The organism is Metabacillus sp. RB-C-LZQ-3-1, assembly GCF_058315175.1.
In genome coordinates, this window is sequence record NZ_JBZFLI010000004.1 from 230,686 (window position 1) to 346,028 (window position 115,343).

The 115,343-nt window shown below is 36.4% G+C and carries 119 protein-coding genes, 2 riboswitches and 1 other annotated feature (2 of these 122 only partly in view); of the genes, 100 read left to right on the top strand and 19 right to left on the bottom strand.

All coding sequences use genetic code 11. The features are described 5' to 3' along the window. The 8 genes from AC4GZ8_RS08655 to AC4GZ8_RS08690 all read left to right on the top strand — a co-directional run. A protein-coding gene (locus AC4GZ8_RS08655; protein WP_491081581.1) for an asparagine synthase-related protein crosses the window boundary here: on the top strand, positions 1-1,805 show its 3' portion. It extends 133 nt beyond the left edge of the window; 1,805 of the gene's 1,938 nt are visible here — the last part of the coding sequence; its start codon lies beyond the left edge, outside the window; its stop codon occupies positions 1,803-1,805. A 22-nt stretch (positions 1,806-1,827) separates the two neighbouring features. Beyond that, the gene (locus AC4GZ8_RS08660; RefSeq protein WP_491081453.1) at positions 1,828-2,007 is read left to right on the top strand and encodes a paeninodin family lasso peptide; all 180 of its coding nucleotides are present in this window, start codon (positions 1,828-1,830) and stop codon (positions 2,005-2,007) included. 78 nt (positions 2,008-2,085) lie between these two features. Next, positions 2,086-3,027: an aldolase gene (locus AC4GZ8_RS08665; RefSeq protein WP_491081454.1), complete on the top strand. Its 942-nt coding sequence runs from the start codon at positions 2,086-2,088 to the stop codon at positions 3,025-3,027. Beyond that, entirely contained in the window at positions 3,020-3,313 is a 294-nt protein-coding gene (locus tag AC4GZ8_RS08670) for a lasso peptide biosynthesis PqqD family chaperone (RefSeq protein WP_491081455.1), read from the top strand. The genes AC4GZ8_RS08665 and AC4GZ8_RS08670 overlap by 8 nt, the downstream gene beginning before the upstream one ends. Before the next feature lie 66 nt (positions 3,314-3,379). Continuing rightward, positions 3,380-3,826, top strand: a complete 447-nt coding sequence (locus AC4GZ8_RS08675; protein ID WP_491081582.1) for a lasso peptide biosynthesis B2 protein — start codon at positions 3,380-3,382, stop codon at positions 3,824-3,826. Continuing rightward, positions 3,804-4,973 carry a nucleotidyltransferase domain-containing protein gene (locus AC4GZ8_RS08680; RefSeq protein WP_491081456.1) on the top strand — a complete coding sequence of 390 codons (1,170 nt, stop codon included), beginning with the start codon at positions 3,804-3,806 and terminating at the stop codon, positions 4,971-4,973. The genes AC4GZ8_RS08675 and AC4GZ8_RS08680 overlap by 23 nt, the downstream gene beginning before the upstream one ends. An 11-nt stretch (positions 4,974-4,984) precedes the next feature. Then, the gene (locus tag AC4GZ8_RS08685) at positions 4,985-6,775 is read left to right on the top strand and encodes an ABC transporter ATP-binding protein (RefSeq protein ID WP_491081457.1); all 1,791 of its coding nucleotides are present in this window, start codon (positions 4,985-4,987) and stop codon (positions 6,773-6,775) included. A gap of 53 nt (positions 6,776-6,828) precedes the next feature. Beyond that, positions 6,829-7,722, top strand: a complete 894-nt coding sequence (locus tag AC4GZ8_RS08690) for a metallophosphoesterase (RefSeq protein ID WP_491081458.1) — start codon at positions 6,829-6,831, stop codon at positions 7,720-7,722. 213 nt (positions 7,723-7,935) lie between these two features. On the opposite strand, the gene AC4GZ8_RS08695 is transcribed toward AC4GZ8_RS08690, so the two are convergent. The 4 genes from AC4GZ8_RS08695 to AC4GZ8_RS08710 all read right to left on the bottom strand — a co-directional run bounded on the left by AC4GZ8_RS08695 (position 7,936) and on the right by AC4GZ8_RS08710 (position 11,467). Next, entirely contained in the window at positions 7,936-8,271 is a 336-nt protein-coding gene (locus AC4GZ8_RS08695) for a helix-turn-helix domain-containing protein (protein WP_491081459.1), read from the bottom strand. 103 nt (positions 8,272-8,374) lie between these two features. Next, positions 8,375-8,524 (bottom strand): anti-repressor SinI family protein, encoded by a 150-nt coding sequence (locus AC4GZ8_RS08700; protein WP_491081460.1) that lies wholly within the window; start codon positions 8,522-8,524, stop codon positions 8,375-8,377. A 33-nt stretch (positions 8,525-8,557) separates the two neighbouring features. Then, positions 8,558-8,644: riboswitch (cyclic di-GMP riboswitch) on the bottom strand. Positions 8,645-8,965: 321 nt separating this feature from the next. After that, on the bottom strand, positions 8,966-9,766 hold the full coding sequence (locus AC4GZ8_RS08705; RefSeq protein ID WP_491081461.1) for a YqhG family protein: 801 nt from the start codon (positions 9,764-9,766) through the stop codon (positions 8,966-8,968). A 15-nt stretch (positions 9,767-9,781) separates the two neighbouring features. After that, a complete protein-coding gene (locus AC4GZ8_RS08710) occupies positions 9,782-11,467 on the bottom strand; it encodes a DEAD/DEAH box helicase (protein WP_491081462.1) in 1,686 nt (561 codons plus the stop codon). A 321-nt stretch (positions 11,468-11,788) separates the two neighbouring features. Then, positions 11,789-11,878: riboswitch (glycine riboswitch) on the top strand. Between the two features lie 205 nt (positions 11,879-12,083). On the opposite strand from AC4GZ8_RS08710, the gene gcvT reads away from it, so the two are divergent. From gcvT to AC4GZ8_RS08730, 4 genes are all read left to right on the top strand, one after another. Further along, positions 12,084-13,187 carry a glycine cleavage system aminomethyltransferase GcvT gene (gcvT, locus tag AC4GZ8_RS08715; RefSeq protein WP_491081463.1) on the top strand — a complete coding sequence of 368 codons (1,104 nt, stop codon included), beginning with the start codon at positions 12,084-12,086 and terminating at the stop codon, positions 13,185-13,187. 36 nt (positions 13,188-13,223) lie between these two features. After that, positions 13,224-14,570, top strand: a complete 1,347-nt coding sequence (gene gcvPA, locus AC4GZ8_RS08720) for an aminomethyl-transferring glycine dehydrogenase subunit GcvPA (protein ID WP_491081464.1) — start codon at positions 13,224-13,226, stop codon at positions 14,568-14,570. After that, a complete protein-coding gene (gene gcvPB / locus AC4GZ8_RS08725) occupies positions 14,563-16,020 on the top strand; it encodes an aminomethyl-transferring glycine dehydrogenase subunit GcvPB (protein ID WP_491081465.1) in 1,458 nt (485 codons plus the stop codon). Before gcvPA ends, gcvPB begins: the two co-directional genes overlap by 8 nt. 221 nt (positions 16,021-16,241) lie before the next feature. Further along, positions 16,242-16,913 (top strand): MerR family transcriptional regulator, encoded by a 672-nt coding sequence (locus tag AC4GZ8_RS08730; protein ID WP_491081466.1) that lies wholly within the window; start codon positions 16,242-16,244, stop codon positions 16,911-16,913. A gap of 40 nt (positions 16,914-16,953) precedes the next feature. Here AC4GZ8_RS08730 and AC4GZ8_RS08735 read toward each other — a convergent pair whose 3' ends face one another. Continuing rightward, positions 16,954-18,177 (bottom strand): CNNM domain-containing protein, encoded by a 1,224-nt coding sequence (locus tag AC4GZ8_RS08735; RefSeq protein WP_491081467.1) that lies wholly within the window; start codon positions 18,175-18,177, stop codon positions 16,954-16,956. A 180-nt stretch (positions 18,178-18,357) separates the two neighbouring features. Further along, entirely contained in the window at positions 18,358-18,741 is a 384-nt protein-coding gene (locus AC4GZ8_RS08740; protein WP_491081468.1) for a rhodanese-like domain-containing protein, read from the bottom strand. 182 nt (positions 18,742-18,923) lie between these two features. Between AC4GZ8_RS08740 and AC4GZ8_RS08745 the strand changes: the two genes are divergently transcribed. The 9 genes from AC4GZ8_RS08745 (at position 18,924) to AC4GZ8_RS08785 (ending at position 30,692) form a co-directional block, all read left to right on the top strand. Beyond that, positions 18,924-19,760, top strand: coding sequence for a lipoate--protein ligase family protein (locus AC4GZ8_RS08745; RefSeq protein ID WP_491081469.1), 837 nt, complete (start codon positions 18,924-18,926; stop codon positions 19,758-19,760). A 555-nt stretch (positions 19,761-20,315) separates the two neighbouring features. After that, entirely contained in the window at positions 20,316-22,874 is a 2,559-nt protein-coding gene (locus AC4GZ8_RS08750; protein ID WP_491081470.1) for a vitamin B12-dependent ribonucleotide reductase, read from the top strand. Positions 22,875-23,060: 186 nt separating this feature from the next. Continuing rightward, the gene (gene mntR, locus AC4GZ8_RS08755) at positions 23,061-23,483 is read left to right on the top strand and encodes a transcriptional regulator MntR (RefSeq protein WP_491081471.1); all 423 of its coding nucleotides are present in this window, start codon (positions 23,061-23,063) and stop codon (positions 23,481-23,483) included. Between the two features lie 380 nt (positions 23,484-23,863). Next, a complete protein-coding gene (locus tag AC4GZ8_RS08760) occupies positions 23,864-24,883 on the top strand; it encodes an ABC transporter ATP-binding protein (protein ID WP_491081472.1) in 1,020 nt (339 codons plus the stop codon). Continuing rightward, on the top strand, positions 24,858-25,826 hold the full coding sequence (locus tag AC4GZ8_RS08765; RefSeq protein WP_491081473.1) for an ABC transporter ATP-binding protein: 969 nt from the start codon (positions 24,858-24,860) through the stop codon (positions 25,824-25,826). The genes AC4GZ8_RS08760 and AC4GZ8_RS08765 overlap by 26 nt, the downstream gene beginning before the upstream one ends. A 45-nt stretch (positions 25,827-25,871) precedes the next feature. After that, on the top strand, positions 25,872-27,485 hold the full coding sequence (locus AC4GZ8_RS08770) for an ABC transporter substrate-binding protein (protein ID WP_491081583.1): 1,614 nt from the start codon (positions 25,872-25,874) through the stop codon (positions 27,483-27,485). 206 nt (positions 27,486-27,691) lie between these two features. Next, the gene (locus AC4GZ8_RS08775; RefSeq protein WP_491081474.1) at positions 27,692-28,699 is read left to right on the top strand and encodes an ABC transporter permease; all 1,008 of its coding nucleotides are present in this window, start codon (positions 27,692-27,694) and stop codon (positions 28,697-28,699) included. Positions 28,700-28,729: 30 nt separating this feature from the next. Continuing rightward, complete coding sequence (gene nikC, locus AC4GZ8_RS08780) at positions 28,730-29,617, top strand: nickel transporter permease (protein WP_491081584.1); 888 nt, start codon at positions 28,730-28,732, stop codon at positions 29,615-29,617. Between the two features lie 187 nt (positions 29,618-29,804). Then, on the top strand, positions 29,805-30,692 hold the full coding sequence (locus AC4GZ8_RS08785) for a patatin-like phospholipase family protein (protein WP_491081475.1): 888 nt from the start codon (positions 29,805-29,807) through the stop codon (positions 30,690-30,692). Here the strand turns inward: AC4GZ8_RS08785 and AC4GZ8_RS08790 are convergent. Both AC4GZ8_RS08790 and AC4GZ8_RS08795 read right to left on the bottom strand, forming a co-directional pair. Beyond that, positions 30,689-31,069, bottom strand: coding sequence for an SA1362 family protein (locus tag AC4GZ8_RS08790; protein WP_491081476.1), 381 nt, complete (start codon positions 31,067-31,069; stop codon positions 30,689-30,691). The two genes, AC4GZ8_RS08785 and AC4GZ8_RS08790, sit on opposite strands and share 4 nt — an antisense overlap. 44 nt (positions 31,070-31,113) lie before the next feature. Next, a complete protein-coding gene (locus AC4GZ8_RS08795) occupies positions 31,114-32,061 on the bottom strand; it encodes a DUF1385 domain-containing protein (RefSeq protein ID WP_491081477.1) in 948 nt (315 codons plus the stop codon). 471 nt (positions 32,062-32,532) lie between these two features. Between AC4GZ8_RS08795 and AC4GZ8_RS08800 the strand changes: the two genes are divergently transcribed. The 28 genes from AC4GZ8_RS08800 (at position 32,533) to AC4GZ8_RS08935 (ending at position 56,930) form a co-directional block, all read left to right on the top strand. Further along, entirely contained in the window at positions 32,533-33,042 is a 510-nt protein-coding gene (locus tag AC4GZ8_RS08800; RefSeq protein WP_491081478.1) for a YqhR family membrane protein, read from the top strand. Between the two features lie 232 nt (positions 33,043-33,274). After that, positions 33,275-33,718, top strand: coding sequence for a type II 3-dehydroquinate dehydratase (aroQ, locus tag AC4GZ8_RS08805; RefSeq protein WP_491081479.1), 444 nt, complete (start codon positions 33,275-33,277; stop codon positions 33,716-33,718). Beyond that, complete coding sequence (locus tag AC4GZ8_RS08810) at positions 33,715-34,776, top strand: M24 family metallopeptidase (protein ID WP_491081480.1); 1,062 nt, start codon at positions 33,715-33,717, stop codon at positions 34,774-34,776. Before aroQ ends, AC4GZ8_RS08810 begins: the two co-directional genes overlap by 4 nt. A 93-nt stretch (positions 34,777-34,869) precedes the next feature. Next, a complete protein-coding gene (gene efp, locus AC4GZ8_RS08815; RefSeq protein ID WP_491081481.1) occupies positions 34,870-35,427 on the top strand; it encodes an elongation factor P in 558 nt (185 codons plus the stop codon). Positions 35,428-35,671: 244 nt separating this feature from the next. Beyond that, positions 35,672-35,953: a YqhV family protein gene (locus AC4GZ8_RS08820; RefSeq protein WP_491081482.1), complete on the top strand. Its 282-nt coding sequence runs from the start codon at positions 35,672-35,674 to the stop codon at positions 35,951-35,953. 119 nt (positions 35,954-36,072) lie between these two features. Beyond that, the gene (gene spoIIIAA, locus AC4GZ8_RS08825) at positions 36,073-36,987 is read left to right on the top strand and encodes a stage III sporulation protein AA (protein WP_491081483.1); all 915 of its coding nucleotides are present in this window, start codon (positions 36,073-36,075) and stop codon (positions 36,985-36,987) included. Then, positions 36,988-37,503 carry a stage III sporulation protein SpoIIIAB gene (spoIIIAB, locus tag AC4GZ8_RS08830; protein ID WP_491081484.1) on the top strand — a complete coding sequence of 172 codons (516 nt, stop codon included), beginning with the start codon at positions 36,988-36,990 and terminating at the stop codon, positions 37,501-37,503. Positions 37,504-37,522: 19 nt separating this feature from the next. After that, positions 37,523-37,729: a stage III sporulation protein AC gene (spoIIIAC, locus tag AC4GZ8_RS08835; protein WP_026558844.1), complete on the top strand. Its 207-nt coding sequence runs from the start codon at positions 37,523-37,525 to the stop codon at positions 37,727-37,729. Positions 37,730-37,743: 14 nt separating this feature from the next. After that, complete coding sequence (gene spoIIIAD, locus AC4GZ8_RS08840; protein WP_491081585.1) at positions 37,744-38,136, top strand: stage III sporulation protein AD; 393 nt, start codon at positions 37,744-37,746, stop codon at positions 38,134-38,136. 82 nt (positions 38,137-38,218) lie between these two features. Beyond that, complete coding sequence (gene spoIIIAE / locus AC4GZ8_RS08845) at positions 38,219-39,427, top strand: stage III sporulation protein AE (RefSeq protein WP_491081485.1); 1,209 nt, start codon at positions 38,219-38,221, stop codon at positions 39,425-39,427. 15 nt (positions 39,428-39,442) lie between these two features. After that, positions 39,443-40,096 carry a stage III sporulation protein AF gene (gene spoIIIAF, locus AC4GZ8_RS08850; protein ID WP_491081486.1) on the top strand — a complete coding sequence of 218 codons (654 nt, stop codon included), beginning with the start codon at positions 39,443-39,445 and terminating at the stop codon, positions 40,094-40,096. Then, entirely contained in the window at positions 40,086-40,745 is a 660-nt protein-coding gene (gene spoIIIAG, locus AC4GZ8_RS08855; RefSeq protein ID WP_491081487.1) for a stage III sporulation protein AG, read from the top strand. The genes spoIIIAF and spoIIIAG overlap by 11 nt, the downstream gene beginning before the upstream one ends. After that, positions 40,746-41,429 carry a SpoIIIAH-like family protein gene (locus tag AC4GZ8_RS08860; RefSeq protein WP_491081488.1) on the top strand — a complete coding sequence of 228 codons (684 nt, stop codon included), beginning with the start codon at positions 40,746-40,748 and terminating at the stop codon, positions 41,427-41,429. It begins immediately after the preceding gene. Positions 41,430-41,785: 356 nt separating this feature from the next. Next, a complete protein-coding gene (gene accB, locus AC4GZ8_RS08865; protein WP_491081489.1) occupies positions 41,786-42,292 on the top strand; it encodes an acetyl-CoA carboxylase biotin carboxyl carrier protein in 507 nt (168 codons plus the stop codon). Positions 42,293-42,304: 12 nt separating this feature from the next. Further along, a complete protein-coding gene (accC, locus tag AC4GZ8_RS08870) occupies positions 42,305-43,657 on the top strand; it encodes an acetyl-CoA carboxylase biotin carboxylase subunit (protein WP_491081490.1) in 1,353 nt (450 codons plus the stop codon). Between the two features lie 22 nt (positions 43,658-43,679). Continuing rightward, positions 43,680-44,084, top strand: a complete 405-nt coding sequence (locus AC4GZ8_RS08875) for an Asp23/Gls24 family envelope stress response protein (protein WP_491081491.1) — start codon at positions 43,680-43,682, stop codon at positions 44,082-44,084. 279 nt (positions 44,085-44,363) lie between these two features. Next, on the top strand, positions 44,364-44,756 hold the full coding sequence (gene nusB / locus AC4GZ8_RS08880; RefSeq protein WP_491081492.1) for a transcription antitermination factor NusB: 393 nt from the start codon (positions 44,364-44,366) through the stop codon (positions 44,754-44,756). Positions 44,757-44,782: 26 nt separating this feature from the next. After that, positions 44,783-45,640, top strand: a complete 858-nt coding sequence (gene folD / locus AC4GZ8_RS08885) for a bifunctional methylenetetrahydrofolate dehydrogenase/methenyltetrahydrofolate cyclohydrolase FolD (RefSeq protein WP_491081493.1) — start codon at positions 44,783-44,785, stop codon at positions 45,638-45,640. 100 nt (positions 45,641-45,740) lie between these two features. Next, complete coding sequence (gene xseA, locus AC4GZ8_RS08890) at positions 45,741-47,093, top strand: exodeoxyribonuclease VII large subunit (RefSeq protein ID WP_491081494.1); 1,353 nt, start codon at positions 45,741-45,743, stop codon at positions 47,091-47,093. Continuing rightward, the gene (locus AC4GZ8_RS08895) at positions 47,086-47,340 is read left to right on the top strand and encodes an exodeoxyribonuclease VII small subunit (protein ID WP_491081495.1); all 255 of its coding nucleotides are present in this window, start codon (positions 47,086-47,088) and stop codon (positions 47,338-47,340) included. Before xseA ends, AC4GZ8_RS08895 begins: the two co-directional genes overlap by 8 nt. Further along, positions 47,337-48,221: a polyprenyl synthetase family protein gene (locus tag AC4GZ8_RS08900; RefSeq protein WP_491081496.1), complete on the top strand. Its 885-nt coding sequence runs from the start codon at positions 47,337-47,339 to the stop codon at positions 48,219-48,221. The genes AC4GZ8_RS08895 and AC4GZ8_RS08900 overlap by 4 nt, the downstream gene beginning before the upstream one ends. Positions 48,222-48,553: 332 nt before the next feature. Next, positions 48,554-50,452 carry a 1-deoxy-D-xylulose-5-phosphate synthase gene (gene dxs, locus AC4GZ8_RS08905; RefSeq protein WP_491081497.1) on the top strand — a complete coding sequence of 633 codons (1,899 nt, stop codon included), beginning with the start codon at positions 48,554-48,556 and terminating at the stop codon, positions 50,450-50,452. Then, positions 50,452-51,303 carry a TlyA family RNA methyltransferase gene (locus tag AC4GZ8_RS08910; protein ID WP_491081498.1) on the top strand — a complete coding sequence of 284 codons (852 nt, stop codon included), beginning with the start codon at positions 50,452-50,454 and terminating at the stop codon, positions 51,301-51,303. The genes dxs and AC4GZ8_RS08910 overlap by 1 nt, the downstream gene beginning before the upstream one ends. A 224-nt stretch (positions 51,304-51,527) precedes the next feature. Next, a complete protein-coding gene (ahrC, locus tag AC4GZ8_RS08915; RefSeq protein ID WP_026558860.1) occupies positions 51,528-51,977 on the top strand; it encodes a transcriptional regulator AhrC/ArgR in 450 nt (149 codons plus the stop codon). 33 nt (positions 51,978-52,010) lie between these two features. Then, positions 52,011-53,711, top strand: a complete 1,701-nt coding sequence (gene recN / locus AC4GZ8_RS08920) for a DNA repair protein RecN (RefSeq protein ID WP_491081499.1) — start codon at positions 52,011-52,013, stop codon at positions 53,709-53,711. A 356-nt stretch (positions 53,712-54,067) separates the two neighbouring features. Next, the gene (gene spoIVB, locus AC4GZ8_RS08925; protein WP_491081586.1) at positions 54,068-55,345 is read left to right on the top strand and encodes a SpoIVB peptidase; all 1,278 of its coding nucleotides are present in this window, start codon (positions 54,068-54,070) and stop codon (positions 55,343-55,345) included. 501 nt (positions 55,346-55,846) lie between these two features. Then, the gene (spo0A, locus tag AC4GZ8_RS08930; RefSeq protein ID WP_491081500.1) at positions 55,847-56,635 is read left to right on the top strand and encodes a sporulation transcription factor Spo0A; all 789 of its coding nucleotides are present in this window, start codon (positions 55,847-55,849) and stop codon (positions 56,633-56,635) included. A gap of 115 nt (positions 56,636-56,750) precedes the next feature. Then, a complete protein-coding gene (locus tag AC4GZ8_RS08935) occupies positions 56,751-56,930 on the top strand; it encodes a hypothetical protein (RefSeq protein ID WP_491081501.1) in 180 nt (59 codons plus the stop codon). A 70-nt stretch (positions 56,931-57,000) separates the two neighbouring features. Here the strand turns inward: AC4GZ8_RS08935 and AC4GZ8_RS08940 are convergent, their stop codons facing one another. From AC4GZ8_RS08940 to AC4GZ8_RS08950, 3 genes are all read right to left on the bottom strand, one after another. Continuing rightward, positions 57,001-57,351, bottom strand: a complete 351-nt coding sequence (locus tag AC4GZ8_RS08940) for a ferritin family protein (RefSeq protein ID WP_491081502.1) — start codon at positions 57,349-57,351, stop codon at positions 57,001-57,003. Between the two features lie 247 nt (positions 57,352-57,598). After that, positions 57,599-58,573, bottom strand: a complete 975-nt coding sequence (locus tag AC4GZ8_RS08945) for a ketoacyl-ACP synthase III (RefSeq protein ID WP_491081503.1) — start codon at positions 58,571-58,573, stop codon at positions 57,599-57,601. A gap of 186 nt (positions 58,574-58,759) precedes the next feature. Further along, on the bottom strand, positions 58,760-58,906 hold the full coding sequence (locus tag AC4GZ8_RS08950) for a YycC family protein (protein WP_491081504.1): 147 nt from the start codon (positions 58,904-58,906) through the stop codon (positions 58,760-58,762). A 51-nt stretch (positions 58,907-58,957) separates the two neighbouring features. On the opposite strand from AC4GZ8_RS08950, the gene AC4GZ8_RS08955 reads away from it, so the two are divergent. Further along, entirely contained in the window at positions 58,958-59,683 is a 726-nt protein-coding gene (locus AC4GZ8_RS08955) for a glycerophosphodiester phosphodiesterase (RefSeq protein WP_491081505.1), read from the top strand. A gap of 60 nt (positions 59,684-59,743) precedes the next feature. On the opposite strand, the gene AC4GZ8_RS08960 is transcribed toward AC4GZ8_RS08955, so the two are convergent. Next, complete coding sequence (locus AC4GZ8_RS08960) at positions 59,744-59,986, bottom strand: DUF2627 domain-containing protein (RefSeq protein ID WP_491081506.1); 243 nt, start codon at positions 59,984-59,986, stop codon at positions 59,744-59,746. Between the two features lie 161 nt (positions 59,987-60,147). On the opposite strand from AC4GZ8_RS08960, the gene AC4GZ8_RS08965 reads away from it, so the two are divergent. The 17 genes from AC4GZ8_RS08965 to AC4GZ8_RS09045 all read left to right on the top strand — a co-directional run bounded on the left by AC4GZ8_RS08965 (position 60,148) and on the right by AC4GZ8_RS09045 (position 81,152). Beyond that, positions 60,148-62,220 carry a sigma-54 interaction domain-containing protein gene (locus AC4GZ8_RS08965; RefSeq protein ID WP_491081507.1) on the top strand — a complete coding sequence of 691 codons (2,073 nt, stop codon included), beginning with the start codon at positions 60,148-60,150 and terminating at the stop codon, positions 62,218-62,220. 236 nt (positions 62,221-62,456) lie between these two features. Next, positions 62,457-63,353, top strand: coding sequence for a phosphate butyryltransferase (yqiS, locus tag AC4GZ8_RS08970; RefSeq protein ID WP_491081587.1), 897 nt, complete (start codon positions 62,457-62,459; stop codon positions 63,351-63,353). Between the two features lie 22 nt (positions 63,354-63,375). Beyond that, positions 63,376-64,473, top strand: a complete 1,098-nt coding sequence (gene bcd / locus AC4GZ8_RS08975; RefSeq protein WP_491081508.1) for a branched-chain amino acid dehydrogenase — start codon at positions 63,376-63,378, stop codon at positions 64,471-64,473. A gap of 162 nt (positions 64,474-64,635) precedes the next feature. Next, positions 64,636-65,745 (top strand): butyrate kinase, encoded by a 1,110-nt coding sequence (gene buk / locus AC4GZ8_RS08980; RefSeq protein ID WP_491081509.1) that lies wholly within the window; start codon positions 64,636-64,638, stop codon positions 65,743-65,745. Positions 65,746-65,929: 184 nt separating this feature from the next. After that, a complete protein-coding gene (gene lpdA, locus AC4GZ8_RS08985) occupies positions 65,930-67,351 on the top strand; it encodes a dihydrolipoyl dehydrogenase (protein WP_491081510.1) in 1,422 nt (473 codons plus the stop codon). A 319-nt stretch (positions 67,352-67,670) separates the two neighbouring features. Beyond that, positions 67,671-68,663 carry a thiamine pyrophosphate-dependent dehydrogenase E1 component subunit alpha gene (locus AC4GZ8_RS08990; RefSeq protein ID WP_491081511.1) on the top strand — a complete coding sequence of 331 codons (993 nt, stop codon included), beginning with the start codon at positions 67,671-67,673 and terminating at the stop codon, positions 68,661-68,663. A gap of 11 nt (positions 68,664-68,674) precedes the next feature. Then, a complete protein-coding gene (locus AC4GZ8_RS08995) occupies positions 68,675-69,658 on the top strand; it encodes an alpha-ketoacid dehydrogenase subunit beta (RefSeq protein WP_491081512.1) in 984 nt (327 codons plus the stop codon). 43 nt (positions 69,659-69,701) lie between these two features. Then, positions 69,702-70,952 (top strand): dihydrolipoamide acetyltransferase family protein, encoded by a 1,251-nt coding sequence (locus AC4GZ8_RS09000; RefSeq protein ID WP_491081513.1) that lies wholly within the window; start codon positions 69,702-69,704, stop codon positions 70,950-70,952. Between the two features lie 218 nt (positions 70,953-71,170). Beyond that, on the top strand, positions 71,171-73,066 hold the full coding sequence (locus tag AC4GZ8_RS09005) for a methylmalonyl-CoA mutase family protein (RefSeq protein ID WP_491081514.1): 1,896 nt from the start codon (positions 71,171-71,173) through the stop codon (positions 73,064-73,066). Further along, positions 73,063-75,210 carry a methylmalonyl-CoA mutase gene (gene scpA / locus AC4GZ8_RS09010; RefSeq protein ID WP_491081515.1) on the top strand — a complete coding sequence of 716 codons (2,148 nt, stop codon included), beginning with the start codon at positions 73,063-73,065 and terminating at the stop codon, positions 75,208-75,210. The genes AC4GZ8_RS09005 and scpA overlap by 4 nt, the downstream gene beginning before the upstream one ends. Continuing rightward, complete coding sequence (meaB, locus tag AC4GZ8_RS09015; protein WP_491081516.1) at positions 75,207-76,217, top strand: methylmalonyl Co-A mutase-associated GTPase MeaB; 1,011 nt, start codon at positions 75,207-75,209, stop codon at positions 76,215-76,217. The genes scpA and meaB overlap by 4 nt, the downstream gene beginning before the upstream one ends. A 70-nt stretch (positions 76,218-76,287) precedes the next feature. Beyond that, positions 76,288-76,725, top strand: a complete 438-nt coding sequence (locus AC4GZ8_RS09020; protein WP_491081517.1) for a BrxA/BrxB family bacilliredoxin — start codon at positions 76,288-76,290, stop codon at positions 76,723-76,725. A gap of 264 nt (positions 76,726-76,989) precedes the next feature. After that, positions 76,990-77,784 (top strand): transporter substrate-binding domain-containing protein, encoded by a 795-nt coding sequence (locus tag AC4GZ8_RS09025; protein WP_491081518.1) that lies wholly within the window; start codon positions 76,990-76,992, stop codon positions 77,782-77,784. 367 nt (positions 77,785-78,151) lie between these two features. Further along, positions 78,152-78,814 (top strand): amino acid ABC transporter permease, encoded by a 663-nt coding sequence (locus tag AC4GZ8_RS09030; protein ID WP_491081519.1) that lies wholly within the window; start codon positions 78,152-78,154, stop codon positions 78,812-78,814. Further along, positions 78,807-79,529 (top strand): amino acid ABC transporter ATP-binding protein, encoded by a 723-nt coding sequence (locus tag AC4GZ8_RS09035; protein WP_491081520.1) that lies wholly within the window; start codon positions 78,807-78,809, stop codon positions 79,527-79,529. The genes AC4GZ8_RS09030 and AC4GZ8_RS09035 overlap by 8 nt, the downstream gene beginning before the upstream one ends. 106 nt (positions 79,530-79,635) lie before the next feature. After that, on the top strand, positions 79,636-80,589 hold the full coding sequence (locus AC4GZ8_RS09040) for an aromatic acid exporter family protein (RefSeq protein ID WP_491081521.1): 954 nt from the start codon (positions 79,636-79,638) through the stop codon (positions 80,587-80,589). Between the two features lie 38 nt (positions 80,590-80,627). Then, positions 80,628-81,152 carry a L,D-transpeptidase gene (locus tag AC4GZ8_RS09045; protein WP_491081522.1) on the top strand — a complete coding sequence of 175 codons (525 nt, stop codon included), beginning with the start codon at positions 80,628-80,630 and terminating at the stop codon, positions 81,150-81,152. Positions 81,153-81,282: 130 nt separating this feature from the next. Here AC4GZ8_RS09045 and prli42 read toward each other — a convergent pair whose 3' ends face one another. Beyond that, complete coding sequence (prli42, locus tag AC4GZ8_RS09050) at positions 81,283-81,375, bottom strand: stressosome-associated protein Prli42 (RefSeq protein ID WP_156931818.1); 93 nt, start codon at positions 81,373-81,375, stop codon at positions 81,283-81,285. Positions 81,376-81,533: 158 nt separating this feature from the next. Between prli42 and mce the strand changes: the two genes are divergently transcribed. From mce to AC4GZ8_RS09070, 4 genes are all read left to right on the top strand, one after another. Next, complete coding sequence (gene mce / locus AC4GZ8_RS09055) at positions 81,534-81,959, top strand: methylmalonyl-CoA epimerase (protein ID WP_491081523.1); 426 nt, start codon at positions 81,534-81,536, stop codon at positions 81,957-81,959. Beyond that, entirely contained in the window at positions 81,949-83,502 is a 1,554-nt protein-coding gene (locus AC4GZ8_RS09060; RefSeq protein WP_491081524.1) for an acyl-CoA carboxylase subunit beta, read from the top strand. The genes mce and AC4GZ8_RS09060 overlap by 11 nt, the downstream gene beginning before the upstream one ends. A 21-nt stretch (positions 83,503-83,523) precedes the next feature. Continuing rightward, a complete protein-coding gene (locus AC4GZ8_RS09065) occupies positions 83,524-84,642 on the top strand; it encodes a M20/M25/M40 family metallo-hydrolase (RefSeq protein ID WP_491081525.1) in 1,119 nt (372 codons plus the stop codon). A gap of 160 nt (positions 84,643-84,802) precedes the next feature. Continuing rightward, a complete protein-coding gene (locus AC4GZ8_RS09070; RefSeq protein WP_491081526.1) occupies positions 84,803-85,837 on the top strand; it encodes a CAP domain-containing protein in 1,035 nt (344 codons plus the stop codon). A 46-nt stretch (positions 85,838-85,883) separates the two neighbouring features. On the opposite strand, the gene AC4GZ8_RS09075 is transcribed toward AC4GZ8_RS09070, so the two are convergent. Then, positions 85,884-86,345: a BsuPI-related putative proteinase inhibitor gene (locus AC4GZ8_RS09075; protein WP_491081527.1), complete on the bottom strand. Its 462-nt coding sequence runs from the start codon at positions 86,343-86,345 to the stop codon at positions 85,884-85,886. A gap of 342 nt (positions 86,346-86,687) precedes the next feature. On the opposite strand from AC4GZ8_RS09075, the gene urtA reads away from it, so the two are divergent. From urtA to gnd, 15 genes are all read left to right on the top strand, one after another. After that, positions 86,688-87,905, top strand: coding sequence for an urea ABC transporter substrate-binding protein (gene urtA, locus AC4GZ8_RS09080; RefSeq protein WP_491081588.1), 1,218 nt, complete (start codon positions 86,688-86,690; stop codon positions 87,903-87,905). Between the two features lie 174 nt (positions 87,906-88,079). Beyond that, complete coding sequence (gene urtB, locus AC4GZ8_RS09085; RefSeq protein ID WP_491081528.1) at positions 88,080-88,982, top strand: urea ABC transporter permease subunit UrtB; 903 nt, start codon at positions 88,080-88,082, stop codon at positions 88,980-88,982. 13 nt (positions 88,983-88,995) lie between these two features. Next, entirely contained in the window at positions 88,996-90,072 is a 1,077-nt protein-coding gene (urtC, locus tag AC4GZ8_RS09090) for an urea ABC transporter permease subunit UrtC (RefSeq protein ID WP_491081529.1), read from the top strand. After that, positions 90,047-90,790 (top strand): urea ABC transporter ATP-binding protein UrtD, encoded by a 744-nt coding sequence (urtD, locus tag AC4GZ8_RS09095; RefSeq protein WP_491081530.1) that lies wholly within the window; start codon positions 90,047-90,049, stop codon positions 90,788-90,790. Before urtC ends, urtD begins: the two co-directional genes overlap by 26 nt. A gap of 1 nt (position 90,791) precedes the next feature. Then, positions 90,792-91,493, top strand: a complete 702-nt coding sequence (gene urtE / locus AC4GZ8_RS09100; RefSeq protein ID WP_491081531.1) for an urea ABC transporter ATP-binding subunit UrtE — start codon at positions 90,792-90,794, stop codon at positions 91,491-91,493. Positions 91,494-91,506: 13 nt separating this feature from the next. Beyond that, positions 91,507-91,809 carry an urease subunit gamma gene (locus tag AC4GZ8_RS09105; protein ID WP_491081532.1) on the top strand — a complete coding sequence of 101 codons (303 nt, stop codon included), beginning with the start codon at positions 91,507-91,509 and terminating at the stop codon, positions 91,807-91,809. A gap of 22 nt (positions 91,810-91,831) precedes the next feature. Continuing rightward, positions 91,832-92,149, top strand: coding sequence for an urease subunit beta (locus AC4GZ8_RS09110; RefSeq protein WP_491081533.1), 318 nt, complete (start codon positions 91,832-91,834; stop codon positions 92,147-92,149). 2 nt (positions 92,150-92,151) lie between these two features. Continuing rightward, on the top strand, positions 92,152-93,858 hold the full coding sequence (ureC, locus tag AC4GZ8_RS09115; RefSeq protein ID WP_491081534.1) for an urease subunit alpha: 1,707 nt from the start codon (positions 92,152-92,154) through the stop codon (positions 93,856-93,858). Between the two features lie 9 nt (positions 93,859-93,867). After that, positions 93,868-94,314 (top strand): urease accessory protein UreE, encoded by a 447-nt coding sequence (gene ureE / locus AC4GZ8_RS09120; RefSeq protein WP_491081535.1) that lies wholly within the window; start codon positions 93,868-93,870, stop codon positions 94,312-94,314. Continuing rightward, on the top strand, positions 94,307-94,993 hold the full coding sequence (locus AC4GZ8_RS09125; protein WP_491081536.1) for an urease accessory protein UreF: 687 nt from the start codon (positions 94,307-94,309) through the stop codon (positions 94,991-94,993). Before ureE ends, AC4GZ8_RS09125 begins: the two co-directional genes overlap by 8 nt. Before the next feature lie 33 nt (positions 94,994-95,026). Next, on the top strand, positions 95,027-95,644 hold the full coding sequence (ureG, locus tag AC4GZ8_RS09130) for an urease accessory protein UreG (RefSeq protein WP_491081537.1): 618 nt from the start codon (positions 95,027-95,029) through the stop codon (positions 95,642-95,644). Beyond that, positions 95,641-96,456, top strand: coding sequence for an urease accessory protein UreD (locus AC4GZ8_RS09135; protein ID WP_491081538.1), 816 nt, complete (start codon positions 95,641-95,643; stop codon positions 96,454-96,456). Before ureG ends, AC4GZ8_RS09135 begins: the two co-directional genes overlap by 4 nt. A 145-nt stretch (positions 96,457-96,601) precedes the next feature. After that, the gene (locus AC4GZ8_RS09140) at positions 96,602-97,066 is read left to right on the top strand and encodes a chemotaxis protein CheW (protein WP_491081539.1); all 465 of its coding nucleotides are present in this window, start codon (positions 96,602-96,604) and stop codon (positions 97,064-97,066) included. An 83-nt stretch (positions 97,067-97,149) separates the two neighbouring features. Continuing rightward, positions 97,150-98,391 (top strand): DNA polymerase IV, encoded by a 1,242-nt coding sequence (locus AC4GZ8_RS09145; protein WP_491081589.1) that lies wholly within the window; start codon positions 97,150-97,152, stop codon positions 98,389-98,391. 208 nt (positions 98,392-98,599) lie between these two features. Then, positions 98,600-100,012 carry an NADP-dependent phosphogluconate dehydrogenase gene (gene gnd, locus AC4GZ8_RS09150; protein WP_491081540.1) on the top strand — a complete coding sequence of 471 codons (1,413 nt, stop codon included), beginning with the start codon at positions 98,600-98,602 and terminating at the stop codon, positions 100,010-100,012. A 455-nt stretch (positions 100,013-100,467) separates the two neighbouring features. Here the strand turns inward: gnd and zwf are convergent, their stop codons facing one another. Beyond that, positions 100,468-101,949, bottom strand: a complete 1,482-nt coding sequence (gene zwf / locus AC4GZ8_RS09155) for a glucose-6-phosphate dehydrogenase (protein ID WP_491081541.1) — start codon at positions 101,947-101,949, stop codon at positions 100,468-100,470. A gap of 414 nt (positions 101,950-102,363) precedes the next feature. Here zwf and rnz point away from each other — a divergent pair, with 414 nt between their 5' ends. The 4 genes from rnz (at position 102,364) to AC4GZ8_RS09175 (ending at position 104,848) form a co-directional block, all read left to right on the top strand. After that, complete coding sequence (gene rnz, locus AC4GZ8_RS09160; protein WP_491081542.1) at positions 102,364-103,299, top strand: ribonuclease Z; 936 nt, start codon at positions 102,364-102,366, stop codon at positions 103,297-103,299. A gap of 491 nt (positions 103,300-103,790) precedes the next feature. Then, the gene (locus AC4GZ8_RS09165; RefSeq protein ID WP_491081543.1) at positions 103,791-103,973 is read left to right on the top strand and encodes a cysteine-rich CWC family protein; all 183 of its coding nucleotides are present in this window, start codon (positions 103,791-103,793) and stop codon (positions 103,971-103,973) included. A 23-nt stretch (positions 103,974-103,996) separates the two neighbouring features. Next, positions 103,997-104,290 (top strand): antibiotic biosynthesis monooxygenase family protein, encoded by a 294-nt coding sequence (locus tag AC4GZ8_RS09170; RefSeq protein WP_491081544.1) that lies wholly within the window; start codon positions 103,997-103,999, stop codon positions 104,288-104,290. Positions 104,291-104,338: 48 nt separating this feature from the next. Continuing rightward, positions 104,339-104,848 carry a GNAT family N-acetyltransferase gene (locus AC4GZ8_RS09175; protein WP_491081545.1) on the top strand — a complete coding sequence of 170 codons (510 nt, stop codon included), beginning with the start codon at positions 104,339-104,341 and terminating at the stop codon, positions 104,846-104,848. 32 nt (positions 104,849-104,880) lie between these two features. Here AC4GZ8_RS09175 and proC read toward each other — a convergent pair whose 3' ends face one another. Beyond that, entirely contained in the window at positions 104,881-105,723 is an 843-nt protein-coding gene (gene proC, locus AC4GZ8_RS09180) for a pyrroline-5-carboxylate reductase (RefSeq protein ID WP_491081590.1), read from the bottom strand. Between the two features lie 41 nt (positions 105,724-105,764). After that, positions 105,765-105,974, bottom strand: a binding site (T-box leader). A 297-nt stretch (positions 105,975-106,271) separates the two neighbouring features. Here proC and AC4GZ8_RS09185 point away from each other — a divergent pair. From AC4GZ8_RS09185 to AC4GZ8_RS09200, 4 genes are all read left to right on the top strand, one after another. Beyond that, the gene (locus tag AC4GZ8_RS09185) at positions 106,272-107,249 is read left to right on the top strand and encodes an MBL fold metallo-hydrolase (protein WP_491081546.1); all 978 of its coding nucleotides are present in this window, start codon (positions 106,272-106,274) and stop codon (positions 107,247-107,249) included. Positions 107,250-107,260: 11 nt separating this feature from the next. Then, positions 107,261-108,055: an SDR family NAD(P)-dependent oxidoreductase gene (locus AC4GZ8_RS09190; protein ID WP_491081547.1), complete on the top strand. Its 795-nt coding sequence runs from the start codon at positions 107,261-107,263 to the stop codon at positions 108,053-108,055. A gap of 103 nt (positions 108,056-108,158) precedes the next feature. After that, complete coding sequence (locus AC4GZ8_RS09195; RefSeq protein WP_491081548.1) at positions 108,159-108,701, top strand: GNAT family N-acetyltransferase; 543 nt, start codon at positions 108,159-108,161, stop codon at positions 108,699-108,701. Positions 108,702-108,728: 27 nt separating this feature from the next. Beyond that, positions 108,729-109,673, top strand: a complete 945-nt coding sequence (locus AC4GZ8_RS09200) for a TRM11 family SAM-dependent methyltransferase (protein ID WP_491081549.1) — start codon at positions 108,729-108,731, stop codon at positions 109,671-109,673. 34 nt (positions 109,674-109,707) lie between these two features. On the opposite strand, the gene AC4GZ8_RS09205 is transcribed toward AC4GZ8_RS09200, so the two are convergent. Continuing rightward, the gene (locus AC4GZ8_RS09205) at positions 109,708-109,902 is read right to left on the bottom strand and encodes a YqzH family protein (RefSeq protein ID WP_491081550.1); all 195 of its coding nucleotides are present in this window, start codon (positions 109,900-109,902) and stop codon (positions 109,708-109,710) included. A gap of 171 nt (positions 109,903-110,073) precedes the next feature. Between AC4GZ8_RS09205 and AC4GZ8_RS09210 the strand changes: the two genes are divergently transcribed. From AC4GZ8_RS09210 to AC4GZ8_RS09230, 5 genes are all read left to right on the top strand, one after another. Then, on the top strand, positions 110,074-111,336 hold the full coding sequence (locus tag AC4GZ8_RS09210) for a Y-family DNA polymerase (protein WP_491081551.1): 1,263 nt from the start codon (positions 110,074-110,076) through the stop codon (positions 111,334-111,336). Positions 111,337-111,468: 132 nt separating this feature from the next. After that, positions 111,469-112,125, top strand: a complete 657-nt coding sequence (locus AC4GZ8_RS09215; protein WP_491081552.1) for a GDSL-type esterase/lipase family protein — start codon at positions 111,469-111,471, stop codon at positions 112,123-112,125. Positions 112,126-112,150: 25 nt separating this feature from the next. Then, positions 112,151-112,483, top strand: a complete 333-nt coding sequence (locus AC4GZ8_RS09220) for a YolD-like family protein (RefSeq protein ID WP_491081553.1) — start codon at positions 112,151-112,153, stop codon at positions 112,481-112,483. Positions 112,484-112,584: 101 nt separating this feature from the next. Then, entirely contained in the window at positions 112,585-112,908 is a 324-nt protein-coding gene (locus tag AC4GZ8_RS09225) for an iron-sulfur cluster biosynthesis family protein (protein ID WP_491081554.1), read from the top strand. A gap of 15 nt (positions 112,909-112,923) precedes the next feature. Next, entirely contained in the window at positions 112,924-113,166 is a 243-nt protein-coding gene (locus AC4GZ8_RS09230) for a DUF2552 family protein (RefSeq protein WP_491081555.1), read from the top strand. Positions 113,167-113,221: 55 nt separating this feature from the next. Here the strand turns inward: AC4GZ8_RS09230 and AC4GZ8_RS09235 are convergent, their stop codons facing one another. Continuing rightward, entirely contained in the window at positions 113,222-114,127 is a 906-nt protein-coding gene (locus AC4GZ8_RS09235) for an alpha/beta hydrolase (protein ID WP_491081556.1), read from the bottom strand. A gap of 375 nt (positions 114,128-114,502) precedes the next feature. Between AC4GZ8_RS09235 and AC4GZ8_RS09240 the strand changes: the two genes are divergently transcribed. Further along, a complete protein-coding gene (locus tag AC4GZ8_RS09240; protein WP_491081557.1) occupies positions 114,503-114,736 on the top strand; it encodes a YqkE family protein in 234 nt (77 codons plus the stop codon). A gap of 48 nt (positions 114,737-114,784) precedes the next feature. On the opposite strand, the gene AC4GZ8_RS09245 is transcribed toward AC4GZ8_RS09240, so the two are convergent. Beyond that, on the bottom strand, positions 114,785-115,343 hold the 3' portion of the coding sequence (locus tag AC4GZ8_RS09245) for an aldo/keto reductase (protein ID WP_491081558.1). It continues 350 nt past the right edge of the window; the window shows 559 of its 909 coding nt (coding positions 351-909); its start codon lies off the right edge, out of view — the gene reads right to left on this strand; it ends in the stop codon at positions 114,785-114,787.

Here is a 115,343-nt window from a genome sequence, read left to right on the forward strand (position 1 = left end):
TCGGCTGCCACGCTCAATGGATAACTCCTGAATCAATTGGAGAAAGACTGCCATACTACGATTATCATAGACATTTAGCTATAACAGCTGATGCAATTATAGATAATCGTGAAGAGTTATTAGAACGGCTTCAAGTTGGAAGATCCCAATGGAGGTCAATTCCTGACAGTCAAATAATATTACTAGCTTATTCTAAGTGGGGAGAAAATGCTCCAAAGTATTTAATTGGAGATTTTGCTTTTATGATATGGGATGAAAAAAAGAGAAAACTCTTTGGTGCAAGAGATTTTTCCGGTGCAAGAACACTATATTATTTCCACGATAGAAATCAGTTCGCCTTTTCAACTTTAATAGAACCTCTGTTTTCTTTACTAAATGTAAGAAAGAGTATAAATGAGGAGTGGTTAGCAGAGTTTTTAGCTATACCAAACATGGTTGAGAGCGTTGATATGCATTCAACTGCCTATAAAAATATTAAACAAGTGCCACCTTCTTATAGTATTACTGTAACAAACAGTGATGTGAAATTAACCAGGTATTGTACTATCGAGGTTAACGAAAAATTAAAACTAAAGTCTAATGTGGAATATGAAGAGGCTTTTCGAGAAGTCCTACAAAGAGCAGTGACAGATCGATTAAGAACATATGGTGAAGTGGGATCACACTTAAGCGGTGGTTTAGATTCAGGTTCTGTTGTAAGTTTTGCTGCTAGAGAAATGAAAAAAAATAATAAGGAGCTACATACATTTAGTTATGTTCCAGAGAAGAATTTTGTTGACTGGACATCAAAATATTACGTACCGAACGAAAAGCCCTTTATAAAAGAAACAGTTAATTATGTTGGGAATATTAAGGATCAGTATTTGGATTTTCCCGGAAAAAACCCTCTTGATGTAGTAGATGATTTTCTTGACATAATGGAAATGCCTTATAAATTCTTTGAAAATTCATATTGGTTAAAAGGGATTAATGAAGAAGCACAAAAGCAAGGGATTAAAGTGCTTTTAAATGGAGCAAGAGGTAACCATTCTATTTCTTGGGGTTCCATGAATTTGACTTATAGTTATTATGATTCTCTTTTCAAAAAACTAAGATGGTTCCGACTCTATCGGGAACTAGAAGAATATTGTAAGAATTTTAGGACTGGTAAATCTATAATGATACCATTTTTGCTTAAAAGAGCATTTCCTTCCTTTAGTGCTAAAAGGAATAATACATATCAATTTCAACATTTTATCAATTCGGATTTTGCTAGTAAAACGAATGTGTATGAAAAACTAAGGGCAAATGGCATAGATATAAGTGGTACACCTGTAAAGAATTTTAGTGAGTATAGAAGGAGATATTATCAACAATTATTTGTCTGGAATAAAAGTGGAGTGGTCAACACGAAAATGTCCTTAAGGTACTCTCTCTGGGATCGTGATCCTACAAATGATTTACGTGTTATCCGGTTTTGTTTATCTATACCTGAAGAGCAATACACAATAAAAGGATTGGAACGATCTTTACTTAGAAGAGCTACAAAAAACCTACTGCCTGACTCAGTGAGGTTAAATCAAAATAGTCGTGGCATCCAAGGTGCAGATACCATTCATCGAATGTCAAAAAATTGGACATTATTTATTAAAGAATTGGAACAATTAAGTAATGATACTGCAATTTCACAGTTTATTAATTCAGAAGTAATAAAGAATGCAATATTCAAGGTAAAAGAAAATCCTAAGCCTGAATTACTTCTACAAGATGAATTCAAGATATTAAATCGTAGTTTAGTAGTTTACCGATTTTTAAAAGCAATGTAATAAAGGGAAGGAGGTGAACACCATGAGGAAAAATTGGAGAGAACCTATTTTAGAAATACTTGATATAAAAATGACTATGAACGGGCCAGGTAATGCTAACCCGGACTGTTTTGATGTTTCTGAGGGCAGAACTGAAACTCATGAAGGACAGTCTAATGCATCTTGTAAAAATCCAACACCTGGTAGTGAGCTAGGAAGTTAATTTTAAGTAAATTCATAGTACGCCCCTTATGCTAAACAAGTGTAGGGGGAGGGATTATATATTATGGGGGATCTCGTGTTGAGAAAAAACATTAAAACAAAAAAACATTATAAAGCATTTGGGTTAAGTGTAATAAGTGACATTCAGCTGCCTGAATTGCCATTCTATTATAATGATGACAAGCTAGCAGATGTTGAAATTATGAAGAAAGACCTTTCTTCGGTTTGGGACAATTTATTTGAAGGGAACCAATACTTTTCCTATAAAAAAGATGTTATTCTTTTCCGCCTGCCAGAAAAAGCAATCTTCATGATTAAGAACGGAAATAAAATTTATTACTCCCCAATGAATAACACCTCAGAAGACCAAATACGACTATATCTCCTAGGGACCTGTATGGGAGCTATATTAATGCAAAGAAAGGTACTTCCTCTCCACGGAAGTGCAATAGCAATAGACGGGAAGGCATATGCAATTGTTGGTGATTCAGGTGCAGGAAAATCAACTCTTGCTTCTGTTTTTTTAAAGAAGGGATATCAACTTATTAGTGATGATGTTATACCAGTTACTTTAAATGAAGTGAACATTCCGATGATAACACCTGCCTACCCACAACAGAAGTTATGGCAAGAAAGCTTGGACCAATTTGAGATGGAGTCAAGCCAATATCGTCCGATTGTTGAAAGAGAAAGTAAATTTGCCATTCCAGTTTTCAATCAATTTGCTTCTAAACCATTACCGCTCGCTGGTGTTTTTGAATTAGTTAAAACAGAAAATGACGTAATTCAATTTAATCCAATTCAGAATCTACAGAGCCTCCACACATTATATTATCATACGTACAGAAATTTCTTTATTCCCGCGTTAGGTTTATTGGATTGGCATTTTAACTTAACAGCAAAAATATGCGAAAGTATTAATTTATATCAAATGCGTCGCCCTGTATCTCGATTTTCAGCACCTGATTTAGCAGAGATCATTTTATCAACAGTTAAGAAGGAGGAAAAGATTTATGGTTAAACTTCAAGAGCTTTTACCAAGTCATATTGTCAGTCAAGGAGAAGGCAACATTGTAAGTGATATGGGTGGAGAAAAAGTAATGTTAAGTATTAATAATGGAAAATATTATAATTTGGGTGAAATAGGTGGAGTTATTTGGGATTTGACAAAAGAACCAATAACCATCGAACAACTAGTAGCTCATTTAGTTTCTCAGTATGAAGTTGAACAGAATGAATGTGAACAACAAGTGATGAATTTTATTAAGCAATTAAATAATGAAGGTTTATTAATAGTTGAAAATTAAATTCTAGTTCATTTATTAATCCAGAAAGGAAAAGTTGGCTTGAATAAATTAAAGATCTTTCTAAAAATGGATTGGAAGATGAAATTACTTTTGGTTGAATCTTATTTCTACTTAGCAATAGGGCGCTATTTGAAAAGCATACCATTTGCAAAAGTTGCACCCTCACTAGGGGAGCATATGATGGAAACGTCGTTTGAGCAGATCTTATCTAATAAGAAAGTGTTATCTAGTGTTTCCCAGGCAATACATATTATGAGTCGTTATACATTTTGGGAAAGTCAATGCCTTGTTAAAGCAATTGCCGCGATGAAAATGTTAGAGAAACGGAATATTGAGAGTACCCTATATTTAGGGACAGCTAGAGATGAATCGGGTGAATTGATTGCACATGCATGGCTGCGAAGCGGACCTTATTATATTACTGGTTCTGAAGGGATGGAAAAGTTTACAGTTGTCGGGAAATTTGCCAATAAAACTGGGGGAAAGCACCATGCAAAACCAAGTTCATCTTAATCTAGCAAATGTGCCAAAAGAACTTAAAGTGATCCTTGAGATAATTAAGAAAAATAATGTTTCTAGAGACCTTTTTAAAGACATCGATTGGGACCATTTTATTCAGCAAGCAAAGCATCACCGTGTATATCCTGTACTATATTCGATTTTAAAGTATTTAGATGAAGGACTAATACCTACTAAAGTGATGAATCACCTTTCTGTTGAGTATAAAAGAAACACATTTAACATGCTTTATTTAAGTGCAGAGATGGAACAGGTAAGCAGGCTTTTTACGGAAGATAACATTCGCCTTTTATTCCTAAAGGGACCTGTTCTAGCTCATGATCTTTATGGTGATATTTCACTTCGCACATCAAGTGACTTAGATTTTCTTATTCCAATTGAAGATCTTGAAAAGGCAGAAGCTATTTTAGGAAATCAAGGATATGAAAAAGTTGATTATATTGAAACAGTTTTAAATGATTGGAAATGGAGACATCACCATGTTACATACGTTCATCCCGTGAAACGGATAAAATTAGAAATACATTGGAGACTAAATCCTGGACCTGGAGTTGAACCTAAATTTAATCATTTGTGGGATCGAAAAATGAAAAGTAAATTAACAAATTATCCAGTTTATTTCCTTGGAAAAGAAGACCTTTTCTTATTCCTCGTTTCACATGGCGCAAGACATGGGTGGTCGCGTCTTCGGTGGTTACTTGATATTCATCAGTTAACTGAACAAGAGATCGAATGGAAAAAAGTAAATCAATTATTAAAAGCCTATCAATTTCATAATGCTGGAGCTCAGGCAATCGCTTTAACTTCAGAGTTATTAGACTCACATGTCTCACTGAATATGATGCCTATTTTAGCGAATAAGCGTTCTTATGAGTTGGCACAAGAGGCCATTTTTTATCTTGAAAGAATGGTTAATTTACATACAGATCCCGTACCAGAAGAGGTTTTTCGCTATCATTCGCGTCATTTATATTCATTAATGTCTTTAAAGCAAAAGGTATGGTATGTATTAAGCATATTACATCCATTTCCTGAGGATGCCCAAGCTTTACCGTTGCCAAAAAAACTTCACTTTTTATATTTCCCTCTACGGCCATTTATTTGGGCTTGGAGGAGATCACGGAAACATGCGTTACCCTAGGGGGAAGGAAAATGTCAGATTTAACTTACTTTTTGAAACAAATCCATCATTATGCTGGGAAGGTTCTATATATAAATTTACTTGCCATGATGTTTATAAGTTTACTTGATGGTGTAGGGATTTTATTACTCATCCCAATGATTAGTATGAGTGGGATTATAGATATAGAAGCGAATGAAATGCTTTCAAGCCTATTTTCATTTCTTAATTATATACCTGATAACATAGGTTTACCAATTATATTAGCCATTTATGTATTTATTGTTGTTGGACAAAATGTCCTGCAAAGATACATTACAATCCGAAATACAAAAATTCAACATGGCTTTTTCCGTCATATCCGAATAGAAACATACCAAGCATTACTTCATGCAAATTGGAATTTTTTTATAAAGAATCGAAAATCTGACCTTATCAATTTTTTAACTGCTGAAATTGCTCGCTCTAGTGCAGGTACACATTCATTCTTACAATTTATGACTTCTCTAGTTTTTACAGTTATTCAGATAGTGATTGCTTTTTGGTTATCTTCCAGCATAACAATTTTTGTGTTGTTAAGCGGGCTTGTTTTAATCCTTTTTAATAGAAAATTCTTAAAAAAATCGATAGCATTGGGCCAAAAAAATTATACTATGGGTAAAGAATATATGGCGGGAATAACTGACCAAATCAATGGTATTAAAGACATTAAAAGTAATTCGTTAGAAACATCTCGTATGGAATGGTTTAAAAGGATCACGAAAGGAATGCAGGATGAGCAAATTGAATATACAAAGTTAAAAACAATTTCACAAATGAATTATAAAGTGGCTTCTGCTGTTTTAATTGCAGTATTTATTTTCATTGCACTAAATATGTTTCATGCACAAGCAAGCCAATTAATGTTAATCATCGTGATTTTTTCAAGACTTTGGCCAAGGGTTGCAGCGATTCAAGGATCACTGGAACAAATCGCGACTATATTGCCTGCCTTTAAAGCTGTGAAAAAATTTCAGGAGGAATGTAAGAATTCAAGAGAGTTTCATTTTGGAAATAATAATAAATCAATACATATTAATCAAGAAATAGAATTAAAAAATGTTTTTTTCCGTTACGACAATAGCAAATCAAAAGTATATGCTTTAAATAATATAAATATTGTGATACCAGCTAATAAAATGACAGCTTTTGTAGGTCGTTCAGGTGCGGGAAAGAGTACGCTTATTGATATGTTGATGGGTTTAAATCAACCAGAAAGAGGCAAGGTCTTATTAGATGGTATCCCTTTATCACAGGAAAATATTCCATCTTTTCGTAAGTCAATTAGTTATGTTCCACAAGAACCTTTTTTATTTAATACAAGTATAAAAGATAATTTGAAACTAGTTGTACCAGATGCAACAGAAGAACAGATATGGGATGCATTGGAGTTTTCATCAGCTGCTGAGTTTGTACGTGAGCTGCCTGATGGGTTAGATACTGTTATTGGTGATAGAGGTATCCGACTCTCTGGCGGTGAGAGGCAAAGGCTAGTTTTAGCAAGGGCAATTTTACGTAAACCATCGATGTTGGTATTAGATGAAGCAACAAGTGCTCTTGACACAGAAAATGAAGCTAAAATCCAACAAGCACTAGAGAAGTTAAAAGGAAGAATGACAATAGTCGTAATCGCACATCGATTGTCAACGATACGAAATGCGGATCAAGTAGTCGTTCTAGATAAAGGTTCAGTTATTCAATATGGTGAGTTTGGCAGTTTAGCTAAAGAGAAGCATGGTATGCTTGGTCATCTTCTGGAAAGTCAAATGGAAGCGAGTTTGTAAGAATCTGAATTTTAGAAGAACTACAGATAGATGTACAAACTGGAGAGGTGTTTATGGGAAAGGGGAGATTACTTCAATTTTCGTTACTGGGTCTATGTGTCTTGATTGTTATCTTTACGATATGGGATAACAATAGAATAAAGGTCATCGAACAAGAGATCGAAATTGAAGATTTACCACAAGAATTTGAGGGATTTAAAATCCTTCAAATATCGGATTTACATGAAAAGACATTTGGGTATAAACAAGAAAGACTCATCAAAAAAATAAATTCAATTAATTACGATGTTATCGCACTAACTGGTGATTTATTAGTTATTGTAGATAGTAAAAATTATTCTCCAGCTTATGACTTGTTAGAGGGTATTAACAATAAGGAACATATGCTATTTGTTCCAGGGAATACCGACCCAAATCCATATGTTGTTAATTCGGATCGATCTATTTCAAAAAATCCATTTATTTTGGGGATGGAGGGCAGAGGGGTACAATTGCTAGATTCAGTCTATACAGTTGATAAAAAGAATGCTTCAATTAATTTTGTGAACTTTGATTTATCTAAGCTTGAACCTACGAGTAAGCTTGATAATCTAGAAAAGAATGACCTACTAGTAATATTAAATCATTATCCAATAGTAGATAAAAGAATTGAACAGATAAATGCAGACTCACACTTTTATTTTAGGGAGTATGATTTAATCATAGCTGGACATTATCATGGTGGGCAAATAAGATTTCCATTTGTCGGTGCCTTATTTATACCTGAACCATTCTATTCTAATAATGGACTATTTCCACCGCAAGATCGAGTTAAAGGGTTGTGGGAATATAATGGTATAAAACAATATGTTAGTGCAGGCTTAGGTAGTAGTAATGCAATACCGTTCTTAAAGTTTCGTTTCCTGAATCCTCCCGAGATAAATCTGTTAATTCTAACAAAGAAATAATGAATAAACGATTAATTAATTGAATTGGGGCGTGTAAAAAAGATGGTGGATTATGACACAGTTAGGACATTTTCATATCTCGTTATTTTTATTAAGAAATAAAATTCATAGTAGGGATTTACAGTATGTCTAGCATATTTTTTTACAAAATTGTTAAATTTGTAAAAAACAAAAAAGCACAATCAGCAGCCCATCAAGCCGCCAACCATGCCCTCATTTATCATTGTCATTCTGTAGTTTCCACTTGTTAAATTCCAAAAATTCTCTAAACTGTTCTTTAGACACACCGGACTTCATTGCATCCTGAACAAGCTTTGTCCATTCTAAATCGAGCTCCTCTTGATCGGTTTCGTTTTGTTCATTTAGAAGAGTATTTACTGATACACCAAGAACAGATGAGACCTTTTCTAAAAATTGAACAGAAGGATTTGACTGGAGATTACGCTCAATCGAACTTAAGTAGGATTTTGCTACTCCTGCTCGTTCTGCTAGTTCAGATAGTGATAGATTTTTTTGAGTGCGATATTTTTTTATTCTTGGACCAATCACGTCAAGTCACCTTCCTTAATGAAGCCATTATAACATATAAAGAAGGGTTTGTTTGATATGAAGAACACAAAAAGAAAAAAATTTACACAGATTTAATACATTTTTATGATGTTTTTAAAACGGCATTTGACTTTTGAGTTAAGAAATCTTTAATCTCTTCTACACTGATTCCTAGTTCAAGTGCTTCTAGTATCAACTCGACCCATTCTTGATCAAGCTGTCCGTCTTGTGTAATTTTTTCTTTTATCTCCATTATTCTTAGCCTCCTAAAATACTAATCTGTATTTCAGGCAGTCCAGCCGTCTTAGTTTGTGTAAACTGAAGACCCGTGACTTTGCGTCCCTATTTTTCAATAGGTTTGCCTTTGTACTGATTATTTTGTCACTGATTGTTGGTTATTATATTCCTATTGTCCCTTATTTATGTATAACTAATTGACTATTTACAATTTCTATTATAAAAAAGATTTATTAGGATGTATGCTGAACTTTGTCGATGAGGTTAAAATTTTTCATTTATCTGTAATTTTTACAATAGATTTACAAAAGTAGTTGTAAATTAAGGTTTCTGGGTTTTCTCATTCCGATAATTTTACATTAAAGTAATATAAATGACTGAATAATAAAATTAAATTTTGTCGAACAAAATTTAATTTTATCGATTTGTAAAACTCCTAAGTAATAGATATCATTACTTAGGAGTTTAAAATCCCCTGTGGAGTTATATAAAAAATCCCGCCATTCTGAATTGTAATATTGATTTGAGGCTCATAAAGATCTTTTAATGCTTCTTTTTCAACTTCATAGCATTCAGGTTTTTCTTCTAAGTCCTCGTAAAAATGATTTAATAGCTTTAAGTCCTCGTTCCATCTTTCTCTAGCTTTGTCAGCCCATGTATGATCTTGCTTCCTTATGTCTTCCAAGATGAATTGCTCGATTCGCTTTAATCCGCTTTGTGGTTTAATGAGCGGTGTCATCGTAAAGCAGAGGTCAGGGATTTTAGGTGTTAATTCTAATTTTTCCAGTTTTTCTTGAAAGTTTTCGATTAGAACGCCACTAACTAAATGTAAACCAATTGAATAAAGTTGATCCTTTTTCATATCACATTGATAGGAAACTATAATGTTAACGCCAATCCAGGGGTGGAGGGGAACATTTCCTCCTTGTGTTTTGACTTGCTCAAAAAGTCTGATATAGCTTCCTAGAGTTTTAGTCGATTGAAAAATTTGGTGAAGACGGGGCGCACCGAAATGCATGACCTCACCTTTCAGGTCTTTTGGCGCACGATTTTGATCAGTAATAAGGGTAAGCTTCATAGGATTTGGAACCCCATTAGTTTTTTCAAGGTAGTGCCAGTAAAATGGTCGGTTCATTAAAAGCTTATCCATTTCAATTGTCAGCTGAACAGTCATGTATCCTTCCTGATTTTCAAGTATGTTACAGGAATTCGACGAAAAGAAGCTTTCTAAAAAATGATGGATTTGCTCTTGTTGCATATTGTCGCCACCCTTCTACTTATCTCCGCTTGCTGCTTTTCTTTGCTCTTGTGAGTACTGAGCAAAGTCGAGAATCGATGTTAAATTTTCCATTTTAATTTTCATTTCACGGTCGCTTTTTGAGTGATACATGATATCCTGCAGGTGTTCCTCTAAATTTTTGATTTCTAATCTTGTAAGGATTTCATCCAGGTTACCAATGACTTTTTCAAATAAATTAATTTTGTCATATAAGAGAGTTAAAATATGTTCTTCAACCGTGTTTTTGGTTGCCATATTGAATATATTAACGTCATTTTCTTGTCCAAGACGATGGATACGGCCAATTCGTTGTTCTAAACGCATTGGGTTCCATGGTAAATCATAATTGATAATGTTATGACAAAATTGAAGGTTGATTCCTTCGCCGCCAGCTTCAGTTGCAATTAAAACTTGAACACGATTTTTAAAAAGCTCCTTCATCCAATCTTTTTTTCCTCTTTTAAAGCCTCCGCGAAAGGGAACTGATGTAATACCATGCTGTTGAAGAAACCATTGTAAATAAAATTGAGTTGCACGATATTCGGTAAAAATAATGACTTTATCATCAAGTTCTTTTATTAATTCAACAACTTTTAAGGCTTTTGAGTTTTGTGTAACACCGTCAATCGCCATCATAATGTCTTTTATAACATGATTAGGGAGGGCAGCTTCCTCTTCCTCAGGGAGGTCAAGCATTTTCTTAAGCGTCATATAGACAGCTTCACGACTACTGCAGGCTTCTCGCTGTAAAGTCATGATTGAGAACGTGTTTGCTGCATATTGTGATGATGATTTAAGAGCTGTAATGGTGTCATAAAGATGTTGTTCAGTTTCTGAAAATTCAATTGGTATTGTTTCGACATTTCGCTTTGGCCATTCGATTCCTGTGTCACCGCGCCGATTACGAATCATCACTTTGTTAATAAGCTCTCTTAGTTGTTCATGATCTTCAATAGAACGTTCCTTTGCAGAAAACACATCTGAAAAATAGGCTTCATTCCCGAGATGGCCAGGTTTTAATAAGGATACTAAGTTGAAAATTTCCTCTACTCTGTTTTGAACAGGTGTTGCTGTTAAAAGTAAACAATACTTCTTCTTTAAATTTTGAACAAATTCATAGTTTTTTGTTTTATTATTTTTAAGCTTATGAGCTTCATCAATAATGACTAAATCATAGTTTTGGTTATAGACAATTTCCCGATGTGGACTTCTTTTTGCTGTATCAATAGAAGACACAACCACATCACATGCTTCCCATACATAACTTTTCTTTTGTTCTACAGCAGGTATAAAGAACTTTTCATTTAATTCACGAGCCCATTGAGAAACAAGAGATGCAGGGACGAGAATAAGCACTTTTTTGACTAGGCCGCGAATCATATATTCTTTTAAAATAAGTCCAGCTTCAATGGTCTTTCCTAAACCAACCTCATCAGCTAGAATAGCTTTCCCATTCATTTTTTCAACAACTCTTTGGGCAACCTCTAATTGATGTGGAAGGGGTGTGAAATGTGGTAAATGTTTTGGAGCTTGCAAACCTTCAAATGAAGGAACCGCCGTGTTCTTTTGCACTTCATATGCAAGCTTGTACAGCTCCCAGTTTGACCATGGGCCATCATTTTCTAATTTTTCAAAAAAACCCTCCTGCCAAGAGGTATCGAAGTTCGTCTTTATGTTCATTGTAAAGACAGTCCTTTCGTGATTAGTACTTTATCGGAATGTTCATGATTTTACTTAGAATAAGTGAAAAAATGCTTAATAATTTGCTTTGTTGTATAAAAACCGAACGATTAATAAAAAAATAATTTTATTGTTAAGATAAAAAGTGATTGTCGAAATGGTATACTCATGGTAGGATGTTAGTAAGAAAGTTCATCATTTTCATATCTTTCAGTTAGCTTAACGCTTTCATTCGTTGTGTGAATAAAATGTTTAAAATTGTCAAATGTCATTTTTTCAGGTTTTAGTAGTATAACCAACAAGAAAATAAAATATGTGCGGATGAGAATAAGGGGAGAGACTATAGCTTGGTATAGCGCCGAAGGAGCAAACAATTGTGAATCTCTCAGGCAAAAAGACTCTTATTTGACGCAACTCTGGAGAGTGTTTGCGTGAGTTCTCGTAAACTACCAAAGGGGAAAGCCGTATGAGGTGGTAGTATGTCTTTTTATAAGGCTTCTAACATCATACATAAGGTAAACTTTCAGGTGAAAAGGACAGAGACTTCTATTGTGTAAATGGGAGTTTTCTGTCCTTTTTTTGATGCCATTTTTTAATAATGAAGGGAGTAGTCCGCATGACAGAACTAAATCGAACACCTTTATACAATGTTTATAAACAGTATGGTGCCAAGACAATTGATTTTGGAGGCTGGGATTTACCTGTTCAATTTACTTCAATTAAAGAAGAACATGAGGCTGTGCGATCAAAAGCAGGGTTATTCGACGTATCACATATGGGGGAGGTTGAGCTTCGTGGTGAAGATAGTTTAGCTTTTTTACAAAAAGTTATGACTAACGATGTTTCTCTCCTGAAATCAGGTGCCGCTTTATATACGGCTATGTGTTACGAAGATGGCGGAACAGTTGATGATTTACTAATTTATAAAAAGGCGGAAAATGACTACTTACTAGTTATTAACGCTTCGAATATAAAAAAAGATTTGGAGTGGCTAACATCAAATAGAAGCGGTGATGTCACTATCGAAAATAAATCAGATGAGATTGCTCTTCTTGCTCTACAAGGACCGGTTGCTGAAGCTGTTCTTCAAACACTTACAGATACAGACTTATCTGAGATCAAGTTTTTTAAGTTTAAAAATGGAGTGGAGCTTGCAGGTGTTGAAGTCCTACTTTCAAGAACCGGTTACACAGGTGAAGACGGATTTGAGCTTTATTGTGATGCCGAAGATGCTGTGACATTATGGGAGAAAATCCTTGAGACCGGTAAAAGTAAAGGTGTTATTCCATGTGGACTAGGTGCTCGTGATACGTTACGTTTTGAAGCAGCATTACCATTATATGGTCAAGAGCTGTCAAAGAATATTACCCCGATTGAAGCTGGAATTGGTTTTGCGGTAAAAACAAACAAAGAAATAGAGTTTAATGGAAAAGCAGTCTTAAAGGAGCAAAAGGAAAATGGAACAGCTCGTAAGCTGGTGGGGATCGAACTGCTTGAAAAAGGCATTCCGCGCCATGGCTATGAAGTTTTCTCGGGTGAGGAATTAATAGGTGTTGTGACAACAGGAACTCAATCACCAACTTTAAAGAAAAATATTGGTTTAGCTCTACTAAAATCCGAATTTACACAAAAAGGAACAGAGGTAGAAGTCCAAATCCGTAAAAAACGCTTAAAGGCTGTAGTGGTTGCGACACCTTTTTATAAGAGAACAAAAGGCTAATAAATATTTACCGAATCTGAGAGGAGTTTTTATGCTATGAATCATCGTTACTTACCAATGACAGATCAAGATAAGCAGGAAATGCTTCAAGCAATTGGTGCTCAATCAGTAGATGAGTTGTTTCAGGATATACCCGAGAGTGTTCGCTTTAAGGGAGAATACAAGATTAAAAAAGCAAAATCCGAAACCGAGCTCCTAAAGGAATTGTCACAACTTGCAGCAAAAAATAAGGATTTACGAAGTCATGCATCTTTCCTAGGTGCTGGTGTTTATGATCATTATATACCAATTATCGTTGATCACGTGATATCCCGATCTGAATTCTACACAGCGTATACTCCGTACCAACCCGAGATTTCACAAGGTGAACTGCAAGCGATCTTTGAATTCCAAACAATGATTTGTGAGCTAACTGGTATGGATGTAGCGAACTCATCGATGTATGATGGTGGAACTGCTTTAGCGGAAGCAGCAATGTTAGCAGCCGGGCAAACGAAAAAGAAAAGAATCCTCGTTTCAAAAGCTGTAAACCCGGAAACACGTGATGTCGTTAAGACATATGCATCGGGACAATATATCGAAGTCGTGGAAATACCTGTCCGAAACGGTGTAACAGATTTAGATGCATTAAAGCAGGAAATGGATGATGATGTAGCAGCGGTTTTAGTTCAATATCCAAACTTTTTTGGTTCGATTGAGCCGTTAAAAGAGATTGAGCCAATTGCCCATACTGGCAAAAGTATGTTTATTGTTTCATCAAATCCTCTTGCTTTAGGTGCATTAACACCCCCTGGAGCATTTGGTGCTGATATTGTTGCCGGAGATGCACAACCATTTGGAATTCCAACAGCATTCGGTGGACCACATTGCGGTTATTTTGCTGTAACAAATAAATTGCTTCGAAAAGTACCAGGTCGTCTTGTTGGTCAAACAACAGATGAAAACAGAAAAAGAGGGTTTGTTCTAACTCTTCAAGCACGTGAACAGCATATACGACGAGACAAAGCTACTTCTAATATTTGCTCAAACCAAGCATTGAATGCTCTTGCTGCTTCTGTAGCTATGACGGCTTTAGGTAAGCAAGGTGTAAAAGAAATGGCAATCCAAAATATTCAAAAAGCGAATTATGCGAAAAGAGCATGTTTAGAAGCTGGTTTAGAGGTTCCGTTTGATCAGCCAATCTTTAACGAATTTGTTGTGAAGTTATCGAAGCCTGTTTCTGAAGTAAATAAACAGCTTTTAGAAAAAGGAATCATCGGTGGATTTGATTTAGGTAAAGTTGATCCTGAGTTAGAAAATCATATGTTAATTGCAGTCACTGAGCTTCGTACAAAAGAAGAAATTAACACATTTGTAAAGGAATTGGGGGATGGCAATGAGTAATCAAGATCAAGCATTAATTTTTGAACTAAGCAGAGAAGGCCGTATTGGATATAGTTTACCAGAGCTTGAAGTTGAAGAATTGTCATTAGATAAACTTATCCCCTCTGACTATATTCGTACGGAACAAGCTGAGCTCCCAGAGGTTTCAGAGCTTGATATCATGAGGCACTACACGGCTTTATCAAAACGTAACCATGGTGTTGATTCTGGATTCTATCCTTTAGGTTCTTGTACGATGAAGTATAACCCTAAAATCAATGAGAATGTAGCACGTATTCCTGGTCTTGCGCATATTCATCCATTACAAGATGAATCGACTGTTCAAGGTGCAATGGAGCTTTTATTTGACCTGCAGGAGCATTTAAAAGAAATTACTGGAATGGATGAAGTTACTCTCCAACCTGCAGCAGGTGCACACGGTGAGTGGACTGGTCTTATGATGATTCGTGCCTATCATGAAGCCAATAATGATTTAAAAAGAACGAAGGTTATCGTGCCTGATTCAGCGCACGGAACAAATCCAGCATCTGCAACAGTAGCTGGTTTTGAAACAATCACAGTTAAATCTGATAAAAATGGTTTAGTTGATTTAGAGGACTTGCGCCGTGTAGTTGATGATCAAACAGCTGCTTTAATGTTAACAAATCCAAATACGCTTGGACTTTTTGAAGCACACATTTTAGAGATGGCTCAAATTGTTCATGATGCAGGTGGGAAGCTTTATTATGATGGTGCAAACCTGAATGCTGTTTTAAGTAAAGCAAGACCAGGGGATATGGGATTTGATGTTGTTCATCTGAATCTTCATAAAACATTTACTGGTCCTCACGGTGGCGGTGGTCCTGGTTCAGGCCCTGTTGGTGTCAAAGCTGATTTCATTCCGTATTTACCAAAACCAGTTTTGGTTAAAACTGAAAAAGGCTATCATTTTGATTATAATCGACCACAATCTATTGGTCGTGTGAAACCATTCTACGGTAACTTTGGAATCAATGTTCGCGCTTATACGTATATTCGCACAATGGGACCTGATGGTTTAAAGGCTGTAACAGAATACGCGGTATTAAATGCAAACTATATGATGCGCCGCTTAGCGCCATACTATGACCTTCCGTTTGATCAGCATTGTAAGCATGAATTTGTTTTATCGGGAAAACGCCAAAAGAAGTTAGGTGTTCGTACGCTTGATATTGCTAAGCGTTTATTAGACTTTGGTTATCATCCGCCAACGATTTATTTTCCGTTAAATGTTGAGGAATGTATTATGATCGAACCTACAGAAACAGAATCAAAGGAAACGCTTGACTCCTTTATTGATGCTATGATCCAAATCGCAAAAGAAGCGGAAGAAACTCCTGAAATTGTTCAGGAAGCACCGCATACAACTGTCGTAAAACGACTAGACGAGACAACTGCAGCTAGAAAGCCAATTTTAAAATATCAACGCTAATGTATTAAAAAATGACCTACTTTTAATGATGTAGGTCATTTTTTAATACTATCAGAAAATATGATGTTGGATCATATGTTTTCCTACGATTCATGCCGAAAATATAATGATTCTCCAAGATTATGACTAGTTTTTAGAACCTTTGTCGAGAGGAAGGAATTAGATACTTAGTTGATAGAACTAATAGTATTAAGAAAATTAGACAAAGGTTGGTGTTTAGATTGGCAGCAAAATACGTGACGATTTCAAAAGCAGCTTCATTAATCGGTGAAAAAGCTTTTGTGTTAAAGCAGTGGGAGGAAGATTTTTGTGATCTTATTACCATAAAAAGAGATGAAAAAAATGTACGATTATTTACTGGAGAAAATATTGAGTTTTTTCAAAAAATTAAAGCCTATAAAGAAAGAAACTTAGATAATGAGACCATCAGACAACTTCTTCAACAACAGTCTGCAACAGCCCGTACAGGCCTGAATAGCCAAGATGTAACAGAGTTAAAAGAAACTCTATCAAAAATCACTTCATTAATTGAGTCGAATCAAATTAAGTCAATGTCACAGATGGATGAGCGACTTGACCGACTTGAAAAAACAGTGGTTTCAACTGTCTCAGAAAAAATCAGTGAAACTGCTAAACTTCAAACTGAGATAGCTCGTTATGAGTTTTCAGATCTCCAAGATATGATCACAAGCTTAGAGGTCACAGCAGAGGCAGAAAGAGAGTCTTTTAAAGAAGAAGTTCTACATGAAAGAGAATTAGCACAACGTAAAACAGATGAGCGTGAAGAGCGCTTCTTAGCTTTTGTTAGGGAGCATCAAAATAAACAAGAGAGAATGAAACAGGAAAAATCAGGACTAGGGATTTTAAAACAGATCTTGAGTTTTGCTAGGTAAAAAAGGCCGCTCAAATGAGCGGCCTTTTCCTATGTATGTTCTATTTTTTCTCGATTTTTATTCGCTTTAGCTTGTTATCTTCGACACATAAAATGTGAAAATGAAGGTGCTGATATTCATAGGTTTCTCCGGCCTCTGGGAAACGTCCTAATTCTTTAAGAAGAAATCCTGTCAAAATATCTTCTTGTTCAGGTATTTTCGTTTTAAAGACTTCATTTAATCGTCGCAAGGCTAATTTGCCATTACAAATAATAGAATCTTCGGTTATTTCTTCAATTAAAATCTCTTCATCCAGATCTGTTTCATCTTTAATTTCTTGGCCGATCATAGCTTCGATAATGTCTTCATGGCTTATAATTCCTTTTGTACCACCATATTCATCGAGAACAATCGCTAAATGTCTTTGTTTCTTTAGCATTAGCTTAAAAACGGTTTCGATTGAATGAAATTCGAAAACAAAGAGAGGATCATCATCTATAAAATCTTCCAGCTTTTTGTGAGGTTCTAAAGACCAAGATAATAATGATTTTGAGTGAAGAACACCGATGATTTCATCCATACTTTCCTTGTAGACAGGATAACGTGTGTGACTGCCCTCTAGAACGATTTCACGGGTTACTTCAAAAGTAGAGCCTGATGCAATCCCTTGGATTTCCGTTCTGGGTACTTTCAGTGCATCGCGGACATCTAAATCATAAAAATCAATCGCTCCCTTTATCCGTTTCCTTTCATCCGTTTGAAGGATTCCTTCGGAGGTGGCAATGTTAACCATTGTAATGAGTTCTTCTCTTGAAATTGAAGCTGTTTTTTCCTCATCCTTTGAGAGGCTATTAATGACAATTCTCGTAAACCTTGATAAAAGAAAGATCAATGGTTTAAAGACGAAGATAATGATACGAATAACAGGGAAAACCGTATAGGCTATTTTATCTGCGAATGTGGCAGCAATAGATTTTGGTAAAACTTCAGCAAATATGATTAAAACGACAGTTAATACCCCAGTAGCAACCCCAACACTAATACCATACTCAATAGCAATGATCGTAACAAGGGTTGGCAGCATAATGTTCGCGATGTTGTTTCCGATTAAGATTCCCGTAATCAGTTCGTCGGGCTTTGAAACAAGATCGAGTAATTTTTGTGATTTCTTATCATTGTTATCAGCCCTTGTTTTTAATTTCATTTTGTTCACGGCTGTTAACGCTGTTTCACTACCTGATAAGAAAAAAGACATAAAAAGAAAAAACACTATGGCAATAATCAAGATTTGATTCCTCCAACATATGATACATTTTTATTTCGTTTCTTGATCTTATCTTACCTATTTTTCCCCTGGAAGTCGATAAATGTGTCACCTAATGAAAAAAATGAAAGAAGCAACTGACTTTACTCATCCAGATAATGGATGGTTTGATGTTAGTTGCTTCTCGTAGGATTTCTTCCATTATTTTTTCTTTATTTTACCGGTCCAGCCTTTAAACCCGCCCTTTAAACAGTATAAATTACTATACCCTTTACGCTTTAACATTTGTGCAGCACGACCGCTACGTACAGTATTTTGGCAGTAGAAGTAAACTGGTTGATCAGGTCGAATTTCTTTATAACGTTGGCGTAGCTGAGAAAGCGGAATATTTCTAGCTCCTAGAATATGGCCGCCTTCGAACTCATTCGGCTCACGAACATCAATTAATTGGGCTTTACGATAACCTGAACGAAATTCTTCCTCTGTAAGTTGCTTCATTATTTTACGTTGATAGAAAAAACTAAATGCAGTGTAGGCAATAAGGGCAGCTGCCAAGATGATGAGTAGAATGGTTGATGTTGTCAATATTCTCGACCCCTTTATTTATTGGTTATATCATTGTAAGTTCATAAGAACTCATATACAGACTTCTATTATTATATAAGAGCTTTTTCAAATTGTCATCAGGTTCTATGCATTATTATTTTCTTCCGTATAAACTTCTGCTAGACTTAGAATGTAAAAAATTAGACAAAGAGGGTTGCAACATGGCGAAAGAAGTTTGGAGATATATCGATTCTGGTAACTGTTCACCAGCCTTTAATATGGCTTTGGACGAGGCGCTTTTAGAATGGCATAGTGAAGGAAAGATTCCTCCTACGATTAGATTTTATGGATGGAATCCGGCAACACTTTCAATAGGCTACTTTCAAAAGGCTGAAAAAGAAATTGACTTAGTTGCAGTTAAAAAATACGGTTTAGGATTCGTTAGGAGACCAACAGGTGGTAGGGGTGTTCTTCACGATCAAGAGCTTACATATAGTGTGATTGTATCTGAAGAACATCCAGAGATGCCCAAAACAGTAACAGAGGCATACCGTGTTATTTCTGAAGGGATCTTAGAAGGCTTTAAGAATCTTGGACTTGATGCATATTTCGCGATTCCGCGTACAGATGAGGAAAAAGCAGGTCTTAAATCACCGCGATCAGCTGTATGCTTTGATGCTCCATCTTGGTACGAGCTTGTTGTAGAAGGACGTAAAGTAGCAGGAAGTGCACAAACTCGCCAAAAAGGAGTTATATTACAACACGGTTCGATCTTACTAGATCTGGATGAAGATATGCTTTTTGATTTATTTAAGTATCCAAATGACCGAGTGAAAGAAAGAATGCAAAGAGCGTTTAAAAACAAGGCTGTTGCAACAAATAGCCTTCGAAAAGAGCCAGTAACAATTGAAGAGGCAAAAAAAGCTTTTAAAGAAGGCTTTGAAAAGGGTCTGCAAATAGATCTTGAGCCTTACGAGTTAACTAGTGAAGAATTGGAATATGTAAATCAACTCGCAAAAGAGAAATATGAAAGTGATGAATGGAATTTTAAAAGATAATGATGGAGGATGTGATCTTAGGATTACGTCTCAGACTGTTGACAAACGCTCGCTTTCTTCGCTACTTACCTTGCTGCGGTGCTCATTACCACCCCTGGTAACTCCGCTCCTCCCAAGGCTTCGTGCCTCGAAAGCCAAGCGCTAGCAATCAGTCTGAAGGGCTAGCAATTTTACTTTGTCTACACACTGGGACGTGATCTTGGGATTACGTCTATTTCCATGTGACAGAGGTTGGACTTGTAGAAATTTGACGAAAGAAAATTTTTATTCTGTTATATGGAAAACGTTGATTTCAAAGGTTTTTATGATATACAAATAGATGCAAGTGACAAAATTCTTCAAAAATCCCCTTTTACAAGTCGAAACCATCTCAAATCTCTTAAAAGCTTCCTTTTTTAATAAGTTATCCATTTGACAAAAGGAGAAATAGTTGACCTTAAAACTATATATAGTATTATTTATCAAAAAGTAAACACTATATGTTGAATTGTAGGGTTGTATATGATAAATTTAATCAGGAGATTTACAAGAAAGATAGATAGAGGAGTTGTTACAATGACAGTTGTTACTGAGCAAAAGATGAGCGTAGATGTGGAGAAGCTTAACAAAGATATCGCTGCCTTTCCACAGGTTCATCCTATTACTGATGATATGAAATTAACACATAAGGGTGTTTCGAGACTTGTTATGCTTGATCGTTACACATTTAAAGATACGGAAAAAATTACGTTATCCGAAGGAGACTTTGTTGTTTTAACGATCAAAGAGGACCCTAAATTCCCGGCAAGAGGGCTTGGGTTTATTAAAAGTATTGATTGGGAAGCAAAGACGGCAAGCGTACTAGTTGATGAAGAATACAGACACTCATTAGACAAACCTGAGGAAGTGGAGACAGGGATCGTAAAACGCTCGTTAGATGTCATTGAAAAACCACTTGAAATCTTTTACGAACAAATAGCGAAACGTAACGCAACAGGACTAGCATCGGTAGAAAAAACAGAAGAAAAACGCCAAGAATGGTTCGAGAAGTTTTATCAGGAGCTTGTTAATTTAAACTTTATTCCAGCAGGACGTGTTTTATATGGTGCAGGTGCTGGAACAGAAGTAACATATTTTAACTGCTATGTTATGCCTTTTGTGAAGGATTCGCGTGAGGGGATCTCTGAACATCGTAAGCAAGTAATGGAGATCATGAGCCGCGGTGGTGGAGTAGGAACAAACGGTTCGACACTAAGACCGCGCAACACATTGGCAAAAGGTGTAAACGGTAAATCATCTGGATCTGTATCATGGTTGGATGATATCGCGAAATTGACTCATTTGGTTGAGCAAGGAGGAAGCCGCAGGGGAGCGCAAATGATCATGTTGGCTGACTGGCATCCAGATATCATTGAGTTCATTATCTCAAAAATGCAAAACCCTAGAATTCTACGCTTCCTAATTGAAAATACAAATGATGAAGCAATTAAAAAATACGCTCAAGATAAATTAAAATTCACACCGCTCACCCAGCAAGAAATTGATATGTATCAAGGAATTGTTAATTACAAACAAATTCCCGGGACTGGCGGATTTAGCGAGAAGATTATTAAAGACGCTGAGTTGAAGTTGCGTACAGGCGGTACTTATAGTGTTCATAATTCTGAGTTTTTAACAGGAGCGAATATATCTGTTACCTTAACAAAAGATTTTATGGATGCAGTAGAAAACGATGCTGAATATGAGCTGCGATTCCCGGATGTTGAAAGCTATAACCAGCAAGAAATGAACGATTATAATGAAAACTGGCACAAAGTTGGAGATGTTCGAGAGTGGGAGAAACAAGGTTATAAAGTACGAACATACCGTAAAATCAAAGCAAAAGAGCTTTGGAACTTAATCAATATCTGTGCGACATATTCAGCAGAGCCAGGAATTTTCTTTATTGATAATGCAAACGACATGACAAATGCGAAAGCATACGGCCAGCAAGTAGTTGCGACAAATCCTTGTGGTGAACAACCGCTCGCACCATATTCTGTCTGTAATTTAGCAGCGGTGAACCTTGCGGAAATGGCGAATAAAGAAACAAAAACGGTTGATTTTGATAAGCTTCGTAAAACGGTTGAAGTTGGTGTAAGAATGCAGGATAACGTCATTGATGCAACACCATACTTCTTGCCTGAAAACAAACACCAAGCGCTTGGTGAGCGCCGTGTTGGACTAGGTGTAATGGGCTTACATGATCTTCTTATTTACTGTGAAACAGAATATGGTTCTGAAGAAGGAAATGTACTAGTTGATAAAGTGTTTGAAACAATTGCAACAACAGCATACCGTGCTTCAATTGAATTAGCGAAGGAAAAGGGAAGCTTCCCATTCTTAGTTGGTGAAGAAGAGGCAGAAACAAATCGTCTTCGTGAGGCCTTCACACAAACAGGGTTTATGCAAAAAATGCCTGCAGATATTTTAGAGGGCGTAAAAGAATTCGGTATTCGTAACTCACATCTATTAACCGTTGCTCCGACTGGATCCACTGGAACAATGGTTGGTGTTGCAACAGGACTGGAACCTTACTTCTCATTCTCTTACTTCCGCAGTGGACGACTTGGGAAATTTATTGAGGTAAAGGCAGATATCGTTCAAGAGTATTTAGATCAACATCCGGAAGCAGATGCAAACAACTTACCATCTTGGTTTGTATCAGCTATGGAATTAGCACCTGAAGCACATGCAGATGTACAATGTATCATCCAACGTTGGATTGATAGCTCTATTAGTAAGACAGTAAATGCTCCTAAGGGCTATTCTGTTGATCAGGTTGAAAAAGTGTATGAGCGTCTATACAAAGGCGGAGCAAAAGGTGGCACTGTCTACGTAGACGGCAGCCGTGATACGCAAGTATTGACACTTAAAGCAGAAGAAAATACATTTGATGAGAATGAAGAAGTTGAAACAACGGAAAAAGGGAAAGTTGTTCTTGTCGATACAATTAACGATCTTCGCTCAACAGATGTAACGATAGGCAATGAAGTTGGCAATACATGCCCAGTTTGTCGTGAAGGTACAGTTGAAGATTTAGGCGGCTGTAATACATGTACGAGCTGTGGTGCGCAATTGAAGTGCGGACTCTAATATGTATGAGAGGATCTGACAATGTCAGGTCCTTTTTGTATACCTACAATATTAAAGAACTAACACTTAAACTTCATAACGTACCTATAATTGCCTTTTCTTCCCTACAATACCTTGTCACGGTTAACAAACTCATGTAAAATTGTAATGATTTCGTTAAATAGATCGGCAATTGGAGGGAACAACATGCCAACACCAAGTATGGAAGATTATATAGAACAGATTTATTTACTTATTGAAGATAAAGGGTACGCTCGTGTTTCTGATATAGCCGAAGCATTGGCCGTACATCCCTCCTCTGTTACAAAGATGGTTCAAAAATTAGATAAAGATGAATACCTCATATATGAAAAGTATCGAGGGCTTGTTCTAACAAATAAAGGGAAGAAAACAGGTAAACGTTTAGTTTATCGCCATGAACTTTTAGAGCAGTTTCTTCAAATTATCGGTGTTGATCAAGACAAGATCTATGATGATGTTGAAGGGATTGAACATCATTTAAGTTGGAATGCAATTGATCGAATTGGAGACTTAGTTCAATACTTTGAGGAAAAAGAAGAAAGAATCAATACACTTCGTAAAATACAAAAGAATAATGAAGATTCATAAAAAGCGATGGGAAGTAGATGCCACTACGACCCATCGCTTTTTTATTTATAGCAGAGCCTGCAGGATAAAGTTTTAAAACGAATCCTGTTTAGGCCTTATGGCACTCTTAATTAAGGAAATATTATATTAATTATTATTTTAATAAAAAGAATACATAAAAATATACAAGTCACTTATTCATAACTAGAATGGTAGAGTTTAATCCTTTAATAAGCATCAGCTTTAATGCGTTAAACAAAGAAGTGAAATCATTGTCGAACGAAATTTAAGTATAAACGACCGATTATGACAATGAGTATAAAAGTAATATGCAATAATATTCAGTACTTTCATTATATTTTAATAATTTAACATTTTGACAAAATAATGGTGGTGAAAAATTGAGTAAACAACCAATACTTCAAATAAGAAATTTAAGTGTATCTTTTAAATCTGAAAAAAAAGTAGTGCCAGCAGTAAAAGATATAAGTTTTGATTTAAACAGGGGAGAAATTTTAGGAATTGTGGGAGAGTCTGGGAGTGGAAAGAGTGTAACATCCTTAGCGACAATGGGGTTAATACCTAGTCCTCCAGGTTTGGTTGAAAATGGTGAAATTTTGTTTGAAGGGAAAGATTTGATCAAACTTAGTGAGAAAAATATGAGAAGGATTAGAGGTAATCAGATATCAATGATTTTCCAAGAACCAATGACCTCATTAAATCCTTTGTTTTCAATTGGAAATCAATTAGTAGAAGCATTACGATTACATACTGATTTAACAAAAAAAGGCGCAAGGATGCGAGCGATTGAATTGTTGAAATTAGTAGGGATTCCTCGAATGGAGGAAATTGTAAATGAGTATCCGCATCAATTGTCTGGAGGAATGCGACAAAGAGTTATGATCGCTATGGCGATGGCCTGTAATCCTCGAGTCTTAATAGCAGACGAGCCCACGACAGCTCTTGATGTTACGATTCAAGCCCAAATTTTAACACTTATGAAAGAACTAAATACTAAGATGGATACCTCTATTATTTTCATCACACATGATTTGGGTGTAGTAGCAGAAATTTGCGATAGGGTACTTGTTATGTATTCAGGACAAATTGTTGAACAAGGTGATGTTAAGACGATTTTAAAAGAACCAAAACATCCTTATACAAAGGGATTAATAAAATCCATTCCAAATATTAGAGGGAAAAAAGAGCGCTTATATAGCATACCTGGCCATGTTCAGAGACATGGAAGTTTGCATCAGGGGTGCCATTTTGCTCCACGGTGTGAGGATGTGTATGGTGAATGTCTGGAAGGAGCCCCAAGCTTATATAAAATGATGAAGGAAGGACATGATGTAAGGTGTTTCTTACATAAAAAAAGTGGGGAGGTGGATAACGATGACCGAATTTCTTCTTCAAGTTGAGGGACTAAAAAAATATTTCCCGATAAATAACGGAATTCTTGGGAGAGAAGCGGGGGAAGTTAGGGCAGTTGATGATGTATCCTTCTATGTGAAGAAAGGGGAGACTTTAGGCATTGTTGGAGAAAGTGGATGTGGAAAATCAACAACAGGTCGTCTCCTAATGAGATTAATAGAGGCCAGTGATGGCAAAATCGTATTTGAGGATAAAGAGATAACGAGAATGACGAAGACGGAATTAAGGAAAATACGAAGAGATATCCAAATGGTTTTTCAAGACCCTTATGCATCCTTAAATCCAAGACACTCGATTGAAAAAATTTTGGAAGAGCCTTTGATTGTCCATCGAATAGGGACAAAAAAGGAAAGAAAGAAAAGGGTAAATGAGATGTTAGAAATTGTCGGCTTAAGCAGCTACCATGCCAGAAGGTACCCACATCAGTTTAGTGGTGGACAACGTCAAAGAATTGGGATAGCAAGGGCTCTTATGACAAAGCCAAAATTAATTATTGCGGATGAACCTGTGTCAGCTTTAGATGTATCGATTCAGGCCCAAGTATTAAACCTTATGAAGGATATTCAGGAGGAATTTCAGCTAACATATATTTTTATTGCTCATGACCTTGGTGTTGTTCGCCACATAAGTGACAGAGTAGGAGTGATGTATTTAGGTAGATTGATTGAATTAGCAGACAGCGAAGAACTTTATAAAAAGGCTATGCATCCATATACAAAAGCACTGTTGTCTGCAGTGCCGATCGCTGATCCTGATGTTATTCGTCACAACATTCCGCTAACAGGAGAAATGCCAAGTCCTTCAAACCCGCCTTCAGGATGTGCTTTTCATACAAGGTGTTCAGATTGTATGGACATTTGCAAATCAATTAAACCTAATGATCAAAACATTGATGGTCATTATGTTGCTTGTCATTTATACAATCGCTGACAAGTAGCATTTATGATAAATAAATAATGGGGGTATGAAATGGAGATGAAAAGGAAAATAAAGTGGTTACTAGTTTCATTGTTAACACTGAGCATGCTGTTAGTTGGATGTAATGGTAATACAAATCAAGAAGCGGGTGGAGAAGAAAAACCTTCAAACAATTCGGAAACCAAAAAGGACACGCTAGTGTTTGGGCGTGGAGGGGATTCTACATCACTAGATCCTATAACAACAACTGAGGGGGAAACATTTAAAGTAACGGAGAATATTTTTGAAACATTACTAGAGTACGGTGAGCAAGATACGACATTACATCCTGGTCTTGCTGAATCGTGGGAAGTGTCAGACGATGCCTTAACTTACACATTTAAGCTCCGTCAAGGTGTTAAGTTCCATGATGGTACAGATTTTAACGCAGATGCCGTTGTTTTTAACTTTAATCGTTGGATGAATGGGAATGCTGATGATTTCCCTTACTACACAATGTTTGGTGGGTTTAAGGGGGAAGAAGGCCATGTTATTAATGAGGTAAAAGCTCTAGACGAGTATACGGTTGAATTTACGCTGAATCGTCCTCAAGCTCCATTTTTAAAAAATTTAGCCATGTCACCATTTGGTATTGCAAGTCCGACAGCTGTTGAGGAACATGGTGATAATTTTAGAAAAAATCCAGTCGGTACAGGTCCGTTTAAATTTGTAGAATGGAAGCAAAATGACCGAATTGTACTAACAAAAAATGAAAACTATTGGATGGAAGGGTTTCCGAAGTTGAATCAAGTGATATTCCGGGTTATTCCTGAAAATACGGCAAGGCTAAATGCTTTAACTAACGGAGAAATTGATTTGATGGATGGTGTGAATAATTCTGATGAGGCAACTGTCACTAGTAATGACCAATTACAATTAATTGAACGCCCATCTATGAATGTTGGATACTTAGGCTTTACGACAAATCGCCCGCCATTTGATAATAAGCTTGTTCGTCAAGCATTAAATCATGCGATTGATAAGCAAGGAATTATTGATGCATTTTATGGTGGCAAGGCGGAGATGGCGAAGAACCCAATGCCACCTTCAATTGAAGGGTATAATGATGAAATTGAAGACTATCCATATGATTTAAAAAAGGCGAAAGAGTTGTTAGCGGAAGCTGGATATCCAGATGGATTTGAAATGGACCTATGGGCTATGCCTGTAGCAAGACCTTATATGCCAGAAGGAATGAAGGTTGCTGAAGTTATTCAAGCATCTTTCGCAGAAATTGGTGTGAAAGCAGAAATTCAGTCAGTTGATTGGGCAACATATCTAGAAAAAGCAACAAAAGGGGAATTTGATGCATACATGTTAGGTTGGACCGGTGATAATGGTGATCCTGATAACTTCTTATATACCCTCTTAGATAAAGATAGTATCGGAAGCAACAACTATTCCTACTATAGCAATGACGAACTTCATGATGTATTAATTAATGCTCAAAAAGAGACTGAACAAGATAAACGTAATGAGTTATATAAGCAGGCTCAAGAGATTATTCATGAAGATGCACCTTGGGTCCCGCTAGTTCACTCTACACCTTTACTAGCAGGAACAAGTGATATTGTTAATTACTTTCCACATCCTACCGGCTCAGAACCATTAACAAAGGTTGAATTTAAATAATGATGTTAGAGATGGGGAGACTTTGTCTCCCTTAGATCGTTGATTACCATAAAAATAGTATAAAAAAGTACATTTTCTCTCTCCTAGTAAATCTTAATCCCTATGTGACTTTAACCTTAAAAGCTAGATGCAATATTTTTTTCTCCTCTATAAAAAGGAGGCGTATAAAACCAAAACCGACATGTTAATAAAAAAGAGGTGAGCATATGTTGTCCTATACAGTTCGTCGAGTGTTTTCGCTCATACCTGTTTTGTTTGGAATGACATTAGTTGTATTTGCGATAATTCGCGCAATTCCTGGGGATCCAGCACAGGTTATTCTTGGACAAAAAGCTACGAAAGAGGCGATTGCAACATTAACAAAGGAATTAGGTTTAGATAAGCCCTGGTATATCCAATATGTAGATTATTTACAAGCTCTTTTTACGGGAGATCTCGGAACGTCCTTACGGACAAGGGGGCCGATAAATGAGGAAATATGGGCATATCTAGCTGCAACCATTGAACTTACACTTGTAGCCATGATCATTGCGATCTTTATTGGAGTCAATGCAGGGATTATCAGTGCGTGGTTTTCAAATTCTTGGTTTGATTATCTTGCCATGATATTAGCGTTAATTGGCGTGTCACTGCCTATATTTTGGCTCGGTTTAATGGAGCAATGGGTGTTTTCAATTGAATTAGGGTGGTTACCTTCAACGGGAAGGGAAGATGTAAGAAACCCGATAACAGCCATAACGAATATTTATATAGTTGATACAATTCTTCAAGGCAGAGCAGATCAATTTGTACAGGTTATTCAGCACCTCATCCTTCCAAGCCTTGCTCTTGCTACAATTCCAATGGCTATTATCGCAAGAATGACACGTTCTACCATGCTTGAAGTAATGAAATCAGACTATATTCGTACTGCGAAAGCAAAAGGATTAAATATGTTTTGGGTTGTATATAAACATGCGTTAAAAAATGCCATTATACCCGTTTTGACAGTTATTGGTTTACAGACAGGACTCCTTTTAGGAGGAGCAATTTTGACTGAAACAATCTTTGGGTGGCCTGGAATTGGTCGTTATCTTTACGATGCCATTAGTTACCGTGATTACCCGGTGATTCAATCAGGAATTTTAATTATCGCAGCCATCTTTGTTTTCATTAATCTAATTGTCGATCTATTATATGCCCTTATCGATCCGCGAATTAAATATCATCAATAACAAAAGAGGGGGATATCCATGGCGGAGATTATGAAGAATAAACCACATATTTTGAATCCGATAGCAGAAGAACAGGTTACACCACCCTGGAAAGAGGCATGGCAAACCTTCTGTAAAAATAAATTAGCCTTGATTGGATTAAGCCTTGTCATTTTTTTCCTCATTTTAGCGTTACTTGCACCAATTATTGCACCATATGGATTTAAAGAACAGGAATTGTCCAAACGATTATTAGCTCCATCAAGTGAACATTGGTTTGGGACCGATGATTTTGGAAGAGATATTTTTTCTAGAGTCCTTTACGGTGCAAGAATATCTCTTTGGGTCGGCTTCTTTTCTGTATTAGGTTCTGCAATAATTGGTACATTTCTTGGTATTATTGCGGGTTATTACGGAAGATGGGTTGATACAATCATCTCAAGGATATTTGATATTATGTTAGCATTTCCTAGTATATTGCTAGCTATTGCGGTTGTAGCTATTCTTGGACCATCCTTGCAAAATGCGCTGATTGCTATCGCCATTATTAATATCCCTAATTTTGGACGTCTCGTCAGATCAAAAGTTCTGAGTGTAAAGCAAGAGGAATACATAATGGCAGCAAAAGCAGTTGGGATGCGGGATAACAGAATTCTTTTTCGGCATATTCTACCGAATAGTATGACACCGATCATTGTACAGGGGACACTAGCGATTGCAACAGCTATTATTGAAGCAGCTGCATTAGGTTTTCTTGGTTTAGGAGCTCAAGCACCAAATCCTGAATGGGGGAAAATGTTATCTGATTCAAAACAGTACCTTATGCAGGCACCTTGGACGTTGTTCTTTCCAGGTCTAGCCATTATGCTTACGGTTCTAGGTTTTAATTTAATGGGAGATGGATTACGAGATGTTCTTGATCCAAAAATGAAAGAGTAACAATGATTGAGTGGATTTTCTTAAAGATATAAAAATAAAAGTTTTAATAAATTTCAAAAAACTCCTAGTTGTGGGAGTTTTTTTTTCTCCATGAAATATTGAATAACAATTGGCTTTCTAATAACAATTCGATTGGTCTATTTTCCTTTCTCTCCTCTTACACTATAAATGAGGAAGGTGAGGAGAAATGCAAATAGATGGCGTATTTTCAGGCGGTGGAATAAAGGGATTTGCTCTGATTGGAGCATATGAAGCGATTGAAAAAAGCGGATTTGAATTTAAACGCCTTGCAGGTACAAGTGCTGGCTCCATAATTTGTGCGTTTGTGATGGCAGGTTATAGAAGCGATGAAATCTTACAGATGATGGATGAATTAGACTTGAAATTGTTGTTAGATGCACGTAAGTCATTCCTTCCATCGCCATTTACAAAGTGGCTTTCTCTTTATTGGAATTTAGGCTTGTATCGTGGGGTCAAACTAGAAGAGTGGATCTGTCAAAAACTAAGAAACAAAGGGATATCCACATTTGCGGACTTACCAAAAGGAAGTTTAAGAGTCATTGCGTCTGATTTAACAAATGGACGTTTAATTGTGTTACCTGATGATCTTCATCAATACGGAATAGAACCATTATCTTTTTCTGTTGCAAAAGCAGTGAGGATGAGCTGCAGTCTTCCTTACTTTTTCGAACCTGTTAAACTCACAACAGCAAAAGGTGTTAATATTTTTGTTGATGGAGGTGTACTTAGTAACTTTCCGATTTGGATTTTTCAGCAAAAAAGTCAACAATCAAAGAAAAGACCTGTACTGGGGATTAAGCTAAGTTTAAATGAACAGGAGCGACCGCCCAAAAAAATTCATAATGCAATAGATATGTTTAGCGCACTATTTGAAACCATGAAAGATGCACATGATAGTAGACATATATCAAAAAGACATGAAAAAAATATTGTTTTTATACCTGTTGAAAACATTGTCTCAACAGAATTTGAAATAGATGAACAAAAAAAACTAGCTCTAATAGAGCTAGGTCGAAATCGAACGAACGAATTTCTAAAAAAATGGTCTTATTAGAAAAAGGCTCGATTTTTCTTTTTTCCTTTTTTGCCTTCAATAACTGTTAAATGAGAAGGCTGTTGCTTTTTCTTTTTAATTGCAGAGGATTTTTTCACTTTCTTTGCTTGAGTGATGTTTCGAACATTTGAACCCTTATTACTCCGGTCGTCAAAACGTCTTTTGGATAGTTTTGCAGCTTTTAAGTAGGAAGAATGTTCTTTCCCCATTCTTCTTCTAGAAACTAGTCGATAGATAAGATAAATGAAACCACCGATTGCTGCGTAGATTGCAATTTGTTTTAAGAGCCATAAAGGCTCTGACACTAGGGTTGTGACAAAACCAATAACTCCTAATAAAATAATAACCATGACGATCCAATTTGTACGACGATTCATCCTGACCACCTCCAAGGAAAGATACCAATCAAAATATGTTCAAATTACACAATTTGCTCTGAGGATGTCTGCGTCTCTTTTTCCATCCGAAGAAGTTCATTAAAGCTGGCGATTGCTACTTCAACTTGGTCGTTTGTAGGTTCTTTTGTTGTTAAAAGCTGTAACCACAGACCTGGGTACCCTAAGTATCGTAAAACAGGGATATCTCGAACCTTATTTGTAAGCTGTAATACTTCAAAGGATATTCCGAGTACAACAGGTATCAATGCCAAGCGATTTACGATTCGTAACCATAAAGGATCTGTTGGAACAAGGGTGTAAACAAAGACACCAACAATGACAGTGAAGAGAATAAAGCTGCTACCACATCTGTAATGCAAACGTGATTGACTTTGAACATTTTCAACTGTTAATTCTAGATTGTTTTCGTATGTGTTAATTACTTTATGCTCTGCCCCGTGATATTGAAACACACGTCTTATTAAAGGTGTAAATGATATAGCATATATATATGCTAAAAGCAACACAAGTTTGAAAGCGCCTTCTATGAGAATTTGCCCGAAATCTGAAGGGATAAGGGGACGGAAGAATTCTGCTAAGAAAACAGGCAAAAGCGTAAAGATAACCTTACCGAAGAAAAAGGAAAGAACGCCTACTGCTGCAATGCCAAGCCACATTGATAATTTTGAATTATTTTTCTTCTGTTCTTCAATTACTTGCTCGTCATCTGCTGGATCAACTTCAAATCGTTCAGTGGCAAAATTTAAGTGCTTAGAACCGTTTGCACTTGCCTCAATGATTGCGACAATCCCCCGTAGAAATGGAATCTTTTTTAGGGATGTTAATACTTGCTGATTTTTCCTTGGTAAATGGAAATAATCAATTGAATTATCAGTTCGACGAATGGCCGTTACGTAATGGTGTTTTCCACCAAACATTACGCCTTCGATAACAGCTTGCCCACCGTATGCAGGTTTTTTTTCATTTGCCATGTGACACCAACCTATCTAATTCTTATTATGAACGTAAACAATGTTTCATCAGAGTTTAGCTATTAACTATATAATACAGAATTTAGAATGAAACCTCTAGAGTGATGTTTAGAAATGAACAATATAAGAGCTAACATTTTAACAAATTCCATTTTAGCTGTTCATTTGGTTGGTAATCTTGGTCAAATGATCATGATTCTTCCTTTTTCTAACTTATAGTGTAAACAAATGGATGGAAATTATTCCTATAATCACATTATATCCATGCTTTTTTTAACTAGACATCATAAGGATGAAAATTATCTGAAATATGTTGCTGCTAATTTACAGGTACTGGTTAACATTGCTTTGTTAATTCTATGATTTTTAGTCGATTAGAGCGGAAATAAACAACCATATTAAAAAAGACCTTAAGCTAAAGAAACATGCATACGAAAAAATTGGACATAGTAAGAATGGAGGTGTTGGAAAATGGCGGATAAAGAAAAGAAAAAGGATCCAGAACTAGAGCAGAATAAAAAAGAAGAACATATGTCTGTAATGGGAAAGTCGATTGTCACAGGATTTATTGGCGGGGTTTTTTGGAGTACATTGGCTTATCTAGCTTATATTTTAAACTTTACAGAAATAAGTCCTAACCTTATTTTACAGCCTTTTGCATTAGGGGATTGGAAACAAGGAGTAATTGGAAATATTATTAGTATTATTATTATCGGATTAATCTCGATAGGGGCTGCGCTTGTTTATTACGCAATCCTAAGGCGATTCGATGGAATGTGGCTTGGAATTGTTTATGGAGGAGCACTGTGGTTACTGGTATTTTTTGTCTTAAATCCAATTTTTCCAAATGTAGAAACAGTCTTCGAATTAACAAGGGGAACGATCGTAACGACATTATGTCTATATATATTGTATGGTGTGTTTATCGGATACTCCATTTCATTTGACTATAAAGAATTTAATACTGATCTAGAAAGCTAAGGAAAACAACATCCTGATATGGTAGAATGTTCATGTGATGAACATTCTTTTTTTATATTATCAGAAAGTATAAAACTTAATGGATGATAGTATAAGAAAAACTAAGGCTTTCGCCATTAGGACAAGGAGACAAGCTAAGTTTTTCTAATATAGGTAAACATGAACTTACCGTATATGTGAATCACATTTAGATGGTAGATCCTTGTTAGGAAAAGAGGTGTAAAAATCATTTATGAAAGTGTTAGTGATAAATGGGCCAAATTTAAATCGATTAGGAGTACGTGAACCGGGGATTTATGGATCAAATACATTAATAGATCTTGAAAAAGATCTTCTAACGTTTGGTGAAAAGTTCAACTGTGAAGTGACATGCTTTCAATCAAATCATGAAGGTGATTTAATAGACGCTATTCACGAAGCAGATGAACAATACGATGGTATTGTGATCAATCCTGGAGCCTTTACCCATTATAGTTATGCCATTCGAGATGCTATTGCAAGTATTTCTATTCCAGTTATCGAAGTACATATTTCAAATGTTCACGCACGAGAGGAATTTCGCCATACTTCTGTTACGGCTCCTGTTACAGCAGGTCAAATTATTGGTTTAGGATTTAAAGGTTATGAATTAGCTATTCTTGCATTAAAAGACCGATTAGGGGGAATGAAAGCATGAAATTAGAAAACATTCGCAACCGTTTTAAAGAGTTATCAATTGAAGGCCTTTTAATAACTAGTAGTTACAATAGAAGATATATGACAGGCTTTACTGGTACAGCTGGAGTAGCGGTTATTTCAGAGGAAAAAGCAGTATTTATTACCGATTTTCGTTATACAGAGCAAGCTGCAAAGGAAATAGAAGGGTTTGAAATTGTTCAACATACTGGCCCTATTATTGAAGAAGTTGCAAATCAAGTTGAAAAGCTAGGTATAAAGAAATTAGGATTTGAGCAGGACCATGTTACATATCAAGCTTTTACAGCTTATAAAAATGCTTTGAAAAATATTGAGTTTCTTCCTGTCTCAGGAGCAGTAGAAAAGTTACGCTTGATAAAGTCACCGGCAGAGATTAAGATATTAAAGGAAGCGGCCGAGATTGCAGATGCTGCGTATAAGCATATTCTTGACTTTATTAAACCGGGATTAAAGGAAATCGAGGTAGCAAATGAGCTGGAATTTTTTATGAGAAAAAACGGAGCTGTTTCTTCATCTTTTGATATCATTGTTGCATCAGGCTATCGTTCAGCATTGCCGCACGGTGTTGCAAGTGAAAAAGAAATTGAAAAAGGTGATTTTGTTACACTTGATTTTGGTGCATACTACAAAGGATACTGTTCCGATATAACAAGAACGTTTTCAGTCGGTGAACCAAGTGATGAACTGAAAAACATTTATTCTGTAGTACTTGAAGCACAATTGCGCGGAATGAATGGGATCAAGCCAGGCATAACGGGTAAACAAGCAGACGCTTTGACTCGTGATTACATAAAAGAACAGGGCTATGGTGAGTATTTTGGTCATTCGACGGGACACGGTCTGGGTATGGAAGTGCATGAAGGACCAGCTTTATCTTTTAAATCGGATACAATTTTAGAACCAGGGATGGTTGTTACTGTTGAACCGGGTATTTATATAGCAGGTCTTGGCGGAGTAAGAATTGAGGATGACACTGTAATTACAGCTAACGGAAATGAGTCATTAACTCATTCGACAAAAGATCTTATTATTTTATAATAGGGAAGACATGTTCTTTACATATAAGAATGAGGTTTTGAGTAGAACTACTCGAGATTTCCTTATTTATTTATCTACTAGGAGGACTATTTCATGATTTCAGTAAATGATTTTCGTACAGGATTAACAATTGAGGTGGACAACGGCATTTGGCGTGTAATGGATTTCCAACACGTAAAACCTGGAAAAGGTGCAGCGTTTGTTCGTTCAAAATTACGTAATCTTCGTACAGGAGCAGTTCAAGAGAAAACATTCCGTGCTGGAGAAAAAGTAGCAAAAGCACAAATCGAAACTCGCAGAATGCAATACCTATATGCAAATGGCGATCAACATGCGTTCATGGATACAGAAACGTATGACCAAATTGAATTATCATCAGCTCAAATAGAATACGAATTAAAATTCCTTAAAGAAAATATGGAAGTTCAAATTGTCATGTTCGGCAGTGAAACTCTGGGTGTCGAGCTACCAAACACTGTTGAGCTAGAAGTAACAGACACTGAACCAGGTATTAAAGGTGATACTGCTTCAGGTGGTTCTAAACCAGCTACATTAGAAACAGGCTTAACTGTTCAAGTACCTTTCTTCATTAACCAAGGCGATCGTTTAATTATTAACACAGCTGAAGGTACTTACGTGTCACGTGCATAATGATTTTAAAGAGGTGCTGCTCTAGTCAGCATCTCTTTTTTTTGATCGCATAAGATAAAAGAAGGCTTTCAACATGTTAGTTGGAAATACTCTTTACTCATCTCCTCGCAAAACTTTCTTCTCAAACGAAATCCGCATAACTTCTCTCGTCTTTTTGAAGAATACTGCATTTTGTTCACTTTACCTTTCTAAAACTCCTGCTACTAGCATATGGTGTACAAACTGATGCTTTTAGGAGGACAACATGAAACGTTTAATTTCACATATTGATTCAACTGTACTCGCTATGGCGGGGCTTCGATTTTTATCAGCAGGAATAGAATTAACTGCTGCTATTTTAATGTTACTTTTTAATGATGTAAAAAAAGCGGTAACAATAAATTCGTTGTTGGCTATAGTTGGCCCAGTTATTTTTATTGTGACGATGACAATTGGCATTTTCCATATTGCTGATCAACTATCTTACGCAAAACTATTATTTATTGGGTTAGGGGTTTTCTTTATTTTGTTCGGAATTTACAAATAATGTGGCTATCGGTGTGAATCCATAATGTTCTTTCAACAAAAACTCAAGGCTTTTATGTCATGATTGTGGTCAAGCATGCATAGATTAAAGTAACGAAACGGTTAATAGGAGGAAGCGGTATGAAGGAATTACTAGAAATGCTTCCGGAATCCATTAGAAAAGAAATCTTGAAGATTCATCCGGCAAGTTTGTCCCGAATAGAAGAAATTCGTATTCGTGTCATGAAGAAGGTTGAGGTCATCATTGCTGGGCGCCCTATTTTTATCTCATCTATTACAACATATGAAGACTCAATCAATCTATTAAACGAACTAAGCCATTATTCAATCTATACATTAGAGGACGAATTGAAAAAGGGCTATATCACGGTTCGTGGGGGTCACCGTGTCGGTTTATCTGGGCGAGTGATTACGGAAAATGGACGAGTCAAGGCGATACGTGATGTTACATCTTTTAATATTCGAATTGCCAGAGAGAAGCTAGGAATCGCGGAACCCTATGTATCATATGTGTTTGAACAAAAGTGGTTAAATACACTTATTATCGGTCCGCCGCAAACTGGAAAAACGACCCTGTTACGAGATTTTGCTCGATTAATCAGCAGCGGTTATCGACATATTGATTCAAAAAAAGTCGGTATTGTGGATGAGAGATCTGAAATTGCAGGGTGTGTAAAAGGAGTTCCTCAGCATCAGCTTGGGGATAGAGTGGATGTTCTAGATGCATGTCCAAAGGCAGAGGGAATGATGATGATGATTAGATCAATGAGTCCTGATGTTCTTGTAGTTGATGAAATTGGTACTGCCGAAGATGCGGAAGCCGTCTTAGAAGCTGTGCATGCAGGTGTTCAGTTGTTTGTCTCTGTACATGGTTATAATGCAAAGGAACTACTGAATCGACCTAGCCTAAAAGCGTTAGTGGAAGCAAATGTTTTTGACAGATATCTTGAATTATCAAGAAGAGACGGACCTGGAACAGTTCAACAAATCCTTAATCATCATGGTCAACACTTAAAAGAAGGAAGTGTATCGTAAATGATCAAATGGATGGGTGCATTCCTTATTATTATTGCCACAACCTGGGCTGGCTTTGAAGTAGCAAAGCATTTAAGTCAACGAACAAGACAGCTTCGACAACTTAAAGTCGCCCTGCAATCTTTAGAGGCAGAGATCATGTATGGACATACTTCGCTCATTGTAGCTTCTCAGAATATATCAAAGCAGGTTCCGAAACCATTATCTTGGTTTTTTGAACAGTTTGCTATAAAGCTTGTAAAAGGACATACAAGCGTAAAAGGTGCATGGGAGGAAACTCTGAAAGAAATATGGCGCTTTACGGCTTTTAAACAAGGAGAATTTGAAGTTTTAAAGCAATTTGGTGAAACATTAGGTCAACATGATCGTGTTTCACAACAAAAGCATATAAGGCTAGCTCTTACCCATTTAGAAAGAGAGGAAGCAGATGCAATTGATCGTCAAAACCGATATGAGCGCATGGTAAAAAGTTTAGGAGTCTTAGCAGGATTATTATTAGTTATTTTATTGATGTAGGTGAAAGGGAGTTGTCGCAATGGGCGTAGATATTAACACCATTTTTCAAATTGCCGGGATAGGAATCGTCGTTGCATTCCTTCACACAATTTTAGATCAAATGGGCAAGAAGGAGTATGCACAATGGGTCACATTAATTGGCTTCATATATATATTGTTTATGGTGGCATCAATTGTTGATGATTTATTCAAAAAGATTAAATCAGTCTTTCTTTTTCAAGGGTAAGGGGGGCGTTTTTCATCGAAATCATCCAAATTGTTGGACTAGGACTAATCGCAACCTTTCTTGCCCTGATTGTAAAGGAGCAAAAGCCTACTTTTGCGTTTATGCTTGTTGTTTTTGTCGGCTGTGTGATTTTTCTTTTTTTAATCGATCAGGTATATGAAATTGTTCGAATGATTGAACGGATTGCTTTAAATGCAAATGTAAATTTAATTTATGTTGAAACGATACTAAAAATAATTGGGATTGCTTATATTGCTGAGTTTGGAGCACAAATTACGAAAGATGCTGGACAGGGAGCCATTGCTTCAAAAATTGAATTAGGAGGAAAAATTCTAATTCTTACAATGGCCATTCCAATCTTAACCGTTATTATAGAAACGGTTTTAGGGATGATACCGGGAACGTAGCAAGGAAAGTCAATCTCATCTTGGAATATGAAATAACATGAATAAATAGGGAGCGAAGCTTTATTTAGCTGGAGGTGTGTGAATGCGGCCAATACTTATTTTTTTATTCTTTGTTTCTATCTTTCTAGCAGTTCCAATAAATGTACAAGCTTCCACGACACCACAGCAAACGGAAGAATCAGACCCTGAATTAGATATAAACGCAGAGAGATTTGTTAATGAACAGGTTGAAAAACTTGATATAACTGACATCAAAACCTATTGGGATGAGGTAATGACCAAATATGGGGGGTTTTTACCCGAGAGTCAAAAAGGTAGTCTTCTCCAATTCTTAAATGGTGAAAAGGAACTTTCCTTTCAGGAATGGATTAAGGCTTTTTTGAAATTTATGTTTCATGAATTAATAGCTAATGGTAAATTGCTAGGCACACTTATTTTATTAACGATTTTTAGTATGCTTTTGCAATTATTACAAAATGCTTTTAATCAAAGTGCTGTAAGTAAAGTGGCTTATGCGTTGGTTTATATGGTATTGATTATTATCGCATTAAATAGTTTCCACGTTGCTATTGAATACACAAATGAAGCGATACATGCCATGACGAATTTTATATTAGCATTAATTCCGCTTCTATTAGCATTAATGGCTTCTTCGGGTGGACTAGCCTCTGCGGCATTTTTTCATCCTGTCATTATCTTTCTAATGAATACTAGCGGGCTATTAATTCAAAATGTGGTTTTGCCGCTACTTTTTTTGTCTGCTTTATTGAATATCGTAAGTACATTAACTGATCAATACAAAGTAACACAGCTTGCTAGCTTGTTAAGGAATATTAGTATTGGTTTATTAGCTTCATTCCTGACTATTTTTCTAGGTGTTATATCTGTCCAAGGAGCTTCAGCTGCGGTAACAGACGGAATAACAATTCGAACGGCTAAATTTATTACAGGAAATTTCATACCTGTATTAGGGAGAATGTTCACGGATGCTACTGACACTGTGATAAGTGCATCCATTTTATTGAAAAACACGGTAGGAGTACTTGGTGTAGCGGTTTTGTTATTTATTGTTGCTTTCCCTGCGATAAAAGTTTTATCTCTTGCATTGATTTATAAGTTTGCTGCCGCAATTTTACAACCGCTTGGCGGAGGACCTGTCATTACATGTTTAGACATTATTAGTAAAAGCGTTATTTATATTTTTGCTGCATTGGCTATTGTGTCATTAATGTTTTTCTTAAGTTTAACGGTTATTATAGCAGCTAGTAATTTGACAATCATGATGAGATAAAGGGAGGGAATAAAAGTGTCGTTTCTCACAGAATGGATTACAAATATTATTGTATTTATACTGCTAGCTGTAATCATCGACCTATTGCTTCCAAATTCCTCCATGCAAAAATATGCAAAAATGGTCATTAGTTTGCTATTAATCATCGTGATTATTAATCCAATTTTTAAAATTTTTTCTTCAGATATGAATGAAATACTATCGGAATTCCAGATCCAAACAGCTTCAGACGATAAAAACGGAAAAAATTTAATAGAATTTCAGAAAAAAGAAATACAAGCCTCACAGCGTGCATATATTTTAAAACAGATGGCTGTCCAAATGAAAACGATGGCAGAAGAGGAGCTGGTGCAAAACTATGATGTGATGATTGAAACAATCCTTCTTTCCGAATCAGAAAACGTAGGAGACATTACCTCTCAAAAGGATTTGCAGCATATTCAGGTAGTCTTAAAACGAAATAATGCAACAGAAGCAGTTGGGGATGGAACAGTGGAGGTCGTTGAACCAGTCACTATTGATACAACAAAAGATGTGACAAAAGATGAAAAAGCAGATGAAATTCCTTCAGAACAAATTGTAAAATCGTTAGCAAAAATTTGGGAAGTTGAAGAAGAAAAGATCACATTAGATTTGGAAAGGGGGGAGGAGTCACTAGATGAGCAATAAAGAAAGCTTTTTAGATAAGCTTAAGTCGATTCTCGGTCAGTCAAACTCTAAGAAACCATCAAAGTATCATTATTTTATTCTTGTATTTGTACTAGGCGTTGCTTTTATGCTAGTAAGCAATCTGTTTACTGACAGTCCTGAACAATCACAAAATGCAATTACGACAACGGCTAATACAGCTTCAAATGAAGAAACAGCGGTATTTAAGCAAACCAAAGGTGAAACGACTGACTCCATCTCTGATTATGAAGATGAATATGAAAACCAATTAAAAGAAGTACTAGAAACGATATCTGGTGTAGGTGAGGTACATGTTGTAGTTAATGTGGATTCTACCTCACAAAAGATTGTCGAAAAGAATACGGTTACACAAAGTCAAACAACAACAGAGACAGACCGTGAAGGTGGTAAACGAGAAGTAGAGGATCTTTCAAAAGATGAACAAGTTGTCATTATCCAAGATGGCGAAAAAGAAACACCCATCGTAGTCCAAACTAAAAAGCCGGAGATTCGTGGGGTTTTAGTCGTTGCTGGGGGTGCTGACAACATTCACATAAAGAAAACAATTGTAGATTCAGTTACTAGAGTGTTAGGAGTACCAAGCCATCGAGTAGCTGTAGCTTCGAAAAAAATGAAGGAGGATGAATAGATGATGTTGAAAAAGCAAACTGTTTGGTTATTAACAATGTTAAGTTTAGTGGTGGTATTATCCGTGTACTATGTAACTTCACCAGAAGGTGGAACAAGTGATATTGTTATGACAGGTGAGGATCAAGAAGTGAGTGAAAAGGCAACAACTGAAGAAGGTAAAGAACAGGCAACAGAGGAAGAAAGCGCTGAAGGCGAAAGTGTTAAAGGTGAAAGTTCTGAAAGCGAAAGTGCTGAAAATGCCGAAGAGTCAGAAGGAACAAAAGCTAGTGAAGAAGGAGAAGTACAAACAGAAGAGTTAGAAGATGGAACAGTTATCTCTAGTGTTTCCAGTGACGAGTTATTTACTGAGCTACGTATGCAATTAGATGATCAACGTAATGAGTTAAAAGAGCAGCTGCAAGCTATTGTTGCTAGTAATGATGCTTCTGCGACTGAGAAGAGTGATGCTTATGACGAAATGGAAGCATTAAATGATGCAGCTAGAAAAGAGATGCTATTAGAAACGCTGATTAAATCAAAAGGGTTTGAAGATGCACTTGTTCGTGCAGATGGGAATAATGTGAAGATAACTGTAAAAGCAAAAGAACATAATGCTTCATCTGCTAACCAAATCATGACACTTGTAAGAGATGAAATGGAAAATATGGAAGATGTTATTGTAACATTTGAGCCTGCTCAATAATACGAAGATCAAAAGGATCAATCCGAAAAAAGGATTGATCCTTTTCTTGTGCTCCTTGATAGTATAAACTTGAAAAGTTATGAAAAATAAAGCTTTCGAAAGGCTAATTTGGTGACAAACAAAACTTTCCCAGTATTATCCATATTATTTAAAAAATATGTTTTAGAAACCCTTGATAAGAAAAAATTCCCGCTACTTCTGTATAATTGAATATAAATGGGTAGAATTATTGTTGAATTTCTTCTCGTATGTATCGTAAGATGGTATTATGTATGGGACTAAGTTTTAGTACTAGACTATAAAATAAAAGATCATGAGTTTTTAAATGATCAGATGAATTAAAGGGGTGCCTAAGCATGCTAAAAATACAAGAAATCAGAGAAATCATTAAATTAATCGATCATTCATCTATTAACGAATTTACATTTGAACAAGATGGCTCAAAAATAAAAATGAGAAAACAATCAAATGAGGTTGAAACAGTTGTACGTAATGTTGTAGCTGCTCCACCAGTTGAAACTGTACAGGCTCAGCCGCAAGTACAGCAAGTTGCACCTGCTCAGCCATCAACACCTGAAGTTGCTGCACCAAAAGCCGAAGAGCCAAAAGCAGACACAGCAAATCTACATAAAATTACTTCACCAATGGTTGGAACATTTTATGCTGCTTCATCACCTGAAGCAGGAAATTATGTTGAAGTTGGCTCTAAAGTCACAAATGATACAGTTGTTTGTATTGTAGAAGCGATGAAACTCTTTAATGAGATCGAGGCAGAAGTTAAGGGTGAGATTGTTGAAATACTCGTTGAAAATGGACAACTTGTTGAGTATGGTCAGCCTCTATTCCTAGTAAAGCCTGAGTAAGGAGATAATATGATGATAAAGAAATTATTAATAGCTAATCGAGGAGAAATAGCTGTTCGAATTATTCGAGCATGTAAAGAGCTTGATATTGAAACAGTTGCTGTCTTTTCAGAAGCAGATCGAGAGGCATTGCATGTACAATTAGCTGATGAAGCTTACTGTATTGGGCCAACTGCTTCAAAAGATAGCTATTTAAACTTTACAAATATAATTAGTGTTGCAAAATTAACGGAAAGTGATGCCATTCATCCAGGTTACGGCTTTTTAGCAGAAAATGCCGACTTTGCTGAGCTATGCAAAGAATGTAATATTACCTTCGTTGGTCCGAGTGCTGATGCAATTTCAAAAATGGGAACGAAAGATGTTGCGAGGGAAACGATGCGCCAAGCGGGAGTTCCTATTGTCCCAGGATCTAAAGGAATTATCGAAAGCATTGACGAAGCAAAAAAACTGGCGAATGAAATGGGATATCCTGTTATAATTAAAGCAACTGCTGGCGGTGGGGGTAAAGGAATCCGTGTTGCTCAAGACGAGCAGGCACTTATCAAAGGAATTGAAATTACCCAACAAGAAGCAGCAACTGCATTTGGAAATCCGGGTGTTTATATTGAGAAATACATTGAAGACTTTCGTCATGTTGAAATTCAAGTTCTAGCCGACACTCATGGCAATACAATACATTTAGGTGAACGTGATTGCTCAATTCAACGCAGACTCCAAAAGTTGCTTGAAGAAACTCCTTCACCTGCTCTTGATGAAAACATTCGCACCCAAATGGGAGAGGCAGCAGTTAAAGCAGCTGAAGCTGTTCAGTATACTGGTGCAGGTACAGTTGAATTTATTTTTGATCATGTAAATAAGAAATTTTATTTCATGGAAATGAATACACGTATTCAAGTTGAACATCCAGTAACTGAAATGGTAACGGGAATTGACTTAATTAAAGAACAAATTAAGGTAGCTTCCGGTGAGAAATTATCTGTAACACAAAGTGAAGTTACATTTAATGGTTGGTCAATTGAGTGTCGTATAAATGCAGAAAATCCTGAAAAGAATTTTATGCCGTCTCCTGGTAAAATAGAGATGTACTTGCCGCCGGGTGGTTTGGGTGTTAGAGTGGATTCAGCAGTATATCCGGGGTATTCAATTCCGCCGTATTATGACTCAATGATTGCAAAGCTTATTACGTATGGTGCAACAAGAGAAGAAGCGATAGCTCGAATGAAACGTGCATTAAGTGAATTTGTGATCGAAGGTGTCTCAACCACAATTCCATTCCATTTGAGACTTCTTGATCACGAAAAGTTTGTAAGTGGAGATTTTAATACGAAATTCTTAGAACTGCATAAAGTGATGGAATCATAAAAATACACGGAGGTGCTGATTCTTGAAAGATAATGTATTAGAGATGAACCCTGAAAATAATGGATTAGGTAAGGTTGAAATTGCTCCTGAGGTAATCGAAGTCATTGCCGGTATTGCGGCATCTGAAATCGAAGGTGTAGCGTCAATGCGCGGAAATTTTGCTGCAGGTGTAGTGGAACGCTTAGGAAAGAAAAACCACGGTAAGGGTGTAAAAGTTGATTTAACAGACGAAGGCATCATTATTGAAGTATATTGTGTCATGATCTTTGGTGTTTCTATTCCGACTGTAGCTCAAAAAATTCAAGATAATATCCGTCAAGCATTATTGAATATGACTGCATTAGAAGTAAACGAAGTGAATATTCATGTTGTGGGTGTTCAGTTTGAAACAAAATCTCAGGATGTTGAAGTAGATCAAGAAATGTAAACACAAAAGGAATTCATTTTAAGAAAAACCAAGGGTTTTGCCTTTGGTTTCTTTTTTTGTTACATAGGATTTATTTAAATGGGGTTATAGTATAGATATCACTGGTTATATTGAAAATAGAAGATGAAATTCAAATAACGAATGTTTAAATATATAAAAGCCTTTTCATTCGGAAAATGACAAAAAACATATGAAATTACGAATGAATCTACTAGGTAGATATGGTATGATCACTTTATGACATTCGACATTTTTAAACATTAAAGGAGCAAGTATAGAATGAAACGTAGAACAGCAAGGGAAAAGGCACTACAGGCACTGTTTCAGGTGAATGTTAGTCAAACTGATCCAAATGAAGCAATTGAACATGCATTAGATGAGGCAAGATCTGATGCATTTATGAATCAGCTTGTATTCGGCACAATAGAACATGAAAAGGAGTTGGATGAGCTTATTGCTCCACATCTTGTTAACTGGACAATTGACCGTTTAGCAAATATCGATAAAACGATATTACGAATGGCTGCTTATGAATTGAAATTTGCAGAAGATGTTCCCGCTAATGTAGCAATTGATGAAGCAGTTGAATTAGCAAAAGCATTTGGTGATGACCACTCTAGTAAGTTCGTTAATGGTGTACTTTCTAAAATTAAACAAAATCTAGAAAGATAAAGACGATTTTTGAGGAGGAATTAAGAATGGCTGCAACAATCATTGATGGTAAAGAATTATCGAAAACAAAAAGAAGTGAATTAGCAGTTGAGGTTGAACAAATTAAAGCAAAGGGATTACTACCAAAGCTTGTTGTTATTTTAGTAGGAGATAACCCTGCTTCAGTTTCATATATTCGAGGAAAGCAAAAGGCTGCTGAAGAAATTGGTGTTGGTTTTAAGCTGGAGCATTTCCCAGAGTCTCTAAGTGAAAATGAGCTTCTTGACGTGATTGAGAACTATAATAACAATGACGAATATCATGGAATTTTGGTTCAACTTCCATTACCGGGACATATTAACGAAACAGCTGTTGTAGAGAAAATTTCGCCTCAAAAAGATGTGGACGGCTTCCACCCAATTAATATTGGTCGAATGATGACTGGACAAGATACATTTTTGCCGTGTACTCCGGCAGGTATTGTTGAAATGATTAAATCAGTTGGAGTTGAGATCGCAGGTAAAAACGTAGTAGTTGTGGGAAGAAGTAATATCGTTGGTAAGCCTGTAGGTCAATTATTGTTAAACGAAAACGCCACAGTTACTTATTGTCATTCCAAAACAGAGAATTTAACTTCTTATACACTAGAAGCAGATATTTTAGTTGCTGCTGTTGGCCGAGCTAATTTTATTAAAGGGAACCAAATCAAGCCTGGAGCTGTTGTTATTGATGTTGGTGTGAATAGACTTGAAACGGGAAAATTAGTTGGTGATGTTGTATTTGATGAGGTAAAGGATGTAGCTAGCTACTTAACACCAGTTCCTGGCGGAGTAGGGCCAATGACAATCACAATGCTAGCTCATAATACTGTACAATCAGCAAAGAAGTTTTTAGAAAGTAAATAAAAGCCTCTTTCGATTAAGGAAGCTTCAGGGACGGAATGAGGATTAGCATTCTGTCCTTGAATTTTTTACGCTCAAACATGATTGAAAAGGTGGTGTTAAAATGACGGAACCTAAGTATGTGACGGTTACAGCCCTTACAAAATATATAAAACGCAAGTTTGATGTTGATCCCCATTTAACAGATATATGGATTAAAGGAGAGATCTCCAACTTTAATTTACATAGTCGGGGACATATGTACTTTACGCTAAAAGATGAAAAAGCAAGGATTCAAGCTGTCATGTTTGCTGGGGCGAATAAAACGTTAAAATTCAAACCTGAAAATGGCATGAAGGTACTCTTACGTGGCGAAATCACTGTATACGAGCAAAGCGGGGGATATCAAGTATACGTGAAGGAAATGCAGCCAGATGGAATTGGCAGCCTTTATTTGGCTTATGAAGAATTAAAGAAAAAGCTTCAGCAGGAAGGTCTATTTGATGAGAAATATAAAAAATCAATTCCAAGATATCCTAATGAAGTAGGTGTTATTACTTCCCCGACAGGTGCTGCGATCCGAGACATATTAACAACCATTAATCGACGTTACCCAATGGCAAAGGTCATATTAATTCCTGCACTTGTACAGGGTGTTCAAGCAGGACCTTCTGTAGCAGAAGCGATAAAAATAGCTAATCGGCTTGGGACTCTTGATGTGTTAATAGTTGGTCGTGGTGGTGGTTCAATTGAGGAATTATGGGCATTTAATGAAGAAATTGTTGCACGTGAGATATTTGCTTCAAAAGTGCCGATCATTTCAGCAGTTGGACATGAGACTGATTTTACAATTGCCGATTTTGTAGCCGATTTGCGTGCTCCAACCCCAACAGGTGCTGCTGAGATGGCTGTTCCTCATTCAACTGATTTGTTGGAACGAATCTTAGAACGAAAAAGCCGATTAACAAGAACAATGACTGAAAAAATAAGTTCACAAAAAGAAAAGCTTAATCATTACAGAACCTCCTATGCATTTCGATATCCTAAGCAGCTTTACCTTCAAAAAGAACAACAGCTCGACAATGTGATGGACCGATTGCAAAAAGAGGGGCAAAGAGTAATCCTCTGTAAAAAGGAAACCTATACATATATAAAGAGCCGTCTGGAAAAAGTTCATCCAAAGGACCAGGTAAGGCGCTCAAATGATGCATATGAGGCTTTAGTAAAAAAGCTTAATCGAGAAATGGTATCAATCATAACGCATAAACATTCGCAATTTCAGGCAACTATTGATAAACTAAATGCATTAAGTCCATTAAAAATAATGGATCGCGGGTACAGTCTTGTCTACCAAGAGGATAAGCTTATTAAAAGTGTAAACCAAATTAAACCAGGTCAAGTACTAAAAGTTCAATTAAAGGATGGACAACTTGATTGCGAAGTTCAGGGTATAGAGGAGCGTACGATTCATGAGTAATGAAAAACAAACAAAAGACGAAGAAGTATCATTTGAAAATGCCATGCAACAACTAGAGGAAATCGTTGGAAAGCTGGAAGAAGGTGATGTTCCCCTAGAAAAAGCAATTGAATATTTTCAAAAGGGAATGGAGCTATCAAAGCTTTGTCATGATAAGCTGCAACATGTTGAAAAGCAAATGGATTATATTTTGCGTGAAGACGGTGAATTAAAGCCGTTTGAGCTTCAGGAGGAAGAAAAATCGTGAATATGACGGTAAACGATTTTTTAATCTCACGTAAACAAACAATAGAAGAAGCTCTTCCGCTATATATAAAGAATTTGTCTACTCCACAAATACTAAAGGATTCGATGCTCTATTCTCTGGAAGCAGGAGGGAAGCGCTTACGGCCAGTACTTGTTTTAGCTTTGCTTCATACATATAACAAACCAGAAGACACAGGTTTAGCGACAGCCTGTGCGATTGAAATGATTCATACATACTCTTTAGTTCATGATGATTTGCCTTGTATGGATGATGATGATCTTAGGAGAGGCAAGCCAACCAATCATAAAGTATTTGGAGAAGCGATTGCTGTCTTAGCGGGAGACGGTTTATTAACTCAGAGTTTTTCTCTTATTGTGAATGATCCGACTGTTTCTGTAGAGAAAAAGTTAAGATTAGTAGCTGAACTCGTCAAATCAGCAGGTGTAGAAGGAATGGTTGGTGGACAAGTGGCAGATATGGAGGGGGAAGCGAAAGAGCTTAGTCTTGAGGAACTTCAGTCCATCCATGAAAATAAAACGGCCAAACTATTAGGTTTTAGCATCCTTGCAGGAGCAATATTAGCTGACGCACCGGAAGAAGATATTGAAAAACTAAGGGAATTTTCTTATCATATTGGGATCGCTTTTCAAATCCGAGATGATATTTTAGATATTGAGGGTAATCAAGATAAGCTTGGAAAGCCTGTAGGATCAGATACATTAAATGAAAAAACAACTTATCCTTCAATCCTATCAATGCAAGGCGCAAAGGATAAACTACAGGATCATATTATGCAAGCAAAGGAACTGCTTCAGCATCTTACTGCTAAAGCGCAGTTATTGGAGCAAATATGTGATTTAATTGCAAAAAGAGATCATTGATTTATTTTTAGCAAAAACCGTTTTCCATGGGAGACGGTTTTTTACCGTCTTACTCAAGGCTTGTTTTAGTTTGTATTCCAGGAAGAACATTTAGCAAGAGCACAAAAAAACCAGGGTTAGTCCGCGGTAAATTGGCATTATAATACATAAAACATTGTAATTATAGCTTATTTATGGTAAGTTTTTTTTGCTTACTAAATGTATACAATAAGCAATTGTTTTCCAAAAACGTTTTAACCTAAAGATTTTTACGTTAAAATATATAGATAAGAATATAATAGAACTAATGTATATAATAGAGAATCAAACTGAATTGAAAGTGAGTGATCCATTTGGATCTTCTATCCATTAAAGACCCAAATTTTTTGAAAAAATTATCTAATAATGATCTTGAAAAACTAAGTGCGGAAATTCGTAAATTTCTTATAGAAAATTTATCTGAAACAGGTGGACATATTGGTCCTAATTTAGGTGTCGTTGAATTAACGGTGGCACTGCACAAAGTGTTTAACAGTCCTAAGGATAAATTTATTTGGGATGTAGGTCATCAATCTTATGTACATAAGATCCTTACAGGACGAGCTGGTGACTTCGATACTTTGCGACAATATAAAGGGTTGTCTGGTTTCCCAAAGCGCGATGAAAGTCCACATGATGTATGGGAAACAGGTCATAGCTCTACTTCACTATCTGCTGCAATGGGAATGGTGATTGCAAGAGATATTAAAAAGACAAAAGAGCATATTATACCAATTATTGGAGATGGTGCATTAACTGGTGGGATGGCGCTTGAAGCTCTTAATCACATTGGCCATGAAAAAAAGGATGTTATCGTTGTTCTAAATGATAATGAAATGTCGATTGCTCCAAATGTTGGAGCTCTTCATAATGTGCTCGGAAGACTGAGAACAGCTGGAAAGTACCAATGGGTTAAAGATGAGCTGGAATATCTATTGAAGAGAATTCCTGCAGTTGGTGGAAAGCTCGCTTCAACAGCTGAACGTGTAAAAGATAGTTTGAAATATTTGCTTGTATCCGGTGTCTTTTTTGAGGAACTTGGGTTTACTTATTTAGGGCCGGTAGATGGACATAACTATGATGATTTGTTCGAAAATCTTCAATATGCGAAAAAAACATCTGGTCCAGTTTTACTTCATGTTATCACAAAGAAAGGGAAGGGCTATCAACCAGCTGAGTCTGATACAATCGGTACTTGGCATGGAACGGGTCCTTACAAAATTGAAACTGGTGACTTTGTAAAACCAAAGGTTATAGGACCTGCTTGGAGTAAATTAGTAAGCGACACAGTTCAAAGAGTGGCTCGGGAAGATAATCGTATTGTTGCGATTACTCCTGCAATGCCTGTTGGCTCTAAACTTGAAGCTTTTGCAGAGGAATTTCCAGATCGAATGTTTGATGTTGGAATTGCTGAACAGCATGCTACAACAATGGCTGCAGGATTAGCAACCCAGAATATGAAGCCGTTTTTAGCCATTTATTCTACATTTCTTCAAAGAGCTTATGACCAAGTGCTTCATGATATTTGTCGTCAAAATTTAAATGTTTTTATAGGGATAGATCGAGCTGGACTAGTTGGTGCAGATGGAGAAACCCATCAAGGTGTATTTGATATTGCCTTTTTACGCCATTTGCCTAATATGGTGATTATGATGGCAAAAGATGAAAATGAAGGTCAGCATTTAGTTAATACAGCGTTAAAATATAATGATGGACCAATCGCCCTTCGTTATGCTAGAGGAAATGGTGTGGGAGTAGCAATGGATAAAGATCTTAAGGTGATCCCAATTGGAACCTGGGAAGTGCTAAAAGAAGGAAGTGATGCAGTAATCCTTACATTTGGAACAACAATTGAAATGGCAATGGAGGCTGCAGAGCAATTAGCAGAACAAGGAAAGTCAATAAGAGTAGTGAATGCTCGTTTTATTAAACCTTTAGATGAAAATATGCTCCATGAAATATTTGCAGAAAGAATTCCGATTTTAACAATAGAAGAAGCGGTATTGCAGGGAGGATTTGGAAGCGCCATTCTAGAATTCGCACATGAGCATCAATATAGACAATCGATTATCTCTCGCATGGGTATTCCTGATCGATTTATTGAGCATGGAAGTGTTTCAAAATTACTTGAAGAAATAGGGATGACAACAGAAGAGGTTGTCAAACAACTAGTCACCATGATACCAGAACAGGAGAAAAGAGTCTTACGATGATGAGTAATAAAAAAGAAAGACTAGATGTTCTTCTAGTTGAAAATGGGTTATTTGAAACAAGAGAAAAAGCTAAGCGTGCCATTATGGCAGGCATTGTATACGGCAATGAAGTACGACTTGATAAGCCGGGTGAAAAAGTTTCACGAGATGTGGTCCTCACAGTCAAAGGACAAACTCTTCCATATGTAAGTCGTGGTGGGTTAAAATTAGAAAAAGCGATAAAAGAGTTTAATGTTGATGTTCAAGATAAAATTATGATTGATATCGGATCTTCAACTGGAGGATTTACTGATTGTGCTCTACAAAATGGCGCAAAACTTTCATATGCTCTTGACGTTGGTTATAATCAACTAGCTTGGAAATTACGTCAGGATGAACGTGTTATTGTGATGGAAAGGACAAACTTTCGTTATGTCACCCCGGCTGACTTTCAAGAAGGAATGCCTGAATTTGCATCTATTGATGTTTCCTTTATTTCTTTACGATTAATTTTTCCGGTTCTTAAAACAATTCTTCGTCCAAAAAGTGATGTAGTTGCTTTAATCAAGCCTCAATTTGAAGCGGGGAAAGAGTTCGTTGGGAAAAAAGGGATTGTCCGTGATCCTTCTGTTCATGAATTTGTTTTAAAAGAAATGCTCGCTTTTGTTCTAAAAGAAGGCTACGATGTTCATAATCTCTCGTACTCACCTATTACAGGAGGAGATGGAAATATAGAATTTCTCCTTCATTTGAGGTGGGAAGGTAGCCAAGAAAAAGGAACGAACTTTGTTGATAAAACGGAAAGACAAATTGTCGACGAGGCACATTTGATATTAAAAGAAAAGAAACAAATTGAAAAACAGGAGAAGTAGCACTAGATGCTATTTTCCTGTTTTTTTTATATGAATTATCTGTATATTCATACAAAAAAAGAATTCTGTCATTTATATCATTATCTAAAGTTTGGGTGTGTTTTATGCATCTTTTCATCTGTGTATTTGAATAAACCTGTACAATTAGAGGGTTTTAATATAAGATAAAGGGTATAAACATACAGAGATGAAATGATTGCATCAATGAAAAAGGGGTGCCTAAAGTGAATAAAGGACAGAGACATATCAAAATACGTGAAATTATTACGAATAATGATATTGAAACACAAGACGAATTAGTTGATTTATTAAAAGGAATGGGTTTTAATGTTACACAAGCTACGGTTTCTCGTGATATTAAAGAGCTTCATTTAGTGAAGGTTCCAATGTTAGATGGTCGTTATAAGTATAGCTTACCAGCAGATCAACGATTTAATCCGCTACAAAAACTCAAAAGGGCTTTAATGGATGCTTTTGTTAAGATCGATTCAGCAGGACATATGCTTGTTATGAAAACATTACCAGGAAATGCTAATGCAATTGGAGCATTAATTGATAACCTTGATTGGGATGAAGTATTAGGAACAATTTGTGGTGATGATACAATTCTTATAATTTGTAGAACACCATTAGATACGGAAAACATTACACAACGATTTTTAGATATGCTTTAAATTTAAAGAATATTAATAAGAGGTGGATTCTGTTTGTTAGCGGAATTATCAATAAAAAACTTTGCCATTATTGAGTCTCTGACCATTTCCTTTGAAAAAGGATTAACAGTTTTAACAGGTGAAACAGGTGCAGGTAAATCAATTATTATAGACGCAATTCACTTATTAGCAGGAGCTCGAGGCTCCTCAGAATTTGTACGGTACGGTGAAAAACGTGCAGAGTTGGAAGCACTTTTTCTTTTGGATGAGGACAAGCACCCTGTATATGAGCGGTGTGAGGAATTCGGAATTGATGTAAGTGATGGTATGATTATTCTTCGAAGAGATATGAGTTCCTCTGGAAAAAGTATTTGCCGAATTAATGGAAAGTTAGTGACAATTGCAGTTTTAAGAGAAGTTGGTCAATTATTAGTTGATATCCATGGTCAACATGATAATCAAGAGCTAATGAATGAAGAAAATCACATATCATTGTTAGATCAATATGGCGGGAAAGAAATAAAAGCTGAACTTGTTGCTTATTCAGAGCTATATCAGCGTTATGATGGATTGAAAAGAAAAATTAGACAGCTTTCTGAAAATGAACAAGAGATGGCACATCGTCTTGATTTGCTTAAATTTCAGCTAGAGGAAATTGAAAATGCTGAATTACAACCAAAAGAAGACGAACTTCTACAAGAAGAAAAACATCAAATTTCTAATTATGAAAAAATCTATGACTCATTAAACAATAGTTACAATGCACTGCATGGAGAGCAAAGAGGATTAGACTGGGTTGGTCTAGCGATGAGTCATCTTGAAAATGTAAGTGGTATAAACACAAAGCTAAAAGAATTATCTGAAACTATTTCTAATGCGTACTATATGTTGGAAGATCTCTCATATGAAGTCAGGAATGAATTAGATTCTCTTGAATTTGATCCTGAAAGGTTGAATTTTGTAGAAAGCCGTTTAAATGAAATAAATCATTTGAAACGTAAATACGGACAAACAGTTGAAGAAATTTTATCCTATTCTGCAAAAATCGAGGAAGAAATAGATACGATTCAAAATAAAGATAGTCACTTATCAAAGCTGCAAAAAGAGCTTGATTCAGTTTTAGAGGATTTATCTGTAGAGGCTAAAAATATTTCTGATATTCGCAAGAAATATGCTAAGGTTCTAATCGCTGAAATCCATAAAGAGTTAAAAGAACTTTATATGGAAAAAACAAGCTTTAGTGTGAATATAGAAGAGAAACGAACACCAACACACGAACTAAAATACACGTCTCAAGGTATTGATGAAATTGAATTTTATATTTCAACTAATCCTGGAGAACCGCTTAAGCCTCTAAATAAAACAGCATCGGGTGGCGAGCTCTCAAGAATTATGCTTGCAATGAAAAGTATTTTTTCACAACATCAAGGTATTACCTCGATCATATTCGATGAAGTGGATACAGGTGTAAGCGGCCGAGTGGCTCAGGCAATAGCAGAAAAAATATATCGAGTCTCAAATGGTTCACAAGTATTGTGTATTACCCATTTGCCGCAAGTTGCAGCAATGGCTGATACCCATTTATATATTGCTAAGGAAATAAAAGCTGGAAGAACAAAAACAAGTGTAAAACCATTAAATAATGAAGAAAAGATTAAAGAAATTGGTCGAATGATTGCAGGAGTTGAAGTTACTGAATTATCTAAAGAGCATGCAAAAGAGCTCCTTGCACTTGCACATACGGCTAAACAATAAAGGGAAAGCTACCATTTTTATGGTAGTTTTTTTACTATCTGAAAAAAATGTTGTGATTGCACAATCAATTTTTAAAATTGCCTATTTAATAAAAAACTATGCAAATGAAAGGGAACAATTATTTTTTTGAGGTTAGGATAAAAATAAAATACATATAATTTAAATAAAAGTTTCCACTTAAAAACATACATAATGATTTTCGTAAAATCCTGCTAAAACTTGCAACAAAACCTTCATTTTTCTAGTGATTCAAGTTATAAATAAGCTCCTAAAAGGCTACATTAAAACTGTAGCCATAAAGACTTTATGGTGTGGGTTAGGAGCGAGGAGAGTGAAGGTTTTTGCAAACAGATAAAATGAGAAAATTAATTGGTGTACTTCTCCTTGTGTTCGTAATAAGTTTAGGATTCGTAAAAGAGATTCAAGAATACGTAAAGATACCAAAGACGTTAACGGTATTTGAATCACAAAAAGTCAGTATAGGCAGTTCATTACCTGTAAATGCAATTCAACCATCTGAAGATGCATTTACTGTTCAAAAAAATTATGATGGCAAAACAATTGATATACATGGAAAAGAAGCAGGTGAAGGAGAAGTTGTTTTTGACCTTGCCGGATTTCCTGTAAAAAAAGCAGGTGTGAAGATTTTACCTGATTTCAAGGTAATACCTGGTGGGCAGTCAATTGGTGTAAAACTAAATACCCTTGGCGTATTGGTGGTGGGACACCATCAAATTAATACAACTGAAGGAAAAAAATCTCCCGGTGAAATAGCAGGTATTGAAGTAGGAGATATCATTACACGTATTAATGGAAAAAAGATTGAACAGATGAGTGATGTAACTCCGTTTATTCAGGAAGCAGGTAAAACAGGAGAGCCTCTTGATTTAGTATTAAACAGGGAACAAAAAGAGGTGAAAACGAAGCTGTACCCTCTCAAAGATGAGCATGATAACTCATATCGAATCGGCTTATATATTCGTGATTCAGCAGCAGGAATTGGAACAATGACGTTTTATGATCCAAAGTCAAAAAAGTACGGGGCTTTGGGACATGTCATTTCTGATATGGATACGAAAAAACCTATTGTCGTGGAAAATGGACAAATCGTTCGTTCAACGGTTACCTCAATTGAAAAAGGAAGCAATGGTAATCCTGGTGAAAAATTAGCTAGATTCTCAAGTGATCGTCAAGTTATTGGGAATATTACACGAAATAGTCCTTTTGGTATTTTTGGTGAACTTAATCAAAGAATTAATAATGGTGTGATGGATAAAGCCTTGCCGATCGCCTTGTCGACCGAAGTAAAAGAAGGCCCAGCAAAAATTTTAACTGTTGTTGATCAAGACAAAGTAGAGGAATTTGAAGTAGAGGTCGTTAGTTCTGTCCCTCAAAAATTCCCCGCAACAAAAGGTATGGTCATTAAGATAACAGATCAAAGGTTACTTGATAAAACAGGTGGAATAGTTCAAGGAATGAGCGGTAGTCCCATTATTCAAAATGGTAAAGTGATTGGTGCAGTAACTCATGTGTTTGTTAACGATCCAACTTCAGGTTATGGTGTTCATATAGAGTGGATGTTGAATGAGGCGGGTATAGATATATATGGAAAACAAGAACAAAAAGCAAGCTGAATGTTTACTGTCAAGAAAACGTTATTTCTTGACAGTTTTTTTATTTTTGTTAAATAGACATATATTTGTACTTATTTTTAGTGTACGTGCAAGTGCGGTTATTGCAACAGGATGTTGCGGTTTTAAACTGCCAGCGCCTAGCCACAAAAAATTGAAAGACAAAGAACGTCTTCTTTTCATTTGCGTCTTATTTGCCCGAGGTTGATAAAGCGCTTGAGCTTTTATTATTTTGTACTCCCTAATTTAACCTTTTCATTTAAGAAAGATTTATGTACAATAAAGGAGAAAGATTTTTCGACAAAATCAAGATGTTGAATAATTGTCAAATGAAGTAATTAGTCGAAAAATAGAGTAAAATGAAGAAAATCATTGTTTTCCTCCATTTTTTAAAGTTTTTCAGAAAAAATAAAGGGTTTTTCATGGAATTGTCGAAATGATTTATGTAATCATATGTATAGATATCAGACATATTGGCAAATCAAGACTGAGGAGGAAGTATTTGTGGGAAAAATAAAAGTTTGTATAGTTGATGATAACCGGGAACTCGTAGGCTTATTAGAGGAATATCTCTCAAGTCAGGATGATATTGAAGTTCTTGGTGTAGCATATAACGGTCAAGAGTGTTTAACAATGTTAAACGATAAAGATCCTGATGTACTTGTATTAGATATTATTATGCCTCATTTAGACGGCTTAGGTGTATTAGAAAGGCTCAGACAAATGGATCGTCCACAACCGAATGTCATTATGTTAACAGCATTTGGTCAAGAGGATGTAACAAAGAAAGCTGTTGATTTAGGAGCTGCTTACTTTATTTTAAAACCTTTTGATATGGAAGGTTTAGCTAGCCACATTCGTCAAGTAAGTGGAAATGCAGCCCCAATCATCAAGCGGACAAATTCTTCAATTAGAACTAATGAGCCACAATCTAAAGGGAAAAACCTGGATGCTAGTATTACAAGCATTATTCATGAAATTGGAGTTCCGGCACATATAAAAGGTTATTTATACTTACGTGAGGCTATTTCAATGGTTTACAACGACATTGAATTGCTAGGATCAATAACAAAAGTATTGTATCCAGATATTGCGAAAAAATATAACACGACGGCATCAAGGGTAGAGCGTGCGATTCGCCACGCAATTGAAGTAGCATGGAGCCGCGGTAATATCGAATCCATTTCTTCTTTATTTGGCTACACAGTCAGCATGACAAAAGCAAAGCCGACAAACTCAGAGTTTATCGCAATGGTAGCAGATAAGCTTCGTTTGGAACATAAAGCAAGTTAAGTGGAGTTGTAAAAAGTCTTTCTACTCGAGAAAGGCTTTTTTTGTTTGAGGCCTTCAGCAATATATCACCTCACTTTTCCACAAACATATACTATACGATAAAAGGGGTGTGAATATGTTTGTTACGCTTTTATTACCTGTCATAGTTCCCTATGGATGCCCGGTTACATTTTTTCATCCGGTTGACCATCATAAAAGAAAAGTTGAGTTTTTTAGATGGGTTGAACAAATTAATTTGGAATTTCCTCAAATGCCAAAAGTGCAATTATTGCATGCAAATGATGTTGGAAGATAGGATGAAATGAACGATCCCAACTATTTTAGTGATAAAGGGCTTAAGGATTTCGTTCTTAAGCCTATATAGCTTATTTGTATTTCAACTGATCTATTTTGAGTTTTTCTAATTGGATTTTAGATGAGGAAGCTAAGTCCTCAAAAATTCTTAGGATATCGTCTGGAAATTCTCTAATAGAAGTGAATTTTTTATACATTTTAATGGTCTTATCCTTTTGGATTATACATTGCTGAATACTTTCGGAAAGAGTGGATGGTTTGGAAATATAATTAGTTGCTATATTTTCAGGTATCTCTATATTATATTTTTCAAACAACGGTAGTAACGTATTAATACGACGCCGTTCGGCGATTTTAACTTGAATAAGTGGTCGAATACCTCCGAAAGCTTCAATATATGAATCGACATTTGCTTGTGTCAAAAATTCATCTTCTAAAGCGTAGGTAAGAGCTTTTGCAAGTGAAAGCTCATCGTCTTGTAACGCTTGTTCCGCTCCATAAGCTGTAATTTTTTCACTGTAAGAATGAGGTGGGAGTATAACCGATAGGAAAAAAATGACGGAGAGTAGATGTAGTCTAATGTCAATTCACTCCTTTATTATGAGGAAATTATTAGTAAGTTCTCTTATTTATTAATGAATTATGCATAAAAAAAGGATAGCAACATTGCTACCCCCATTTTATAACCTGACCAGAATGGGACAGGCCACCACCAAAGCCATATAATAATAAAGTATCCCCGTTTTTAATTTTCCCTTCTTTGATTCCAAGATCGATAGATAATGGGATTGATGCTGCTGAAGTATTCCCGTATTTAACCAAACTGTAGATTGTTTTTTCTATACTAATCCCGCTTTTTTCACAAATAGATTCGATCATTCTTAAATTTGCGCTATGTGGAATAAACCAATCTATATCGTCAAACGTTAGATTATTTGTTGAAAGTAGAGATTTCATGCCATTTGGAACAGTTGTAACAGCCCATTTGTATACTTCTCTTCCGTTTTGAACAAGTTGTCTTTTGTGTTCAAGGTTTTGTTGGAACATTGTATGAGATAAATTTGTGCTATACAGATGAATGGCTTTTTCTCCTTCAGAATGAACAGTAGAAGCAAGGAACAGCCCATTTGGATCTTCTTCTACAAGCACAGCACCTGCGCCATCACCAAACAGGATGCATGTTGTTCGATCAGTAAAGTCTGTAATTTTAGAAATCGTTTCAGCACCAATGACAAGCACTTTTTTATGAATTCCACTAGTAATTAATCCGTTTGCCAGATGGAGAGCATAGGTAAATCCTGCACATGCTGCATTAAGATCAATCGCTCCGGCGTTTTGTATTCCTAATCTCCCTTGTACATATGAAGCAACACTTGGTGTATGGTAATCGGGAGTCATTGTACTAACTATAATAAAATCTACATCACTAATTTCTTTATTGTAGCGAAGGACTAAATCATCAATTGATTTAACACAGAGATCGCTGGTGAATTCATTTTCTTTTGCAAAGCGTCTTTCTTTAATGCCTGTTCTCTTTGTAATCCAATCATCATTTGTATCGATTATTTTTTCGAAATCATCGTTTGTCATGACTCGTTCCGGTACATAAGATCCAATAGCAGTGATTCGAGCTTGAGAGTACATTTGATTCACCTCATAGTTTTTATAACCTTATCATATCATCTATTGTTATTACTTGGTACTAATTTTTGAAAATAGTTGAGTAAAAAAGGAAAAGGTGGTATAGAAAGCGAATTCAAGCAAGATAGTGGTTTCGTGTGATGAGTAGATAACCCCCTTAGCATATGGTAGGCAAGGGGGTTAACCGAATTAGTTCTTTTTTTCTTCGTTTTTGTCAAGTTCTGCTAATTTAGCAATTAGAATATGCTGTGGCATATGCATAATTTGTTCAAGTGGAACATTAAGTGATTTAGCTAGTTTCTGAGCTGTTTCTGCAGAAATTTGTAATGGTCTCATGTAATCAACCTCCTAAAATCTATTTTCACATGAAATGAGGGTGCAATCAAGATGACGTTAATTTATGGTCATAGGGGATCAGCTGGTACATACCCTGAAAATACAATGCTGTCTTTTAAAGCAGCTTATCAGGCTGGTGCTGATGGAATTGAGTTAGATGTACAAATGTCAAAGGATGGTGAACTTGTTGTCATTCATGATGAAACTGTTGATCGTACAACAAATGGTTCCGGATTTGTGAAGGATTTAATGTTGTCTGATATCTTGGAGTTGGATGCGAGTTATACGTTTTTGGATTACAGTGGGAAGGTCAATATCCCTACTCTTGAAGAAGTGTTAACATGGGCTGCAACTCTTCCATCATTTTTAATCAATCTCGAATTGAAAAATGGGATTGTTGAATATCCGATGATTGAGAGAAAAACGATTGAATTGGTTCGAAAATATGGCCTTCAAAAACGTACGATATTGTCATCTTTTAATCATTATAGTTTGGTGAAATGCCGAGAGCTTTCCGATGAGATTGAAACGGCTATTCTTTATATGGAGAGATTATATGAGCCGTGGAAATACGCAAAACAAGTTGGTGCAACGGGATTACATCCGCATTATTATGCAGTAAATCAATCAATCATTAAGCATTCTATATCCTCTCAAGTTGCAGTAAGGCCATTTACAGTTAATAGTGAGGAGGATATGTTAAATTTAATTGAAAATGGATGTTCCGCCTTTTTTACAGATTTTCCAGAAAAGGCAGTGAAGGTAAGAAAAAAATAAATTTATACTACAAAAAAAGAGTGAGCCCCGGTTCACTCTTTTTACTGTTGTTTTACTTTTCTATCTCTTGTTGCTGCTGAATTTTTTTTGGACCTTATTGCGCTTGCGATCTCTGTAAAAAATAAAACCTGCAACAAAGGAAAGGCCTCCTAGAAAAAACAGAAGTCCTAATATGAATTGTAGCCATAGAAATGGTATAGGCGGTTGAAGAATACCAAATGTCATATCACGCATAAGTTTAATACCGTAAGCTGCGATTAATCCTGGTATAACCATAATAATTAGGGCAATGATTCTTGACATATTAAGTACGTCCTTTCTTATACTCAAAAATAATTGTCTGTTTCTTCAGTGTATTTGTCAAGTAGTATTCTTATACGATATGATAAAGGTGTGCAAAAAATTGCAAACATTTGGATTAAATATTATGGTCATTCCGATGTGTACAAAGGGGATAGATTTTTATGCAGCGAGTTATGATAGTTGGGGCAGGTAAAGCTGGGACAGCACTATTAAAAAGAATGGTTGAAACAAAGATTATGAAAGTAGTTGCTGTTGTGGACAAAAATGAGCATGCACCTGGAATAGAGTATGCGCAAAAACGAGGAATTCAAACGAGTACAAATTGGGAACCGTTTATGGATTCTAAGCTTAATATCATTATTGAGGCAACTGGTGCTAATGAAGTAATGCAAAAGTTACAAAAGGAAAAACATTCGGATATGATGATTATTCCGGGTTCTGTAGCTCTTATAATCTCTGAGCTTGTTGAAGAGAAAGAAGTATTAATTGCAAGACTTAAAGAAGAAACGTATAAACAGCAAACGATTTTTAATTCGACAAATGATGGCATGATTGTGATTGATATTAATGAAAACATTATTTTATTTAATAAGATGGCTGAAAAAATCACAGGTTTTCCAAGGGAAAAAGCACTAGGTTTAAACATAAAAGAGGTCATTCCGTCTAGTAAGCTTGGCAGAACATTAAAAACTCGCGAAATTGAAATAAATCAAGAGCAAGTACTAGAAAATGGATTGAAGATTATTACTAATAGAATTCCGATGATCGATGAATCAGGTAATCTACTTGGGGCATTATCATTGTTTAAAGATATTACAGAGGTAGTAAACTTAGCAGAGGAAGTCACGAATTTAAAAGATATTCAGATGATGCTAGAAGCGATTATACAATCTTCTGAAGAAGCAATATCAGTTGTTGATGAAGAAGGACGAGGTATTCTAATTAATCGAGCCTATACGAAGCTAACTGGATTAACAGAGGATCAAGTCATAGGAAAGCCAGCAACAGCCGATATTTCAGAGGGCGAGAGTATGCATATGAAGGTCTTGCAAACAAGGCGTGCTGTTCGTGGTGCAAGAATGAAAGTGGGACCTGCCAAAAAAGATGTGATTGTCAATGTTGCTCCGGTCATCGTAAGTGGAAAGCTTAAGGGAAGTGTAGGGGTTATCCATGATATGTCTGAAATCCAAACCCTAACAACCGAACTGAATCGGGCTAGGCAAATTATTCGGACGCTGGAAGCGAAGTATTCATTTGAAGACATTATCGGTATTAGTGAAGAAATGAAAATGGCAGTTGAACAGGCGAAGTTAGGAGCGAAAACACCTGCAACAGTTCTGCTGCGAGGGGAATCAGGAACAGGTAAAGAGTTGTTTGCCCATGCTATCCATAACGCAAGTAACCGTAAATACAATAAGTTTATTCGAGTGAATTGTGCTGCGATTGCTGAAAATCTCCTTGAAAGTGAGTTGTTTGGATATGAAGAGGGGGCATTTTCAGGGGCTAAACGTGGTGGGAAAAAAGGCTTCTTTGAAGAAGCGAATAATGGAAGCATCTTTTTAGACGAAATAGGTGAGCTTTCAGCCAACATGCAGGCAAAGCTGTTGCGAGTGTTGCAAGAAAATGAAATCGTTCGAGTTGGAGGAACGAAGCCAATTCCTGTAAACGTACGAGTGATAGCTGCTACAAATGTCAATATTGAAAAAGCGATGGCAGATGGGAGCTTTAGAGAAGATTTATATTATCGATTGAATCGTTATCCGATTTCTATTCCTCCGTTAAGAGATCGAAAAGAGGATATTCCTGCTCTCTGTGAACGTTTAATTCGAAAATTAAATCAGGACTATGGAAGGAATATAGAAGGTTTAACTTCACAAGCTATCAATCAGCTAATTCAGTATGATTGGCCTGGAAACGTCAGAGAACTTGAAAACGTTCTTGGAAGAGCGATTATCTTTATGGAACATCATGAAACGACAATTAGTGGGAAACATATTCCTATGCTTCACCTATCTCAGTATGAAAGAAAAGTTCAAGAAAATACAGCATTTGTTCATAATAATGAAGAAACACTAGCTGAAGCTGTTGAACGAGTAGAAGCAGATGTTATTAAACGATCTCTTGAGTTTCATCAATACAATCGAACCCAAACAGCAAAGGCTTTAGGGATTTCATTAAGAAGTCTTTATTACAAAATGGAAAAGTATAATCTTGCAAACAATAGCATGCAATAGAATTCATAGTTTGCAAAAAGGTGCATGATCGTTATATGATAAAGAAGGATGATGGAAGAAGTCTTTCTTTATCTTTTATACATAATCTATAGGGGTGTCTAAGTAAAAACACATCTTAGTCACTCTTGAACATTAAAATTGGACAAGACCTGCTTTTTTGGCATGCTTTTTGCTGATATTTAATTAAGAAACAATCAGTTGTTTAAGCTGATGTTCTTGGAAGGAAATGAATGTGTATGAAGTTTGAAAACCTACTAATGGAGGCTGCTAATATAAAAGGGAAAACTGTAGCAGTGGCATCAGCTCAAGATGAAGAGGTGATTGAGGCAGTAGCGGAGGCTATTCATCGTGACTTAGCTCATTTTATGTTATTTGGTCAAAGGGATGTTATTGAACTTCAATTAGATAAAAAAGGAATCAGTAAAGAAAAGGTTCAAATCATTCATTCCAGGTCTAATCAACAAGCAGCAGAGCTTGCTGTTAGAGCGGTTCATCAAAATGAGGCGTCAGTCCTCATGAAGGGTCATCTACCAACTTCTAGCCTGCTAAAAGCTGTTTTAAATAAGGAATATGGGTTAAGAACTGGAAGAGTTTTATCCCATGTTGGTGTATTTGAGATTCCTGGTTATTCAAAACCAATTATTGTTACAGATGCTGCAATGAACATTGAGCCTGATTTACAACAAAAGGAACAAATTGTTATAAATGCTGTCGATGTGGCCCGATCAATTGGAGTCTCTTTTCCAAAGGTTGCAGCAATTGCAGCTGTAGAGGTGATAAATCCATCTATGAAAGCCACTCTTGATGCAGCTGCACTTACAATGATGAACAAAAGAGGACAGATTCAGGATTGTATCATTGATGGTCCTTTAGCGCTTGACAATGCAATATCACTTCTAGCTGCAAAGCATAAAGGAATCAAAAGTGAAGTAGCCGGGGATGCTGATATTTTGTTTGTCCCAACCATAGAGGTAGGAAATGTTCTTTATAAATCTTTGATCCACTTTTCACATGCAAAGGTTGGAGCAGTAATTGCTGGAGCAAAGGCGCCAATTGTCCTAACAAGTCGATCGGACAGTTCAGAAAGTAAGCTATACTCGTTAGCTTTGGCTTTATGTTCTTCAGAAAAGTAAAACCCTTAGGAGGAAACACAACATGGAAATTTTCAAATATATGGAACAATATGATTATGAACAATTGGTATTTTGCCAAGATAAGCAATCTGGGTTAAAAGCAATTATCGCCATTCATGATACAACATTAGGACCTGCTCTAGGTGGAACCAGAATGTGGACATATGCTTCAGAGGAAGATGCGATAGAGGATGCACTTCGTCTTGCTCGCGGGATGACTTATAAAAATGCAGCCGCCGGATTAAACCTTGGAGGCGGAAAAACAGTCATCATTGGAGATCCTAGAAAGGATAAAAATGAGGAAATGTTTCGTGCATTTGGACGTTATATTCAGGGTTTGAATGGACGCTACATTACTGCTGAGGATGTTGGGACTACTGTTGCTGATATGGATTTAATTCACGAGGAAACAGATTATGTAACAGGGATTTCTCCTGCTTTTGGTTCTTCCGGTAATCCATCCCCTGTAACAGCATATGGAGTATATAGGGGCATGAAGGCTGCTACAAAAGAAGCATTCGGTACTGACTCGCTTGAAGGAAAAGTTGTGGCTGTACAAGGTGTAGGAAATGTTGCGTATAACCTTTGCAAACATCTTCATGAAGAAGGAGCAAAATTGATTGTAACAGATATTAATAAAGAAGCTGTTCAAAGAGCAGTAGCAGATTTTAATGCTATGGCTGTTGAGCCTAATGATATATACAGTGTTGAATGTGATATATATGCGCCTTGTGCATTAGGAGCAACTATTAATGATGTAACAATTCCTCAATTGAAAGCAAAGGTGATCGCCGGGGCAGCAAATAATCAATTAAAAGATACAAAACATGGTGACATTATTCATGAAATGGGCATAGTTTACGCACCTGATTATGTTATTAATGCAGGCGGTGTTATCAATGTTGCAGATGAATTATATGGCTATAATAGTGAAAGAGCGCTAAAAAAAGTAGAAACGATCTACAATAATATCTCCCGCGTCATTGAAATAGCAAAACGAGATGGAATCCCAACTTACCAAGCTGCTGATCGTTTAGCAGAAGAACGAATTGAGAGAATGAGAAACTCTCGTAGCCAATTTTTGCAAAATGGTCATCATATTTTAAGTCGTAAATCTTAATAATAGCAAGCTTATGAATTAGCCTCTACAACCAGTGTTTTCTTATAAAGTACATGTTCAAAGCAGTTTGTTGGGGTTAATTCTATATTTACATATAACTCGTTTATAGTACATATCAAAACAACGAACCAAATGATTGACTGAATATGGAGGTTTTGGACATTGCTGATCAACGAATACCGAATACTTGTTTTAAATCCAGGTTCAACCTCAACAAAAATTGGTGTGTTTGACAATGAACGATCCATTTTTGAGAAAACATTAAGGCATGATAATGAAAAGCTAAATACATTTCCTACGATCATTGATCAATATGAATTTCGAAAACAAACAATTTTAGAAACACTTGATGAAGAAGGAATTAATATCTCCAAACTAAATGCAGTTTGTGGTCGCGGTGGGCTGCTTCGTCCTATAGAAGGCGGAACGTATATTGTAAATGACGAGATGATTGAAGATTTAAGAAAAGGATATGCAGGTCAGCATGCTTCAAATTTAGGCGGAATTATTGCTTTTGAAATAGCAAGTGCTTTAAATATCCCGGCCTATATCGTTGACCCGGTTGTTGTAGATGAAATGCAGGAAATAGCAAAAATCTCCGGTGTTCCTTCTATACAAAGAAGAAGCATTTTTCACGCTCTAAATCAAAAAGCGGTTGCACGTAGAGTGGCAGCAGATTTTAATAAAAAATATGAAGAGCTAAACTTAATTATCACCCATATGGGTGGCGGAATCACCGTGGGGGCCCATAAAAATGGCCGTGTTATTGATGTGAATAACGGACTTCATGGTGATGGACCTTTTAGTCCGGAGAGAGCAGGGACTGTTCCGGCAGGAGATCTTGTATCGATGTGCTATTCGGGAGACTTTTATCGAGAAGAAATAATGAAAAAGCTTGTTGGGCAAGGTGGTTTAGTAGGTTATTTAGGCACAAACGATGCAACAAAGGTTGAAAAAATGATTGAAGCGGGAGATCAAAAAGCTGCATTAATATACTCAGCAATGGCTTATCAAATTGCGAAAGAAATTGGCTCTGCAAGTACCGTTTTAAAAGGCAAGGTCGATGCAATCGTGTTAACAGGAGGGTTAGCCTATGGGAAAACCTTTGTAAAAGAAATTTCATCCTATGTTGATTGGATTGCAGATGTATTAGTCTTTCCAGGTGAAAATGAACTACAGGCTTTAGCTGAAGGGGCACTTCGGGTATTGAGAAAAGAAGAGAAAGCCAAGCATTATCCTAATAAGAAAATGATGTCTAAGGTTTTTCAATAAGTAACCAAACGATGAGTGAGATTAAACCTGATAGCATCAATAAAATGTAGAAAATGTAAGAACAACGAATGAGGAATTTTGAGGATGATAGTATAGAAGGCCAAGACTTTCGCTATTAGCGAAAAGACAAGTTTATCTTTAAAATGCAATTGTTGCTTCTTATTAAGTGAAGGAGTGTGTAAAAGTGGCTACTGATTATGATTTGGTTATCCTTGGTGGAGGGACAGGTGGCTATGTTGCAGCAATTCGTGCTTCACAGCTTGGCCTTAAAACAGCAATTGTTGAGAAAGGTAAGCTTGGAGGGACCTGCCTTCATAAAGGCTGTATCCCAAGTAAAGCATTATTAAGAAGTGCTGAAGTGCTGGCCACGGTTAAGAAAGGCGAAGAGTTCGGTGTGGAAACAACCGATGTGAAACTAAATTTTTTAAATGTACAAAAAAGGAAACAAGCAATCGTCGACCAACTGCATCAAGGGGTTCAGCAGCTAATGAAAAAAGGAAAGATTGATATATATGAAGGGTTTGGGCGTATTCTGGGACCGTCTATTTTCTCTCCAATGCCAGGTACTATTTCGGTTGAGATGAACAATGGAGAGGAAAATGAGATGCTCATTCCTAAAAATGTAATGATTGCTACTGGTTCAAGACCGAGAAGTCTTGATGGACTTGACATTGATGGTGAGTACATTTTAAGTTCCGATGAAGCTCTTGAATTAACTAAACTACCGCAATCAATCATGATTGTTGGAGGCGGTGTTATTGGAATCGAATGGGCGTCCATGCTATCTGACTTCGGAGTTGACGTAACACTAATAGAATACGCGGATCGAATTCTTCCGACTGAAGATAAAGAAATATCAAAAGAAATGAATCGGTTGATGACGAAAAAAGGTGTGAAAATTTATACAAGTACAAAAGTATTACCGGAAACACTTAACAAGGAAAATGGTGTAACCATTCAAGCTGAATCAAAAGGTGAAGAAAAGGAATTTTCAGCCGAGAAAATGCTAGTATCTGTAGGACGAAAACCAAACGTTGAGGGAATTGGGCTTGAAAATACGGAAATTCAAATCGAAGAAGGTTATATAAATACCAATAAGTTTTATCAAACAAAGGAATCTCACATCTATGCAATAGGAGATGTTATTGGTGGATTACAGTTAGCGCATGTAGCCTCACATGAAGGAATAATTGCTGTAGAGCATATGGCTGGAAAAAATCCGCTTCCAATGGATCATGCATTAATATCTAAATGTATATACAGCTCCCCTGAAGTAGCAAGTGTAGGATATACAGAAGATGAAGCAAAAGAAAAAGGCTATAATGTGAAGCTTGGGAAATTTCCCTTCAAAGCGATTGGGAAAGCTCTTGTTTATGGTGAAAGTGATGGATTTGTCAAACTTGTCGTTGATAAGGAAACAGATGATATTCTAGGGGTCCATATGATTGGACCGCATGTAACAGACATGATATCTGAAGCAGGTCTTGCAATGGTTCTTGATGCAACTCCATGGGAGGTTTCACACACAATTCACCCGCACCCTACTTTATCTGAAGTGATGGGTGAGGCAGCTCTTGCTGTTGATGGAAAAGCCATCCACTTTTAAGGATAAAATAGAGCGTAAGGAATATCTTTTTCAAATGTCGAACTTATGCTTTTAAAATTTGTGTAATTAGTATTTAGTTTTTAACTTTGTTTTAGTGTCTAGCTCCAGCGCCATCGACTAGTGAACTTTACACTCCTCCTTACGATACGTCAACATCGAATCACTCGCGCTATTCATGTTTCCTTTGCCGCCTTTAATGGTAATAAGTTGACTACTCGTAGGGAGATCGGATAAGTCTCGCTTTATCTCATATACGGAGTGCTCCAGTTCTTACGTCGCTAAAACGGCCGCTTACGCTTTTAAATTAGGAGGTATACAAATGACTGAAAATCGTCATCAAATGTTAAACCTTACAGATGAAGATGTATTAAAAATGTATGAAACGATGCTGATGGCAAGAAAGATTGACGAACGGATGTGGCTTTTAAATCGTGCTGGAAAAATTCCATTTGTTATTTCTTGTCAAGGTCAAGAGGCAGCTCAGGTTGGAGCGGCTTTTGCACTAGATCGTAGGGAGGATTACGTTCTTCCTTATTATAGAGACATGGGAGTTGTATTAACATTTGGTATGACTGCTAAAGATTTAATGCTATCAGCTTTTGCAAAAGCGGAGGATCCAAATTCAGGCGGAAGACAAATGCCAGGACATTTTGGACAAAAGAAAAATAGAATTGTTACTGGTTCTTCGCCAGTTACGACACAGGTTCCGCATGCTGTCGGTATTGCCCTTGCAGGAAGGATGCAAAAAAAGAATATCGTTACGTTTGTTACGTTTGGGGAAGGATCCTCAAACCAGGGAGATTTCCATGAAGGAGTCAATTTTGCTGCGGTGCATAAACTGCCTGTTATTTTTATGTGTGAAAACAACCGGTATGCCATTTCTGTTCCTTATGACAAGCAGGTTGCCTGTGAGAAAATATCAGACAGAGCTGTTGGATACGGAATGCCAGGTGAAACTGTTGATGGGAATGATCCACTAGCAGTATATCGAGCAGTAAAAGAAGCAGCGGATCGGGGAAGACGTGGAGAGGGTCCTACATTGGTAGAGACGATATCCTATCGACTAACACCACATTCAAGTGATGATGATGATAGAAGTTACCGAGAACAAGAAGAAGTAGCAGAAGCAAAGAAAAATGATCCAATATTAACATTTGCCAACTATTTAAAATCACTTGGAATTTTAACAGATGAAAAAGAAAAAGACATTACCGAAAACATTATGAAGGTTGTAAATGAAGCAACCGAATATGCAGAAGCGGCTCCTTATGCGGATCCAAAGCACGCTTTAAAATATGTTTACGCAGAGTAGGGGGAGATAATATGGCTGTTATATCGTATATTGATGCCATTACGATGGCGATGCGTGAAGAAATGGAGCACGACGAAAAAGTTTTTGTATTAGGAGAAGATGTAGGTCGTAAAGGTGGCGTATTTAAAGCAACGGCAGGGCTATATGATCAATTTGGTGAAGAACGTGTGATTGATACACCTCTTGCAGAATCAGCCATTGCTGGTGTTGGAATTGGTGCGGCAATGTATGGAATGAGACCGATCGCAGAAATGCAGTTTGCCGATTTTATTATGCCTGCTGTAAACCAAATTATTTCTGAAGCTGCAAAAATCCGGTACCGATCTAACAATGATTGGAGCTGTCCTATAACGATTCGAGCACCTTTTGGTGGTGGTGTTCATGGAGCATTATATCATTCTCAATCCGTAGAAGCGGTATTCGCGAATCAACCTGGATTAAAGATTGTCATTCCCTCAACACCATATGATGCAAAAGGGCTGCTAAAAGCTGCTATCCGTGACGATGATCCAGTTCTTTTCTTTGAGCATAAACGCGCATATCGTTTGATAAAAGGTGAAGTACCGACAGATGATTATGTGTTACCAATCGGAAAAGCAGATGTGAAGCGTGAAGGAGATGACGTAACAGTTATAACATATGGGTTATGTGTCCATTTTGCTCTTCAAGCTGCTGAGCGATTGGCTAATGATGGAATTTCTGTTCATGTAGTAGATTTACGTACAGTTTACCCATTGGACAAAGAAACAATCATTGAAGCAGCTTCCAAAACAGGTAAAGTATTACTTATAACCGAGGATAATAAAGAAGGAAGTATTATTGGTGAGGTATCTGCCATTATAGCTGAAAACTGCCTATTTGATTTAGATGCCCCAATTATGAGATTAGCTGGTCCAGATGTACCAGCGATGCCTTATGCCCCAACGATGGAAAAATTCTTTATGTTAAATCCCGATAAAGTTGAGGATGCCATACGAAAATTGGCTAAATTTTAATAAAGACTATCATAAAAGGGCTTATAACCGAGGAGGTTTGATTATGGCCATAGAACTAATAAAAATGCCCCAGTTAGGTGAAAGTGTAACAGAAGGTACGATAAGTAAGTGGCTTGTTTCTGTAGGTGATAAGGTAGAGAAGTATGAGCCGCTTGCAGAGGTTATGACAGATAAAGTCAATGCAGAGGTTCCTTCTTCTTTTAGCGGAGTAATAAAGGAGCTTATAGCGGAAGAAGGAGACACTTTAGCTGTAGGAGAAGTTATTTGTCAAATTGAAGTTGCGGGTGATAAAACATCAGATACAAAAGACACGTCATTAAAGCAGAATGAAAATGATGTACAAAGTGAATCACCAAAAAGTGATCAAAACAAAAAACGTTATTCCCCAGCTGTCCTTAGAATTGCACAAGAACATGATATAAATTTAGAGATGGTCAATGGTACTGGTGCAGGAGGACGTATCACCAGAAAAGATGTATTGAAAATTGTTGAAACAGGCTCTATCCCTACTCAAGCGGCGAAAAAGAACGAAAAAGAAGAGTTACCTGCAAAAACAGAAGATCAAAAAATACCAGCTTTCGTTAAAACACAAACAGGTGATATTGAAATACCTGTATCAGGTGTAAGAAAAGCTATTGCTAATAATATGGCGAGAAGTAAGCAAGAGGTTCCTCATGCCTGGATGATGATGGAGGTAGATGTGACAGAGCTTGTTGAGTTTCGGAACTCTGTAAAAGATGATTTCAAGAAAAAAGAGGGATTTAATCTAACTTTTTTTGCCTTTTTTGTAAAAGCTGTTGCACAAGCATTAAAGGAATTTCCGCAAATTAATTCCATGTGGGCAGGAGATAAAATTATACAAAAGAAGGATATTAATATTTCAATTGCGGTAGCAACGGAGGATTCCTTATATGTTCCTGTCATAAAAAATGCAGATGAAAAGACAATTAAAGGAATTGCAAGAGAAATAACTGATCTGGCATACAAGGTGCGGAATGGAAAGCTAACCTCTGAGGATATGCAGGGTGGAACATTTACAGTGAATAACACTGGCTCGTTCGGATCCGTGCAATCAATGGGAATCATCAATTATCCTCAAGCAGGTATTGTCCAGGTTGAATCCATTGTGAAACGTCCTGTTATTATTAATGGAATGATTGCTGTAAGAGATATGGTGAATTTATGTATGTCTTTAGATCATAGAGTACTTGATGGATTAATATGTGGTCGTTTCCTTTCTAGAGTTAAAGAGATTCTTGAAAATACATCAAAAGAAACAACATCAATTTATTAAGTGGCAAAAAAAGTAATCGAAACTTCGATTGCTTTTTTGTTATTCTCTAAAAAGGAAAAGAAGAAGTTCATTGCTGTGATGAAAAAATTATAATAGAATAAAATTAGTGAATGTAAGCGCATACTTTACAGATCTTGTAAAAAGGGCTTTTCTGGTGCATAAAATAAGTAAAGGCCATGTTACAAAGGGGGTGGGCCTCCAATTTTCGGAGGCACAATATGGGAGATGAACAGGTTTCAACTGAAAAAAGGGAGAAACAAATTGTATGGAAAACAGAGGCGGAAAGGCAATTAAGAGGAAAACCTTTAGAAACTTTAATAAAAATGTCATATGAAGGATTGGCTATCAAGCCATTATATGATGAAACAGACTTAGAACATGATGATACCTGTAGACGATATGGAAACGGTCATGAGTGGAAAATCAGTCAAATGATAAAGGGTAAGGATCCAAAAAATCTCAACAAAAAAATAAAATATGCAAAAGCAAGAGGGCAGAACTCTTTCTACCTTACTGACATTAATTATATAGACCATGATAAAGCTGTATTGGATGCTTTTTCTTCAATAAATTGGGAAAAAGATTCTATTTTTATTGATGTAGGTGACAATATTGCCTTTTCACCATTCTTTTTTCATCATCAAAAAATACATCAGAATTTTAAACATATTGCTGGGACTATTGGCTTTGATCCTTATGAGGAACTTTTGTTGGAAGGGGAAAGTAAGGTTTCTCTAGAAACGAAAATCGATTTTTTGGCTGATACGGCGAAATGGTCTATCGCCAATGAAGGATCGATTCGTTGTCTTCTGATTAAAGGAAATATATATAGTGATGCGGGTGCGAATGCCCTTCAAGAGTTAGTTTTTACTTTTTCACATGCTCTCGATCTCATAAATCAGCTTATAAATAGGGGAATGTCAATTGATCAAATTGCGAATTCATTAACGATTTCAATCGGTGTTGGATCAAATTTCTTTATGGAAATTGCTAAGTTACGAGCGGCAAGAGATATATGGGCTTCTCTTATCAGTGCTTTAGGTGGAAATGATCAAGAACATAAAGTGAATTTACATGCTATTACATCAACATATAACAAAACCGCCTATGATGTTCATGTGAATTTACTTCGTACAACAACAGAGGGCTTTTCTGCTGTTATTTCTGGAGTAGATGAAGTAACAATTTTACCTTTTGATTGTATTTTTAGTGAATCTAGTAATCTTGCTGAAAGAATTGCTAGAAATACTCATTTTATTTTAAAAGAAGAAGGTCTAGTATCGAAGGTTATTGATCCTTCAGCAGGCTCTTATTATGTTGAAACATTAACAAAACAGCTTGGTACCACAGCATGGGAGAAGATAAAGCAATACGACCAAGAAGGAGGTTTTTTAACCAAACTAAAACAAGGCAATATTCAACATGAGATCGAGGTTATGCAGGGAAAAAGAAAGGCGGACATTAATAAAAGTAAGAAGTTAGTAATTGGAACAAATGCTTTTGCTATTTCAAATGAAAAAGTCACAGCAAAAAAAGCTAAGGAAAAAGTAGAAACGACCAAGAAATTAACAGTTAGTGTTCCTTCATTCAAAGAAGCAATAAACTATATTGAAAAAGAAAAAAGAGTTCCAACATTAATAAGCGAGTATCAAAAAGAACAAATAAAAATAATTCCTATTAAACGTCAAAGAATAGTTGAGCACTTTGAAGAACTTCGATATCAAGCTGAAAGAGTAAAAAGCAAAGGCCGCACCTTAAAAGTTGGTGTTATTACGTTTGGAAAGTTAAAAGATTATAAACCAAGCCTTGATTATATTAGTGGGATGTTAGCGGCAGGAGGAATTGAGGTAGAACAAACTTCTTTCAAGAAATTAAACACTTTATCAAATGTAAAAGTGGTGATTCTTTGTGGGAAAACAGAAGACCTTAAAGATTTAGACCCTATTTATATTCAACAATTAAAGTCAGATGCTCCATCCCGACACATCTATATATTAGGGGATCAAAAAGGAATAATTGATGAACTTCAATTAGCTGGCCAAATTTCAATGGATGAAGATGTGTATCAATTTTTACTAAACATGCACAATATTTTGGGGGTAGAAAGAGCATGAAAAGACGTAAAATATCTGATTCACCATTCGTTCGATCACAACATCTACAAAAAACGGCCATCACAACTCATGTAACAAATGAACAAATCGATATAAAGAGTCATTATGATCAGGATGATTTAGCTTCTTTTCAACATCTTGGGTCTTATCCTGGAATAGAACCGTATGTGAGAGGCCCTTATGCAACAATGTATGTAAATCGACCATGGACTATAAGACAGTATGCTGGTTTTTCAACAGCCGAAGAAAGCAATGCTTTTTACCGAAGAAATTTAGAAATGGGACAAAAGGGTTTATCCGTTGCATTTGATTTGGCAACACATAGGGGATATGATTCTGACCATCCTCGCGTAGTTGGAGATGTTGGAAAGGCTGGAGTAGCGATAGACTCGATCCTGGATATGAAACGATTATTTGATGGAATACCTTTAGATGAAATGTCTGTTTCCATGACGATGAATGGTGCAGTGCTTCCGATTATGGCTTTTTATATTGTGACAGCAGAAGAACAAGGTGTACCAAAAGAAAAGCTTTCAGGTACAATACAAAATGATATTTTGAAAGAATATATGGTTCGCAACACGTATATTTATCCTCCGGATATGTCTATGAAAATTATAGGGGATATTTTTCAATACACAGCGAAACATATGCCGAAATTTAATAGTATTAGTATTTCAGGCTACCATATGCAAGAAGCGGGAGCACCTGCAGACCTTGAGCTTGCCTATACGCTTGCAGACGGTCTTGAATATATACGTACTGGATTAAAAGCTGGTCTTGACATTGACCTGTTTGCACCACGTTTGTCATTCTTCTGGGCTATTGGAATGAATTATTTTATGGAAGTAGCAAAGATGAGGGCTGCTCGTTACCTGTGGACATCAATTGTGAAACAATTTCATCCGAAAAATCCTAAATCAACTGCATTACGAACACATTCTCAAACATCAGGGTGGAGCTTAACAGAGCAGGATCCTTATAATAATGTAGTTCGGACATGTATTGAAGCACATGCAGCAGCAATGGGACATACTCAGTCTTTACATACAAATGCTCTAGATGAAGCGATTGCTCTACCGACTGATTTTTCGGCAAGGATTGCTCGAAATACCCAGCTTTACCTTCAACATGAAACTGGAATTTGTGATGTTATTGATCCTTGGGGAGGCTCATATTATGTTGAATCTCTCACTAATTCTTTAATTGAGAGGGCTAAGCTCCATATGGATGAAATAGAGGAGTTAGGCGGGATGACGAAAGCAATTGAAATAGGTCTGCCAAAAATGAAAATTGAGGAAGCGGCGGCTCGTAGACAAGCAAAAATTGATTCTGGCCAGGAGGCAATTATTGGTGTAAATAAATTTAAGTTAGAACAGGAAGAATCAATTGAGATATTATCAATTGATAATCAAGAAGTAAGAAATAAGCAAATTGAAGGAATAAAACAGTTAAAAGCAAATCGGGATGATGAAAAAGTTACACAAGCACTGAATGCTTTAACAAAATCTGCTGCCGATGGAACGGGGAATTTATTAGAACTAGCTGTTGAAGCAGCGAGACACAGGGCGACATTAGGAGAAATTTCTTTCGCAATTGAGAAAGTTTCAAAGCGTCATCAAGCCATGATCAGATCAATTAGTGGAGTGTACAGTTCTGAGTTTTCTAATGAAGAAGAAATAAAGAAAGTAAGAGATTTGACAGATCAATTCTATGAGCTTGAAGGTAGGAGACCAAGAATATTAATTGCAAAAATGGGTCAAGACGGTCATGACAGAGGAGCTAAGGTAATTGCAACAGCGTTTGCTGATTTAGGCTTTGATGTTGATATTGGTCCACTATTTCAAACACCTGCTGAAACAGCAGCACAAGCTGTGGAAAATGATGTTCATGTCATTGGGATGAGCTCATTAGCGGCAGGGCATAAGACATTATTGCCACAACTAGTTGATGAATTAAAAAAGCTAAACAGGGAAGATATAGTAGTCATTATTGGTGGAGTTATCCCATATCAAGATTATGAAGAATTAAAGGAAAAAGGGGCTGCTGAAATTTTTGGACCCGGAACCGTGATTCCTGTTGCAGCAACAAAGGTGATAAACAAAATTTTTGAAAGACTTGGTTATGAGGAAGTAGACGAATGAAAAGGCTCGTAAAGAAAAACCCTGACATTTCTGTTGAACAGTTTATTAGAGGAATCGAAAATGGGGATCGAGTTATATTAGCACAAGCCATTACATTGGTGGAAAGCAATGCAAAGCAACATTTTGAAAAAGCACAAAAAATAATTGAAGCTTTGCTTCACAAAAAAAACTCTACTATTCGAATTGGAATAACAGGGGTACCAGGTGCAGGTAAAAGTACATTTATTGACTCGTTTGGAACATACCTTTGTGAATTAGGATACCGTGTGGCTGTTCTTGCCATCGACCCGACAAGTCAAGTTTCTAAAGGAAGTATTATGGGAGATAAAACGAGAATGGAGAGATTATCAAAACATCCAAATGCTTATATCAGACCCTCCCCCTCTGGAGGAAATCTAGGCGGGGTAAGTAGGAAAACAAGGGAATCAATCATTTTATGTGAAGCAGCAGGGTATAATATTATTCTCGTAGAAACGATGGGTGTCGGCCAAGGTGAATTTGTTGTTCGGGAAATGGTTGATTTTTTTCTTCTCCTTGTATTAACTGGAGCTGGTGATGAATTACAAACGATGAAAAAAGGAATTATGGAGCTACCTGATTTAGTTGTTGTGAACAAAGCAGATGGAGAAAATATAACTAGAGCAAATAAAGCAAAAAGTGAATACAATTCTATTCTTCACTTTTTAACTTCATATACAAAAGACTGGGAGACAAGGGCTGTTACTGCATCTGCATTAGCGGAAAAAGGGATTGCAGAAGTATGGGAGATCATGAAAGACTTCGAAAATCAAACGAAAAAAAGCAATCTTTTTTATCAAAGACGAAGCGAGCAGCAACTGAATTGGCTTCATGATCTATTAAAACAAGAATTATATCGCAACTTTTATGATCACCCAATGATTAAAGAAAAACTTATTTTAGCTGAAAAAACAGTGAAATCCGGAACAAAACATGTAAGTTCGGCAGCTTTGGAACTAGTAAATTTATTTATGGAAAATAAACTTTAAGCGATCTATTTGCTCATTTTATAAAAAGCTTGGTAGAATATTAATATTGATTGTAAAGGAGAGGTTTTCTTTGAACATGGATTTTAATTTATTTATGAATGATATTGTGCAACAAGCGCGTAAAGAAATTGTTGCGGCAGGGTACACTGAGCTAACGACACCAGAAGAAGTAGATGAGGTGCTGAATAAAAAAGGGACAACACTTGTAATGGTAAACAGTGTATGTGGTTGTGCAGGAGGAATTGCAAGACCTGCAGCAGCACATGCTGTTCATTATGATAAGCGTCCAGATCAACTCGTTACTGTATTTGCTGGTCAGGATAAGGAAGCAACTGCCAAAGCTCGTGAAATGTTCACAGGCTACCCGCCTTCATCACCTTCATTTGCTTTATTGAAAGATGGAAAGCTTCTTACGATGGTTGAACGTCATGAGATAGAAGGTCATGATCCAATGTCAGTTGTATCAAAGCTGCAAGCGGCATTTGATGAATATTGTGAAGAAGTGTAAAACCGGAAAACGTATAGGGAGGGACAGGTTAATACACACCTGTCTCTTTATTTTTGGATAATTTATACAATGATATCAAAGGTTTATTCACTTTTTTGGGAAAACTTTAATTGTCAAAAGATTTTAATAAATACATTTTTATAAATAGTGATTGCATAAATATTAACCTGTGATAAAATACAAATTATCGAATAAATATTAGATAGATTATCACAGGTATGTAGATAATACTAAAAAGATAAGAAGCTATAGGAGGAAACTAAAATGAAGAAACTTTCGTTATTCATTATAAGTTTATTAGTTGTGGGATTATTAGCAGCTTGTGGAGCAGGTGAGCAAGAGGGAAATGAGTCCTCAACTGGTGCAGAAGGAGAGAATAAAAAGGTATTAAAGATGGCGACATCAGCAGATTACCCTCCTTTTGAATATATTGATACAGCAAAAGGCAGTGACATCATTGGTTTTGATATCGATTTAGTAAATGCTTTAGCTGAAAAAACGGGATATGAAGTTGAAATTCAGGATATGGATTTTAATAGCTTAATTCCAGCTTTACAGGCAAAGCAAATTGATATCGTTCTTTCTGGTATGACACCAACACCAGAGCGTGCTGAAAACGTAGATTTCTCTGATATTTACTATAGTGCAAATCATATGATTGTTTCACTTAAAGACAAAGAAATTAAAAGTGTTGAAGAATTAGATGGTAAAACAATTGGTGTGCAATTAGGATCAATTCAAGAAGAGAAAGCAGCTGAAATTTCAGAAGAAGTGAATCTTAAAATTGAAAACCGTAATAAAATCTCTGAATTAGTTCAGGAAATGAAATCAGGTCGTATAGATGCAGCTATTATTGAAGATAAAGTTGCTGAAGGTTATTTTGCAAAAGATGATCAATTAACAGGTTTCACTCTTGAATCAACCGAAGAAGCCGGTTCAGCAATTGCCTTCCAAAAAGGAAGCGAATATACTCAAGAGTTCAATGAAGCATTAAAAGAAATGAAAGAAAGCGGCGAACTTGATGAGTTAATTGTTAAATGGTTCGGTGGGAAAGAATAACTTAGATTGGAATTGATAGAAAGAGGCTAACTCAGAAGGGATTCCCTTTGGTTTTGAGTCAGCCCTTTTTTATCGTTTTGGAAGAACTATAAAATTTGTTGAACTGTGGATAAATGCACACTATCTAGCTTCGAAGCAGAGGATGTGCAAGTGAGTCGTGGAGATTGACGTCGTGGTATTTAGACTGCCAGCGTCTAGTCCCCCTCGAGATCATAAGCCACAAATAAATAGAAGACAAAGAAACGTCTTCTATTCATTTGTGACTTATTTGCCTGAGGCTGACCGAGGCACTTGCGTTTTTGTTCTGGTTGCAAATCTTCATAAGAAAGTTATAAAAGATTGGACAAAGAAAGGAGATAGAGAAGGAATGGATTTTTTAAACTTTTCTTCAATCGTTCCATCGCTCCCCTTTATATTAGAGGGAATCTGGGTAACCTTAAAGATTGTTGTCTTATCTTTGCTACTCGGATTTGTGTGGGGAATTATTCTTGCATTATTTAAAATAAGTCGAATTAAACCGTTAATGTGGGTCGCAGATGCATATACATCGATTTTTAGAGGAACTCCTCTTGTTTTACAATTATTAATTATTTATTTTGGTTTGCCACAAATCCTTGGTTTTCCGATTGATCCATATCCTGCTGCGGTAGCAGCCTTTACATTGAATTCAGGGGCATATATCTCAGAGATCATTCGTGCAGGAATTAATGCAATCGATAAAGGACAACAAGAAGCGTCTATGGCGTTAGGTGTTCCATATTCAAAAATGATGAAGGATATCATTTTACCTCAAGCATTTAAGAACATATTACCTGCATTAATGAATGAATTTATTACATTAACAAAAGAATCTGCTATTGTAACTGTAATTGGAGTACAAGATATTATGAGAAGAGCCTACCAAGTAGGAGCAGATTCTTATAACTATTTCGCCCCATTGCTTTTTGCAGGATTAATTTATTATCTATTAGTCATGTTCTTAACACTTCTTGGTAAGGGAATAGAGGGGAGAATGAGACGCAGTGATTAAAGTAGACAATTTGCACAAAACTTATGGAAATTTAAAAGTCTTAAAAGGAATATCAACTTCGATTGCTTCAGGTGAAGTAATTGCGATTATAGGTCCTTCTGGTTCAGGGAAATCAACTTTTCTCCGTTGCTTAAATCTATTAGAAAAACCGACAGAAGGTAAAATATATATTAATGATGTCGATATTACTAATCCTAAAACAGATATTGCAAAAGTAAGACAAAATGTAGGAATGGTGTTTCAGCACTTTCACCTTTTCCCTCACAAATCTGTTTTGGATAATATTACGTATGCCCCAATAACTGTTAAGGGTCTCTCTAAACAAGAAGCTGAGAAGAATGGGAAAGAACTATTACAAAAAGTAGGTCTTCTAGAAAAGGCATCTGAATATCCTAATCGATTATCCGGTGGACAAAAGCAAAGGGTGGCCATTGCGAGGGCCCTTGCAATGAATCCGGATGTGATGTTATTTGATGAACCAACATCTGCACTCGATCCAGAAATGGTAAAAGAGGTGCTTGAGGTTATGAAAGACCTGGCACAAACAGGGATGACAATGGCAATCGTCACACATGAGATGGGATTTGCAAAAGAAGTTGCTGATCGGGTTCTTTTCTTGGATGGAGGATTATTAGTAGAGGATGCACCACCAAGCGAATTTTTTACGGCTCCAAAGACAAAACGTGCACAAGAGTTCTTAGAGAAGATGCTCTAAAAACATTAGTCTTAGAAAAAAGATGATCATGTTGATCATCTTTTTTCGTTTTTTCCTGTTAAATAGTGTAAACTATTCAACAGAATTATCTAGTAAGGAGTACTTTATGTTTAAAATTGGTTATCGAACAGCAAAAACAGCTCTTGGTACAACAATTGCTATTATATTGGCACAATTTCTTGACTTGGAGTTTTATACATCTGCAGGAATAATTACGATTCTATGTATAAAAATCACAAAAAAGAAGTCACTTAGAAGCTCATGGGAGCGATTCCTAGCATGTTCTGTCGCAATGGTCTTTTCTTTGGTTTTCTTCGAGGGGATCGCCTATCATCCGCTGGTAATTGGTTTATTATTATTACTTTTTATTCCTACAACAGTTGCATTAAAAGCGTCAGAAGGGATCGTAACCAGTACGGTTGTTATCTTTCATCTTTATAGTACTAATCAAATAAACCTCCAAGTAATTGGAAATGAATTATTACTAGTGACAATCGGAATTGGTGTTGCACTAGTGATGAACTTATATATGCCAAGTGTAGAAAAGAAATTGAAAAATTATCAAATTCAGATAGAAGAGAATTTAGCAACTATCTTTAGAGAAATTGAACTTTATCTAGTAGAAAAAGATAGAAAATGGGATGGGAAAGAAATTACCCAAACAGCACAGCTTATTAATGAAGCGAAAACAGTAGCATTTCGTGATGTTGAAAACCATTTTTTGCGCCATGAGAATTCATATTATCATTATTTTAAAATGAGAGAAAAACAATTTGAAATTATTGAACGAGTCATTCCGAGTATTACCTCTATTCATATAGCTGTTGAACAAAGTAAGATGATTGCTCACTTTCTTCATGAGCTGAGAATGAATATTCATCCTGGTAATACAGCTCATAAGTTTTTAGTACAGCTTCTAGACATGAAAAAGTCCTTTGAAGAAATGGATTTACCAAAAACAAGAGAGGAATTTGAGGCGAGGGCTGCTTTGTATCATTTTGTGAAAGAAATGGAGCATTATCTCATCATTAAAAGTCAGTTTAAAGGAATGGAACCTTAATTTATAGATCATATTAAGGGAAAAAGGATGCTGATTTTATGAGGCTGTTGCTTCTTTTTCTTTTTATTGTTCAATCCCCAATCTGGCCGCTTGGAGAAAATCCTTTGCCGGGTGATCCATATTTAATTATTAATAAACAGACAAATGAGCTTGCATTTGTTTATGATAATGAAGTAAAAGAGACTCACCAAGTTGCAACAGGTATGACGGAAGAGCTGACTCCTGAAGGGGAATTTACTGTCATTGTTAAAGCGATCAATCCTTATTATCGCAAAAAGAATATTCCCGGAGGTGATAAGAATAATCCACTTGGAACAAGGTGGATTGGCTTTGATGCTGAAGGAACAGATGGACGGACATATGGAATACATGGAACAAATAACAACAATTCAATTGGTTCCTACGTGACACAAGGCTGCGTTCGATTGCAAAACAAGGAAGTCGAAGTCCTTTACGATAAAATCCCTTTAGGAACAAAGGTTTTAATTATAGATTCAAATCAATCTTTTCAACAATTAGCAATTAAACATGGAGCGATAAAAAAAGAGTCTGAAACGCAATAAAAAATTGCGGTCAGGCTCTTTTTGTACTATCAGCAAAAGGATAAGAAAAACTAAAAAGTCCGTCTTTAACTTTGAAATAAGTTAAGTTTTTCCTTTACCTGTTTTTTAATAAATTAATCCGGCTTAAATGTTAAAACCAAACAGATACTCCAGCTAGTAAAGTCGTAATTAGCATAACACCAATCATTAAATAAACAACAACTTTTTGTGTTTTACGAGACATATTTCTTCACTCCTTGTAAGTATTATTCTAACGTGAAAGAATCAAATGGACAACCGTTAAAATGTGAAAGAAATTCGTCAAAAATAGAGGAATTTCTTTTATACAAAGAGAAGATTATTATATCTTGATAACGTTTACAAATGAGGTGGAGTTTACATATGGTAAAAAAAATCGATCATATTGGAATCGCTGTTCATTCAATTGAAGATGCTTTGCTGTTTTATAAGGATATTTTGCAGCTAACATATTTAGGGACCGAAGAGGTAAATTCACAGCAGGTTAGAGTTGCATTTTTATCAGCTGGAGAAACAAAGATTGAATTACTGGAACCGATGACATCGAATAGCCCAATTGCGAAATTTTTACAAAAAAAAGGAGAAGGCATTCATCATGTGGCGTTTGGGGTGCATGATCTATCGGCTCGACTAGTAGAATTAAAGACGAAGGGAATTCCGCTTATTGATGAAGTTCCTCGAGACGGAGCTGCAAATTCTCAAATTGCTTTTATCCATCCAAAAGCTGCAAACAAAGTTTTGGTTGAATTATGTGAAAAAAATAATGGGGGTGATCTAAATGACTCATGATATCTATGACAAGATAAATGAATTATACGAAAAAAGGCGTGAAGTGGAACTTGGTGGAGGAGATACTAAGATAGAAAAACAACATGAAAAGGGAAAACTGACTGCGAGAGAAAGAATTGATTTACTGCTTGATGAAGGATCTTTTGTGGAAATTAACCCCTTTACCGAGCATAGATGTAGTGATTTTGGTCTTTCCTCTAAAAAAGGTCCCGGTGATGGAGTTGTTACAGGATATGGTAAAGTAAATGGAAGGCCAATTTATTTATTTTCTCAGGATTTCACTGTCTTTGGTGGAGCACTTGGTGAAATGCATGCGAAAAAGATAGCAGCTGTTATGGATCTTGCTGCAAAAAATGGGACACCTTTTATTGGTCTTAACGACTCAGGCGGTGCGAGAATCCAAGAAGGTGTGGTATCATTAGATGGTTACGGACAAATTTTTTACCGAAATACGATTTACTCAGGTGTCATTCCGCAAATTTCTGTCATTCTTGGACCTTGTGCTGGTGGGGCGGTCTACTCACCGGCAATTACAGACTTTGTCTTTATGGTTGAAAATACAAGTCAGATGTTTATCACAGGACCAAAAGTGATTGAAACTGTAACAGGTGAAAAAATAAGCTCCGAGGATTTAGGGGGAGCTATTGTACATAATACGATAAGTGGTAATGCTCATTTTTCTGGAGAAACTGAACAAGATGTATTACGACAGGTGCGAACATTATTAAGTTATTTACCACAGAATAATGAGCAAAAACCACCTGATTCTCCATACGAGGGTAAATCAGATTATCGGCCTGATTTAACAGATGTTATTCCATTTGACTCTATTCGCCCATATGATGTTCGAATTGTTGTCGAGCAGGTTGTTGATGCAGGGTCTTTTTTTGAGATACAAAAAAACTTTGCCAAAAACATTGTCATAGGGTTAGCGCGAATCAAAGGAGAAGTGGTTGGGCTTGTTTGTAATCAGCCAAAATATATGGCGGGTGGATTAGATATCGATTCATCTGATAAAGCAGCAAGGTTTATTCGTTTTTGTGATTCGTTTCAAATCCCTCTCATTACATTTGAAGATGTAACAGGTTTTTTCCCTGGTGTTAAACAGGAACATGGGGGTATTATCCGGCATGGTGCAAAAATTTTATATGCATACTCTGAAGCAACAGTTCCGAAATTAACGGTTATCCTTAGAAAAGCCTATGGTGGAGCCTATGTGGCATTAAATAGTAAATCGATAGGAGCTGATCTTGTCTTTGCTTGGCCAAATGCAGAAATAGCCGTAATGGGTCCACAAGGAGCAGCTAACATTATTTTTGCAAAAGAAATTGAGGAAAGTTCTAATCCTGAACAAACCAGAACAGAAAAAATTGAAGAATATCGGCAAAAGTTTGCAAATCCTTACGTTGCAGCAAGCCAAGGTATGGTTGATGATGTGATTGATCCTCGAGAAACTCGGATAAAGCTTATTCAAGCACTTGACATGTTAAAAACAAAAAAAGAAAGTAGACCGGCAAAAAAACATGGGAATATTCCCCTTTAATTAAATAGGAGGTAGTCACGTATGATTAATAAACAACGCTTACTTGACGAATTTTTAGAGCTTGTTCAAATTGACTCAGAAACAAAATTTGAAGCTGAAATTGCGAAAGTATTAAAGAAAAAGTTTTCAGATCTAGGCTTAGAAGTGATAGAAGACGACTCTATGAAAGCCACAGGTCATGGAGCTGGAAACTTAATCTGTACACTTGAGGCTACAGAGGAAAATATTGATACAATTTATTTTACATCTCATATGGACACAGTTGTTCCTGGAAAAGGCATTAAGCCAAGTATTAAAGAAGGGTATGTCGTTACAGATGGAACAACCATTCTAGGAGCAGATGATAAGGCCGGTTTAACTGCAATGCTTGAGGCGATTAAGACGCTAAAAGAGCAAGAGATTCCGCATGGAAAAATTGAATTTGTCATCACAGCTGGTGAAGAGTCAGGTCTTGTAGGTGCAAAAGCTTTAGACCCTAAATTAATGACTGCAAAATACGGTTATGCGCTTGATAGTGATGGGAAAGTTGGAACAATTATTGTTGCTGCCCCTACTCAAGCAAAGGTAAAAGCGACGATCTATGGAAAAACTGCACATGCTGGTGTAGCACCAGAAAAAGGTGTATCAGCTATTACAATTGCAGCGAAAGCTATTGCGAAAATGCCTTTAGGTAGAATTGATCATGAAACAACAGCTAACATTGGGCGTTTTGAGGGTGGAACTCAAACAAATATTGTCTGTGATCTCGTACATATTCTTGCTGAAGCAAGGTCTCTTATACCGGAAAAAATGGAAGCACAAGTGAAAAAAATGAAAGAAGCATTTGAAGGTGTTGCCTCTGAAATGGGCGGAAGAGCAGAAGTTGAAGTTGATGTCATGTACCCTGGATTTAAATTTGGTGATGGTGATCATGTGGTTGAGGTAGCAAAGCGAGCTGCAGCAAAAATTGGCCGCCAAAGTGAACTCCAAACAAGTGGTGGCGGTAGTGATGCGAATGTCATTGCAGGAAATGGAATACCGACTGTTAATTTAGCTGTCGGCTATGAAGAAATTCACACAACCAATGAAAAGATGCCAATTGAAGAGCTCGAAAAAACAGCTGAGCTAGTTTTGGCAATTATCCAAGAAGTGGCACAATAATAAATTTAAACGAAAGGCTGTCTGTAAAAGGACAGCCTTTTTGGTGTTTCTTACCCAAAATGTATTTTATCCTCCATTTAAAAAGTTTATTACCATTAATAGTTTCATCAAAAAGAAAGAAAATATAAAAGCAGGTGATTTTATAAAGGAGGGGTTTATATTGATAAAAAAGAAGCTTGGGTTGGTTGCAACTAGTGTAATGATTGTAGGTTTAGTCGCTTGTAACAACAATGAAGGTGCATTAGATGGTGAATATAGAGACAATAATATCGATGTTGCAGAAAATGTTAATTACAATGGGCGTACCTATGGTCCATTTGCACGAGACATTAATACTCGAGATCCTGAGATCAATATGGCAGATGAGGATGTCAATTTTGTACCGGCTAGGAGGGCAACTAGAGATCCGAATGGAACGACAATTTCTAGTTCAAAAACCGATATAACGAGTAAAGATTATCCGCATACAATAGCTATTCCTGTTCAAGATGCTAAGTTTAAATTTATAAGAGCAAACTCTAAAGAAGAAGCTGAACAACAAGCACGTCAATTTATTGAGCAACAAAAACAACAAGCTCTTGAGTTTGGGAACCGCTTTGCACAACAACATCAACCACAGCAACAACAAAGAGCTAACCAGCAGCAGGCTCCAACAGATAGACAGGCTGAAAATAATGCAAATCAACAACAGGAGCAAGCACCAGCTCAGCAAAGAGAGCAAGCGCCGTCTCAGCAGCAAGAGCAAGCACCAGCTCAACCACAAGAAAAAGCACCTGCTGAACCAGAAGCACAAAAAGAAACTGAACAACAGGAAGGGATTAGTCAAGTTGCTCAACAGGTTATAGATTTAACGAATGCTGAAAGAAAAAGAAATGGATTGCCAGCTCTTAAGGCTGACTCACAATTAAGTGGTGTTGCCCAAAAAAAATCGGAAGATATGCGACAAAATAATTATTTCTCACATACAAGCCCAACCTATGGTTCACCGTTTGATATGATGAGAGATTTTGGTGTGACATATAAAACAGCAGGTGAAAATATTGCCCAAGGTCAACAATCACCACAAGAAGTTGTTCAAGCGTGGATGAATAGTGAAGGGCATAGAAAAAATATCTTGAGTCAAGATTTTACTCATATTGGTATTGGTTATGACTCAAATGGTCATCACTGGACACAAATGTTTATTGGTAAATAAATTTAGTAAAAGGCTATCTAATAAAAGATAGCCTTTTTAAAAACGATTAATCAATATAAATATTTGTGGAAACCTTCTTCATCTTCCCCTCCTTAGGAGTCATCCAAGCTGTTAGTGTGTATTTCCCTTTATTTAATTGTAAATCTGCTAAGTGAATATCGTATGAAAATTCTTCTTCTGGTAAGATTTTTTCTTCCCCTAATGCAGAAAGAAAAGCAGCTGTGCTGGAAAAAAGAAAAATCTCTTCCCCGCTATTAGTCGTTATAGAATAATCAATTCTTTGTGAATTAGTAAATTTTAGAGTAATGGGATTATTCGTATGATTTTTTACTTGATATTGATAATGAAGAGGTGCAATCTCTTTTAATGTTGCTGTCATATGATCTTCAACATTGCTTCTTTTGTTATCACCTCCATTATTGAGAGAATTTTTATCATCTGTCGAATCACTAATTCCGCAACCAGAAAGTAATAGGATTGTTAAGAGGATTCCTATCGTAAATTTCAATGATATTACCCGCTTTCAAAATGTATTTATCAAGTTTGACGAACTGAACAGGGTAGAAGTTACGAACTTTATTATTTTACCTAAGTAAATATTGTATGTTACAAAAAGTAACATGAAATAAATGAATTGAGTAAAAAAAGAACAGAAACTTCTTCATTGTTAACATTATCATTAAAAAATTTTGAAAATTTGCAAAAATATATTGTTAAGTTAGGTAAATTCTGTATAATGTGATTATATAGATGTTAACTTATCTTACATAAGTTGTCAGAATTTATTGTGAGTTTTATTAAGAGGAGAAGGAGTGTTGACGTGTTGAGAGTAAAAAAAGGGTTTTTAGCTATGGTGATGTCTGTATTTATGCTTTGTGCCTGTGCAGCCCAAACGAATGAATCGTCCTCGGGAAATGAATCAAACGAATCTTCTGTAACTACAGAAGGTGATGCTGTTCAGGTTGGGATTTTACATTCTTTAAGTGGAACGATGGCAATCAGTGAGGTTTCTTTACGGGATGCAGAGCTTATGGCGATTGAGGAAATTAATGCTGCTGGTGGAGTATTAGGAAAGCAAATTGAACCGATTGTTGAAGATGGCGCTTCTGATTGGCCAACTTTTGCGGAAAAGGCAAGAAAGCTTCTGCAGCAAGATAAAGTAGCTACCATTTTTGGCGGGTGGACATCTGCAAGCCGTAAAGCAATGCTTCCAGTTGTTGAACAAAATAACGGATTATTATGGTATCCAGTTCAGTATGAGGGGATGGAAGAATCTCCGAATATTTTTTACACAGGAGCAACAACAAACCAACAAATTGTTCCTGCAGTTGATTGGATGTTGGAAAATCAAGGGAAAAACATTTTTTTGGTAGGATCTGATTACGTATTTCCTCGTACAGCAAATAAAATTGTAAATGCACAACTAAAAGCTAAAGGCGGAACAGTTGTTGCTGAAGAATACACCCCTCTTGGCCACACAGACTACAACACGATTATTAGCAAGATTAAAGCAGAAAAACCAGATGCTATTTTCAACACATTAAACGGAGACAGTAACGTTGCTTTCTTTAAACAACTTAAGGATGCAGGGATTACTTCAGAAGATATACCAGTTATGTCAGTAAGTGTAGCGGAAGAAGAAATTCGCGGAATTGGGACAGATGTATTGGAAGGACATTATGCAGCTTGGAACTACTACCAAACAACTGATACCCCAGAAAACAAAACATTTGTAGAAAATTATAAAGCTAAATATGGCGAAGATCGAGTAACAGGCGACCCGATTGAAGCTGCTTATATTGCCGTATATTTATGGAAAGAAGCTGTTGAAAAAGCTGGTTCCTTTGAAGTTGATGAAGTAAAAAAAGTTTCTGATGGTATTGAATATAAAGCTCCAGGCGGTGTTGTGAAAATCGACGGTGAAACACAGCATATTTATAAGACTGTCCGTATCGGAGAAGTTCAAGCCGATGGTCAATTCAAAGAAGTTTGGAATTCTGGTGAACAAGTAAAACCTGATCCGTATTTAAAGTCGTATGATTGGGCTAAAGGTTTAAGTCCAGAATAACCAATAATTCTGATACCTAGCCTAAGCTTGTTTTGGCTAGGTATTTAACAGGTGAATAGGTGAAAAGGGTAAGAAGCTAACGAGCTAAACAGGACCGGAAAAATCTATATTTCCTCTTAAATGATAGGTTGCTTCTGCTTAACCTTTATCTCCATAGAAAAGGAGGAGAATTCCTTGTCAATTATTATTTCACAATTATTTAATGGACTAAGTCTAGGGTCGATTCTATTATTAATTGCACTTGGTTTAGCCATTACATTTGGTCTTATGAACATTATAAACATGGCTCATGGAGAATTTATCATGATCGGAGCATATACAACATATGTCCTCCAACAAGTGTTTATTCAGTATCTTCCCCAATCAGCATTTGACTATTATTTTATTCTAGCAATACCATTGTCCTTTATGGTTGCAGCACTTATTGGCCTTGTTATGGAAAAAACGATTGTAAGATTTCTGTATGAACGACCACTAGATAGCTTATTAGCTACTTGGGGAGTTAGTCTTATTTTACAGCAAACAGCTCGGTCTATTTTTGGGGCACCAAATGTTGCTGTAACAGCACCTGAATGGTTAAATGGAGGACTTACAATTGCAGGCCTTACTTTTCCGTACAAACGGTTATTTATTATCGCCCTTGTACTCGTTAGTATTTTTTTATTGTTTTTCTATCTATATAAAACTTCATCGGGAAGAAGAATGAAAGCTGTTACGTTAAATCGGGATATGGCATCTTGTCTTGGGGTTTCAACTAGAAGAGTAGATAGTACAGCATTTGCGCTAGGAAGTGGATTTGCCGGGATTGCTGGCTGTTCCTTAACATTAATTGGTTCAATTGGTCCGACGCTAGGGACGACTTATATAGTAGATGCTTTTATGATTGTAATTTTAGGTGGGGTTGGGAAATTAAAAGGAACGATAATAGCTGCGTTGATGTTAGGGGTTTTAAGTACATTTGTTGAGTTATCGACAAGTGCTACCATTGCAAAAGTAATTGTTTTTGCATTTATTATCATTTTCCTACAGTGGAAGCCTGCTGGCCTCGTCAATGTAAAGGTTCGAGCATTAGACTAACGGAGGTGCAAATATGTTAAAAAAATATAGCCAATGGGCCAATTATGGACTCTTCTTCTTACTGTTATTTCTTGCTCCATTGCTTCTTACCGAGTTTAGAATGGGTTTATTAGCAAAGTTTTTGTGTTTTGCAATTATCGCAGTTGGAATTAGTTTGATTTGGGGATATTCAGGTATCTTAAGTTTAGGTCATGGTGTGTTTTTTGGGCTAGGTGCCTATTGTATGGCCATGTACCTAAAGCTAGAAGCATCACCTTCAGGGATTCCGGACTTTATGGAATGGAATGGGATCACTGAATTACCATATATTTGGACATTATTTAAAAGTCCGATCATCGCCATTTTAGCAGCAGTGCTCCTTCCGTTTATTATCGCAGCTGTTATTGGATACTTCACATTTAAAAATCGAATAAAAGGGGTATTTTTTTCGCTAATATCTCAAGCAGTAGTAGTCGTTACAGTTACTTTATTTATCGGTGGACAACACATTACTGGTGGAACAAGTGGACTTACAAACTTTTTTACAGTTTATCATGTTCCGCTAGCAGATCCTGAGACAAAGAGAATTCTTTATTTTGTAACGGTTGTGGTATTAGCCATTATAATGGGAGTCGCATTATTATTAACAAAATCACGTTTTGGAAGGCTGCTTATTGCGATTCGAGATGGTGAAAATCGCCTTCGTTTTCTTGGTTATAATCCTACATTTTATAAAGTGTTTATTTATGCGTTATCTGCAGCATTTGCGGGAGTAGCGGGGGCTCTTTTTGTTTTACAAGTTGGCATTATTACCCCAGAGATGATGGGAATCATCCCTTCAATTGAAATGCTTCTTTGGGTTGCAATTGGAGGTCGTCACTCAATATTAGGTGCTGCAATTGGTGCGATCTTAACAAACAGTGCTAAAAGCTTTTTGAGTGAATCGTATCCAGATTTCTGGACGATCTTTTTAGGTGTATTATTTTTAATTGTTGTCTTATATTTACCAAATGGCTTAGCTGGTTTAATAGAAAAGTTAAAAATACGATTTTCCAATAAAGAGGACCTGAAGGAGGCAAAGCAAGGTGAAGCCGATACTCTCGTGTCATAATGTCGTTGTAGATTTTTCAGGTTTTAAAGCTCTTCAAGGAGTCGATTTAGATGTGGGAAATGGAGAAGTACTGTTTTTAATCGGTCCAAATGGTGCCGGAAAAACGACCTTATTAGATGTAATCTGTGGAAAAACCAGAGCAACTGGTGGAGAAATTATTTTTCAAGATGATATTTCATTAATAAAACTGCAGGAGCAGAAAATCGTTGAAGCAGGAATTGCTAGAAAGTTTCAAGCGCCAAGTATTTTCTTGCACCTAACACCTTTCGAAAATTTAGAGATTGCGATGAAACAAAAGAAAAAATTAATTTCTATTTTATTTGCAAGGATGTCGGATTTACAAAGAGACAAAATTAACGGGATGTTAAAGAAGATTGGATTATATGATTTACGGCATGAATTAGCAGGTTCATTATCACATGGGCAAAAGCAATGGCTTGAAATCGGGATGCAATTAATTCAGGAACCGACATTGTTGTTGTTGGATGAACCGATCGCTGGAATGTCTGCTGAGGAAAGGACGAAAACTGGTGAACTAATTTTAGATATTTCAAAACAGTGTTCGGTTTTAATTGTTGAACATGACATGGATTTTGTACGAAAGTTTTCGACTAAAGTCGTTGTCATGCATGAAGGTAAGGTTCTATGTGAGGGTGTGATGAAGGATATTCAGGAAAATGAAGAAGTGAAGAATGTTTATCTTGGAAGGAGTGGATAATATGCTTCATGTATCACATCTGCAAGCAGGATATGATGAAACCATTATTTTAAGGGATGTAAATTTTGAAATACCTAAGGGGAAAATTGTCGGTCTACTGGGTCGTAATGGAGCAGGAAAAACAACATTAATGAAAGTATTGATGGGCCTTGTACCTATAACTAGTGGAACTATACAGTATGAAGGGGGAAAATTTAAGAAGGAAAGGCCGGAACATCGTGCAAGAGCTGGTATTGCTTATGTCCCACAAGGTAGAGAAATATTTTCAGATCTTTCGATTAAGGAGAATCTTTTTTTAGGAATGGAGGCATTGCCTAAATCTCAACGCTCGACAATCATTCCGGAAGAAATTTTTAAATGGTTTCCTGTTCTAAAAGAAATGATCGATCGAAAAGGTGGAGATTTAAGTGGAGGGCAACAGCAACAGCTAGCGATAGCAAGAGCTTTAATTTCAAACCCAAAGCTTTTGTTATTAGATGAGCCAATGGAAGGGATTCAGCCTTCCATTGTTCAACTGATCCAAGATGTGCTCGTTCAAATTTCGAAAGAAAAAGAAATGGGAATTATTTTAGTGGAACATAATTTAGACGCAGTCTTATCTTGTGCAGATTACGTTTATATTCTTGATCAAGGTCGAATGGTGATGAGTGGCCGCTGTGATCAAATTAATGAAGATGATCTTCAGAGGCATTTAGCAGTATAAGGAGGAATGAGAAATGAAGCTTACTTCTCGTGAGCAAGAAAAACTTATGATTGTTGTGGCCGCAGATTTAGCGAGACGAAGACAAAAAAGGGGCTTAAAGCTCAATTACCCGGAAGCAATCGCTATCTTAACCTATGAGGTGTTAGAAGGGGCCAGAGACGGAAAAACAGTATCAGAGTTAATGCAATACGGCCGTCAAATCCTATCGAGAGATGATGTAATGGAAGGAATTCCCGAGATGATTCATGACATCCAGGTGGAAGCAACTTTCCCGGATGGAACAAAGTTGGTAACAGTTCATGAACCTATTTTATAAGCTTTGGTCAGGAGTGTGAAAGATGATACCAGGAGAGTTTAAGCTCAAAAAAGAGCCAATAATATGTAATCAAAATAAACAAACATTTAAGTTAGACGTCATAAATAATGGTGATCGTCCTATTCAAATCGGTTCTCATTTTCATTTCTATGAGGTTAATAGATCACTAGAATTTGATCGTAAGAAATCGTTTGGGAAAAGGCTGAATATTCCAGCAGGTACAGCAGTTCGTTTTGAACCAGGAGATAAAAAGGTGATTGAGCTCATTTCCTTTTCAGGAGAAAGAAAAATCTTCGGACTCAATAATTTAACAAATGACGTACTAGATAAAGGAGTGTAGATATGAGTTTTCGTATGTCGAGGCATCAATATGCAGACATGTTTGGTCCGACTGTTGGTGACCAGGTGAGACTAGGAGACACAGAACTATTTATTGAAGTTGAGAAAGATTACACAATGTACGGTGATGAGGTGAAATTTGGCGGTGGTAAAGTCATACGTGATGGAATGGGGCAGCATCCTTTAGTAACTAGTGAAAAAGCAGTTGATCTTGTTGTAACGAATGCATTAATTCTTGATTACACAGGAATTTACAAGGCAGATATAGGTATTAAAGAGGGAGTCATTACATCGATTGGGAAAGCGGGAAATCCTCTTATTATGGACCATGTTGATATTGTCATTGGACCTTCTACAGAGGTGATTGCTGCAGAGGGAATGATTGTCACAGCAGGTGGTATTGATGCCCATATCCATTTTATTTGCCCTCAACAAATCCAAACAGCGATTGAATCAGGGGTTACAACAATGATTGGAGGCGGAACTGGTCCTGCAACTGGTACGAATGCGACAACTTGTACACCTGGGCCATGGAATATTCAACAAATGCTAAGAGCTGCTGAGGAGTTTCCTGTTAACTTAGGGTTTCTTGGAAAAGGTAACGCTTCCAATGAAGAGGCCCTGTTTGAACAAATCCAAGCAGGTGCCATCGGACTTAAGCTTCATGAGGATTGGGGTACAACTACATCAAATATCGATAAGGCGTTGTCGGTGGCAGATAAATATGATGTGCAAATCGCTATTCATACCGACACCCTAAATGAAGGCGGCTTTGTAGAGGATACTTTAAAGGCTATTGATGGGCGCGTTATACATACTTACCATACAGAAGGTGCTGGTGGGGGTCATGCTCCTGATATCATTAAGGCAGCATCATACTCAAATATTCTTCCATCATCAACAAATCCGACGCGACCTTATACGGTTAATACGATTGCGGAACATTTAGATATGCTGATGGTTTGTCACCATTTAGACCCATCTGTTCCTGAGGATTTGGCTTTTGCAGACTCTCGTATTCGTAAAGAAACGATTGCAGCTGAAGATATTCTTCACGATTTAGGTGTTTTTAGCATGATTAGCTCAGATTCTCAGGCAATGGGAAGAGTAGGTGAAGTGATCTCAAGAACATGGCAAACAGCAGATAAGATGAAGCGTCAACGTGGAGAACTAGTTGAAGGTGAAGAAAACGACAACACTAGAGCTAAAAGATATGTTGCCAAATATACCATTAATCCTGCTATTACACATGGAATCTCAGAGTATGTAGGATCAATTGAGATTGGTAAAATGGCAGATTTTGTCTTATGGAATCCGGCCTTTTTTGGAGCAAAGCCAGAACTAGTCGTTAAGGGAGGGATGATTGCATGGAGTGTAATGGGGGATCCAAATGCGTCTATCCCAACTCCGCAGCCGGTATTATATCGCCCGATGTTTGCGGGTTTTGGCAAGGCGAAGCATTCAACCTCTATGACTTTTCTTTCAAAGGCTGCATTTGAAAGAAAAGTACACGAAGAACTTGGGCTTGAAAAAAAGATTGGCATTGCTAAAAACATTCGCCAACTTACTAAGAAAGATATGAAATTAAATGGAGAAACGCCATTAATTGAAGTAGACCCACAAACATATGAGGTTAAGGTTGATGGTGAGATCATTACATGTGAACCCGATAAAAAGGTTTCTTTAGCACAACGATACTTTCTATTTTGAGGTGAGAAAATGATAATTGAACAAATTTTAGGAAATGTAAAAGACTTAGAAACAGCTCCACTGCACGTAGAGCGTGTTTATCTAAGGAGTGATGATTTAGTTAAGAAAATTCAGCGTGTGAAAACAGATCATGGAAAGGAACTTGGGATTCGTCTTCAACAAGGGAAAGAGTTGGAAGATGGGGACATTTTATACCAAGATGAGAAAAATTCTATCGTTATCAGTGTACTTGCAGATGATGTTATTGTCATTCGGCCAATAAGCATTTTGCAAATGGGAGAGATTGCCCATCAACTTGGAAATCGTCATTTACCAGCACAATTTGAAGGAAATGAAATGATCATTCAATATGACTATCTTGTAGAGCGATTACTAAATGAATTGGGAATTCCCTTCGCTCGAGAAGAACGAAAGGTGAGCAAAGCATTTAAACATATTGGACATTCACATGATTAATCAACTGTTTCATTTGCTTCAAATCTGTGATTCGAATTTTCCATCAGGTGCGTTCTCCCATTCCTATGGATTAGAAACGTATATCCAAGAAAATAAAATAACCGATAAAAAAACCTTCCTTATTGCACTTAAGCAATTTTTACAAACACAATTTGTGTACACAGATGGTATGGCATGCAGGTTAGCCTACGAAGCTTTGAAAACACAAGAGATGGAATACGTTTGGCGTATAGACAAAGAGCTTAATGCTCTAGCAATGGCTAAAGAAACGCGTAATGGAAATCGTAGAGTTGGTCGACAGCTGGTTAAGGTAATGAACCAGCTTTTCTCAAACGGACATTTGAATTTGTACCAAACAATGATTAGGGATAAACAAGTTTATGGACATAGCTCAATTGTATTTGCGATGGTCTGTCTTGAACTGGACATTGATTTAGAAACAACTCTTTCTGCTTATCTTTTTGCTACCACTTCATCACTTGTTCAAAACGCAGTTAGAGGAATTCCTATTGGTCAAACAGATGGTCAAAAAATATTAGTCTTATTACAACCTTATTTTAAGGAAAAGGTAAAGCAGATTTTGTCTCTAGATGAAGAAGAGTTTGGAGCGGGGGCACCGGGTCTGGAAATAGCTCAAATGCTCCATGAACAACTGTCTGTTCGTCTATTTATGTCATAAACACAATGAAATTAAGAAAGGATGAAACATAACATGAGTGAACCAATACGTATTGGAATCGGAGGCCCTGTAGGTGCAGGAAAAACATTATTAGTCGATAAGTTAACAAGAGAGCTTATGAAAGATCTTGAGGTTGCCGTTATTACAAATGACATTTATACAAAAGAGGATGCTCAATTTTTAATAAAAAATGGTGCATTACCGGAAGATCGCATTATTGGTGTTGAAACTGGAGGGTGTCCCCATACAGCTATTCGTGAGGATGCCTCAATGAATTTTGATGCGATAGATGAATTGAATGACCGGCATCCAAACCTTGATTTAATTTTCGTGGAAAGTGGTGGCGATAATTTGGCTGCTACCTTTAGTCCTGAATTGGTCGACTTTTCTATCTATATTATAGATGTTGCGCAAGGAGAGAAAATCCCTCGTAAAGGTGGGCAGGGGATGATTAAATCAGACCTATTTATTATTAATAAAATTGATTTAGCTCCTTATGTTGGAGCAGATCTTGAAGTTATGCGCAAAGACACTCTAGCTTCTCGAGGTGATCGACCTTATATTTTCACAAATCTTAAAGATGGTACTGGTGTAAAGGACGTTATAGACTGGATCCGTAAAGAAGCATTTTTAGTTGGTCTAGAGGCATGACCTACACAGGCTACCTTGAGCTAACGGTAGAGAAAAAGGGTCATCGTTCTGTCGTAAGCAATAGTTTTTTTGATGGAGTTCTAAAAATTACAAGGCCAACATATTTGCCGGAAGGTCTTCCGCTATTAACGCTTATCCATGTTGGTGGCGGATATGTGGATGGAGACTCATACAAAACAGAGGTAGTGGTTGGAGAAAAGGCCAAACTAGCATTAACCACCCAGGCATCTACAAAAATTTATAAATCACTTCACCTTGGGGTTCGTCAGGAAATGGAATGCTTTTTAAAAGCTGGCAGCGAATTATATATTAAACAAGATCCATTAATCCTTTATAAAGATGCAAGGTTTTCTCAGCAAACGAATGTGTATATGGAGTCAACATCTATTTTTTATTATACGGATATTATTACATCAGGCTGGTCTGAGGATGGGAAGTTATTTCAATATAAGAAGCTTTCTTCTAAAATGAAAATCTTTATTGATGGGGAGTTACAGGTGTATGATCATCAATTGTTCATTCCAGAAGAAGAAAATCTACAAAACCTAATGCAGCTTGAGGGTTATTCACATATAGGCACACTGTTTATGATTCACCCGCAAGTTGACGAATCATTAATTGAAAAAATAAGAATCGCCTTGAATTCTATAAATCACTCTCGATTTGGCATTAGTACTCTTAGTACAAATGGACTATCAATAAGAGTTTTAGCTTTTAGCACACCAGACATCGAAATAACTTTATCTATTTGTGAAAAGGTGATTCGTGAGCAACTAGAGAACAAAGAGATGATAGAATGGCGCAAGTGGTAGATAATTTCTCTATATTAGTATTTGCTTTTTATGACCATCTTTGCGGAACTAGATTAGATGTTAAATAGTATCTTTAAATGGTTAGACATTCATAGTATGATAGTCTTAGGAATTCACCTCAAGTATTGATGGAGGAGATGATAGAATGGATGTCTCAAAAGTAGTGGTTTTCCAAACAGGTGACGAAGAGTATGGATTACCGATTGAACATGTCATTTCGATTGAAAAACTAGAAGATATAAATATCATTCCTAATATGCCCTATTATATGAAAGGTGTAGTAAAGGTAAGGGGAGAATTGATACCGGTTCTTGATACTTATCAAATCTTTTATCATCAAAATATAACAATTGATCATGATGTAAAATTGATTGTTATTCAATCAGATGATATGTCAGCAGCCCTTATTGTTAAAGATGCAAAAGAAATAATTGATATCCAAGAGAGTCAGTTAAAAACAATTGCAATCGGTGCATTTCAATCGACAAAATATTTTTCAGCCGTAGCAAGCTTAGAGCAGCGTTTAATAACAATTATCAATCCTAATCTATTATTAGAAAGCCTTGAAAATTTCACGATAGTAAAGGAAGAGATGATGAGCCACCAATAACTATTGGTGGCTTTAACTCTTTTAAAAGCATTTCTCTCAAGAAAAATGGTAAACTAGAAAAGAATGAAAAATTTGTGAGTGTGGTGTGGGCAGTGGAGCAAGCTGTAAATCGTAGAATTATTTTACATGTGGATATGAATAGCTTTTATGCCTCTGTAGAAACGGCATATGATCCTTCTTTGAAAGGAAAGCCTTTAGCGATTGCTGGTAATGTTGAAGAAAGAAAAGGGATTATCGTTACATGCAGCTATGAGGCACGTGCCAAAGGTGTAAAAGCCACAATGCCGCTGTGGCAGGCACGTAGACTATGCCCCGATCTTATCATACGAAAACCCAATTTTGAACGATACCGTAAAGCCTCACAAGCTATGTTTGAATTATTAAGAGAATACACACATTTAGTAGAGCCGGTTTCTATTGATGAGGGATATATTGATTTAAACAATTTTGAAGGCTCGCGGCCTTTGGAAATTGCTAAACTGATCCAAGAGAGGCTAGTCGAAGAATTATTGCTGCCATGTAGCATTGGGATTGCCCCAAATAAATTTTTAGCTAAAATGGCATCAAATATGAAAAAGCCTCTCGGTATTACGATTTTAAGAAAAAGGGATATACCAAACACATTATGGCCTTTACCAGTTCATGAAATGCATGGAGTAGGAGAGAAAACAGCTGAGAAGCTTAATACCATTGGGATTCATACAATTTATGATTTAGCTCATGCTAATGAGGTACAGGTGAAAAATCTATTAGGGATTAACGGAGAGAGGTTAATTCAAAAAGCAAACGGTGTTGATAATAGAGAGGTTAACCCAAATGCAATTTACGATTTCAAAAGTATTGGAAACTCTACGACTTTAGCTAAAAATACAACGAAAGAGAATGAAATAAGAGAGGTTTTAAAAAAACTGTGTCAGTCAGTATCCATTCGGATGAAGAGAAAAGAGGTATTAGCTACAAAAGTTCTTGTCACGATCCGGTATGGGAATTTAAAGACAATAACGCGAAGTAAAAAGTTACAAAATCCAATCGGGGAAGAAGAAGATTTACTTCAAGAGGCAGAAGATCTCTTTTTTTCTCATTGGAATGAAGAGCCAATTCGATTGCTGGGTGTTACAGGCCAAGAGTTAGTTGAAAAGGATGACGCAGTTAAGCAATTAGACTTGTTTTCATTTGAACAGGATGCAAAGGACGAGCCAATCCTTTCGATTATTGATCAAATTAATCAAAAATATGGTGAGCAGCTTTTAAAAAAAGGTATGAAAGGAGTAAAAAAAGATTTACCAACACCCGGAACAAGCTTTAATAAAGATTTTTTGACGTAGAAAACGATTACATAAGTTAAGTCACTTGAAATGTTACAGAAAAATGTGTATTTTTAAAGTTGTAGTTAAATGAAATAATTCGAATTATGTGTCAATTTAGCAATTATTGGCGGAAAACTAAACTTTTTAACAGCTATCATAAGAAAATAGAAGAGTTATTAATTTGTTTAGTTTTACATACTAAAAGGATTAGAAGGGACGTAAGGTAATGTCGAAACAACAAATTGGTGTTATTGGTTTGGCTGTAATGGGGAAGAACTTAGCATTAAATATTGAGAGTCGTGGCTTTTCAGTATCCGTTTTTAACCGTTCAGCTGAAAAAACAGAAGAATTTTTAACTGAAGCAAAAGGAAAAAATGTGGTAGGAACATACAGCATTGAAGAATTTGTTCAATCATTGGAAACTCCACGTAAAATTTTATTAATGGTTAAAGCTGGTGTACCTACAGATGCTACAATTGAACAGCTTTTACCACATCTTGATAAAGGTGATATTCTAATCGACGGTGGTAACACATTATATACAGATACACAACGCCGTAACAAAGAACTTGCAGAGAGTGGAATCCATTTCATAGGTACAGGGGTATCTGGTGGAGAAGAAGGAGCATTAAAAGGGCCTTCTATTATGCCTGGCGGTCAAAAAGAAGCATTTGACTTAGTTCAACCAATTCTAGAAGCGATTTCTGCAAAAGTAAATGGTGATCCATGCTGTACTTACATCGGTCCAGATGGTGCAGGTCACTACGTAAAAATGGTTCATAATGGTATTGAGTATGGAGATATGCAATTAATTTCTGAAGCATACTTTTTACTTAAAAATGTATTAGGTTTAACAGCTGATGAACTTCATGAAGTGTTTGCTGAATGGAATAAAGGTGAGCTTGACAGCTACTTAATCGAAATTACGGCTGATATCTTTACGAAGAAAGATGAGGAAACTGGTAAACCTATGGTTGACGTTATCCTTGACACTGCTGGCCAAAAAGGAACTGGAAAATGGACGAGTAAGAGTGCTCTTGATCTAGGAGTGCCACTTCCGATTATTACAGAGTCTGTTTTTGCTCGCTTTATTTCTGCAATGAAAGAGGAGCGTCAAAAAGCAAGTAAAATCCTTTCAGGACCATCTGCTAAATCTTACGAAGGAAACAAAGAAGAGCTTATCGAAGCAGTTCGTAAAGCATTATACATGAGTAAGATTTGTTCATATGCTCAAGGATTCGCTCAAATGAGAGCAGCGTCTGAAGAGTATAACTGGGATCTAAAATACGGGGATATTGCGATGATCTTCCGTGGTGGATGTATTATCCGTGCAGCTTTCCTACAAAAAATTAAAGATGCATACGATAAAGAGCCACAATTGGCGAATCTATTACTTGATGATTATTTCAAGGAAATCGTTGAGAATTACCAAAGTGCATTACGCCAAATCTTAACGGTTGCGATTGAAAACGGAGTTCCAGTACCTTGCTTCTCATCAGCGCTTGCTTACTATGATAGCTACCGTACTGAAACATTACCAGCAAATCTTCTTCAAGCTCAACGTGACTATTTTGGTGCTCATACGTACCAACGTGTTGATAAAGAAGGGGTATTCCACACTGAGTGGATGGAAAAATAATTTTTATATAAAGAGACAAAGTCTTTTTGGGGGCTTTGTCTCTTTTTTATGAAAATATATGTAGTGCAATGGAGCTTCAAAAAGCCTTTTAAGAGGATGATTTGAGTTTATAGTATAAAAATGTCCCATTTTAATTTATTGTGGTATATACAACCGATTTCTTCGTTATATGAGGGATGAACAGCAGAACTGCTGATATAGTAAAAAACATTATGAAAAAAGCTATCACTCAGTGATAGCTCAAGTTAAGGAGATATAAGGGTTGCTTCTTACACTAACTAGTTTATTCTTTTAAAAATATTTTGTATGAGGCAAATAGACGAGCTCATTCGCACAATTTTTGATCATCAGAGCCCATATAAAAGCCGATTGAATACAAATGATTCAATCGGCAATATAAATAATGAATGTTACTTTTATTTCTTGATATCGATTCCAGTAAAAGTGATCAACAACTAATTAACTGGCCACCACTGGTTTCCGTCTTTTTCAAGAAGTTCGTCAGCTTCTTTAGGTCCCATAGAACCAGAAGGGTATGTTGCGAGTACTGCTTTGCCCTTTTTCCACGCTTCTGAAATTGGATCAACGAAGCTCCAGGAGAGGGCAACCTCATCCCAGTGTGTAAAGTTAGTTGCATCGCCACGCATGCAATCAAATAAAAGTTTTTCATACGCTTCAGGTGTATTGATTCCATCAAAGAAATTGTTAGAAAGATCTAATTTAACAGGCTTTGAATAACCGCCATCAGCTTCATCCTTTTTAGCATTCAATTGAAGTGTAATACCTTCTTCAGGCTGAATGTGAATTACAAGTAAGTTAGGAGGCACTGTTTCACCTTTATTGTAATAAAGGTTCATTGGAATATCTTTGAATTGTACAACGATTTTCGTTGATTTAGCCGCCATACGTTTCCCGGTACGAATATAGAAAGGAACCCCAGCCCATCTGAAGTTATCGATAAGCAACTTACCAGCTACATATGTTTCAGTTTCAGAATTCTCATCAACATTACTTTCCTCACGATATCCAATTAACTCTTTATCTTCAAACGTTCCTGCTCCATATTGACCTCGCACAAAATGTTCTGCAACTTGTTGGTCATTAATTGGTCTTAAGGCTCTTAATACCTTTACCTTTTCGCTTCTAATTTCATCTGTTGTTAATTTAATTGGTGGCTCCATCGCAAGTAATGCAACCATTTGAAGCATATGGTTTTGAACCATGTCGCGAAGAGCACCTGATTTTTCATAATAGCCGCCACGGTCTTCAACACCTAATACTTCACTAGATGTAACTTGAATATTAGATATGTAGCGATTATTCCATAATGGTTCGAATAGAGCATTAGCAAAACGAATAACCTCGATGTTTTGCACCATTTCTTTTCCTAAATAATGGTCAATACGATAAATTTGATCTTCGTTAAATGCCTCACGAATTTCTTGATTCAATTTTTGAGCAGAAGGTAAATCATGTCCAAATGGCTTTTCAATCACTAGCCTGCTCCAGCCTTGGGTAGCAGTTAATCCTTCTTTTTTCAGGTTTTGAGCAATAGTACCAAAAAATTCTGGTGCCATAGCTAAATAAAAGATGCGATTTCCTTCTGTTTGATAGGTGCCATCAAGCTCATTTAACAATCCATTTAACTCTAAGTAAGAGGAAGGATTTGTGACATCGAATGGATGGTAATAAAAATGGGAAGTGAAATCTTCTAAATCTTTTGATTCCTTCATCGATGTTTGAATAGAATCAGATACATTACTGCGAAACTCTTCAGTCGTCCAAGGTCTTCTTGCTACCCCGACAACAGCGAAGTTTTTTCCGATTTTTTCGTTTTGAACAAGGCGATAAATAGATGGAAACAATTTTCGTTTCGCTAGATCACCAGTTGCTCCAAAGATGACAATTACTGATTTAGGATGTTCTTGTGTAATCACGTTCGTACCTCACTTTGTCATAATACATTTATTTATTTCATCAGCATTTTTGAAAAATCGATATTTAAAAATAAATAAAATAGGAAAATCGAATTTCTTATTATACTGATTGGAAAATACTCCTATACAAATACTTAATTTTAAAGGTTATTCTCCTTTAAATCAAACATAATAGACTATAATGTCTTTCTACATAGTTTATTATAAACGATAAACGAAAAATTATCGTCTATTAAGCATCTATTTTGTAGAAATCTTTCTATAATTCAGTCTATTTTAGACATAATAATGGATTTGGTCAAGATAATGTGATGATTTTGTTTCAAGAAACTTAAAAAAATAAACCAATGGTGTATTTCGCTAATTTTTGCTTTCGTGTATGCTTAAAGAAAGTTACGGAGGAGGAAAGTACTAGTGAATGTGATATTTCTCGGAACAGGTGCAGGAATACCATCAAAAGCTCGGAATGTGACGAGTATTGCTCTTCAATTATTAGAAGAACGAAATGAAATATGGTTATTTGATTGTGGGGAAGCAACTCAACATCAAATTTTACATACATCCATAAAACCAAGGAAAATTGAAAAAATCTTTATTACCCATTTGCATGGTGATCATATATATGGCTTGCCTGGCCTTATTAGCAGTCGTTCTTTTCAGGGGGGAGAAACCCCTTTAACGATTTATGGACCAGAAGGAACGGAGCAATTCGTAAAAACAGCATTATCTGTTAGTCACACCTACCTGACTTACCCAATTAAATTTGTGAATGTAAAGGAAGGGATCATTTTTGATGATACATCCTTTCAAGTGCGAGCAAAAAAAATTGAGCATGGGATTGATTCATATGGTTATCGTGTAATTGAGAAGGATCTGCCAGGAACATTACTTGTTGATAAATTAGAAAAGGTCGGTATTAAACCAGGACCAATTTATCAAAAGATTAAAAATGCAGAAACAGTTCGATTAGAGGATGGTTCCATTATTCAGGGGAGTGAATTTATTGGACCATCGATAAATGGAAGGGTCATTTCTGTACTTGGCGATACTCGGTTTACAGATAAAAGTCTTGAGCTCGCAGAAAATGCTGATTTATTAATTCATGAAGCAACTTTTGCGAGAGATGACCACCACCTCGCTTATGACTATTATCATTCTACTACTGAAGATGCTGCAAAAATTGCCAAAGCATCAAATGCAAAAAAGTTGGTCTTAACCCATATTAGTTCAAGGTATCAGTCACCTGAACAGCTTGGTGCGTTAGTAGAAGAAGCGAAGTCTGTTTTTCCATCTACTGTTATTGCTTCAGACTTCATGCAAATTGACATTCCGAAAAGACGTACCAATTAATAATGTGTCGCTTATGTCGATTCTTTTTAGGGACTGATCATGTAGTTTAAAGTCTGCTGTTTTAAGGAGTTAATATAAGTATAAAAACAGGAATCCAAGTAGAATACATACCTGCTATTCCTGTTTTGTTTTTTGGTGAAGTTTAATGTGTTAAAGAGAAGTGCAATGAATATCTTTGCTTATATGAATGCCGGTACGTTAAACATGCTTTTTACTCTAGTGAGTAAGCGGCTGTATAAATACGCAGCCTTATGGCCTGCAAAAAACAATCTAAACAATAAGCTAAGTAGGATATTCAATATTGATCCCTCCACATTAAAAGTAGTGTTGATAACACTAAACTTAGCTTGTGCTAAAGACTGTTATTTATTCAATTCTAATTTGTATATAAACATACCTAAAAGACAAGGGAAGTGATGAGAGAAATCATATTCAACTCGTATTTTTGATGGTAAAATATAGGGATGATAATACAAAGAAAGGCTTGAAAAATGAATAAATGTCCGATTTGTCATGGTGAAAATCACTGTGATCTAATAGAAGGAAAACAGACTTGTTGGTGTATGAACATAACAATACCAGATAAGGTTCTGACCCTTACGGGAGGAAAAAAGGATCGTTGTATATGTCAAACATGTATTCAAAAAAATCGGGGAAAAGATATAAAAACGTAAGAATTCCTTAAGGAGTGTGTTTTATGATTTTAGAGGCTGTCATGCTTCAAGTTAAACAAGGAATGGAAGAAGAATATGAGGAGGAATTTCGCCGGGCGTCCCGCATTATTTCTCGGATGGATGGGTATATCTCTCATGAACTACAACGTTGTTTAGAAGAAAAGGGGAAATATTTACTTTTAGTAAAATGGGAAAAGCTTGAGGATCATACAAAGGGGTTTAGGGAATCGGCAGAGTATCAGGAATGGAAGCAACTTTTACATCACTATTATGATCCTTTTCCAACAGTCGAGCATTTTGTAAAGGTAAGTCTCTAGGCAATCATTCAGTCTTACCAAAAATCTCGAAGAAAGCAGGTTGATGAAATGGAAAAGGTCGTTATTAATAGAATAACGGGTACAGATAAATGGATAAAAGGACTTTCAGAGTTGTTGATAAAAGTAGTCGAAGATGGGGCGTCTATTGGTTTTTTGCCGCCATTATCATTTTCTGAAGCAAAAGCCTACTGGAAAGATGTTGGAGATGATGATACATTCTTATTTATAGCCACAATAAATGATATGGTCGTCGGATCTGTTCAACTGCAGTTATCTTCTAAACCAAATGGTCGACATCGAGCTGAGATTGCTAAATTAATGACACATCCCGATTTCCGACGCAAAGGAATAGGGCGTTCTCTTATGGAGGTAGCTGAGGAGATGGCACTGCAAGAAAAGAGATCGTTACTAGTGTTAGATACTAGAGAGGGAGATCCTTCTAATTTTCTTTATTCCTCATTAGGTTATATTCAAGCAGGCCGTATTCCAGACTATGCTATTTCTTCGAGTGGAAATTTTGATGCAACTATTTTTTATTATAAAACTTTAGATAAATAAAGGGAGTGCCGGTTAGAAGCACTCCCTGTAAGTTATTTTTTAAATGTAATAAGCTCTTCTGAAAACATTGCCTTTAATTCCTCTGATCTCTCAGTAGCACGTTTTATGCATGAAATAAAAGCTTCTTCAACTTGTTTTTCTTTGAGTATTGAAATGCCGGCTTCTGTTGTTCCGTTTGGACTTGTTACTTCTTTTCTTAATTGTGAAGGATGCTTGTCAGATACAGCAATCATTTCAGAAGCCCCTAGCAATGTTTGGACAATTAAATCACGAGCAACAAATGGATCTAGTCCAACCTCAACTGCAGCTTTTTCCATTGCTTCTACCAAATAGTAAATATAAGCAGGGCCACTGCCTGAAAGACCTGTTACAGCATCAAGTTGATTTTCTTCAACAATTTTACATATTCCGATCGCTTCAAAAAGGGTTTTACATTTGTTCATTTGACTGGAAGTAACATTTTTACTACCAGCGATGGCTGTAGCTGACTTGAGGATAGCAGCAGATGTATTAGGCATAGCTCGAACGATCGCCGCTTCTTTCCCAAGTATATTTGTAATCGTATTAATAGAGATTCCCGCTAATACAGAAACGATAACTTGATCATGGATCAAATGCTGAACGCCCTCAAGTCCTGCTTTTACATCTTTAGGTTTCATAGCTAGAACAACAATTGAGGCATCCCCCACTAATTTTTGTTTATCATGTGTTGTTTTAATGCCATATTTTGATGATAATTCATTTAATCTCTCTGAATTTGAACGATTTAACACTGTAATTTGCTCGGCTTTAAATACTTTTCCTTTAATAAGTCCTGCCACTATCGCCTCGGCCATGGAACCTGCACCAATAAAACCAATTTTCTCCATCATGATAACTCCTTACAGTTAAAATAAAAAGCCATCCTGCCCTACAATATAAGGACGGAATGGCTCCGCGGTACCACCTTGATTGGAGTGGATCAACACTCCCTGCTTTAAGTGTCTTTATCGCAGACATACGGTTAGGTTTACCTAACAGCTCCTAGGGTAGGTTCGATAAAATGGTTGGTAATGGAGTCTTTCAGCCCTGGAACCCCAATCTCTTTTACGCCATTTTCTCTACTATTCCTAATCAACGCTATGTATTCAATATGCATATTTATTTTTCGACTTAATTACGATACATTAAACTAAATTTCTATTCATTATGCAGTGATGGACAGGTCATTGTCAAGCTTTTTAAAGAGTATTGAACAGTGAATTATTTGAATATAATAACAAAAAAGTATCGTGATTGTGAAATTAGGGTTCCTAATGTTTATTTCACTATGGATACATGGCCCGAAATGGGCTACTCTTTACATATATAGAATTTATTTGACGATTTCCTTAATAGATCATTTGGAAGACTTTATTTAAATATAATTATTGGAGCTGAGTGAATGAATCCATTGTCCAATTCAACACAAATAATGAAAATCACATTGCCTACTCCTTTTCCAGTAGGTGATGTAAATGTGTATCTCATAAAGGGAGAGCGTTTAACATTGATAGATACAGGCGCTAAAACGAAGGAATCATGGCATTCGTTCACACAGCAGTTAAAAAGCTATGGCTTCACCTTTAAAGACATTGAGCAAATTATTATTACACACCATCACCCAGATCATGTTGGCATGCTAGATTACTTTGATCGAGAATTGCCAATCTATGGTCATCCCTTTACTCAACCTTGGTTGAATAAAGATCCACAATTTATGCAAAACCAGACAAACTTTTTTAATCGTTTATTTTTAAAGTTTGGACTAGACGATGTATTTTTTCCTTATATTAGAACCATAAACGAACCATTAAAGTTTTCGTGTAATCGTGAGCTGAAGTACTTTATCAGAGAGGGAATGACAATTGATGGACTTCCTGGTTGGATTGTTTTAGAAACACCAGGTCATGCACAAAGTCATATTGTTTTATATCATGAAAAGTCCGGAGTATTAATCGGAGGAGATCTTTTATTAAAAGATATTTCACCCAATCCTTTATTAGAGCCTCCGATGGTAAAAGATATGATTGATCGGCCAAAACCACAATTGCAGCTAAACCGATCTCTTACAAGGTTATTAGATTTACCGCTTTCTACTGTTTATCCAGGTCATGGAGAAATGATTACGGAAGCTCATCATCTTATTACATATCGCTTGAAAAAACAGAGGGAAAGGGCGGAAATAGTACGTGGATTTTTAGAGAATAAACCTATGACCGCTTTTGACGTATGCAAAACACTTTTTCCTACTATTTACGTTAAACAGCTTATGTTGACAATATCAGAAACTGTCGGACAGCTTGACTATTTAGATGAAATCGGTCAAATTAAAATCGATGAAACAAAAGAAACACACTTATATTATGCTGCTGAACGGTGAGGGGGATCCATTTGAATTCACGTATACAAGGCTGCTATGTTGCGATTACAGGTGCTTCTAGCGGAATTGGAGAAAAGATTGCAATCGAATGCGCCAAGCAAGGGGCACATGTCGTTTTACTTGCTAGAAGAAAAGACCTTTTAGCGAAACTTTCTGAACGTATAAAGAACGATTATGGTGTGTCCTGTTACTATTATTCACTAGATGTTCAGGATTTTGATTCAATTCAACGAGTATTTTCATTAATCGAATCAGATATTGGACATATTGATATTCTCGTAAATAATGCAGGGTTCGGAATTTTTAGTGAAGTATTACATTCTTCACTTGATGAAATGAAGAACATGTTTGAGGTAAATGTTTTTGGATTAATTGCAAGTACGAAAATGGTGCTTCCTGCAATGGTGGAAAGAAGAAAAGGGCATATCATTAATATTGGATCACAAGCCGGTAAAATTGCTACGCCTAAATCAAGCCTTTATTCTGCAAGTAAACATGCAGTATTAGGATTTACAAACAGCCTTCGCATGGAGGTGAAGCATCATAATATTTTTGTCACCTCAGTTAACCCTGGTCCGATTAAAACAAGTTTTTTTGATATTGCGGATAGGGAAGGAAGTTATGTAAAAAATGTAGAACGCTGGATGCTTGACCCTGATAAGGTTGCACGCATCATTGTTGCTTCGATGCTTACTCCAAGGCGCGAAATTAATTTGCCAGGATGGATGAATGCTGGCAGTACACTATATCAAATCATGCCGAAGCTGTTTGAAAAACTGGCAGGAAATGCATTTTTTAAGAAATAGGCATAGTGCTACGCATTATGTCCTTTCTTTTTCCCTAATTTTATGAAGGTTTTAGTTATAATGAAAGAGGGATAATACAACTTAGGAAAAAGGAGTTGTTTCTATGATAGAATTACATTATTTTGACCGTAGCCATATACCGATATTAATGAGTTGGATCAATACACCAGAATTTCTTCTTCAATGGGCAGGACCGACTTTTCGCTTTCCTTTGTCAGAGCAGCAGATTGAAAAGTACATAGAGAACGCTAATTTTGATATGTCAAATACATTGGTTTATAGTGTTTTATTAAAAGAAACAGGAGATGTGATCGGACACATTGCTTTAACGAATATTGATAGAGAACATAAATCTGCTCGAGTTGGAAAAGTATTAATTGGGGATCAGCGTGTTCGTGGAAAAGGAATTGGTTATTTGATGGTGAGCGAATTGTTGAAAATCGCCTTCGAGCAGCTAAATTTGCATCGAGTCAGCCTGGGGGTTTTTGATTTTAACACATCTGCTATCGCCTGCTATGAAAAAGCAGGGTTTAAAAAGGAAGGATTACTCCGTGAATGCCGAAAAATAGGGAATCAATATTGGAGTCTATGGGAGATGAGTATATTAGCTCACGAATGGCAGGGGATTACTAAGTATCAAAAGTAGAAAAGAAAACATAAAGGTGGAAATCGCTTGGTTGAAAAGAAACAAACTCACATCTATACATTTTCATGTCATGAAGATGAGCTTTCCTTATGTCAATTAGAAATGCGCTCGTTATTTGGGTTTCACACAGAAACTAACATACTGGAAAGCTCCGTACGAATTGATCCTCGCCGAAGTCCGTTTATCAAAGAAAGAATTGATGTGATTTATAAGGCAAATAGTTTAGATGAGCTTGTTCAGCATGTGAGTGGATTTAAGGTTGAAAAGACGTTTAAAGTTATATTCATTGAACATACTCATACTACTGGTCTTCAAAAAATAGGTTTTGAAGGAAGACGTAAGATTGAACGGAAAATTGGCTTACAATTGTCAGGGCAGGTTGATTTACAAAAACCTGATCTATTATTTGCTGTTATAAAGGGAAGAGATCATTGGTTTTTTGGAAATTATATAAAAAGTGAATCGATTTGGTTATTCCATCAAAAAAAGCCTAATCATTATTCGACAGCTCTAAGTACACGGGTTGCAAGGGCGGTTGTAAACATTGCTGTTCCAACAATAACGGGTAAAAAGGTTATTGATCCTTGCTGTGGAGCCGGAACTGTTATGATAGAAGCATTATCGATGGGGATCGATATCGAAGGAAGTGACTTAAATCCTCTTGTTACCCAGCCTGCTCGTGAAAATATTGCTCATTTTGGTTACAAAGGAAAGGTTATCTTGAGAGACATGCGCGATGTGACAGAGCTCTATGATGTTGCCATTATTGATATGCCTTATAATCTTTGCTCTGTTTTAGAGCCTGAAGTACAGCTGGAAATGCTCCAAAATGCACGGGAATTTGCCAGAAAAGTCGTTGTTATTACAATTGAAACAATTGATTCTTTAATTGAAAGCGCAGGTTTTATTATTGCAGATAGATGTGTTGCTAAAAAAGGGAGCTTTACAAGACAAATTCTTGTTTGTTATTAATATTTTTGAGCCTATAAGCATAGGCTCTTATTTTTTACTCCTGATTAGTTATATAGCTATAAACAACATCTTCAACAACCTCATACCATTCACTTTCTTCGGTTTTGTCGACCTGGATTTTTTTGATTAAGTAAATGGAATCCTCTTCTGAAAGTGGGTCTTCGTCAAGATTTCGGCCATATTGTAGAAAGCTTTTTCTAAGCATTTTTATTAATATTTTGTCTTCCATTGTCCACCTCACTACCGGTAGTATACAATTTTTGCTTGGATTTTTCGATTGTTGGCAAACCATAGTTTTGTTGCTTTTATGGTGAAAACTACCATTGAAATCGAACGTATATTCCCTTAGTATAAAGAATATATTAAATACGAACATATATTCTTTTTGGAGGAAATGGCTATGATTGAAAACTACGATCAATTGCCGAAACGAAAGATTCTTTGCGTTGATATGAAAAGCTTTTATGCAAGCTGTGCTGCCGTTTTACTTGGATTAGATCCACTAACTTGTTATTTAGCTGTTGTAGGTGACAAGGAGCGACAAGGGAGCATTGTCTTAGCAGCTTCTCCACGATTAAAAAAGGAATTTGGAATTAAAACAGGCTCAAGGCTCTTTGAAGTACCAAATGACCCTCGTATCACCATTGTGAATCCCAAAATGGGGGTGTATATCAGGATTTCAACAGAATTAACAAGGTTGTTTCACCGCTATGTGCCAAAGGATGCAATTCATACTTATAGTGTGGATGAAAGCTTCATTGAAGTAAGTGGTGTTGAACATATTTGGGGAGATGCACAAATCATCGCAAATAAAATTCGCGATGATATGGAGCGTGAATTTGATCTTCCGAGTGCAATTGGCATTGGTCCTAACATGCTGCTAGCTAAAGTTTGTCTAGATACTGAAGCAAAAAAGAAAGGTGTAGCAGAGTGGACATACGATGATGTGAAAACGAAGCTTTGGAAGCTCGAGCCATTAAGTGAAATGTGGGGAATTGGATCAAGAGTGCAAAAAACATTAAATCGAATGGGGATTTTTAATGTTGGACAGCTTGCAAACTACCCCCTCGAGCTTCTTGAAAAGAAATTTGGGGTAATGGGAAACCAGCTTTACTATCATGCATGGGGAGTGGACTTATCGGAAATTGGTGCTCCGATCATGCAGGGACAAATCAGCTTTGGAAAAAGCCAAATTTTACTTCGTGATTATCCAGATCCAGAAGAAGTAAAGCATGTCATATTAGAGATTAGTGAAGAGGTTGCCCGCAGAGCCCGTCAGCATGGAAAGGTCGGTCGAACAATTAGTCTCGGAATTGGATATAGCCAGGATGAGTTTGGAGGCGGGTTTTATCGTTCTAAAACAATTGATGAGCCAACCAATATCACAATGGATATTTATGAAACATGTCTTCAATTATTTAAGAAATTTTATGCAAACAAAACGGTGAGAAAAATTTCAATCACTCTTTCAAACATTGAGAATGATAGTGAAATGCAGCTTGATTTATTTCGGCCAAACCGTACAAATCAGCGAATGCTTGGGTATGTCATGGATTCAATTCGCCATAAATATGGTTCGGATGCTATCTTACGCGCTGTATCCTATACTCCTGCTGGAACAGCGAAGCATCGTGCGAAGCTTGTTGGAGGCCATAAAGCATAGGAAGAAAACAACAGCATTTGTGTTTATACTTTCGTTAGTTTTTCTTTTAGCTTATTTCAATAATGGAAAAGCTGCGATGCCCCTCCTTTTGAATATTGTATATAGACTTATTGGTTTTAAGGGAGGGGTCATGTGGAAATTAATCAGACGTGTTTATCATATATAGCTTTGGGTGATTCTTTGACGGTAGGAGTTGGAGCATCGTTTTTAACACCCGGATTTGTCGGTCGCTACGCGAGATTAACAGAGAAAACGTTAGATAGACGAATATTTACGGAAATCTTTGCAAAATCGGGAATTGAGAGCAGTGGTGTATTAGATATTGTAAGAAGTGAACCATTACATCGGAAAATGAATCGTGCCAATATCATCACGATCTCTGCTTGTGGAAATGATCTTATCCAAGCAAGTAAAGATTTTATTAAATCAGGAGATCAAACAGACCTCGTACAATCAGTAAAAGAGTGTCATAGAAATATGATGAAAATAATGGCGACGATTCACGAGCTGAAAAAAGATTGTGGTGTACCATTTATCATTTATTTACTTAATTTATACAATCCGTTATCACAAGTCGCATTAGCGGATAAGTGGGTTAGATTGTTTAATCGACATTTGAGAAGCTTTGATAACAACAAAACGATTCGAGTTGTTGATATTTATACGGTATTCGAAGGCAGACAAGAAGAGCTTTTATCAAGAGATCGTATTCATCCGAATAATCTTGGATATCAAGAGATTGCAAATACATTAGTTCAATTAGGGTATCCAAAAGAATTTAATAAATAGTGCTAGTGAAGGTAGGGGTAAAGACATGATACGAGATAGAGGGAATATCAAATGGACATCAATGATGCTCCCCGAACATGTTAAATTGCTGAGAGATTGGTCTGAAGAAGATACTTACCAAGAAAATCCAGTACTTGATGAACAACAGCTAGAGCAATTTAACGAAACACTTTGCATGGCGATGGAGGAACATATGGAGATTGTTTTTACTTATTATAAAGACCATTTCCTCCATACATGCTCAGGGTTTGTGCACTATATAGATCCCATTCGGCATACGTTACGTATTGTTGATGAAGAAACTGGAGGTAGACTGGAGTTACCACTTCTATCTATCGTTGATGTTAAACGAAAATAGAGAATGTCTTACTTTTCTATACAAGTAGTAGAAACGATCTTCATGCAAGAATGAACGGTGTGTGGTAAACTAAGCTCATAAAGTTGTGAAGGAGATTTATCATGGAAGTGACATTTACAAAAGAAGCGATAGAACAGTTAACTCCCAAACTTAATGAGAATAACGAGAGATTATTAAAATTAAAATACGATACAGATGGCTGCGGATGTGTAATGAGTGGTGTAACAGCATTGTGGTTAGTAGAGGAGCAGGACCAAGGTGATATAAGGATCGAAACAAATCACGTACCTCTATTAGTAGAAAAAACAAAAATGGTCTTTTTGGATGAACAACTAACGATTTCATATAATGAAACAGCGAAAAGCTTCATGTTAAAAAGTCCTTCGCAAATTCTAAATCCACGCATGAGTTTACTTTTAAAGTAAGGAGCTTGAATATAGATGAAGGACCGATTAACCGCGATAAAAAACGTAGCATTAAACAAAACATGGGTGTCATTTTTACATGAAAACCATCCTTATAGCCTTTTGCATTGGTCAATAGGTGGAGTTCATGATGAAACAAAAGATGTATGGTTGCTTCAAGATGAAATGTCATTTGAGGCACAAGAATTTCCGACAATTGATGCAGCTATCCAATGGATGGAAGCAAATATGGAGAATATTTCTGATATCCTAGGTTAACGTTAACAAGAGGATGACTCAAAGTATTAACGTCCTGAGTCATCCTCTTGTTATTTTACAATCCTATGTCTTCTAAAAATTCATCAATAACTTTAGAATATTCCTCGCGATTTTCCGCATATGACATGGCATGTGAGCCCTTTTCAGCTATAAATAGCTTCTTAACTCCTTTTTTCTTTTCATAAAGTAATTTAGACATATCAGCAGGTATGTAATCATCGTCTTTACTGTGAATAAATAAAACAGGACTTTTAATATTTGGAATAGCTTGTAAGGGTGAGACTCCTTTAATGGAGTAGCGGTCCCTAAGCCGCACAAATGGCTTTGCAATTGGCATAACAAGAACACTAGGTATGTTAAACTCGACTTTAAGTCGGTAAAGCAGTTGAGCCTCGAGCTCAGAAAAAGGACAATCTGCAATGTAGAAGTCTGCACCATCTTCAACCATTCCAGCATAGAGAAGAGTTGTAACAGCTCCCATTGACTCCCCGTGGATACCTAAAACAATTGAGTCTCCAATATCTTTTTTTAACCAATGAACAACTGTTTGAAGATCGAATTTTTCATAATGGCCGTAACTGGTTGTTTTACCACCGCTTTCTCCATGTCTGCGATGATCGTATATAAGTACATTCCAACCTTTTTGAAGGAATAAATTCATGTATTTCACAGAGTTTAGTCGATTCACGGTTACACCATGGCAAATAATCATATATCTATTCGTAGCATAGGGTTCAAAAACAGAGCCCTTTATTGAATAACCAAACTTAGATTCAATCGAGAAATCTCTTCTTTCAAGAGCATCATATTCTTGTTGGTTATAAAGTCCAAATAGACTATCGCGATCAATAATCTCCTTATCATCTTTCTTTTTTATAAACATCAATTTATTAGTGAAGATAAAACCGATAAACAAAATATAGGATAGAAGAATAAGGAACGGAATAAAAACTTTTTTCACATGTTTACCTCCTAATATGACCTCAACATTATTTTACATGAACGACAAGGAGACTTCCAAGTAAGACTAAGAATATAAATAAAAAAGACAAGCAGGGCTGCCTGTCTTCTTAATTATTGGGGAGAATTTTGTCTTTTGGTTGGGTGAATAGCTTTTTCCATTTCTTCAGCTGCCATTTTATTATTAGTTGTGTCAGCATTCGGTTTTCCTTTTTGACCACGTTGTTTAGCCATAAATATCGCTCCTTTCTACATTTTTAAAGTGGCATATAATTTGAAAATTATACAATGAATAGCAGAAGTGAATATACTTGAATCTCTATAAATATATTTACTATAATTTGATAAAGACAGTGGAGAAGAGGAGGCAACGAAGTTGAAAAAATCAAAGAAAAACAAGGATGATCAAGCAGTCTCAGTATCTGATCACTTAAATAGAGATTTGTTAGAGCAATTGAAGGCTGTTAAAAAGGATTTAACTAAGGAGCAAGAAGAGAAAGAAGCAGCTCTTGAACAGAAAAGAATAGCAGAGCGAAAGCAAAGAGAAAAAAATAAGAGCTTTGAAGAGCTATTTAATGAAAGTTCTTTATCGTGGAAAGACTTTAAATAGACTGAAGAATAAAAAGCGGAGCATACAGCCCCGCTTTCTATAAAAGATTCAACGATGTTGCTCATATTTTTCAAATTTAGTAAGAGCTTGAAGCTGCTGATAAACTTGAGGAGATAGCCTTTCAGCTGATCCGGCTTTAGCATTTTCAATCAACTGTTGTAATTTACTAGCCCCAGGAATAACTGCCCCAACAACCTCATCAAATAAACAATATTGCAGAGCTAACTCAGTCATTGAATGAGGTGAATCAACACCCTCAAGTTCTGGTAGAAGATGTTTAAGCTCTTCTCTCGAATAGGATAAGTAACCTTCTGCCTTCAGCTTTTCTTCAAGCGGTTTTTCAGTGAGAAGTCCTTTTGCTAGAGGGCCGCGTGCAATCACGCTAACATTATGTTCTTTTAAAAGCGAAAACCATTCCTCAGGTCGGCGATCTAAGAGGCTATATTGCATCATGATGGAGACGATGTTGGATTTTTTTACATATTCTTTAATAACATTAGGGCGAATAGAGGAAATGCCGTAATACCGAATTACACCCTCTTGTTTTAATTCCTCAAATGCTTCAATCGTTTCATCAATGTGATCTTCAATCGTCCCGCCATGTAGT

What these genes read in the sequence shown, in the direction of transcription:
- AC4GZ8_RS08660 (WP_491081453.1), top strand. Translation starts at nt 1,828, where the DNA reads ATGAGGAAAAATTGGAGAGAACCTATTTTAGAAATACTTGATATAAAA.
- AC4GZ8_RS08670 (WP_491081455.1), top strand. Translation starts at nt 3,020, where the DNA reads ATGGTTAAACTTCAAGAGCTTTTACCAAGTCATATTGTCAGTCAAGGA.
- AC4GZ8_RS08675 (WP_491081582.1), top strand. Translation starts at nt 3,380, where the DNA reads ATGGATTGGAAGATGAAATTACTTTTGGTTGAATCTTATTTCTACTTA.
- AC4GZ8_RS08680 (WP_491081456.1), top strand. Translation starts at nt 3,804, where the DNA reads ATGCAAAACCAAGTTCATCTTAATCTAGCAAATGTGCCAAAAGAACTT.
- AC4GZ8_RS08685 (WP_491081457.1), top strand. Translation starts at nt 4,985, where the DNA reads ATGTCAGATTTAACTTACTTTTTGAAACAAATCCATCATTATGCTGGG.
- AC4GZ8_RS08690 (WP_491081458.1), top strand. Translation starts at nt 6,829, where the DNA reads ATGGGAAAGGGGAGATTACTTCAATTTTCGTTACTGGGTCTATGTGTC.
- AC4GZ8_RS08700 (WP_491081460.1), bottom strand. Translation starts at nt 8,524, where the DNA reads ATGGAGATAAAAGAAAAAATTACACAAGACGGACAGCTTGATCAAGAA.
- AC4GZ8_RS08705 (WP_491081461.1), bottom strand. Translation starts at nt 9,766, where the DNA reads ATGCAACAAGAGCAAATCCATCATTTTTTAGAAAGCTTCTTTTCGTCG.
- AC4GZ8_RS08710 (WP_491081462.1), bottom strand. Translation starts at nt 11,467, where the DNA reads ATGAACATAAAGACGAACTTCGATACCTCTTGGCAGGAGGGTTTTTTT.
- gcvT (WP_491081463.1), top strand. Translation starts at nt 12,084, where the DNA reads ATGACAGAACTAAATCGAACACCTTTATACAATGTTTATAAACAGTAT.
- gcvPA (WP_491081464.1), top strand. Translation starts at nt 13,224, where the DNA reads ATGAATCATCGTTACTTACCAATGACAGATCAAGATAAGCAGGAAATG.
- gcvPB (WP_491081465.1), top strand. Translation starts at nt 14,563, where the DNA reads ATGAGTAATCAAGATCAAGCATTAATTTTTGAACTAAGCAGAGAAGGC.
- AC4GZ8_RS08745 (WP_491081469.1), top strand. Translation starts at nt 18,924, where the DNA reads ATGGCGAAAGAAGTTTGGAGATATATCGATTCTGGTAACTGTTCACCA.
- AC4GZ8_RS08750 (WP_491081470.1), top strand. Translation starts at nt 20,316, where the DNA reads ATGACAGTTGTTACTGAGCAAAAGATGAGCGTAGATGTGGAGAAGCTT.
- mntR (WP_491081471.1), top strand. Translation starts at nt 23,061, where the DNA reads ATGCCAACACCAAGTATGGAAGATTATATAGAACAGATTTATTTACTT.
- AC4GZ8_RS08765 (WP_491081473.1), top strand. Translation starts at nt 24,858, where the DNA reads ATGACCGAATTTCTTCTTCAAGTTGAGGGACTAAAAAAATATTTCCCG.
- AC4GZ8_RS08770 (WP_491081583.1), top strand. Translation starts at nt 25,872, where the DNA reads ATGAAAAGGAAAATAAAGTGGTTACTAGTTTCATTGTTAACACTGAGC.
- AC4GZ8_RS08775 (WP_491081474.1), top strand. Translation starts at nt 27,692, where the DNA reads ATGTTGTCCTATACAGTTCGTCGAGTGTTTTCGCTCATACCTGTTTTG.
- nikC (WP_491081584.1), top strand. Translation starts at nt 28,730, where the DNA reads ATGAAGAATAAACCACATATTTTGAATCCGATAGCAGAAGAACAGGTT.
- AC4GZ8_RS08785 (WP_491081475.1), top strand. Translation starts at nt 29,805, where the DNA reads ATGCAAATAGATGGCGTATTTTCAGGCGGTGGAATAAAGGGATTTGCT.
- AC4GZ8_RS08790 (WP_491081476.1), bottom strand. Translation starts at nt 31,069, where the DNA reads ATGAATCGTCGTACAAATTGGATCGTCATGGTTATTATTTTATTAGGA.
- AC4GZ8_RS08795 (WP_491081477.1), bottom strand. Translation starts at nt 32,061, where the DNA reads ATGGCAAATGAAAAAAAACCTGCATACGGTGGGCAAGCTGTTATCGAA.
- AC4GZ8_RS08800 (WP_491081478.1), top strand. Translation starts at nt 32,533, where the DNA reads ATGGCGGATAAAGAAAAGAAAAAGGATCCAGAACTAGAGCAGAATAAA.
- aroQ (WP_491081479.1), top strand. Translation starts at nt 33,275, where the DNA reads ATGAAAGTGTTAGTGATAAATGGGCCAAATTTAAATCGATTAGGAGTA.
- AC4GZ8_RS08810 (WP_491081480.1), top strand. Translation starts at nt 33,715, where the DNA reads ATGAAATTAGAAAACATTCGCAACCGTTTTAAAGAGTTATCAATTGAA.
- efp (WP_491081481.1), top strand. Translation starts at nt 34,870, where the DNA reads ATGATTTCAGTAAATGATTTTCGTACAGGATTAACAATTGAGGTGGAC.
- AC4GZ8_RS08820 (WP_491081482.1), top strand. Translation starts at nt 35,672, where the DNA reads ATGAAACGTTTAATTTCACATATTGATTCAACTGTACTCGCTATGGCG.
- spoIIIAA (WP_491081483.1), top strand. Translation starts at nt 36,073, where the DNA reads ATGAAGGAATTACTAGAAATGCTTCCGGAATCCATTAGAAAAGAAATC.
- spoIIIAB (WP_491081484.1), top strand. Translation starts at nt 36,988, where the DNA reads ATGATCAAATGGATGGGTGCATTCCTTATTATTATTGCCACAACCTGG.
- spoIIIAC (WP_026558844.1), top strand. Translation starts at nt 37,523, where the DNA reads ATGGGCGTAGATATTAACACCATTTTTCAAATTGCCGGGATAGGAATC.
- spoIIIAE (WP_491081485.1), top strand. Translation starts at nt 38,219, where the DNA reads ATGCGGCCAATACTTATTTTTTTATTCTTTGTTTCTATCTTTCTAGCA.
- spoIIIAG (WP_491081487.1), top strand. Translation starts at nt 40,086, where the DNA reads ATGAGCAATAAAGAAAGCTTTTTAGATAAGCTTAAGTCGATTCTCGGT.
- AC4GZ8_RS08860 (WP_491081488.1), top strand. Translation starts at nt 40,746, where the DNA reads ATGATGTTGAAAAAGCAAACTGTTTGGTTATTAACAATGTTAAGTTTA.
- accB (WP_491081489.1), top strand. Translation starts at nt 41,786, where the DNA reads ATGCTAAAAATACAAGAAATCAGAGAAATCATTAAATTAATCGATCAT.
- accC (WP_491081490.1), top strand. Translation starts at nt 42,305, where the DNA reads ATGATAAAGAAATTATTAATAGCTAATCGAGGAGAAATAGCTGTTCGA.
- nusB (WP_491081492.1), top strand. Translation starts at nt 44,364, where the DNA reads ATGAAACGTAGAACAGCAAGGGAAAAGGCACTACAGGCACTGTTTCAG.
- folD (WP_491081493.1), top strand. Translation starts at nt 44,783, where the DNA reads ATGGCTGCAACAATCATTGATGGTAAAGAATTATCGAAAACAAAAAGA.
- xseA (WP_491081494.1), top strand. Translation starts at nt 45,741, where the DNA reads ATGACGGAACCTAAGTATGTGACGGTTACAGCCCTTACAAAATATATA.
- AC4GZ8_RS08895 (WP_491081495.1), top strand. Translation starts at nt 47,086, where the DNA reads ATGAGTAATGAAAAACAAACAAAAGACGAAGAAGTATCATTTGAAAAT.
- AC4GZ8_RS08910 (WP_491081498.1), top strand. Translation starts at nt 50,452, where the DNA reads ATGAGTAATAAAAAAGAAAGACTAGATGTTCTTCTAGTTGAAAATGGG.
- spoIVB (WP_491081586.1), top strand. Translation starts at nt 54,068, where the DNA reads ATGAGAAAATTAATTGGTGTACTTCTCCTTGTGTTCGTAATAAGTTTA.
- AC4GZ8_RS08935 (WP_491081501.1), top strand. Translation starts at nt 56,751, where the DNA reads ATGTTTGTTACGCTTTTATTACCTGTCATAGTTCCCTATGGATGCCCG.
- AC4GZ8_RS08945 (WP_491081503.1), bottom strand. Translation starts at nt 58,573, where the DNA reads ATGTACTCTCAAGCTCGAATCACTGCTATTGGATCTTATGTACCGGAA.
- AC4GZ8_RS08950 (WP_491081504.1), bottom strand. Translation starts at nt 58,906, where the DNA reads ATGAGACCATTACAAATTTCTGCAGAAACAGCTCAGAAACTAGCTAAA.
- AC4GZ8_RS08955 (WP_491081505.1), top strand. Translation starts at nt 58,958, where the DNA reads ATGACGTTAATTTATGGTCATAGGGGATCAGCTGGTACATACCCTGAA.
- AC4GZ8_RS08960 (WP_491081506.1), bottom strand. Translation starts at nt 59,986, where the DNA reads ATGTCAAGAATCATTGCCCTAATTATTATGGTTATACCAGGATTAATC.
- AC4GZ8_RS08965 (WP_491081507.1), top strand. Translation starts at nt 60,148, where the DNA reads ATGCAGCGAGTTATGATAGTTGGGGCAGGTAAAGCTGGGACAGCACTA.
- yqiS (WP_491081587.1), top strand. Translation starts at nt 62,457, where the DNA reads ATGAAGTTTGAAAACCTACTAATGGAGGCTGCTAATATAAAAGGGAAA.
- bcd (WP_491081508.1), top strand. Translation starts at nt 63,376, where the DNA reads ATGGAAATTTTCAAATATATGGAACAATATGATTATGAACAATTGGTA.
- AC4GZ8_RS08990 (WP_491081511.1), top strand. Translation starts at nt 67,671, where the DNA reads ATGACTGAAAATCGTCATCAAATGTTAAACCTTACAGATGAAGATGTA.
- AC4GZ8_RS08995 (WP_491081512.1), top strand. Translation starts at nt 68,675, where the DNA reads ATGGCTGTTATATCGTATATTGATGCCATTACGATGGCGATGCGTGAA.
- AC4GZ8_RS09000 (WP_491081513.1), top strand. Translation starts at nt 69,702, where the DNA reads ATGGCCATAGAACTAATAAAAATGCCCCAGTTAGGTGAAAGTGTAACA.
- AC4GZ8_RS09005 (WP_491081514.1), top strand. Translation starts at nt 71,171, where the DNA reads ATGGGAGATGAACAGGTTTCAACTGAAAAAAGGGAGAAACAAATTGTA.
- scpA (WP_491081515.1), top strand. Translation starts at nt 73,063, where the DNA reads ATGAAAAGACGTAAAATATCTGATTCACCATTCGTTCGATCACAACAT.
- meaB (WP_491081516.1), top strand. Translation starts at nt 75,207, where the DNA reads ATGAAAAGGCTCGTAAAGAAAAACCCTGACATTTCTGTTGAACAGTTT.
- AC4GZ8_RS09025 (WP_491081518.1), top strand. Translation starts at nt 76,990, where the DNA reads ATGAAGAAACTTTCGTTATTCATTATAAGTTTATTAGTTGTGGGATTA.
- AC4GZ8_RS09030 (WP_491081519.1), top strand. Translation starts at nt 78,152, where the DNA reads ATGGATTTTTTAAACTTTTCTTCAATCGTTCCATCGCTCCCCTTTATA.
- AC4GZ8_RS09040 (WP_491081521.1), top strand. Translation starts at nt 79,636, where the DNA reads ATGTTTAAAATTGGTTATCGAACAGCAAAAACAGCTCTTGGTACAACA.
- AC4GZ8_RS09045 (WP_491081522.1), top strand. Translation starts at nt 80,628, where the DNA reads ATGAGGCTGTTGCTTCTTTTTCTTTTTATTGTTCAATCCCCAATCTGG.
- prli42 (WP_156931818.1), bottom strand. Translation starts at nt 81,375, where the DNA reads ATGTCTCGTAAAACACAAAAAGTTGTTGTTTATTTAATGATTGGTGTT.
- mce (WP_491081523.1), top strand. Translation starts at nt 81,534, where the DNA reads ATGGTAAAAAAAATCGATCATATTGGAATCGCTGTTCATTCAATTGAA.
- AC4GZ8_RS09060 (WP_491081524.1), top strand. Translation starts at nt 81,949, where the DNA reads ATGACTCATGATATCTATGACAAGATAAATGAATTATACGAAAAAAGG.
- AC4GZ8_RS09065 (WP_491081525.1), top strand. Translation starts at nt 83,524, where the DNA reads ATGATTAATAAACAACGCTTACTTGACGAATTTTTAGAGCTTGTTCAA.
- urtA (WP_491081588.1), top strand. Translation starts at nt 86,688, where the DNA reads ATGGTGATGTCTGTATTTATGCTTTGTGCCTGTGCAGCCCAAACGAAT.
- urtC (WP_491081529.1), top strand. Translation starts at nt 88,996, where the DNA reads ATGTTAAAAAAATATAGCCAATGGGCCAATTATGGACTCTTCTTCTTA.
- urtE (WP_491081531.1), top strand. Translation starts at nt 90,792, where the DNA reads ATGCTTCATGTATCACATCTGCAAGCAGGATATGATGAAACCATTATT.
- AC4GZ8_RS09105 (WP_491081532.1), top strand. Translation starts at nt 91,507, where the DNA reads ATGAAGCTTACTTCTCGTGAGCAAGAAAAACTTATGATTGTTGTGGCC.
- AC4GZ8_RS09110 (WP_491081533.1), top strand. Translation starts at nt 91,832, where the DNA reads ATGATACCAGGAGAGTTTAAGCTCAAAAAAGAGCCAATAATATGTAAT.
- ureC (WP_491081534.1), top strand. Translation starts at nt 92,152, where the DNA reads ATGAGTTTTCGTATGTCGAGGCATCAATATGCAGACATGTTTGGTCCG.
- ureE (WP_491081535.1), top strand. Translation starts at nt 93,868, where the DNA reads ATGATAATTGAACAAATTTTAGGAAATGTAAAAGACTTAGAAACAGCT.
- AC4GZ8_RS09125 (WP_491081536.1), top strand. Translation starts at nt 94,307, where the DNA reads ATGATTAATCAACTGTTTCATTTGCTTCAAATCTGTGATTCGAATTTT.
- ureG (WP_491081537.1), top strand. Translation starts at nt 95,027, where the DNA reads ATGAGTGAACCAATACGTATTGGAATCGGAGGCCCTGTAGGTGCAGGA.
- AC4GZ8_RS09135 (WP_491081538.1), top strand. Translation starts at nt 95,641, where the DNA reads ATGACCTACACAGGCTACCTTGAGCTAACGGTAGAGAAAAAGGGTCAT.
- AC4GZ8_RS09140 (WP_491081539.1), top strand. Translation starts at nt 96,602, where the DNA reads ATGGATGTCTCAAAAGTAGTGGTTTTCCAAACAGGTGACGAAGAGTAT.
- gnd (WP_491081540.1), top strand. Translation starts at nt 98,600, where the DNA reads ATGTCGAAACAACAAATTGGTGTTATTGGTTTGGCTGTAATGGGGAAG.
- AC4GZ8_RS09165 (WP_491081543.1), top strand. Translation starts at nt 103,791, where the DNA reads ATGAATAAATGTCCGATTTGTCATGGTGAAAATCACTGTGATCTAATA.
- AC4GZ8_RS09170 (WP_491081544.1), top strand. Translation starts at nt 103,997, where the DNA reads ATGATTTTAGAGGCTGTCATGCTTCAAGTTAAACAAGGAATGGAAGAA.
- AC4GZ8_RS09175 (WP_491081545.1), top strand. Translation starts at nt 104,339, where the DNA reads ATGGAAAAGGTCGTTATTAATAGAATAACGGGTACAGATAAATGGATA.
- AC4GZ8_RS09185 (WP_491081546.1), top strand. Translation starts at nt 106,272, where the DNA reads ATGAATCCATTGTCCAATTCAACACAAATAATGAAAATCACATTGCCT.
- AC4GZ8_RS09195 (WP_491081548.1), top strand. Translation starts at nt 108,159, where the DNA reads ATGATAGAATTACATTATTTTGACCGTAGCCATATACCGATATTAATG.
- AC4GZ8_RS09205 (WP_491081550.1), bottom strand. Translation starts at nt 109,902, where the DNA reads ATGGAAGACAAAATATTAATAAAAATGCTTAGAAAAAGCTTTCTACAA.
- AC4GZ8_RS09210 (WP_491081551.1), top strand. Translation starts at nt 110,074, where the DNA reads ATGATTGAAAACTACGATCAATTGCCGAAACGAAAGATTCTTTGCGTT.
- AC4GZ8_RS09220 (WP_491081553.1), top strand. Translation starts at nt 112,151, where the DNA reads ATGATACGAGATAGAGGGAATATCAAATGGACATCAATGATGCTCCCC.
- AC4GZ8_RS09225 (WP_491081554.1), top strand. Translation starts at nt 112,585, where the DNA reads ATGGAAGTGACATTTACAAAAGAAGCGATAGAACAGTTAACTCCCAAA.
- AC4GZ8_RS09230 (WP_491081555.1), top strand. Translation starts at nt 112,924, where the DNA reads ATGAAGGACCGATTAACCGCGATAAAAAACGTAGCATTAAACAAAACA.